Source organism: Limnohabitans sp. (assembly GCF_034680285.1).
Lineage (GTDB): Bacteria > Pseudomonadota > Gammaproteobacteria > Burkholderiales > Burkholderiaceae_C > Limnohabitans_A.
In genome coordinates, this window is the sequence record NZ_JAXITC010000007.1 from 56,134 (window position 1) to 154,787 (window position 98,654).

At 59.7% G+C, this 98,654-nt stretch carries 97 protein-coding genes and 1 tRNA gene (1 of these 98 running past the window's edge); 38 read left to right on the forward strand and 60 right to left on the reverse strand.

The window, feature by feature from the left end:
- On the reverse strand, nucleotides 1-1,644 hold the 5' portion of the coding sequence (locus SWE17_RS07555; protein ID WP_322992492.1) for an N-acyl-D-amino-acid deacylase family protein. 111 nt of this gene lie to the left of the window's left edge; 1,644 of the gene's 1,755 nt are visible here — the first part of the coding sequence; it begins with the start codon at nucleotides 1,642-1,644; the stop codon falls past the left edge of the window.
- Nucleotides 1,625-2,500, reverse strand: coding sequence for a bile acid:sodium symporter family protein (locus tag SWE17_RS07560; RefSeq protein ID WP_322992493.1), 876 nt, complete (start codon nucleotides 2,498-2,500; stop codon nucleotides 1,625-1,627). Before SWE17_RS07560 ends, SWE17_RS07555 begins: the two co-directional genes overlap by 20 nt.
- A gap of 311 nt (nucleotides 2,501-2,811) precedes the next feature.
- Between SWE17_RS07560 and asd the strand changes: the two genes are divergently transcribed.
- The 7 genes from asd (at nucleotide 2,812) to accD (ending at nucleotide 10,014) form a co-directional block, all read left to right on the forward strand.
- Nucleotides 2,812-3,942, forward strand: a complete 1,131-nt coding sequence (gene asd / locus SWE17_RS07565) for an aspartate-semialdehyde dehydrogenase (protein WP_322992494.1) — start codon at nucleotides 2,812-2,814, stop codon at nucleotides 3,940-3,942.
- Nucleotides 3,943-3,986: 44 nt separating this feature from the next.
- Nucleotides 3,987-5,426, forward strand: coding sequence for a FimV/HubP family polar landmark protein (locus tag SWE17_RS07570; RefSeq protein ID WP_322992495.1), 1,440 nt, complete (start codon nucleotides 3,987-3,989; stop codon nucleotides 5,424-5,426).
- Nucleotides 5,423-6,208, forward strand: a complete 786-nt coding sequence (gene truA, locus SWE17_RS07575) for a tRNA pseudouridine(38-40) synthase TruA (RefSeq protein ID WP_322992496.1) — start codon at nucleotides 5,423-5,425, stop codon at nucleotides 6,206-6,208. Before SWE17_RS07570 ends, truA begins: the two co-directional genes overlap by 4 nt.
- A complete protein-coding gene (locus tag SWE17_RS07580; RefSeq protein WP_322992497.1) occupies nucleotides 6,205-6,900 on the forward strand; it encodes a phosphoribosylanthranilate isomerase in 696 nt (231 codons plus the stop codon). Before truA ends, SWE17_RS07580 begins: the two co-directional genes overlap by 4 nt.
- Before the next feature lie 87 nt (nucleotides 6,901-6,987).
- Nucleotides 6,988-8,271 carry a tryptophan synthase subunit beta gene (gene trpB, locus SWE17_RS07585; protein WP_322992498.1) on the forward strand — a complete coding sequence of 428 codons (1,284 nt, stop codon included), beginning with the start codon at nucleotides 6,988-6,990 and terminating at the stop codon, nucleotides 8,269-8,271.
- 9 nt (nucleotides 8,272-8,280) lie between these two features.
- The gene (gene trpA / locus SWE17_RS07590) at nucleotides 8,281-9,090 is read left to right on the forward strand and encodes a tryptophan synthase subunit alpha (RefSeq protein ID WP_322992499.1); all 810 of its coding nucleotides are present in this window, start codon (nucleotides 8,281-8,283) and stop codon (nucleotides 9,088-9,090) included.
- A gap of 51 nt (nucleotides 9,091-9,141) precedes the next feature.
- Nucleotides 9,142-10,014, forward strand: coding sequence for an acetyl-CoA carboxylase, carboxyltransferase subunit beta (gene accD, locus SWE17_RS07595; protein WP_322992500.1), 873 nt, complete (start codon nucleotides 9,142-9,144; stop codon nucleotides 10,012-10,014).
- 78 nt (nucleotides 10,015-10,092) lie between these two features.
- Here the strand turns inward: accD and SWE17_RS07600 are convergent, their stop codons facing one another.
- Entirely contained in the window at nucleotides 10,093-10,641 is a 549-nt protein-coding gene (locus SWE17_RS07600) for a YggT family protein (RefSeq protein WP_322992501.1), read from the reverse strand.
- Nucleotides 10,642-10,673: 32 nt separating this feature from the next.
- Here SWE17_RS07600 and SWE17_RS07605 point away from each other — a divergent pair, with 32 nt between their 5' ends.
- Both SWE17_RS07605 and lysS read left to right on the forward strand, forming a co-directional pair.
- Nucleotides 10,674-11,312: an LON peptidase substrate-binding domain-containing protein gene (locus tag SWE17_RS07605; RefSeq protein WP_322992502.1), complete on the forward strand. Its 639-nt coding sequence runs from the start codon at nucleotides 10,674-10,676 to the stop codon at nucleotides 11,310-11,312.
- 145 nt (nucleotides 11,313-11,457) lie between these two features.
- Nucleotides 11,458-13,023, forward strand: a complete 1,566-nt coding sequence (gene lysS / locus SWE17_RS07610) for a lysine--tRNA ligase (protein WP_322992503.1) — start codon at nucleotides 11,458-11,460, stop codon at nucleotides 13,021-13,023.
- Nucleotides 13,024-13,085: 62 nt separating this feature from the next.
- On the opposite strand, the gene SWE17_RS07615 is transcribed toward lysS, so the two are convergent.
- The 19 genes from SWE17_RS07615 to SWE17_RS07705 all read right to left on the reverse strand — a co-directional run bounded on the left by SWE17_RS07615 (nucleotide 13,086) and on the right by SWE17_RS07705 (nucleotide 29,895).
- Nucleotides 13,086-13,412, reverse strand: a complete 327-nt coding sequence (locus SWE17_RS07615) for a hypothetical protein (RefSeq protein ID WP_322992504.1) — start codon at nucleotides 13,410-13,412, stop codon at nucleotides 13,086-13,088.
- An 18-nt stretch (nucleotides 13,413-13,430) separates the two neighbouring features.
- Nucleotides 13,431-14,516: a beta-N-acetylhexosaminidase gene (gene nagZ / locus SWE17_RS07620; protein WP_322992505.1), complete on the reverse strand. Its 1,086-nt coding sequence runs from the start codon at nucleotides 14,514-14,516 to the stop codon at nucleotides 13,431-13,433.
- A gap of 37 nt (nucleotides 14,517-14,553) precedes the next feature.
- Nucleotides 14,554-14,961 (reverse strand): holo-ACP synthase, encoded by a 408-nt coding sequence (acpS, locus tag SWE17_RS07625; RefSeq protein WP_322992506.1) that lies wholly within the window; start codon nucleotides 14,959-14,961, stop codon nucleotides 14,554-14,556.
- Nucleotides 14,958-15,704: a pyridoxine 5'-phosphate synthase gene (locus SWE17_RS07630; protein ID WP_322992507.1), complete on the reverse strand. Its 747-nt coding sequence runs from the start codon at nucleotides 15,702-15,704 to the stop codon at nucleotides 14,958-14,960. Before SWE17_RS07630 ends, acpS begins: the two co-directional genes overlap by 4 nt.
- Entirely contained in the window at nucleotides 15,701-16,450 is a 750-nt protein-coding gene (gene recO / locus SWE17_RS07635) for a DNA repair protein RecO (protein WP_322992508.1), read from the reverse strand. Before recO ends, SWE17_RS07630 begins: the two co-directional genes overlap by 4 nt.
- An 11-nt stretch (nucleotides 16,451-16,461) precedes the next feature.
- Nucleotides 16,462-17,517: a GTPase Era gene (era, locus tag SWE17_RS07640; protein WP_322992509.1), complete on the reverse strand. Its 1,056-nt coding sequence runs from the start codon at nucleotides 17,515-17,517 to the stop codon at nucleotides 16,462-16,464.
- A complete protein-coding gene (rnc, locus tag SWE17_RS07645) occupies nucleotides 17,514-18,218 on the reverse strand; it encodes a ribonuclease III (RefSeq protein ID WP_416234989.1) in 705 nt (234 codons plus the stop codon). The genes era and rnc overlap by 4 nt, the downstream gene beginning before the upstream one ends.
- A gap of 7 nt (nucleotides 18,219-18,225) precedes the next feature.
- Nucleotides 18,226-19,191, reverse strand: coding sequence for a signal peptidase I (gene lepB / locus SWE17_RS07650; protein ID WP_322992510.1), 966 nt, complete (start codon nucleotides 19,189-19,191; stop codon nucleotides 18,226-18,228).
- Nucleotides 19,191-20,999, reverse strand: coding sequence for a translation elongation factor 4 (gene lepA, locus SWE17_RS07655; RefSeq protein ID WP_322992511.1), 1,809 nt, complete (start codon nucleotides 20,997-20,999; stop codon nucleotides 19,191-19,193). The genes lepB and lepA overlap by 1 nt, the downstream gene beginning before the upstream one ends.
- Before the next feature lie 495 nt (nucleotides 21,000-21,494).
- The gene (locus SWE17_RS07660; protein WP_416234993.1) at nucleotides 21,495-22,943 is read right to left on the reverse strand and encodes a DegQ family serine endoprotease; all 1,449 of its coding nucleotides are present in this window, start codon (nucleotides 22,941-22,943) and stop codon (nucleotides 21,495-21,497) included.
- A 106-nt stretch (nucleotides 22,944-23,049) separates the two neighbouring features.
- Nucleotides 23,050-23,544 (reverse strand): hypothetical protein, encoded by a 495-nt coding sequence (locus SWE17_RS07665; protein ID WP_322992512.1) that lies wholly within the window; start codon nucleotides 23,542-23,544, stop codon nucleotides 23,050-23,052.
- 24 nt (nucleotides 23,545-23,568) lie between these two features.
- Nucleotides 23,569-24,813, reverse strand: a complete 1,245-nt coding sequence (fabF, locus tag SWE17_RS07670) for a beta-ketoacyl-ACP synthase II (protein WP_322992513.1) — start codon at nucleotides 24,811-24,813, stop codon at nucleotides 23,569-23,571.
- A gap of 6 nt (nucleotides 24,814-24,819) precedes the next feature.
- Entirely contained in the window at nucleotides 24,820-25,056 is a 237-nt protein-coding gene (gene acpP, locus SWE17_RS07675; RefSeq protein WP_019427049.1) for an acyl carrier protein, read from the reverse strand.
- 62 nt (nucleotides 25,057-25,118) lie between these two features.
- Nucleotides 25,119-25,862, reverse strand: a complete 744-nt coding sequence (fabG, locus tag SWE17_RS07680) for a 3-oxoacyl-ACP reductase FabG (protein ID WP_322992514.1) — start codon at nucleotides 25,860-25,862, stop codon at nucleotides 25,119-25,121.
- Nucleotides 25,859-26,809: an ACP S-malonyltransferase gene (gene fabD, locus SWE17_RS07685; protein ID WP_322992515.1), complete on the reverse strand. Its 951-nt coding sequence runs from the start codon at nucleotides 26,807-26,809 to the stop codon at nucleotides 25,859-25,861. Before fabD ends, fabG begins: the two co-directional genes overlap by 4 nt.
- A 69-nt stretch (nucleotides 26,810-26,878) precedes the next feature.
- Nucleotides 26,879-27,856 carry a beta-ketoacyl-ACP synthase III gene (locus SWE17_RS07690; protein WP_322992516.1) on the reverse strand — a complete coding sequence of 326 codons (978 nt, stop codon included), beginning with the start codon at nucleotides 27,854-27,856 and terminating at the stop codon, nucleotides 26,879-26,881.
- Complete coding sequence (gene plsX, locus SWE17_RS07695; protein WP_322992517.1) at nucleotides 27,853-28,917, reverse strand: phosphate acyltransferase PlsX; 1,065 nt, start codon at nucleotides 28,915-28,917, stop codon at nucleotides 27,853-27,855. The genes SWE17_RS07690 and plsX overlap by 4 nt, the downstream gene beginning before the upstream one ends.
- Nucleotides 28,918-29,026: 109 nt before the next feature.
- On the reverse strand, nucleotides 29,027-29,209 hold the full coding sequence (gene rpmF, locus SWE17_RS07700; RefSeq protein WP_019575026.1) for a 50S ribosomal protein L32: 183 nt from the start codon (nucleotides 29,207-29,209) through the stop codon (nucleotides 29,027-29,029).
- 137 nt (nucleotides 29,210-29,346) lie between these two features.
- Nucleotides 29,347-29,895 (reverse strand): YceD family protein, encoded by a 549-nt coding sequence (locus tag SWE17_RS07705; RefSeq protein ID WP_322992518.1) that lies wholly within the window; start codon nucleotides 29,893-29,895, stop codon nucleotides 29,347-29,349.
- Nucleotides 29,896-30,025: 130 nt separating this feature from the next.
- Between SWE17_RS07705 and SWE17_RS07710 the strand changes: the two genes are divergently transcribed.
- Together SWE17_RS07710 and SWE17_RS07715 are read left to right on the forward strand one after the other, a co-directional pair.
- Nucleotides 30,026-30,556, forward strand: a complete 531-nt coding sequence (locus SWE17_RS07710) for a Maf family nucleotide pyrophosphatase (protein WP_416234994.1) — start codon at nucleotides 30,026-30,028, stop codon at nucleotides 30,554-30,556.
- Entirely contained in the window at nucleotides 30,553-31,326 is a 774-nt protein-coding gene (locus SWE17_RS07715) for an SAM-dependent methyltransferase (RefSeq protein ID WP_322992520.1), read from the forward strand. The genes SWE17_RS07710 and SWE17_RS07715 overlap by 4 nt, the downstream gene beginning before the upstream one ends.
- A 21-nt stretch (nucleotides 31,327-31,347) precedes the next feature.
- Here SWE17_RS07715 and SWE17_RS07720 read toward each other — a convergent pair whose 3' ends face one another.
- The 4 genes from SWE17_RS07720 to SWE17_RS07735 are packed head-to-tail and all read right to left on the reverse strand — an operon-like array spanning nucleotide 31,348 to nucleotide 34,382.
- Nucleotides 31,348-32,343, reverse strand: coding sequence for a S49 family peptidase (locus SWE17_RS07720; protein ID WP_322992521.1), 996 nt, complete (start codon nucleotides 32,341-32,343; stop codon nucleotides 31,348-31,350).
- A gap of 2 nt (nucleotides 32,344-32,345) precedes the next feature.
- Nucleotides 32,346-32,711 (reverse strand): Rieske (2Fe-2S) protein, encoded by a 366-nt coding sequence (locus SWE17_RS07725; RefSeq protein WP_322992522.1) that lies wholly within the window; start codon nucleotides 32,709-32,711, stop codon nucleotides 32,346-32,348.
- Nucleotides 32,712-32,725: 14 nt separating this feature from the next.
- Nucleotides 32,726-33,394, reverse strand: coding sequence for an HAD-IA family hydrolase (locus tag SWE17_RS07730; RefSeq protein ID WP_322992523.1), 669 nt, complete (start codon nucleotides 33,392-33,394; stop codon nucleotides 32,726-32,728).
- On the reverse strand, nucleotides 33,366-34,382 hold the full coding sequence (locus SWE17_RS07735; RefSeq protein ID WP_322992524.1) for an RluA family pseudouridine synthase: 1,017 nt from the start codon (nucleotides 34,380-34,382) through the stop codon (nucleotides 33,366-33,368). Before SWE17_RS07735 ends, SWE17_RS07730 begins: the two co-directional genes overlap by 29 nt.
- A gap of 590 nt (nucleotides 34,383-34,972) precedes the next feature.
- On the opposite strand from SWE17_RS07735, the gene SWE17_RS07740 reads away from it, so the two are divergent.
- Nucleotides 34,973-38,011 carry an Rne/Rng family ribonuclease gene (locus SWE17_RS07740; RefSeq protein ID WP_322992525.1) on the forward strand — a complete coding sequence of 1,013 codons (3,039 nt, stop codon included), beginning with the start codon at nucleotides 34,973-34,975 and terminating at the stop codon, nucleotides 38,009-38,011.
- Nucleotides 38,012-38,163: 152 nt separating this feature from the next.
- Here SWE17_RS07740 and SWE17_RS07745 read toward each other — a convergent pair whose 3' ends face one another.
- The 4 genes from SWE17_RS07745 to hemC are packed head-to-tail and all read right to left on the reverse strand — an operon-like array spanning nucleotide 38,164 to nucleotide 42,271.
- The gene (locus tag SWE17_RS07745; protein WP_322992526.1) at nucleotides 38,164-39,462 is read right to left on the reverse strand and encodes a heme biosynthesis protein HemY; all 1,299 of its coding nucleotides are present in this window, start codon (nucleotides 39,460-39,462) and stop codon (nucleotides 38,164-38,166) included.
- A gap of 6 nt (nucleotides 39,463-39,468) precedes the next feature.
- Complete coding sequence (locus tag SWE17_RS07750; RefSeq protein ID WP_322992527.1) at nucleotides 39,469-40,506, reverse strand: uroporphyrinogen-III C-methyltransferase; 1,038 nt, start codon at nucleotides 40,504-40,506, stop codon at nucleotides 39,469-39,471.
- A complete protein-coding gene (locus tag SWE17_RS07755) occupies nucleotides 40,503-41,339 on the reverse strand; it encodes a uroporphyrinogen-III synthase (protein ID WP_322992528.1) in 837 nt (278 codons plus the stop codon). Before SWE17_RS07755 ends, SWE17_RS07750 begins: the two co-directional genes overlap by 4 nt.
- Nucleotides 41,340-41,353: 14 nt before the next feature.
- Entirely contained in the window at nucleotides 41,354-42,271 is a 918-nt protein-coding gene (gene hemC, locus SWE17_RS07760) for a hydroxymethylbilane synthase (protein ID WP_322992529.1), read from the reverse strand.
- Between the two features lie 163 nt (nucleotides 42,272-42,434).
- Between hemC and ppc the strand changes: the two genes are divergently transcribed.
- The 3 genes from ppc to argH all read left to right on the forward strand — a co-directional run bounded on the left by ppc (nucleotide 42,435) and on the right by argH (nucleotide 48,174).
- Nucleotides 42,435-45,290 carry a phosphoenolpyruvate carboxylase gene (gene ppc / locus SWE17_RS07765; protein WP_322992530.1) on the forward strand — a complete coding sequence of 952 codons (2,856 nt, stop codon included), beginning with the start codon at nucleotides 42,435-42,437 and terminating at the stop codon, nucleotides 45,288-45,290.
- Nucleotides 45,291-45,424: 134 nt separating this feature from the next.
- Complete coding sequence (locus tag SWE17_RS07770) at nucleotides 45,425-46,678, forward strand: serine hydrolase (protein WP_322992531.1); 1,254 nt, start codon at nucleotides 45,425-45,427, stop codon at nucleotides 46,676-46,678.
- 47 nt (nucleotides 46,679-46,725) lie between these two features.
- Nucleotides 46,726-48,174 (forward strand): argininosuccinate lyase, encoded by a 1,449-nt coding sequence (argH, locus tag SWE17_RS07775; RefSeq protein ID WP_322992532.1) that lies wholly within the window; start codon nucleotides 46,726-46,728, stop codon nucleotides 48,172-48,174.
- Here the strand turns inward: argH and SWE17_RS07780 are convergent.
- A complete protein-coding gene (locus SWE17_RS07780; RefSeq protein WP_322992533.1) occupies nucleotides 48,166-49,194 on the reverse strand; it encodes a metal-dependent hydrolase in 1,029 nt (342 codons plus the stop codon). The two genes, argH and SWE17_RS07780, sit on opposite strands and share 9 nt — an antisense overlap.
- 164 nt (nucleotides 49,195-49,358) lie before the next feature.
- Between SWE17_RS07780 and SWE17_RS07785 the strand changes: the two genes are divergently transcribed.
- On the forward strand, nucleotides 49,359-49,862 hold the full coding sequence (locus tag SWE17_RS07785) for a hemerythrin domain-containing protein (protein WP_322992534.1): 504 nt from the start codon (nucleotides 49,359-49,361) through the stop codon (nucleotides 49,860-49,862).
- Between the two features lie 21 nt (nucleotides 49,863-49,883).
- Here SWE17_RS07785 and SWE17_RS07790 read toward each other — a convergent pair whose 3' ends face one another.
- From SWE17_RS07790 to SWE17_RS07825, 8 genes are all read right to left on the reverse strand, one after another.
- Complete coding sequence (locus tag SWE17_RS07790; protein ID WP_322992535.1) at nucleotides 49,884-50,867, reverse strand: tripartite tricarboxylate transporter substrate binding protein; 984 nt, start codon at nucleotides 50,865-50,867, stop codon at nucleotides 49,884-49,886.
- Nucleotides 50,868-50,892: 25 nt separating this feature from the next.
- The gene (gene garD, locus SWE17_RS07795) at nucleotides 50,893-52,467 is read right to left on the reverse strand and encodes a galactarate dehydratase (RefSeq protein WP_322992536.1); all 1,575 of its coding nucleotides are present in this window, start codon (nucleotides 52,465-52,467) and stop codon (nucleotides 50,893-50,895) included.
- Nucleotides 52,464-53,456, reverse strand: coding sequence for a lactonase family protein (locus SWE17_RS07800; protein ID WP_322992537.1), 993 nt, complete (start codon nucleotides 53,454-53,456; stop codon nucleotides 52,464-52,466). Before SWE17_RS07800 ends, garD begins: the two co-directional genes overlap by 4 nt.
- 45 nt (nucleotides 53,457-53,501) lie before the next feature.
- Complete coding sequence (locus tag SWE17_RS07805; RefSeq protein ID WP_322992538.1) at nucleotides 53,502-54,356, reverse strand: amidohydrolase family protein; 855 nt, start codon at nucleotides 54,354-54,356, stop codon at nucleotides 53,502-53,504.
- Nucleotides 54,353-55,348, reverse strand: coding sequence for a hydroxyacid dehydrogenase (locus SWE17_RS07810; protein WP_322992579.1), 996 nt, complete (start codon nucleotides 55,346-55,348; stop codon nucleotides 54,353-54,355). The genes SWE17_RS07805 and SWE17_RS07810 overlap by 4 nt, the downstream gene beginning before the upstream one ends.
- A gap of 14 nt (nucleotides 55,349-55,362) precedes the next feature.
- A complete protein-coding gene (locus SWE17_RS07815) occupies nucleotides 55,363-56,646 on the reverse strand; it encodes a TRAP transporter large permease (RefSeq protein WP_322992539.1) in 1,284 nt (427 codons plus the stop codon).
- A gap of 2 nt (nucleotides 56,647-56,648) precedes the next feature.
- Complete coding sequence (locus tag SWE17_RS07820) at nucleotides 56,649-57,167, reverse strand: TRAP transporter small permease (RefSeq protein ID WP_322992540.1); 519 nt, start codon at nucleotides 57,165-57,167, stop codon at nucleotides 56,649-56,651.
- A gap of 98 nt (nucleotides 57,168-57,265) precedes the next feature.
- The gene (locus SWE17_RS07825; protein WP_322992541.1) at nucleotides 57,266-58,249 is read right to left on the reverse strand and encodes a TRAP transporter substrate-binding protein; all 984 of its coding nucleotides are present in this window, start codon (nucleotides 58,247-58,249) and stop codon (nucleotides 57,266-57,268) included.
- 139 nt (nucleotides 58,250-58,388) lie between these two features.
- On the opposite strand from SWE17_RS07825, the gene SWE17_RS07830 reads away from it, so the two are divergent.
- The 8 genes from SWE17_RS07830 to SWE17_RS07865 all read left to right on the forward strand — a co-directional run bounded on the left by SWE17_RS07830 (nucleotide 58,389) and on the right by SWE17_RS07865 (nucleotide 66,533).
- Complete coding sequence (locus SWE17_RS07830) at nucleotides 58,389-59,117, forward strand: FadR/GntR family transcriptional regulator (RefSeq protein WP_322992542.1); 729 nt, start codon at nucleotides 58,389-58,391, stop codon at nucleotides 59,115-59,117.
- 85 nt (nucleotides 59,118-59,202) lie between these two features.
- Nucleotides 59,203-60,540, forward strand: coding sequence for a glucarate dehydratase (gene gudD / locus SWE17_RS07835; RefSeq protein WP_322992543.1), 1,338 nt, complete (start codon nucleotides 59,203-59,205; stop codon nucleotides 60,538-60,540).
- Nucleotides 60,541-60,572: 32 nt separating this feature from the next.
- The gene (locus SWE17_RS07840) at nucleotides 60,573-61,457 is read left to right on the forward strand and encodes a 2-hydroxy-3-oxopropionate reductase (protein ID WP_322992544.1); all 885 of its coding nucleotides are present in this window, start codon (nucleotides 60,573-60,575) and stop codon (nucleotides 61,455-61,457) included.
- A gap of 32 nt (nucleotides 61,458-61,489) precedes the next feature.
- Nucleotides 61,490-62,254 carry an HpcH/HpaI aldolase family protein gene (locus tag SWE17_RS07845; RefSeq protein ID WP_322992545.1) on the forward strand — a complete coding sequence of 255 codons (765 nt, stop codon included), beginning with the start codon at nucleotides 61,490-61,492 and terminating at the stop codon, nucleotides 62,252-62,254.
- A gap of 14 nt (nucleotides 62,255-62,268) precedes the next feature.
- Nucleotides 62,269-63,090: an NAD(P)-dependent oxidoreductase gene (locus tag SWE17_RS07850; protein WP_322992546.1), complete on the forward strand. Its 822-nt coding sequence runs from the start codon at nucleotides 62,269-62,271 to the stop codon at nucleotides 63,088-63,090.
- Between the two features lie 152 nt (nucleotides 63,091-63,242).
- Nucleotides 63,243-64,397, forward strand: a complete 1,155-nt coding sequence (locus SWE17_RS07855; protein ID WP_322992547.1) for an alpha-hydroxy acid oxidase — start codon at nucleotides 63,243-63,245, stop codon at nucleotides 64,395-64,397.
- Nucleotides 64,398-64,477: 80 nt separating this feature from the next.
- Entirely contained in the window at nucleotides 64,478-65,725 is a 1,248-nt protein-coding gene (gene dinB, locus SWE17_RS07860) for a DNA polymerase IV (RefSeq protein ID WP_322992580.1), read from the forward strand.
- Complete coding sequence (locus tag SWE17_RS07865) at nucleotides 65,691-66,533, forward strand: enoyl-CoA hydratase-related protein (RefSeq protein WP_108312991.1); 843 nt, start codon at nucleotides 65,691-65,693, stop codon at nucleotides 66,531-66,533. Before dinB ends, SWE17_RS07865 begins: the two co-directional genes overlap by 35 nt.
- 85 nt (nucleotides 66,534-66,618) lie before the next feature.
- On the opposite strand, the gene SWE17_RS07870 is transcribed toward SWE17_RS07865, so the two are convergent.
- Nucleotides 66,619-66,876: a type II toxin-antitoxin system Phd/YefM family antitoxin gene (locus SWE17_RS07870; RefSeq protein WP_322992548.1), complete on the reverse strand. Its 258-nt coding sequence runs from the start codon at nucleotides 66,874-66,876 to the stop codon at nucleotides 66,619-66,621.
- Nucleotides 66,877-66,997: 121 nt separating this feature from the next.
- Here SWE17_RS07870 and SWE17_RS07875 point away from each other — a divergent pair, with 121 nt between their 5' ends.
- Complete coding sequence (locus SWE17_RS07875; RefSeq protein ID WP_322992549.1) at nucleotides 66,998-68,050, forward strand: histone deacetylase family protein; 1,053 nt, start codon at nucleotides 66,998-67,000, stop codon at nucleotides 68,048-68,050.
- Between the two features lie 49 nt (nucleotides 68,051-68,099).
- Here the strand turns inward: SWE17_RS07875 and SWE17_RS07880 are convergent, their stop codons facing one another.
- Entirely contained in the window at nucleotides 68,100-70,079 is a 1,980-nt protein-coding gene (locus SWE17_RS07880) for an AAA domain-containing protein (RefSeq protein WP_322992550.1), read from the reverse strand.
- A 128-nt stretch (nucleotides 70,080-70,207) separates the two neighbouring features.
- On the reverse strand, nucleotides 70,208-70,696 hold the full coding sequence (locus SWE17_RS07885; protein WP_322992551.1) for a low molecular weight protein-tyrosine-phosphatase: 489 nt from the start codon (nucleotides 70,694-70,696) through the stop codon (nucleotides 70,208-70,210).
- Between the two features lie 197 nt (nucleotides 70,697-70,893).
- Between SWE17_RS07885 and SWE17_RS07890 the strand changes: the two genes are divergently transcribed.
- The 3 genes from SWE17_RS07890 to SWE17_RS07900 all read left to right on the forward strand — a co-directional run bounded on the left by SWE17_RS07890 (nucleotide 70,894) and on the right by SWE17_RS07900 (nucleotide 71,813).
- Nucleotides 70,894-71,181 carry a TIGR03643 family protein gene (locus SWE17_RS07890; RefSeq protein ID WP_322992552.1) on the forward strand — a complete coding sequence of 96 codons (288 nt, stop codon included), beginning with the start codon at nucleotides 70,894-70,896 and terminating at the stop codon, nucleotides 71,179-71,181.
- Between the two features lie 63 nt (nucleotides 71,182-71,244).
- Nucleotides 71,245-71,499, forward strand: a complete 255-nt coding sequence (locus SWE17_RS07895) for an AbrB/MazE/SpoVT family DNA-binding domain-containing protein (RefSeq protein ID WP_322992553.1) — start codon at nucleotides 71,245-71,247, stop codon at nucleotides 71,497-71,499.
- The gene (locus SWE17_RS07900) at nucleotides 71,493-71,813 is read left to right on the forward strand and encodes a type II toxin-antitoxin system PemK/MazF family toxin (RefSeq protein ID WP_322992581.1); all 321 of its coding nucleotides are present in this window, start codon (nucleotides 71,493-71,495) and stop codon (nucleotides 71,811-71,813) included. Before SWE17_RS07895 ends, SWE17_RS07900 begins: the two co-directional genes overlap by 7 nt.
- A 39-nt stretch (nucleotides 71,814-71,852) precedes the next feature.
- Here SWE17_RS07900 and SWE17_RS07905 read toward each other — a convergent pair whose 3' ends face one another.
- Genes SWE17_RS07905 through yaaA form a run of 3 tightly spaced genes read right to left on the reverse strand, consistent with a single transcriptional unit; the run spans nucleotide 71,853 to nucleotide 73,941 of the window.
- Nucleotides 71,853-72,293 (reverse strand): PACE efflux transporter, encoded by a 441-nt coding sequence (locus tag SWE17_RS07905; protein WP_322992554.1) that lies wholly within the window; start codon nucleotides 72,291-72,293, stop codon nucleotides 71,853-71,855.
- Nucleotides 72,294-72,316: 23 nt separating this feature from the next.
- Entirely contained in the window at nucleotides 72,317-73,162 is an 846-nt protein-coding gene (queF, locus tag SWE17_RS07910; RefSeq protein WP_322992555.1) for an NADPH-dependent 7-cyano-7-deazaguanine reductase QueF, read from the reverse strand.
- A gap of 2 nt (nucleotides 73,163-73,164) precedes the next feature.
- Nucleotides 73,165-73,941, reverse strand: coding sequence for a peroxide stress protein YaaA (yaaA, locus tag SWE17_RS07915; protein ID WP_322992556.1), 777 nt, complete (start codon nucleotides 73,939-73,941; stop codon nucleotides 73,165-73,167).
- Here yaaA and SWE17_RS07920 point away from each other — a divergent pair.
- From SWE17_RS07920 to SWE17_RS07930, 3 genes are all read left to right on the forward strand, one after another.
- On the forward strand, nucleotides 73,940-74,650 hold the full coding sequence (locus SWE17_RS07920; protein ID WP_322992557.1) for a pseudouridine synthase: 711 nt from the start codon (nucleotides 73,940-73,942) through the stop codon (nucleotides 74,648-74,650). The genes yaaA and SWE17_RS07920 overlap by 2 nt on opposite strands.
- 256 nt (nucleotides 74,651-74,906) lie before the next feature.
- Nucleotides 74,907-76,028, forward strand: coding sequence for an NADH:flavin oxidoreductase/NADH oxidase (locus SWE17_RS07925; protein WP_322992558.1), 1,122 nt, complete (start codon nucleotides 74,907-74,909; stop codon nucleotides 76,026-76,028).
- Nucleotides 76,029-76,056: 28 nt separating this feature from the next.
- Nucleotides 76,057-77,028: a Bug family tripartite tricarboxylate transporter substrate binding protein gene (locus tag SWE17_RS07930; RefSeq protein ID WP_416234990.1), complete on the forward strand. Its 972-nt coding sequence runs from the start codon at nucleotides 76,057-76,059 to the stop codon at nucleotides 77,026-77,028.
- Between the two features lie 72 nt (nucleotides 77,029-77,100).
- Here the strand turns inward: SWE17_RS07930 and SWE17_RS07935 are convergent, their stop codons facing one another.
- The 3 genes from SWE17_RS07935 to SWE17_RS07945 all read right to left on the reverse strand — a co-directional run bounded on the left by SWE17_RS07935 (nucleotide 77,101) and on the right by SWE17_RS07945 (nucleotide 79,586).
- Entirely contained in the window at nucleotides 77,101-77,691 is a 591-nt protein-coding gene (locus tag SWE17_RS07935; RefSeq protein WP_100171911.1) for a DUF3501 family protein, read from the reverse strand.
- 11 nt (nucleotides 77,692-77,702) lie between these two features.
- Nucleotides 77,703-79,052, reverse strand: coding sequence for a (Fe-S)-binding protein (locus SWE17_RS07940; RefSeq protein WP_322992559.1), 1,350 nt, complete (start codon nucleotides 79,050-79,052; stop codon nucleotides 77,703-77,705).
- A gap of 111 nt (nucleotides 79,053-79,163) precedes the next feature.
- Nucleotides 79,164-79,586: a rubrerythrin family protein gene (locus SWE17_RS07945; RefSeq protein ID WP_062408037.1), complete on the reverse strand. Its 423-nt coding sequence runs from the start codon at nucleotides 79,584-79,586 to the stop codon at nucleotides 79,164-79,166.
- A 252-nt stretch (nucleotides 79,587-79,838) separates the two neighbouring features.
- On the opposite strand from SWE17_RS07945, the gene SWE17_RS07950 reads away from it, so the two are divergent.
- Entirely contained in the window at nucleotides 79,839-82,736 is a 2,898-nt protein-coding gene (locus tag SWE17_RS07950) for a valine--tRNA ligase (RefSeq protein ID WP_322992560.1), read from the forward strand.
- Nucleotides 82,737-82,761: 25 nt separating this feature from the next.
- Nucleotides 82,762-83,640 carry a UTP--glucose-1-phosphate uridylyltransferase GalU gene (galU, locus tag SWE17_RS07955; RefSeq protein WP_322992561.1) on the forward strand — a complete coding sequence of 293 codons (879 nt, stop codon included), beginning with the start codon at nucleotides 82,762-82,764 and terminating at the stop codon, nucleotides 83,638-83,640.
- Between the two features lie 16 nt (nucleotides 83,641-83,656).
- Here galU and SWE17_RS07960 read toward each other — a convergent pair whose 3' ends face one another.
- Genes SWE17_RS07960 through cysM form a run of 3 tightly spaced genes read right to left on the reverse strand, consistent with a single transcriptional unit; the run spans nucleotide 83,657 to nucleotide 85,358 of the window.
- Entirely contained in the window at nucleotides 83,657-83,884 is a 228-nt protein-coding gene (locus SWE17_RS07960; protein WP_322992562.1) for a sulfurtransferase TusA family protein, read from the reverse strand.
- On the reverse strand, nucleotides 83,884-84,441 hold the full coding sequence (locus SWE17_RS07965; RefSeq protein ID WP_322992563.1) for an NUDIX hydrolase: 558 nt from the start codon (nucleotides 84,439-84,441) through the stop codon (nucleotides 83,884-83,886). The genes SWE17_RS07960 and SWE17_RS07965 overlap by 1 nt, the downstream gene beginning before the upstream one ends.
- A 14-nt stretch (nucleotides 84,442-84,455) precedes the next feature.
- Complete coding sequence (cysM, locus tag SWE17_RS07970; protein WP_322992564.1) at nucleotides 84,456-85,358, reverse strand: cysteine synthase CysM; 903 nt, start codon at nucleotides 85,356-85,358, stop codon at nucleotides 84,456-84,458.
- Between the two features lie 39 nt (nucleotides 85,359-85,397).
- On the opposite strand from cysM, the gene SWE17_RS07975 reads away from it, so the two are divergent.
- Nucleotides 85,398-85,482 (forward strand) — tRNA-Leu (locus SWE17_RS07975).
- Nucleotides 85,483-85,536: 54 nt separating this feature from the next.
- Here the strand turns inward: SWE17_RS07975 and SWE17_RS07980 are convergent.
- Complete coding sequence (locus tag SWE17_RS07980; RefSeq protein ID WP_108312751.1) at nucleotides 85,537-85,938, reverse strand: RNA-binding S4 domain-containing protein; 402 nt, start codon at nucleotides 85,936-85,938, stop codon at nucleotides 85,537-85,539.
- A complete protein-coding gene (locus SWE17_RS07985; protein ID WP_322992565.1) occupies nucleotides 85,935-86,897 on the reverse strand; it encodes an SDR family oxidoreductase in 963 nt (320 codons plus the stop codon). Before SWE17_RS07985 ends, SWE17_RS07980 begins: the two co-directional genes overlap by 4 nt.
- 47 nt (nucleotides 86,898-86,944) lie before the next feature.
- Between SWE17_RS07985 and SWE17_RS07990 the strand changes: the two genes are divergently transcribed.
- On the forward strand, nucleotides 86,945-87,985 hold the full coding sequence (locus SWE17_RS07990) for a CDP-6-deoxy-delta-3,4-glucoseen reductase (protein ID WP_322992566.1): 1,041 nt from the start codon (nucleotides 86,945-86,947) through the stop codon (nucleotides 87,983-87,985).
- 23 nt (nucleotides 87,986-88,008) lie between these two features.
- Complete coding sequence (locus SWE17_RS07995; protein WP_322992567.1) at nucleotides 88,009-88,974, forward strand: tripartite tricarboxylate transporter substrate binding protein; 966 nt, start codon at nucleotides 88,009-88,011, stop codon at nucleotides 88,972-88,974.
- Between the two features lie 64 nt (nucleotides 88,975-89,038).
- On the opposite strand, the gene SWE17_RS08000 is transcribed toward SWE17_RS07995, so the two are convergent.
- The 7 genes from SWE17_RS08000 to SWE17_RS08030 all read right to left on the reverse strand — a co-directional run bounded on the left by SWE17_RS08000 (nucleotide 89,039) and on the right by SWE17_RS08030 (nucleotide 97,165).
- The gene (locus SWE17_RS08000) at nucleotides 89,039-89,755 is read right to left on the reverse strand and encodes an ABC transporter ATP-binding protein (RefSeq protein ID WP_108312747.1); all 717 of its coding nucleotides are present in this window, start codon (nucleotides 89,753-89,755) and stop codon (nucleotides 89,039-89,041) included.
- Nucleotide 89,756: 1 nt separating this feature from the next.
- Complete coding sequence (locus SWE17_RS08005) at nucleotides 89,757-90,542, reverse strand: ABC transporter ATP-binding protein (RefSeq protein WP_240606677.1); 786 nt, start codon at nucleotides 90,540-90,542, stop codon at nucleotides 89,757-89,759.
- Between the two features lie 11 nt (nucleotides 90,543-90,553).
- Complete coding sequence (locus SWE17_RS08010; protein WP_322992568.1) at nucleotides 90,554-91,630, reverse strand: branched-chain amino acid ABC transporter permease; 1,077 nt, start codon at nucleotides 91,628-91,630, stop codon at nucleotides 90,554-90,556.
- A 10-nt stretch (nucleotides 91,631-91,640) separates the two neighbouring features.
- Nucleotides 91,641-92,570: a branched-chain amino acid ABC transporter permease gene (locus tag SWE17_RS08015; RefSeq protein ID WP_322992569.1), complete on the reverse strand. Its 930-nt coding sequence runs from the start codon at nucleotides 92,568-92,570 to the stop codon at nucleotides 91,641-91,643.
- Between the two features lie 185 nt (nucleotides 92,571-92,755).
- Nucleotides 92,756-94,054 carry a replication-associated recombination protein A gene (locus tag SWE17_RS08020; RefSeq protein WP_322992570.1) on the reverse strand — a complete coding sequence of 433 codons (1,299 nt, stop codon included), beginning with the start codon at nucleotides 94,052-94,054 and terminating at the stop codon, nucleotides 92,756-92,758.
- A gap of 16 nt (nucleotides 94,055-94,070) precedes the next feature.
- Complete coding sequence (lolA, locus tag SWE17_RS08025) at nucleotides 94,071-94,757, reverse strand: outer membrane lipoprotein chaperone LolA (RefSeq protein WP_322992571.1); 687 nt, start codon at nucleotides 94,755-94,757, stop codon at nucleotides 94,071-94,073.
- A gap of 5 nt (nucleotides 94,758-94,762) precedes the next feature.
- A complete protein-coding gene (locus tag SWE17_RS08030) occupies nucleotides 94,763-97,165 on the reverse strand; it encodes a DNA translocase FtsK (protein ID WP_322992572.1) in 2,403 nt (800 codons plus the stop codon).
- A gap of 163 nt (nucleotides 97,166-97,328) precedes the next feature.
- On the opposite strand from SWE17_RS08030, the gene trxB reads away from it, so the two are divergent.
- Complete coding sequence (gene trxB, locus SWE17_RS08035) at nucleotides 97,329-98,288, forward strand: thioredoxin-disulfide reductase (protein ID WP_322992573.1); 960 nt, start codon at nucleotides 97,329-97,331, stop codon at nucleotides 98,286-98,288.
- Between the two features lie 180 nt (nucleotides 98,289-98,468).
- Nucleotides 98,469-98,654 (forward strand): 50S ribosomal protein L28 (rpmB, locus tag SWE17_RS08040; RefSeq protein WP_322992574.1); only part of this gene is annotated, 186 nt, incomplete at its 3' end.

The following is a 98,654-nucleotide window of genomic DNA, read 5'->3' on the forward strand; positions in this document are numbered from 1 at the left end:
CACAAAGCGCTTGCCGCCTGCAGGCAAATCGCGCACCAAGCGGGGCAAGCCCACGCTCAAGCGTGTGGGGTCGATGGCATTCAGATCGGCACGCATGCCCTCGGCGATCACGCCCCGGTCTGACAAGCCCAAATAACGGGCATTGCGACTCGTGAGCATTTCCACCGCCGTCTCCAGCGCTATGGGCTCACGCCCGCGGTCACGCACCCAATGCGTGAGCATGAAGGTGGTGAAGCTGGCATCGCACACCGTGCCCACATGCGCGCCCGCGTCGCTCAGGCTGCTGAGCGCGCGCGGGTGATCCAGCATGCGGCGCACAGCATCGAGCGATCCCTCGTTGTAGTTGAAGATTGGGAAATAAATCAGCCCCGAGCCATCACCGGCACAAAGATGGTCGTAAATCACCTCCAGCGGTGAGACACCAGCCTGCTTGGCGCGCACCAAAAAGCTCTGCATCACCGAAGGCTCGTAATTGAGCGTGTCCTCCAGCGCAAACATGCGCCCACTGATGAGGTCAATCTTGGCCAGCAGGATGTCGACCAGAGGCGGGATCGCGCTGCCATCACCCGCCAAACGCTCGGACTTTTCAGACAGGATGCGGGCCTTTCGGGCGGGGTCGTGCAAAGCCTCGGCACGTTGCGCCAGTGGCAAATGCGCCACTTCTTTGTAAGACGGGAAACCCATGAAAGGGTGAAAGCTCGCGTCAAGCCCATTGAGCACGCCGATGCCGCGAACGGCGGTTTGCAGATACAAAGGCAGGCCTGCCTTCACCGCAACTTCGACCCGCTCTTGGATCTTCAAGTACTGCTCACCGCCGGGGTCACGCTGCAACCAGGTCATGGACACTGGCTTGCCGCTGGCCCGCGCCAGTGCCTCCACGCAATCGAACTCGGCGTCGAAGGGATCTGGGCCGTTCATCAGGTTGAAGTCGCTCACGATCTGCAACACGCCGTGGCTCAGGCCTTCAAAGGCCTGCGCCAACCCAGTCAGCTCGTCGTTGCCCGCATTGGCTGCGGGCGTGTCCTTGCCCTCGGACGTGCGGTGGTTGTCGCTGCGCCCGGTGCTGAAGCCGGCAGCGCCCGCCTGCAGGGCCTCGCGCAGCAGGGCCTGCATGGCTTGAATGTCTTGGACCGTGGCCTTCTCGTGGGCCAGGGCCCGCTCGCCCATCACGTACATGCGCAAGGGGTCGTGCGGCACCTGCACCAAATAGTCCAGGCTGCGCGGCGTGGCCGCCAACGCGTCCATGTACTGTGGAAAGCTTTCCCAGTTCCAGCGGATGCCCTCGTGCAGCGCAGCGCCGGGGATGTCTTCCACGCCCTCCATCAGCTTGATCAGGTCGCCCTCATGGCCGGGTCGCTTGGGCGCAAAGCCCACCCCGCAGTTGCCCATGACCAGAGTGGTCACACCGTGGTAGATGCTGGGCGTGAAGCACTCGTCCCAGGTGACTTGTCCGTCGTAGTGGGTGTGGATGTCCACAAAACCGGGGGTGACCCAAAGGCCTGTCGCATCCATTGTTTGCTGGGCGGGCTCGTCCACCTGGCCCACTGCCACAATGCGGCCGCCGCGCACACCCACATCGGCCACACGCGCAGGCGTGCCCGTGCCGTCAACCACGGTGCCGTTTTTAATCAACCAATCGAGCATCTTTTTTTCTCCAATACAGGGCCAAGCCCATGCCGCTCACGATGTGCCAAATGCCCCACAGGCTGGCCAGCGTGACCATCCCTAAGTCGCTCCCAAATTGCACCGCGATGATGCCCAGCGCCAGGCCCGAGTTCTGCATGCCGCCTTCGATCATGATGGCCCGGCGGTCGCGCTCGCTCACGCGCATGGACTTGGCTGTGGCCCAACCCAAAAACAGGCCGCTGGCGTTGTGCACCACCACCAGCAGCAAAGTGGGCAAGAGGCCCAGGGTCAGCAACTGGCGCTCCTTGATGAGCCCCGCCACGATGAACAAAATCAAAGCGCCCACCGCAAAGTTGCCCAGCGGCTTGCGGATGCGCTCGGTCAGTGCAGGCAGTCTGTGCGAGAAAACCAAACCCAGCGCCAGCGGAATGCCCAAGAGCGCCACCAGACTCAGCCAGATGCCGGACGGGTCGATCGACAACTGGCGCAACCAGGAAGCTGTTTCGGGGTTCGCCGCAATCATCCAGCTGAAGTTGAAGGGCGTGGCAAACAGCGCGATCACGCTGGCCACCGCCGAGATGCTGACCGACAGCGCGGTGTTGCCGCGCCCCATGTGGGTGACCACATTGCTCAGGCTCCCACCCGGGCAGGCTGCCACCAAAATCATGGCCGCCTCGACGTTGGCGGGCAAATCCAGCGCCAGCGTGGCCAACCAGGTGCCCACCGGCAGCAAGATGAACTGCGGAATCAGGCCACAGAGCACGGCACGCGGGGTTTGGGCCACCCGACGGAAGTCGTCAACGCGCAATTCCAGCGAGACCGAAAACACCATGGTCGCCAGCACCAGGCTCAAAATCAGTTGTTGTGTGGTCATGCGTTAGTCCTTTCAAAAAGTATAGACAACACCTGGTGCCCTCTGGCAAAGGGTTTACGCGCAATCGTCCACCCGAGACCGTCAGGCCCGTACAAGCTAATCCAGTACAATGTCACCCCATGTTCCACGCCCACCTGTTCTCCTCGAACGTCAACACTGCTGCTGCAGTGGCTCTTGGTGCGCGTGCAACCACCACCAAAACGACGACCATTAAGGGCTAACGGCTCTGGTTCGTCGTGCGCCCTCCCCGGCCAGACGAGCCGGGGCAAACAGTCAGGTCTCGAACTGTTTAACTTTGAAAGGGCAATGAAATGAGCAAGTTGGTAGGTTTAGTTGGCTGGCGCGGCATGGTCGGCTCGGTTCTCATGGACCGCATGATTCAGGAAAACGACTTTGACCTGATCGAGCCCTTGTTCTTCTCCACATCGAACGCAGGCGGCAAAGCCCCCTCGATGGCCAAGAACGAAACCACACTGCAAGACGCCTTCAACATCGAGCAGCTCAAGCGCTGCGAGATCATCATCACCGCCCAGGGCGGCGACTACACCTCTGAAGTCTTCCCCAAGCTGCGCGCTGCCGGCTGGAAAGGCCATTGGATCGATGCCGCATCGACCCTGCGCATGGAAAAAGACGCGGTCATCATCTTGGATCCGGTCAACATGCCCGTGATCAAGAACGCTTTGGCGCACGGTGGTAACAACTGGGTGGGCGGCAACTGCACTGTGTCTTGCATGTTGATGGGTGTGGGCGCTTTGTACAAAGCCGGCCTCGTCGAGTGGATGAGCACCCAGACTTACCAAGCGGCTTCGGGTGGCGGCGCTCAGCACATGCGCGAGTTGCTGACCCAATACGGCACCCTGAACGCCGAAGTCAAAGCTTTGCTGGACGACCCCAAGAGTGCGATTCTGGAAATCGACCGCATGGTGGTGGCCAAACAACGCGCCTTGACCGCAACTGAGACCGCCAACTTTGGCGTGCCACTGGGTGGCTCCTTGATCCCCTGGATCGACAAGGACCTGGGCAATGGGATGTCCAAAGAAGAGTGGAAAGGCATGGCCGAAACCAACAAAATTTTGGGCATGGGCGAAGGCTTCAACTCTGCGGCCATTCCGGTCGACGGTTTCTGTGTGCGCGTGGGCGCCATGCGTTGCCACAGCCAGGCACTGACCTTCAAGCTCAAAAAAGACGTGCCCGTGGCCGACATCGAAGCCATGATCGCCGCCGACAACGAGTGGGTCAAAGTGGTGCCCAACACCCGCGAAGCGACCATCAAGGACCTGACCCCTGTGGCCGTGACCGGCACCATGACCATCCCCGTGGGCCGCGTGCGCAAACTGGCCATGGGCCCTGAATATGTGGGCGCGTTCACCATCGGTGACCAACTGCTGTGGGGCGCGGCCGAGCCGCTGCGCCGCATGCTGCGCATCTTGTTGGACGCTTGATGCTTTTTCGGCCGATGCCTCACCGAGCACCTTACCCCCCTGTGATGGGCCTGCGCGATGGCTTGACTTTGGCCATGGCCATGGTCAGCCAGTGCGCGCTGGCTTTGTCGCTGGGTCAGGTTTCGGTGGAGTCGGGCATCGGACAGCCTCTTCGTGCGGCGATTGAGATCACGCAATACAAGGTGGAGGATCTGCGCAGGCTCAAGCTGCAGCAGGCGTCCATGGCCAGCTATGAGCAGGCCAAAATGGCCTTCCATCCTGCCTTGAACGGTTTGCAAACCAGCTTGGAGTTTCGCGGTGACGGCAAACCCTTCATTGCCTTGACAGGGTTGACACCCGTCAACGAGCACTTCCTCGATGTGATTGTGGAGGCCCAGTGGCCTTCGGGCCGCTTGGCCATGAACTACACCTTGCTGGTTTCGCCCGTTGGGGCTGTCGTCCAACGTCCAGCCAAAACGCCATCCGAGGGTGACCTCGTCGCCCCTGTGGTCTCTCCACTGGCCTTGGCAGCTGTAGCCAACCCTGCCACCATGGCAGAAAGTCAGCGCTCCCCAGAAACCGTCAAGGTGCGGGCGGGTGATACCGCAACGGGCCTGGTTGTGCGTCCTTTGCCAGCAGGCGTCACGCTGGACCAAATGCTCTTGGCCATGGTGCGCACCAACCCAGAGGCCTTCATAGAGGGCAATGTGAACCTGCTGCGCGAAGGCGCTCAAGTTCAACTGCCCAGCGCACAAGAGGCCGCTCAAGTTTCAGCCGAGGAAGCTCGGCAAACTGTGGTGGCGCAAACCGTGGATTTTGTGGCTTATGCCCGGCGATTGGCGCAATCGGCACTCAAAGCGCCCGACACGGCAAGTCGTGAAATGAGCGGCAAACTCAGCCCCTCCGCCCCCACACCAACTCCGCCGCTGGCGACCCAAGACACGTTGACGCTCAGCAAACGTGAAACCAGCAGCGATTCCGACGAAGCCAGATTGGCCGTTGAAAGAGAAATTCAGGACAAAACCGAACAACTGGCTGCGCTCAAAAAGAACTTGGACACACTCAAGTCCTTGTCGGCCTCCAGCCCGCCTGTGACCGATCCTGCACAGGCGACTGCACCTGTTGCGGCTCAACCTTCAGCCCCTCATTTGCCCCTTGCTGCAGCGACAACGCAGCCCTCCTCTTTGTTGGAAAAAATCAGCCACAACTCGGCCATCTGGGCTTGGGTTCTGGCACTTTTCAGCGGCATGTTGGGCGGGGTGTGGTGGGCCAGACGTCGCCCGACCAGCGGCCATCATTTGTTTGCCCAGCATTCTGCAAACGGGTCAGCACGTCAACCGAGCGTGTCTTTCATCAAAGACCCCAACCATGAGATTCAGGTTGAGCGCCCGCCTTTGCCTTCCGGTTTGCCTCCTCAGTTTGCCAACCTCGACCTGAACCTGACGCCCCCACCCGAGAAACAGACCGCTCCTGAGGCGGCCCAACCTGCAGGCCCCAAAACGTGAGAGTCGCCCTCGGTGTTGGCTATTTGGGCAGCGCCTACCAAGGCTGGCAAAGCCAAAGCACTGGCCAAACGGTGCAAGACAAGCTCGAAAATGCTTTGTCCAAGTTTGCCGACGTGCCCCGTGTCAGCACCTTGTGTGCCGGCCGCACCGATGCAGGTGTGCACGGGCTCATGCAGGTCGTGCATTTCGACACCGAACTGAACCGCGACCCACAGTCTTGGGTGCGTGGCACCAACCGCTACTTGCCCTCTGACATTGCGGTGCAATGGGCGCAAATCGTTCCAGACACTTTTCATTGCCGTGCCAGCGCCACGGGCAGGCGTTACATCTACGTGCTGCTCGATTCAGTCGTCAGGCCCAGCCTAGAGGCAGGACGAGTGGGCTGGGTTTACCGCCCACTGGCCGAGGCGCCGATGCACCAAGCCAGTCAGCACTTGCTGGGCGAGCACGATTTTTCATCGTTCCGGGCGAGCAGCTGCCAAGCCTTGTCGCCTGTCAAAACGCTGCGGCACATCCGCATTTCCAGGCACGGCGCTTATTGGCGCTTTGAGTTCGAAGGCAACGCCTTTTTGCACCACATGATCCGCAACATCATGGGTTGCTTGGTGACGATCGGCCAAGGCAACCAGTCCCCCGACTGGATGCGTGAGGTGCTGCTGGCCCAAAGCCGCGACGCCGCAGCGCCCACGTTTTCGCCCGATGGACTTTACTTTGCAGGCCCCATCTACAGCCCCGAATGGGGTCTGCCCGACACCACCCCTGCTTTTGATTGGTTGCCATGACGCTGATCAACCCCGCCCCACAGCAACGCACCCGCATCAAAATGTGCGGCTTCACCCGCGAGGCCGATGTGATGGCCGCCTGCGCCTCAGGTGCCGACGCCATCGGTTTTGTGCTCTACCCGCCCAGCCCACGCAGCGTGAGCATCGAACGCGCGGCCGAGCTGGCCCGGCTGCTGCCCGCTTTTGTGACACCTGTACTGCTCTTCGTCAATGAAGCGCCTGAGCGAATCGAAGCAGCTTGCGCGGCCGTGCACGGCGCATTGCTGCAGTTTCATGGCGACGAATCGGCCGATTTCTGCCAAGACATGTCGCGGCGCACAGGCCGCCCCCACCTCAAAGCCGCCAGAATCCCCCTGTCCGAGGTCCATGACTTCGACTTGCTAGAATTTGCACACCTTCATCACGCAGCCCAAGCCCTCTTGCTCGACGCCCATGTCGATGGATACGGCGGCGGCGGAAAAACATTCCATTGGTCACTCCTGCCACCAAACGTCAATGCTCACCTCGTTTTGTCTGGTGGACTCACACCTGCAAACGTGGGCGATGGCATTCGGGCGCTGCGCACGCACGGCCTGTCTCTGGCCGTTGACGTGAGCTCCGGCATCGAAGCAGGCAAGGGCCTCAAAGATGCCGACAAAATGCGGCAGTTTGTCCAGGCGGTGCGCGCCGCAGACAACGCAATCTCCCTTTAAAGCATTCCCAGGGCTGGCCTCGGCTCCCTTTGCAGCGTTCAGCACTGCAAGCACCGAGCACACCCGACCCCCACCAAGGCCATCACCATGTTCGATTACCAACAACCCGACGTCAAAGGCCATTTCGGCATCTATGGCGGCAGCTTTGTCAGCGAAACCCTGACGCACGCCATCAACGAGCTCAAAGACGCGTACGCCCAGTACCAGCACGACCCGGCCTTCATGGCCGAGTTCAAATCCGAGCTGGCGCACTTTGTGGGCCGTCCATCCCCCATCTACCACGCGGCCCGCATGAGCCGCGAGATGGGCGGCGCGCAGATCTTCTTGAAGCGTGAAGACCTGAACCACACCGGCGCGCACAAGATCAACAACACCATTGGCCAAGCCATGCTCGCCAAGCGCATGGGCAAGCCGCGCATCATTGCCGAGACGGGCGCAGGCCAGCACGGCGTGGCCACCGCCACCATTTGCGCCCGTTACGGCTTGGAGTGCGTGGTGTACATGGGCAGCGAAGACGTCAAGCGCCAAAGCCCCAACGTCTACCGCATGAAGCTCTTGGGCGCCACCGTGGTGCCCGTGGAGTCCGGCAGCAAAACACTCAAAGACGCCCTGAACGAAGCCATGCGCGACTGGGTGGCCAATGTGGACAACACCTTCTACATCATCGGCACCGTGGCGGGGCCACACCCCTACCCCATGATGGTGCGCGACTTCCAAAGCGTGATTGGCGAAGAGTGCCTCACGCAAATGCCCGAGATGTTCAAGACATTGAAGATGGCCGAACAGCAACCCGACGCCGTACTCGCGTGCGTGGGTGGCGGCAGCAATGCCATGGGCATCTTCTACCCCTACATCCAACACGAAAAAACCCGACTCATCGGCGTGGAAGCTGCTGGCGAAGGCATGGATTCGGGCAAGCACTCGTGCTCGCTGCAGCTGGGCAGCCCCGGCGTGCTGCACGGCAACCGCACCTACATCCTGCAAGATGAAAACGGCCAGATCACCGAGACGCACAGCGTGAGCGCGGGTCTGGACTACCCCGGCGTCGGCCCCGAGCATGCCTTCTTGAAGGACATTGGCCGCGCCGAATACGTGGGCATCACCGACAAGGAAGCGCTCGAAGCCTTCCACTACCTGTGCCGCACCGAAGGCATCATCCCCGCGCTCGAATCGAGCCACGCCGTGGCTTACGCCATGAAACTGGCAAAAACCATGCGCACGGACCAGTCCATCTTGATCAACCTGTCGGGCCGTGGCGACAAGGACATCGGCACCGTGGCCGACTTGTCAAACGCCGACTTCTTCTGCCGTCCCAGCTGCCAAGGCCAGTCGGTCAAAGGCGGCGAGCAGCCCGTGAACTTTGTGAAGTAAGAGCCCCACATGAGCCGCATCGACGCCACCCTCTCCGCCCTGAAATCCCAGGGCCGCAAAGCCCTGATCCCGTATGTCACGGCAGGTTTCCCCCAAAAAACCACCACCGTTCCCCTGATGCATGCCATGGCAGAGGCCGGGGCCGACATCATCGAGCTGGGGGTTCCATTCTCTGACCCGTCGGCTGACGGCCCAGTGATCCAAAAAGCGGGCGACAAAGCCCTGGCGCTGGGCATTGGCACCGTGCAGGTGCTGGCCATGGTGCGCGAATTCCGCGAAACCAACACCACCACCCCGGTGGTGCTGATGGGCTACGCCAACCCGGTGGAGCGCTACGACCAAAAACACGGCGCTGACAGCTTCATCCGCGACGCCTCGGCTGCCGGAGTGGACGGCGTGCTGATCGTGGACTACCCACCCGAAGAATGCGTGGAATTTGCCGCCAAACTGCGCGCCCACAGCATGGACTTGATCTTTTTGCTGGCCCCCACCAGCACCGATGAGCGCATGCAGCAAGTGGCCCAAGTGGCCAGCGGCTATGTGTATTACGTGTCGCTCAAGGGCGTCACAGGATCTGGCACGCTGGACACCGACGCGGTGGAAGCCATGCTGCCCCGCATCCGCCAGCACGTGAGCGTGCCGGTGGGCGTGGGCTTTGGCATTCGCGACGCAGAAACCGCCAAGGCGATCAGCCGCGTGGCCGATGCGGTGGTGATCGGCTCGCGCCTGATCCAGCTGATCGACGCGGCCCCCGAAACCGAAATCAACGCCGTGGCCTCCGACTTTTTGCGCGGCATCCGCCAAGCCCTGGACGCCTGAAAAAGCCAGCCGACGTTTCAACGATAATTCGTCGCACAAGGAGAACCCCTCATGAGTTGGCTCGAAAAACTGCTCCCCCCCAAGATCCAGCACACCGACCCGGCCGACCGCCGCTCGGTGCCTGAAGGCTTGTGGGTCAAGTGCCCCAGCTGCGAGACGGTGCTGTACAAAACCGACCTGGAAGAAAACCAGAACGTCTGCCCCGGCTGCTCGCACCACCTGCGCATCGGTGCACGCGCCCGCCTGAATGCCTTCTTGGACGGCGAAGGCCGCTACGAAATCGGCCAAGAAGTGGTTCCAGTAGACGCCTTGAAGTTCAAGGACAGCCGCAAATACCCCGAACGCCTGAAAGAGGCCATGAACAACACGGGCGAAACAGACGCCCTGGTGGTCATGGGTGGGGCGGTGCACAACATCGAATTGGTGGCGGCCTGTTTCGAGTTCGACTTCATGGGCGGATCCATGGGATCCGTCGTGGGTGAGCGCTTTGTGCGCGGCGTGGAAACCGCCATCGCACAAAAAGTACCTTTTGTTTGCTTCACCGCCACAGGCGGTGCCCGCATGCAAGAAGGTCTGCTCTCGCTCATGCAAATGGCCAAAACGAATGCTGCTTTGACCCGCCTGGCCAAAAAAGGCCTGCCCTACATCAGCGTGCTGACCGACCCGACCATGGGTGGTGTGTCCGCAGGATTTGCCTTTTTGGGTGATGTGGTCATTGCCGAGCCCAAAGCCCTGATCGGCTTTGCCGGTCCCCGCGTCATTGAAAGCACCGTGCGCGTGACCTTGCCCGAAGGTTTTCAGCGTGCCGAGTTCTTGCAGACCAAGGGCGCGGTAGACTTCATCTGCGATCGCCGCGAACTGCGTAAAACCATCGCCAGCACCCTGGCCATGCTGCAGCGCCAGCCAGCGGATGCGGTGAGCTGAAACCCTCAAAGGTCAGCACCCCCCATGACAAAAGCCCTCGTCAGAGGGCTTTTGTCATGGGGGGTCTCAAAAAAAGGCTCAGCGCATCCAGCTCATCTGCATGCCAGACAGCAGCATTCCCAAAATTTGCAACAGCAACAACAAAGCCAAGGGTGACAGGTCAATGCCACCAATCAGAGGCACCCAGCGCTGAAAAGGGCGCAGAAAAGGGTCACACAAACGAACGGTCAGGGCGTACATGGGAGAGCCGGGGTTGACCCAAGACATGATAGCCAAGACCAGCACCAAGGCACTCAATGCCGACACCACCATTTGAGCCAAACCGACCAAGCTGATCAAGGGCAACAACCCCAAAGACCCTTGACCTCCGGCAATGAGCCACAGCACCAAAAATTGCACCAATTTGACCAACCAAGCGCCCACCCAGCTGGATAGATCCCAGTTCGTCCAAGCAGGAATGACTTTGCGCAGAGGCATGATCAACCAATCGGTCATGGCAAACACGAAACGGCCCAAAGGTTGGTGAAACGAGATGCGCTGCCACTGCATCAGGAAACGCAGCAAACAAGTGCCCGCCACCAAACCAGCGACCACATCCAAAACCATGCTGACCATTTGAAACCACATTGCACATCTCCTGCTCGTGCGATGATACCCAGATGAGTTCAGTGCACACCCCATCCCCCGCGCCATGGGAGGAATTGCCCCTGTTCCCCCTAGGCACCGTGTTGTTTCCCGGCGCTTTATTGCCCCTGCAATTGTTTGAACTGCGCTACCTGCAAATGATCGGTGAATGTGAACGCCAAGGCAGCGGTTTTGGTGTGGTGACGCTCACCCAAGGGCGTGAAGTACACCGCCCCGGGACAGCCGAAGAGCAGTTTGAGAACATCGGAACGCGGGTAAAAATCGAGCGCATCGAACGGCCCCAACCCGGTTTGGTCATGGTTTGGTGCCGAGGCATTGAGAAATTCAAGCTCCAGACCCCGCAGCAGCGCAGCGACGGTCTTTGGACGAGCCAAGTGCAAGCCCTGCCGCCCGAGCCCGCCGTGCAAGTGCCTGACGATCTGCAACAACTGTCAACACAAATGCACGAAGCACTGACCCAGCTGAGCGAACAACCCAGCGTGGTGCCCCATTGGGCCGAGGCATGGCGTCTGCAGGACTGCAGCTGGTTGTCCAACCGTTGGGGGGAATTGCTGCCCTTGCCATTGCAAATGAAATACCGTCTGTTTGCCCTGCACGAGCCCCTGATGCGACTGGAGTTGATCGGGGACATGGTGACTGCCGCCAAGCCTTAGGCGACAAGCCAAACAAGCCAAGGCCGAACGCCTCCCGCAAACTCTTAAAATAACGGGTTACGCGCCTTGGCGCAGCAACGCTCTCTATTTTTCCGCAATCCAGGTTCACACCAGCCACGCGCCCTGAGCCCAACCACCGCCCGCCATGTCCGACACGAACGCCAACGCCCAAACGGCACCAGCAACCGCACCAGCCCCAGAAGATGAAAACCAGCTGATCGCCGAGCGCCGCGAGAAACTCAAGGCCATGCGCCAGGCGCAAGCCGACGGCAAGGGCGTGGCGTTTCCCAACGACTTCAAGCCCGAACACCACGCCGCCAACCTGCACGAAGCCCACGGCAGCAAAGAAGCCGAAGCCCTGAACGGCGAAGGCGTGGCCAAAACCATGGCCAAAGTCGCAGGCCGCATGATGCTCAAGCGCGTGATGGGCAAGGCCAGCTTTGCCACGCTGCAAGACGCCACGGGCCGCATCCAGGTCTACGTGACCCGGGACGACGTGGGCGAAGACCTGTATGCGCTGTTCAAGCACTGGGACCTGGGCGACATTGTGGGCGTCGAAGGCCATTTGTTCAAAACCCGCACGGGCGAGCTGTCGATCCACGCCACCAGCATCCGCATGCTCACCAAGAGCCTGCGCCCCATGCCCGACAAGTTCCATGGCGTGGCCGACCAAGAAGTCAAATACCGCCAGCGCTACGTGGACCTGATGACCGACGAAGCCGCCCGCAAACGTTTCATGGCCCGCAGCAAGGCTGTGAGCGGCATCCGCGAGTTCATGGTCCAACACGGCTTTTTGGAAGTCGAAACGCCCATGCTGCACCCCATTCCCGGTGGCGCCAACGCCAAGCCCTTTGTGACGCACCACAACGCGCTGGACCAAGAGATGTTCTTGCGCATCGCACCCGAGCTGTACCTCAAGCGCTTGTTGGTGGGTGGTTTTGAGCGCGTGTTCGAGATCAACCGCAACTTCCGTAACGAAGGCATCTCGGTGCGCCACAACCCCGAGTTCACCATGATGGAGTTCTACGCGGCGTATTGGAACTACCAAGACTTGATGGGCTTCACCGAAAGCCTGATCCGCGACGCGGCCATGACCGCTGCGGGCACCTTGGACCTGACCTACAACGGCAAGCCCGTCGACCTGAACAAGCCGTTTGCCCGCATGACGATCCGCGAAGCGATCGTGAAGCACACCGAGGCCGGCGACAACGTGGACAACGCCGAGTGGCTGATCAACGCCCTGAAAAAGCTGGGCATGAGCGAAGCCAAAGACAAGCTGTCCACCCGCAGCTTGGCCAGCTTGCAGGTGTTTTATTTTGAAGAAACCGTGGAAGACAAGCTCTGGGAGCCCACCTTCATCATGGAGCACCCCACAGAGATCAGCCCACTGGCCCGCGCCAACGACACCCGCCCCGAAGTGACCGAGCGCTTTGAGCTCTACATCACCGGCCGCGAGTTCGGCAACGGTTTCAGCGAATTGAACGACGCCGAAGACCAAGCCGCACGCTTCCAAGCCCAAGTGGCCGCCAAAGACGAAGGCGACGACGAAGCCATGTACTACGACCACGACTTTGTGCGTGCCCTCGAATACGGCATGCCCCCTGCAGGCGGCTGCGGCATCGGCATCGACCGCTTGATGATGCTGCTGACCGACAGCGCCAGCATCCGCGACGTGATCTTGTTCCCTGCGCTGCGGCACGTGCAGGAGTAAGTTCACCGAGTCCCAATGACAAACCCGGCCTAGGCCGGGTTTGTCATTTAAAAATCCAAAATTCAACCCTGCTGGCGGGGTGGCAGGCGCGGCGCATCTTCCACGACCTCACGCACCTCCACATCGACCACCTGGTCATCATGGGGAAATGGGGCACCTTGACCTCTGGGAGGCTCGAAGCCTTGTCCTGTTCCTGTGCGGAAACCACCCTGCTGGAAGCCCTGGCGCATGGCCTTGAACTGCTGCCAAACCATCACCACCTGAGGCTTGCGGCCTGTCAACAACCAACGCACCGTCGCAAAGACGATGTAGCAGAGCAAACCAAAGAGCAAAGCCGCCAGGAAACCGAGTCCGAGCAAGCCCATGATGATGCGTGCAATCCAGTTCATTCAGGTGTCCTGTTCAGGTCAAGGCAAGCGGTCGAGCGCCTGCATGTAGTCAGCAGAGCGCACCAGCTCATCCCAAGGGCGGGCAGGTGATCGGGGCAAGAGGTCTAAGCGCCGCTCTTCGCTGATTTCGCTGGGTGTCCAGTGGCCTTTGAGTTGGGCTTCCGCCAGCTGGTCGAGCACTTCGTCCAGTTCTGCGCCGTCGTTCACAGCCGAGCGGTTGCACAACAGCGCCAAGTCGCACCCAGCTTGCAGCGCAGTAATCACCGCTTCGGTGTAGCTGAGCGTGCGGCCATCCATCTGGCGGGCGGCCGCCATCGACAGGTCGTCGGTGCAGACCACACCCTGAAAACCCAGTTGGGCGCGGAGTATGTCTTGCAGCCAGCGCGGCGAAAAGCCTGCCGGGCGGCTGTCGACCTTGCTGTAGATGACATGGGCGGGCATGACGGCGGTCAGCACACTGGTGAGCCAGCGGTAAGGCTGCGCGTCGTCGGCCAAGATGGCTTTGAGGCCGCGTTTGTCCACCGGCAGCGCCACATGCGAGTCAGCCTTGACAGCACCGTGCCCCGGGAAATGCTTGCCGCAATTGCCCATGCCCGCTTGCAGCAGGCCCTGCATCAGGCTGCGGGCCAGCAGGCTCACCACACGCGGGTCGCGGGCGAAGGCGCGGTCGCCAATCACGCCGCTCTCGCCGTGGTCCAGATCGAGCACAGGTGTGAAGCTGAAGTCCACGCCGCAGGCGCGGAGTTCGCTCGCCAGCACAAAGCCGGCCGAGGTGGCCGCTTCGCAGGCCTTGAGCACGCCCGAGCCGGGTTGGCCTTTGTTGTCCTGGCCCCAAAGCTCACCCAGCGCCCGCATGCTTGGCAAGTGAGTAAACCCGTCGGTGCGAAAGCGCTGCACACGCCCGCCTTCGTGGTCCACCGCGATCAAGAGGTCAGGACGGAGGTTTTTGATCTCGGCACACAGCTCGGTGAGTTGCGCACGGCTTTGCCAGTTGCGGCCAAACAAAATCATGCCACCCACCAAGGGGTGGGCCAAGCGGCGGCGGTCCACCTCGGTCAAGGTGGTGCCAGCAATATCAATGATCAGGGGGGCGTGCAGTGTCATGAGGTGTGGATTCCATGTGGGGCGCCAGCGCGGCAAATCAAGGGCGCGAGGTGCTTTGGTTTTCGACCACGCAAAAACTGGCGGCGTATTCGGATTCGTCGGTCACGGTGATGTGCGCACTGAGGCCCTTGGCTTCAAACCATGCCTTGAGCTCACCGTGCAGCACGATGAACGGCTGACCGCTGGGCAGTTTGCCAATTTCGCACAAGCGCCAAGTCATGGGCATGCGCATGCCCAGGCCAATGGCCTTGCTGAAGGCTTCTTTGGCCGAAAAGCGGGTGGCGACATAGCGCACACCGCGCTCGGGCCAGCGGGCGCTGCGGGCTTTCCAGGTAGCCAGCTCGGCGTCGCTCAAAACCTTGGCGGCAAAACGCTCGCCATGCCGCTCCAAGCTGGTTTTGATGCGCCGGATGTCGCAGATGTCGGTGCCGATTCCGTAGATCATTTTTTAAGGCAAGCGAGGTAGGACTGCACCGTGGCGGCGTAACCCAGCTCCAACGCATCGGCCATGAAGGCGTGGCCAATCGAGACTTCCTGCAGTCCATTGACGGCGGCCACAAAGGCTGGCAAGTTGTCGCGGTTCAGGTCATGCCCGGCGTTCACACCCAGGCCGGCCTGCAAAGCCGCCGCTGCGGCATCGGCGTAACGCTGCAACTGGTTGGCGTTGTCTGGCATGCCCCAGCTCGCGGCGTAGGGCTCGGTGTACAGCTCCACACGGTCAGCGCCCACGGCGCGGGCCCCGGCCATTTGCTCTGGGATCGGGTCCATGAACAGGCTCACGCGCACGCCCAAGGTCTTGCACTCGTCAATCAGGGGTTTCAAGCGCTCGGCATCTTGCGGAAACGTCCAGCCATGGTCGCTGGTGAACTGGCCTTCGCTGTCGGGCACAAACGTCACTTGGTGCGGACGCACGGCCCGCACATGGTCCATCAGGTTGTGAAAGGGGTTGCCTTCGATGTTGAACTCCCGGTCCGGCCAGGCCTGCATGAGGGCGTGGAGCTCGGGCACATCGCTGGCGCGGATGTGGCGCTCATCGGGCCGGGGGTGGATGGTGATGCCGTTCGCGCCCGCTTGCAGACACTGCTCGGCAGCACGCGTGACGCTGGGGATGCCCAGGTGGCGAGAGTTGCGCAGGAGCGCGACTTTGTTGACATTGACCGACAAGGCCACGCTTTGGGTTGTGTTCATAGGGATTGCAGGTCCAGCATCATTTGGCGGGTGCGCAAGGCACCGACACCACAATGGTAATTGAGCATCAGGCGCAAGGGCCTTTGTAGTTGCACCAGCAGGTCAGCGCACTCCCGCAACAAGGCCGCCAAGGGGCTGGGTGAAGCCAGCGCTGCGTGCAGTGCCAACCATTGTTCGCCGCGCAAGGCGTGACGGGGGTCATCGCTCACCCACTGCAAGCCAGCTTCAGGCACCAGGGCATAACTGTCCGTGGATGACAAAGGCTTGAGGGTCAGGGTCTGCAGGTTCAGGGCGGGCAGCAAGCCCATTTCCCGCAACAGCAGCAATTCAAAGCCACGCAAGGCCCATTGAAGGGCATTGGGGTCGCCACTGGCGAGCAGGCGCACGGCGGCGGCATAAACCTCAAACAACTGCGGGTGAGGGTCGTCGCGAGCCGTCAGGCGCATCAGCAACTCGTTGATGTAATAACCCGACAGCAGCGCTTCGCCCGTGGGCATGACATGACCGCCCACCCACTCGGCCGATTTGAGGGTGCGGATATCACCATCACCCCCAAACGCCAGCGACAAAGGCTGCAGCGGCAAGAGCACCGGGCGGAAACTCGATGTGGGTCTTTTGGCCCCTTTGGCCACCAAAGCCACCCGGCCATGGTGGCGGGTGAAGACTTCGAGGATCAGGCTGGTTTCGCTCCAGTCGTAGCGGTGCAGCACATAGGCTGGCTCGTCTGCGATCCGCTTGGAGGCCATTGGCTGTGGAATTACTCGTAGCCGAAGCTGCGCACGCGGGCTTCGTCGTCGGCCCAGCCCGAACGCACCTTGACCCACAACTCGATGAAGACCTTGGCGTCCAGCAACTTTTCCAGCTCCACACGGGTTTCGGTGCCGATGCGCTTGAGCTTTTCGCCCTTGTCACCAATCACCATGGCCTTGTGCCCTTCGCGCTCGACCACGATGGTGGCGGCAATGCGCAACATGCGTTTGGCGGTGCGCCCGGCTTCTTCTTCGAACTTGTCGATCACCACCGTCGAGGTGTAAGGCAGCTCGTCACCGGTCAATCGGAAGAGCTTTTCGCGCACCATTTCGCTGGCCAAAAACTTTTCGCTGCGGTCGGTGAGTTCGTCTTCGGCGTGCCACCAGGGCTGCTCGGGCAGGTATTTTTCGCAAATGTCGAGCAAGCGCACGATGTCTTTGGGCTGCTTGGCCGACATGGGCACGAACTCGGTGAAGGCGTGGCGCTCTTGCATGCTTTGCAGCCAGGGCGCAATGTCGCCACGGCGGTGCACATTGTCGAGTTTGTTGGCCACCAGCAAAACCGGTATGCCGGGCTTGAGCAGCGCCAGCACTTTGGCGTCTGCCGTGGTGAAGCTGCCTGCCTCGACCACAAACAGAACCAGGTCCACATCACTCACTGCGCCAACCACGGTTTTGTTGAGAGATTTGTTGAGCGCAGTGCCGTGGATGGTCTGGAAACCAGGGGTATCGACAAACACATATTGGGCAGCGCCCTGGGTACGGATGCCGGTGATGCGGTGACGCGTGGTTTGTGCTTTGCGCGAGGTGATGCTGATTTTTTGGCCCACCAAAGCGTTGAGCAAGGTGGACTTGCCCACGTTGGGCTTGCCCACAATGGCCACCAAGCCGCAGCGCTGGCCTGCCACAGGCACAGGCGCGGGAGAAGCAGCAACCGGGGGCAAGGCGGCGTCTTCGGAAGCATCGCGTGGCTGGATCGTCACACCTGCGATTTGAACGGGGCGGCGCATGGTCTGCTCTTGAGCGGTGCGCTCCGAATCGTTGATCTTTTTGTCGGTGCTCATGCGGCGCTTTCGGATTTCAGGGTCTGCAGCATGGCGGCTGCCGCTGCTTGTTCGGCGGCGCGACGCGATGCGCCCGAGCCTTGTTGGGTTTGGCGCAATTCGGTCACTTCGCAAGAGACCTCGAACTGCTGGCGGTGTGCGGCACCGGAGGTGCCGACCACGGTGTATTTGGGCAGCGCGAGCTTGCGCCCTTGCAACCATTCTTGCAGCTCGGTCTTGGGGTCTTTGCCCACGGCCTGCATGTCGGGTTTGATGTCGACTTTGGCAAAAAGCCGTTCGACCAAAGCTTGGGCAGCGGGATAGCCACCATCCAGGTAGACCGCGCCAATGATGGCTTCGACCATGTCCGCCAGGATGGAAGGCCGTCCCTGACCACCGGAACGCATCTCACCCTCGCCCAAACGCATGACCACAGAAACGTCCAACGTTTTGGCCAATTGATGGAGTGTGTCTTGCTTGACCAGGTTGGCCCGTACGCGGGACAAGTCCCCTTCAGGCATGTCGGCCAACTGGGCGTAAAGCATGTGCGATACGGCCAGGTTGAGCACCGAGTCGCCCAAAAACTCCAAGCGCTCATAGTGGTCTGCACTGAAACTGCGGTGCGTCAGCGCTTGCTGCAGCAAAGTCTGCTGGCGAAAAGCATACCCCAGGCGAATTTGCAGCTCAGACAAACCGGAAGGAACAGCGCTGTTAGAGGCCACGCTCACCTCAATCAAAAGCGCCGATGCGCTGGAGGTTGCCAAAATTCATCCAGACAAAGAAAGCTTTGCCCACGATGTTGGCGTCCGGCACAAAACCGAAATAGCGCGAATCCAAGGAGTTGTCCCGGTTGTCGCCCATCATGAAGTAGTGGCCTGCAGGCACTTTACAAGTCACACCTTCAACGGTGTAGTTGCAGTTTTCACGGCCAGGAAACGGGTCTGCCCCTGGCACAAAGGCCGGACGGTCATCGTCTTGCAGCGTTTGGTGCGGCTTGAGCCCCAGCGTTTCACGGCGCTGCTTGTGGTAGCGCATGGTGGACTCGTCGAAAAAGTCGGGCATCACCTCGGTGGGCACAGGTTTGCCGTTGATGGTCAAACTTTTGTTCAAGTAAGACACCTCGTCACCCGGCAAACCGACCACACGCTTGATGTAGTCCACGCTGGGTTTGGGTGGGTAGCGGAACACCATCACATCGCCGCGTTGGACGGGCGTGCCTTCGGTGAGCTTGGTGTTGGCCACTGGCAAGCGCACGCCGTAGTGAAATTTATTCACCAAAATCAGGTCGCCAATGTGAAGCGTCGGGATCATGGAGCCCGAGGGAATCTTGAAAGGCTCAAACAAGAACGAACGCAAGATGAAGACCACCACGATCACCGGGAACAAACCCGCTGTCCAGTCCAGCCACCACGGCTGCATGAGCAGCTTTTCGCGGCTTTCGCGAATGTCGGTGTCCACCTTGGCAATGCCCATTTTGGACAACTCGGCTTGCCGCTGAGCCGTCTCGGCTTCCAACTGCGCCACCGCTTTTTGTCGCTGGGGCAAAAAGAAAAACCGCTCGGCCAACCAATAAATGCCGGTGACCACGGTGGCCAAAAGCAAGAGCAAGGCGAAGTTGCCCTCTAAATAGCCCAAATACCAAGAACCGGCATAGCCGACAAAAGCGGCCAAAACCAAGGACGTGAGGAACTGCATCAATCTTCCACCTGCAAAATGGCCAAGAACGCCTCTTGGGGCACCTCGACCGAGCCAATTTGTTTCATGCGCTTTTTACCCGCCTTTTGCTTTTCCAGCAGCTTGCGTTTGCGCGAAATATCACCACCGTAACACTTGGCCAGCACGTTTTTGCGCAAGGCCTTGATACTTTCACGGGCAATGATGTTGGCACCAATGGCCGCCTGAATCGCCACGTCAAACATCTGGCGGCTGATGATCTCGCGCATCTTGGCCACCACAGCCCGGCCCCGGTACTGGGACTGTGAACGGTGCACGATGATGGACAGCGCATCGACCTTCTCGCCGTTGAGCAAAATATCGACCTTCACCACATCGGATGCGCGGAATTCCTTGAACTCGTAGTCCATCGAGGCATAGCCACGGCTGACCGATTTGAGCTTGTCAAAAAAGTCCAGCACGATCTCGCCCAAAGGCATTTCGTAGGTCAGCATGACCTGACGACCGTGGTAGGCCATGTTCATCTGAACACCGCGTTTTTGGTTGGCCAGCGTCATGACGGGGCCGACATAGTCTTGCGGCATGTACAGATGGACCGTGACGATGGGCTCGCGGATTTCCTGCAGCTTGCCTTGATCGGGCATCTTGGAAGGGTTTTCGACCATGACGACTTCGCCGCCGGGCTGAACCACTTGGTAAACCACGCTGGGCGCGGTGGTGATCAGGTCTTGGTCAAATTCGCGCTCCAAGCGCTCTTGCACGATTTCCATGTGCAACAAGCCCAAAAAGCCGCATCGAAAACCAAAGCCCAGCGCTTGCGAGACTTCGGGTTCGTAGTGCAGTGATGCATCGTTGAGCTTGAGCTTTTCAAGCGCATCACGCAGGCCATCGTATTGGTTCGCTTCAGTGGGGTACAAACCGGCAAACACTTGCGGCTGGATTTCCTTGAAGCCAGGCAAAGCTTCGGTTGCGGGGCCGGCATTGTTGGGGAGCTTTTTCTCCAAGGTCACGGTGTCACCCACCTTGGCCGCTTGCAACTCCTTGATGCCGGCAATGATGTAACCCACCTCGCCGGCTCTGAGCATCTGGCGCGGCTCGTTGGCCGGAGTGAAGACACCCAAGCTGCCCGCTTCGTAAACCGCATTGCTGGCCATCATGCGGATGCGCTCGTTCTTGAGCAACTGGCCATCGACCACGCGCACCAGCATGACCACACCCACATAACTGTCGAACCAGCTGTCGATGATCATGGCGCGCAGCGGTGCATCGGGGTTGCCTTTGGGAGGCGGAATGCGCGCAACCACGGCTTCCAAAATTTCCTCGATGCCCATGCCTGTTTTCGCCGAGCAAGGAATCGCATCGGTCGCGTCGATGCCAATCACATCCTCGACTTCGGCTCTGGCGTTGTCTGGGTCCGCATTCGGCAAATCCATCTTGTTGAGGACGGGCACCACTTCCACACCCAGGTCGAGTGCGGTGTAGCAATTGGCCACGGTCTGCGCTTCCACGCCTTGGCTGGCGTCCACCACCAGCAAGGCACCTTCACAGGCAGACAAGGAACGCGAGACTTCATAGGAGAAGTCCACATGGCCGGGTGTATCGATCAAGTTCAGGTTGTAGACCTGTCCGTCTTTGGCCTTGTAGTGCAGCGCGGCAGTTTGCGCTTTGATGGTGATGCCACGCTCTTTCTCGATGTCCATCGAGTCGAGCACTTGGGCTTCCATTTCACGCGCCTCGAGTCCACCACAACGTTGAATCAAACGATCGGCCAACGTCGATTTGCCATGGTCAATGTGCGCAATGATCGAAAAATTTCTGATGTGATTCATCAAGGACGGTCTGCAAGTATTTGTGGATCAAGGATCCGGAAAAGAAAAAAGGGCGCGTCTGGTGGTGACGCGCCCTGAACCAACAATCTTTGGCAACTGCGATGGTTGGGCTTTCATTGTAGGCAAATTGGCCCACATGCAAAGCCTTCCAGACAGCTTGGGCAAGTCGTTGCTGCAGTGCAACACTCATTTTATCCACACGTTATACACAGGATTTTCGACATCATGTTGAACAACTTGTGGGCCATCTGTGGATCAACGGTGGATGCATGGACTGCATCTCGCATCGTGAACTCAAACTTGCGCTTTATGCCATGAATCTGGGTTCAGGAGGTCTGATTTTATCCAAATTCAGTATGAGAACTTCCGAAAGTTAGTTGACACAAACTTATAAAAACATTTCCACCTGTCGTCTTTTTTTTGAAAATCTCTGTTTTTGACTGAATTGTCCCCAATGGCCGGCAGGTTAATTGGGACATTTCAAAGTCCAGCACCTCATGGAGCAGGTCGTATCAAGACGTACTGGGCGCCATCCCCGCGCCGAACAAGCACGCTGGCGGGTCGGTTCTTGTCCAAACGAGACATGATGGTTTCGAACGACTTCACAGAAGTCACTTCGGTATTGGCAATGGCCACAATCAAGTCACCTTCACGGATACCCGCTCTGGCTGCAGCATCCACGGCAGCGTCGACACGCACGCCACCCCGAACACGAAACTCTTTCTTTTGAGCATCGCTCAGATCGCTGACGGTCAAACCCCAAGGTTGCACATTGGCGGCGGGCACATTTTTTTCCGGCGTGCTGGCGGCCACTTTCTCCGCCTCGATCTCGGCGACCGTGATGCTCATCTCTTTGACACTGCCTCGACGGAAAACGCTGATGTTGACCTTGCTACCCGGATTGGTGTTGCCCACGGCGCGGGGCAAATCTGCAGGTTTATCGATCGCCTTGCCGTCGAAACGCGTGATGATGTCACCCGCTTCGATGCCCGCTTTTTCTGCGGGTGAGCCCTCTTCCACGCCTCTCACGAGAACACCTTGGGCTTTACCCAAACCAATCGATTCGGCCACCTCTTTGGTCACAGGCGCAATTTGGACACCAATACGGCCGCGGCTCACCCGTCCGCTCGTGCGCAATTGCTCGCTCACGCGCATGGCTTCGTCCATGGGAATGGCAAACGAGATGCCCATGAACCCCCCTGAGCGCGAGTAAATTTGGCTGTTGATGCCCACCACCTCACCGCGCATATTGATCAGCGGACCGCCGGAATTGCCGGGGTTGATGGCCACATCGGTCTGAATGAAAGACAAATAGTCACCCGTATCTCGCTGCTTGGCACTCACGATCCCGGCCGTGACGGTATTTTCCAAGCCAAAGGGCGAACCAATCGCCATGACCCATTCGCCGACGCGCAGACGGTTGACATCCCCCACCTTCACGGCGGGCAAACCCGTGGCCTGAATTTTGACCACGGCCACATCGGTGCGTTTGTCCGCACCCACAATGCGCGCCTTGAATTCGCGCTTGTCTGTGAGGGTCACCATGACCTCGTCAGCGCCGTCCACCACATGGGCGTTGGTCATGATCAGACCATCGGCACTCAATATAAAACCCGATCCGACACCGCGCGGCTGTGCTTCTTCTTGGGGGCGATTTGGGCGAGGGGCTTGCCTGGGTGCATTGGGCATGGGCACGCCAAAGAAACGTCGAAACAACTCCTGCATTTCTTCGTCGGGCGCAGAACCTGCCTGGGCACTGGGACGGACTTTTTCGAGGGTGCGAATATTGACCACTGAAGGGCCTACCTGCTCGACCAAGTCTGTGAAGTCAGGCAAACCGCGCACCGCCGTAGCAGGGGCTTGTGCCACCGCTGTGGCTGGTGCTGCAAAGAACCCACCCACGACCATGGCACTGCTCAGTGCGACCGAGGCCGCCCTATTCATCCAATTGAGCTTCAGCACAAATACCTCCATGTGTTGTCCATAACGATGTCCTCAGCTTGAAACAGATGTGGCCGGACTGACTGGATTCAAGCCTTGCCTCTTTCGGTCAAAGCCCTGCAACGCCAGACGGCTTGTTGGGCATTGGGCGCGAATATACAGCGCATCTAAATCCATGCCATTGAGAGGGCATGGTCTGCTCGCTCACCCACGCACAAAACCACTGGCCTCGGCCTTGCTGCGCCTTGGGGCCAACCTGCAGCAAGAGCAGCATACGGGTACCCCCATCCACGCCCACGGATAAATTGAACCCTTGCTCTTCAGTGCTCCATGCGTCTGTACCCAGTCCGCTTCGCCACAACCAAGTTTCGCCACTCCACAACAATTCCCCCTGGGACAGGATCTGTTGAGGTCCAGCGTGGGCTGTGGCTGCAGCGCACAATACCCAAAAAATCCAAGCACCCCAGACCATGGCGGTTGGAGCTTGGCTTTGCAATTGCCAAGCCATCAACCCCGCTGCAGACAAAAACAGGACACCTGCCAACAACACACGCCCCAAAACAAAACGCCCCACCGGGTAAGCCACAGGTGGGGCGTTGTGCATCAAGGCAACCTGACTTTCAAATCATCAAATGCGTTTGAAAACCAAGGAACCGTTGGTACCCCCAAAACCGAAGTTATTTTTCAGGGCCACATCGATTTTCATGTCGCGCGCCGTATTGGCACAGTAGTCCAAATCACATTCCGGGTCAGGGTTATGCAGGTTGATGGTGGGTGGCACCTTTTGGTGGTGCAAGGCCAACACGGTGAACACGCTTTCAATGCCGCCCGCCCCACCCAAAAGGTGACCGGTCATGGACTTGGTGGAACTGACCACGGTTTTGTAAGCGTGGTCACCCAAAGCCGCCTTGATGGCATTGGTTTCGTTGATGTCTCCCAACGGCGTGGAGGTGCCGTGGGCGTTCAGGTAGTCGATCTGGTCGGCATTGACGCCGGCGTTGCGCATGGCATTGATCATGGCGCGGCGTGGGCCGTCCATGCTCGGCGCGGTCATGTGACCCGCGTCTGCACTCATGCCATAACCACCCAATTCGGCGTAAATCTTGGCACCGCGGGCTTTGGCGTGCTCGTACTCTTCGAGCACCATCACGCCCGCACCTTCACCCAGCACAAAACCATCACGGTCTTTGTCCCAAGGACGGGAAGCGGCAGTCGGGTCATCGTTGCGTGTTGACAATGCGCGCATGGCCGCAAAGCCACCGACACCCAGTGGTGACACGCAAGCTTCAGAACCGCCTGCGATCATGACATCGGCGTCGCCGTATTCGATCAAACGACCAGCTTCGCCAATGCTGTGCAAACCAGTGGTGCAAGCGGTCACAACGGCCAAGTTAGGGCCTTTGAAACCACTGCGCATCGACACATGCCCTGAGATCATGTTGATGATCGAGGCAGGCACAAAAAATGGGGAAATGCGCCGCGCGCCGCGCGCCGTGTACTCGCTGTGGGTTTCTTCGATCAGAGGCAAGCCACCAATGCCTGAACCAATCACCACACCGATACGGCAAGCTTCATCTTCGCTCAGCGCGTCCCCGGTTGGCAAACCAGCGTCTTGAATGGCTTGCGCTGCAGCAGCAATGCCAAAGTGAATGAACCGGTCCATGGTCCTGGCTTCTTTCGAAGACATGTAGGACTCGAGATCAAAGTTTTTGACTTCACCCGCAAACCGGCAAGCTACGGCAGCAGCGTCAAAACGAGTGATCAGACCAATGCCGGATTGACCGGCGATCAGGTTGGACCATGCATCCGCCACCGTGTTGCCCACGGGGCTGATGCATCCCAAACCCGTGACAACAACGCGGCGCCGGGTCATCGTCGATCAGGCCTTCTTGCTTTGGGCGTAGTCGATCGCAGCTTGCACCGTGGTGATTTTTTCTGCGTCTTCGTCAGGAATCTCGATGCCAAACTCGTCTTCGAGTGCCATCACCAATTCCACCGTGTCCAGGGAGTCGGCACCCAGATCAGCCACGAAGGCTTTTTCGTTGGTGACTTGTGACTCTTCAACGCCGAGTTGTTCAGCAATGATTTTTTTGACACGTGCTTCGATATCGCTCATGGGGTCCCTCTGAGGGTTGTGAAAAATGAAGATTTTACCTGTCCGGAAGGGGTTTCCGAAAATCAGGCCATGAACATGCCGCCATTGACATGCAATTCTTGTCCGGTGACATAGCCCGCGTGCGTTCCAGCCAGGTAGGCTACTGCGTGGGCGATGTCATCGGGTTTGCCCAAATGGCCCAGAGGAATCTGGCCCAACAAGGCTTTTTGTTGCTCTTCGGGCAGGCTGGCGGTCATGTCGGTTTCGATGAAACCGGGAGCCACACAGTTGACCGTGATGCCACGGCTGCCCAGTTCGCGGGCCAGCGCACGGGTCATGCCCGCCACACCCGCCTTGGCGGCGGCGTAGTTGGCCTGCCCGGGGTTGCCGGAAGCGCCCACCACGCTGGTGATGCTGATGATGCGGCCATAGCGCTGCTTCATCATGGGGCGCATGACGGCTCGGCTCATGCGGAACACGGCCTTGAGGTTGGTGTCGAGCACCGCGTCCCAATCGTCGTCTTTCATGCGCATGGCCAAGGTGTCGCGGGTGATGCCCGCGTTGTTGACCAGCACCTGCAGGCCACCGTGCTCTTTGACGATGGCGTCGATCAAAGCCGTGCCAGCGTCAGCATCGTTCACGTTCAGGTTGGCACCACGGCTGCCCGGGTAGGCTGAGAGGGCCTGGCTGATCTTGGCCGCACCATCGTCGCTGGTGGCGGTGCCAATGACCACAAAACCTTGTTGAGCCAAATGCAGGGCAATCGATGCGCCAATGCCACGGGACGCCCCTGTGACCAGGGCAACTTGTTTTTGTGCTTCGCTCACGAGAGGAGTCCTTTCACTTCAGCCAGGGTGGCGGGGTCGTACAGCGCCACGCCGTTCAATTCAGCGTCGATGCGCTTGGTCATGCCCGCCAGCACCTTGCCGGGGCCGCATTCGACCAGTGTGGTCACGCCACGGGCCTTGATGGCCTGCACGCACTCTACCCAGCGAACCGGGCCAAAAGCCTGACGGTAGAGCGCGTCACGGATGCGATCCGCATCGTTTTCGATGGCGACATCGATGTTGTTGAGGACAGGAATCTGGGGCACACCCAAAGGCAATGTGGCCAGCTTCTCGCGCAGCTTTTCTGCGGCGGGCTTCATCAAGCTTGAATGGAACGGGGCCGACACAGGCAATAGCAGCGCGCGCTTGGCACCCAGGCCCTTGAGCACTTCACAAGCTTTGTCCACCGCCGCTTTGCTGCCTGCGATCACGGTCTGCGCCGCATCGTTGAAATTGACGGCTTCCACCACTTCTGGGCTGCCCGCAGGAAATGTGGCCTGCGCTTCTTGGCAACCTGCAATGACTTTGTCCGAAGCTAAACCGAGAATGGCCGCCATGGCGCCAACGCCTACGGGCACGGCCTCTTGCATGGCTGCAGCACGCAGGCGCACCAGCGGTGCGGCTTGCGTGAGCGTCAGCACGCCCGAAGCCACCAAGGCGCTGTATTCACCCAGCGAATGACCGGCCACCACGGACGGCTTGTCGCCGCCTTCGGCCAACCAAGCGCGGTAAGCCGCCACAGCAGACACCAGCATCACGGGCTGGGTGTTGGTGGTCATGGCCAGCGCCTCTTTGGGGCCCTCGTGGATCAGTTGGGCCACGTCTTCACCCAGAGCATCTGAGGCTTCTTTCAGGGTTTCGAGCACCACAGGGTGGTCGCCCCAAGCATCCAGCATGCCCACCGATTGGGAGCCTTGGCCGGGAAAAACAAAAGCAAATGAGGTCATGTGCAAATTCTGTATCTGGGAAGAATCCGAGGGAGCGATGCCGCGCATCGCTGACCCGGGCCTGTCAAATCAATAGCGAAGGAGTACGGAACCCCAGGTGAAGCCGCCCCCTACACCCTCGAGCATAAGGGTTTGGCCCCGCTGGATGCGCCCGTCGCGCACGGCCGTGTCCAGCGCCAGCGGGATCGAGGCGGCCGAGGTGTTGCCATGCTGGTCCACCGTCACCACCACTTTGTCAGAAGACATCTTCAACTTCCGGGCCGTGCTTTGCATGATGCGGATGTTGGCTTGATGCGGGATCAACCAGTCGATGTCGGCATCGGTCAAGTTGGCCTTGGCCAAGCTGGCCCGCGCGGTTTCTTCGAGCACCCCCACAGCCAGTTTGAAAACAGCCTGACCATCCATCTTGAGCACCGGGTCACCCAAAATAGCGCCCCGGTTGACGTGACCGGGCACACACAGGATGTCCTTGTATTTGCCGTCGGCGTGCAAGTCGGTGGCCAAAATGCCAGGTTGATCCGAAGCCTCCAAAATGACCGCGCCTGCGCCGTCCCCAAACAGCACACAGGTCGTGCGGTCCTTGAAGTCGAGGATGCGGCTGAACACTTCCGAGCCGATCACCAAAGCACGCTTGGCCGATCCGGACTGGATCATCGAATCGGCGATCGTCATCGCATAAATGAAACCACTGCACACGGCCTGTACATCAAAGGCCGGGCAACCGGCTGCGCCCAGTTTGTGCTGAACCATGGTCGCCACCGAAGGGAACACCATGTCGGGGGTGGATGTGGCCACAATGATCAGATCGAGATCGTCGGCCGAGATGCCAGCAGCTGAAAGTGCTTGGCGAGCGGCTTCGGTCGCCAAATCGCTGCTGCCCTGTTCGTCGGCTGCAAAGTGGCGAGCGCGAATGCCGGTGCGCTCAACGATCCAGTCGTCCGAAGTTTCAACGCCCTGTAGCGCCAGTTCGGCCGCCAGGTCGGCATTGGTCAGGCGTTTCTCAGGCAGGTAACTGCCTGTGCCCAAAATGCGGGAATAAATTCTCATAAAGATGGACTGGTAGGTTCCGCCCGATCAGCCTGTACACCCATCAACAATGGCGCAGCACGGGCGAGGCGTTCGCGAACACGTTCCAGCAATTGGTTTTTAGACGCATCATAAGCCCGGTTCAAGGCGGTCTCAAAAGCCACCTCATCGGCCGAACCATGGCTCTTGAACACCAAGCCACGCAAACCCAGCAAAGCCGCACCGTTGTAACGGCGATGGTCTACGCGATTTTTAAAAGCAGTTAACACCGGATAGGCCAAAATCGCGACAATTTTCGTGAAGATATTGCGTGAAAACTCATTTTTCAGGAAGCCGCTGATCATGGTGGCCAAGCCTTCACTGGCCTTGAGCGCCACATTGCCCACAAAACCATCACAGACCACGATGTCGACCGTACCCTTGAAAATATCGTTGCCTTCTACATTGCCGTGAAAGTTCAAATCACCAGAATTAGCCGCAGATCGCAATAATTCACCCGCTTTTTTGATGATTTCGTTGCCCTTGATCGCTTCTTCACCGATGTTCAGCAAACCTACCGTGGGCTGCTCCTTGTTTTGCAAGACAGACACCAACGCTGAACCCATCACCGCAAATTGAAGCAAATGCTCGGGCGAGCAGTCGACATTGGCACCCAAATCCAGCATCGTGGTGCCGCCACCCTTGAAATTGGGCATTTGGCCAGCAATGGCAGGACGGTCAATGCCTTCCATGGTCTTGAGAACATAACGGGCAATCGCCATCAAGGCACCCGTGTTACCAGCCGACACCGCCGCAGACGCTTTGCCATCTCGCACTTGCTCAATGGCCAAGCGCATGGAAGAGTCTTTCTTTTTCCGCAAAGCCACTTCCAGCGGATCGTCCATTTCAACCACTTCGCTGGCAGCCACCACCTCTACACGAGGGTCGGCGAAGGACGACAAAGCCTCAGCACGCCCCACCAAAAGCAGACGGGCATCTGGGTGTTTGGCCAAAAAGTGTCGGCAAGCTGCCAGCGTGACGCGGGGACCGTGGTCGCCGCCCATGCAATCGACTGCCAGGGTGATCGGGTTGGGCGAGGTCATGCAATCCTAAAGCTCTAAACCGTGAATGAATTCAAAGCCAAAAAAACAAAAGCCCGATGCTACTTGCAAAAGTAGCGCCGGGCCTCTTGAGGCTTGGGGCTGACGCCGATCAGGCTTCGGATTTGTTTTTCAACACTTGGCGGCCACGGTAAAAGCCGTTGGGGCTGATGTGGTGACGCAGATGGATTTCGCCTGTTGTAGGCTCCACAGCGATGCCCGGCACGTTCAGGGCATTGTGCGAACGGTGCATACCGCGCTTGGAAGGCGACTTTTTGTTTTGCTGAACAGCCATGGTGGCTCCTTGGAAGCTTGGAGGCCGCGCCAATGAAACGCAGCGTCTGGTTGATGATGATGTCACTCAGTTTGTCTGAGCGAAGCCGCTGATTATAGCCTAAGACCAAGCCCATGGAAAGTGGCTGGGGTTTGAACTCACTTGTTTGCGCCAGTTTTGAGGCTCGCCAAGACCCCAAATGGGTTGGGACGCTCAGCTGCCACTTCAAACTCAGGGTCCACAGCGGACATGGGGACGTTTTCAGGGCAAACCTCGTGCAAAGGCACCAGTGGCAAAGACATGATCAATTCATCCTCGACCAGTGCCAAGGCATCAAAGTCGCGGCTGATGACCAAGATATCTTCTTCGGCCTCATCGTCCAGTGCAGCGGCAGTGGCCTCGTCGGCCACAAATCGAAATGAGCGCTCTGCCTCGACCGTCTCCAGTACAGGGGTCAGGCAACGCTGGCACTGCATGGGAAGTTGCACCGAGGCACGCAAATCCAACCAAATTTGGTCAGCACCGCCCGATTGAGAAACCGTTCGACCGTCCAATTGCCAATTCACGGAGCCAGGAGCCAGGGTGTCGCCATGCTGCTCAGAGGCCAAACGGGGCCAATCGGCCATGACGCCCTCGCCTTGCAGATGGCAGGCATCACGGGCGAAAGCCAGCACATCCAAATGTTGGGGGTCTATTTTTTTTTCCATGCCCGCAGTGTAAGAGAATCACCCATCTGAATTGACTGGGAATTGCACTTTGACACCGACAGCAGATGCCTCGACCGCTCCGCCACGCTCCGTGGTGCTGGGCTCAACCTCGCGCTACCGCCGGGAATTGATGGAACGCCTTCGTGTGCCCTTCACAGTTGCGGCACCGCATGTGGACGAAACCCCCTTGCCCGGAGAAGCCCCGAAAACGCTGGCACTGCGGCTGGCTTTGGCCAAGGCCCAAGCAGTAGCTGCCCTCCACCCCGAAGCGGTGGTCATTGGCTCGGACCAAGTGGCCGATTTGGCAGGCCAAGCGCTGGGCAAACCCGGCGAGCACGAACGCGCCGTCGCCCAACTGCGCCAAATGCGCGGCCAGACGGTGATTTTCCAGACCGCACTGGCCGTGGTCTGTTTGGCCACGGGCTTTGAACAAGTGGACTTGGCCGAGGTGCGTGTGGTCTTCCGCGATTTGAGCGACGACGAGATCGAGGCGTATTTGCAGGCCGAAAAGCCCTACGACTGCGCAGGCAGTGCCAAAAGCGAAGGCCTAGGCATCGCTCTCCTCGAATCCATCGACAACGACGATCCAACCGCCCTGATTGGGCTGCCGCTGATCCGCACCGCCCGCATGCTGCGACTAGCTGGAGTGAAATTGCTGTGAACACCTCCAAGCCACTCAAAGGCCGTCTGTTTTTGGTGCCCACGCCACTGGACTTTGGCTGCACCGAACAAGCACCCATCAGCGACGTGCTGCCCACCCACACCTTGGCCACAGCGGCAAATATCCAACACTGGGTCTGCGAAAACGCCAAAAGCACCCGTGCATTCTTAAAGCGGGTGGGAGAAACCCATCCTTTGATCGCGCCTTTGGCCGAACAAACCATCACCGAACTGCCTCGCCATGTGCACAAAAAAGGCGACCACCAATCGGGTTTTGATGGCAAGCCTTTGTTGGCTGCGGCGCTGCAAGGACAGGATGTAGGCTTGGTCAGTGAAGCCGGCATGCCCGCTGTTGCCGACCCCGGCAGCTCGGTGGTGCGTGCCGCGCACGATCTGGGCATCACCGTGGTCCCGCTGGTCGGCCCGGTTTCGTTGTTGTTGGCTTTGGCTGCCAGCGGCCTGAACGGCCAAAATTTTGCCTTTGTGGGTTACCTGCCGCAAGATGCCGCTGAGCGAGCGGCCCGGCTAAAACAACTGGAATCTCTGGCACTCAAAACCGGCCAGACCCAGTTGTGGATCGAAACCCCCTACCGCAATGCGGCCATGCTCAGCGGCTTGCTGCAAAGCCTGAACGCCAACACGCGCCTGGCCATCGCCAGCGGCTTGACCTTGCCGTCAGTCAGCATCCAAAGCCACAGCGTGGCGCAATGGAAAAAGGGCCTCAAAGGCCCTGATGGTCACACGCCCGCGGTTTACGCCATCGGGCCTTAAAGTCCCGAAGGGCCTAGCGTCTCAGCGCAAGCCCGTACTGCTGCGCAAGGCGCGGACCGAGCCCTCACCGACCGCAGCGCCAAAGCGTTTGACCAAGCGCTCGGCCACGTTTTCACGCTGCGTGTAATCGATCACATCGGGCGCTTTGACCACTTCACGGGCCACGCCGTCCAGGCTGCCCAAGCTGTCGGCCAGCCCCAAGTCAACCGCCTGCTGCCCACTCCAAAACAGGCCACTGAACATCTCAGGGGTTTCTTTCAGGCGATCGCCGCGGCCTTTTTTCACCACTTCAATGAACTGCGTGTGAATTTGGTCCAGCATCGCCTGGGCGTGCTTGCGCTGCGGTTCGGTTTGTGGGCTGAACGGGTCCAGAAAACCCTTGTTGGCACCCGCCGTCATCAAGCGACGCTCCACACCCAACTTGTTCATCAACTCGGTGAAGCCAAAACCATCCATCAAAACGCCGATGCTGCCCACAATGCTGGCTTTGTCCACATAAATTTGGTCTGCCGCAGCGGCGATGTAGTAAGCAGCCGAAGCGCATGACTCTTCGACCACCGCGTAAATCGGTTTGTTGTGCAAAGCCCGTAGACGGACAATCTCATCGTTGATGAGGCCCGCCTGCACAGGGCTACCGCCCGGGGAGTTGATCAGCAAAACCAAGGCTTGCGATCCCGAATCCTCTAAGGCCAAACGCATCGACGACATGACGTTTTCCGCGCTGGCCTCGGTCTCTGACCCAATCTCACCCACGATGGAGACCATGGCCGTGTGAGGCAAGCTGGGGTTGCTGCTCGGCGAGCCATAACTGAACAAATGCCAAAACACCACCACCAAAAGAACCAACCACGCCATGCGAAGGCCCACCTTCCAACGGCGGGCGGTTTTTTGTTCGTTCAAATTGGCAAAAGCCAATCGCTCCAGTGTCTGACGCGACCAAGCACTGTCGACAGGCGCGGTGTCTTTCAGGGGGTCACTGGAGGCCGAGGCGGACGCGTGGTCCTGGGGGTCTTGCATGGTCAAAATTCAAGCGGTTTTAAGTTGTAGGCAGTATGCCAGTGAACCACACCGTCCTGCTCTGAAAGGTCTATTTTGACCAGCCCTCCACGGCAAGGCCCACCCGAGCAAGCACCGGTATCGGGCTGGTAAGTAGCGCCGTGCGTGGCACACATCAACCATCGGCCCGTGTCATCAAAAAAACGGTCGGGCTGGTAATCCATCTCCATGGCCACATGGGTGCAGCGGTTCAGATAGGCATGCACCTGACCTTGGAAGCGAATGGCAAAAGCCCGGCAGGTCTGACCGGCATACACGATGTCAAAAGGGACTGCGCGACCACCGTTGACCAAGTCAGCGCTGTTGCACAGAGGGACCGTGGCTTCCATGAACACTCCTGGGGTCAAGCGTTTTGCAACAACCAGTCGTGCAAATCCTGCACGCTGTGCGCCACATGGCGAGGTTTCAACACATGGAAGGCTTCAGGCTCATGCGCACCATAGCTCACCCCCACGCTGGCGCAACCCGCGTTCAGGGCCATTTGCAGGTCGTGCGTGGTGTCGCCAATCATCAACGTGCGCTCGGGCTCGGCACCAAACTCGCGCATCAATTCATGAAGCATCAGGGGGTTGGGCTTGCCTGCAGTTTCATCGGCTGTGCGCGAGCCATCGAACACGCCGCGCAGCTCCACCGCATGCAAAGCCTCGTTCAGGCCTTGGCGGCTTTTGCCAGTGGCCACCGTGAGCCAGTGGTGCCGGGCTTTGAGGGCGTCGAGCAATGGCAACACCCCCTCAAACAGGCTGATGTCGTTTTGGTGCTGGATGTAATGGTGACGGTAGCGTTCACCCAAAGCGGGGTACTTGTCTTTCGGAACATCCGGCGCAGCATGGGCCAGCGCTGGCATCAGCGCCATGCCGATCACATAAGAGGCGGCTTCACGTGTAGGCTCCTGACCACCCACATCCACCACCGCACGTTGGATGCAGCGGGTGATGATGGCCGTGGAATCGAACAAGGTGCCATCCCAGTCGAAAGCGATCAGGTCAAACTGGCGGGGTCTTGAGTTGGGCATGGTCGACATACGCTTTCAATTCAGGGGGTAAATCGGCTTGAAGGGCCACGCGCTCGGCGGACACCGGGTGGTTGAATTGCAAGCGCCAGGCGTGCAAAAACATGCGTTTGAGGCCAGGGCCCGCGCTGGGTTTGAGCAACTGGCGGTTCCAGTCAAAGTCCCCATATTTGTCATCTCCCGCGATCGGGTGCCCTTGGGCAGACAAATGCACCCGAATTTGATGGGTGCGCCCAGTTTTGATAGTGACCTCTAATAAAGAAGCACCCGGCAGCCGCTGCGCCACTTTCACCAAGGTGATGGAACGCATGCCATCCGGGTCATCTGCCGTGGTCACGCGCACGCGGCGCTCACCCTCTTGCCCGTCTTTTCCGGGCAAAAGGTATTTGTGCAATGGCTGGTCAATCACCTTGAGCTTGGCTGGCCAATCGCCTTTGACCAGGGCCAGATAGGTTTTGCCAGTCTCGCGCTCTCGAAACTGGTCTTGCAGGTGCTTGAGTGCGCTGCGTTTTTTGGCCACCAACAAAATCCCACTGGTGTCGCGGTCCAGTCGGTGCACCAATTCCAGCAATTTGGCTTGCGGGCGAGCCTGTCGCAACTGCTCGATCACGCCAAAGCTCACCCCGGAGCCGCCATGCACCGCCACCCCGGAAGGTTTGTCGATCGCCATCAGGCTGTCGTCTTCCATCAGAAGGGGAAATTCTCGGCTAGGCGCGGGGTTAGCGGCCTTTTCTGCCACTTTGTCAGACATGCGCACGGGGGGAACACGCACTTGGTCACCGGTTTGAACCCGTGTTTCGGCGGCGGCGCGTCCTTTGTTGATGCGCACTTCACCGCTGCGGATGATGCGATAGACATGCGTTTTGGGTACGCCCTTCAAATGACGCATCAAAAAGTTGTCCAAACGCTGTCCAGCCGACTCTTCGTCCACTTCCAAGCTTTTGACGGCAGGTGCAGCGCTGCCTGACTTGGCCCCTATAATGTGATTCACTGGCTATTGGCTGTAAGTGGTTGATTCAAATGGAAATGAATTCCTGAGAGCAGGAGTTTAGTCCACCACCACCTCGCCAATCCAGATGGTCGATGCCACCCTCGGCAGGATTTGCAGACTGAAGGCCCTTGCCGACAGTGGCCGATCGCCCCGGAGGTTGGGCCGACGCCCAGAAACCCAGATACGGAATACCCCAAGTTCAGCAGCCCGGAGGGCTGTTGAACGGATCAAAGCGAGATGGTTGTGTTGTTCGGAACTTTGCTGATGTGCTTGGAGTGGCTTACAAAGCCGCTCAACACCGTCACGCCTGGTGCCAAACAGTTTGTCTTGGACACCGGGGGAAGCCCCCGGCAGTGGACAAATCTTTGCATGCCTTTTGACTCGCCCCATCCACGCGCCACGATCCCCATTCCTGTGCTCACGCGCAGCTGAATGGCGGTCAACTTCGGCAGTTCCCTTCGTTTCAGGCGTCAGCTCCGGCAACGGAGGCTTTGAGATTTCCAAGAATCCAAAGCCAGTTGTGTAAACAGGTTCCAGACCGCAGACATCTTTCTGCACTGGGGCCAAGCTGATATGAAAAGGAACGCATCATGAAACGGATGCTGATCAACGCCACGCAAGCTGAAGAGCGCCGCCTGGCCATCGTCGACGGACAAAAACTCCTCGACTACGAAATCGAAATCGAAGGCCGCGAACAGCGCAAAGGCAATATCTACCAAGCGGTGGTGACCCGCGTCGAGCCCTCGCTCGAAGCCTGCTTTGTGGATTACGGCGAAGACCGCCACGGCTTTTTGCCCTTCAAAGAAATCTCTCGCCAATACTTTGCGGAAGGCGTGTCCGTCAGCCAAGCCCGCATTCAAGACGTCATCAAAGAAGGCCAGTCCCTCTTGGTGCAGGTCGAAAAAGAAGAGCGCGGCAACAAGGGCGCAGCCCTGACCACTTTTGTCAGCCTGGCTGGCCGCTATGTCGTGCTCATGCCCAACAACCCCCGTGGCGGTGGCGTCAGCCGCCGCATTGAGGGCGACGACCGCGCCGAGCTCAAAGAAGCCATGGATCAGCTCGAATACCCCAAGGGCATGTCGATCATCGCCCGCACCGCAGGCATTGGTCGCTCCGCGCCCGAGCTGCAGTGGGACCTGAACTACCTGCTCAAGCTCTGGACCGCCATTGATGGTGCCTCCAAAGGCGGCAAGGGTGCTTTCTTGATCTACCAAGAATCGTCGCTGGTCATCCGCGCGATTCGTGACTACTTCAACAACGACATCGGCGACATCCTGATCGACACCGACGACATCTACGACCAGGCTCAGCAGTTCATGAGCCACGTGATGCCCGAGTTCGCCCCACGCGTGAAGCGCTACCGCGATGACGCGCCGCTTTTCAGCCGCTTCCAGATCGAGCACCAAATCGAGTCGGCCTATGCCCGCACGGTGCAACTGCCTTCGGGCGGTGCCATCGTGATCGACCACACCGAAGCTTTGGTGTCGGTGGACGTGAACTCGGCCCGCGCCATCAAAGGCGGCGACATCGAAGAAACCGCGACCCGCACCAACCTCGAAGCCGCTGACGAAGTGGCCCGCCAGATGCGCCTGCGCGATCTGGGTGGTCTGATCGTGATCGACTTCATTGACATGGAAGAGTCGAAGAACCGCCGCGAAGTGGAAAACCGCCTGCGCGACGCGCTGCGCCAAGACCGCGCCCGTGTGCAGTTCGGCACCATCAGCAAGTTCGGCCTCATGGAAATGAGCCGTCAACGCCTGAAGCCCGCCTTGTCCGAAGGCGCGTCCATCCCCTGCCCACGTTGCGGCGGCGCTGGCCACATCCGTGACACCGAAAGCTCGGCACTGCAAATCCTGCGCATCATCCAAGAAGAGTCCATGAAGGACAACAGCGCCGCCGTGCACGCCCAAGTGCCCGTCGAAGTTGCGTCTTTCCTGCTCAACGAAAAGCGCTCCGAGATCGCCAAGATCGAGCTGCAGCAACGCATCAACGTGCTGCTGGTGCCCAACAAATCGCTGGAAACCCCGCATTACAAACTCGAGCGCTTAAAGCACGACGACCCGCGCCTGGACCGCATCGAAGCCAGCTACAAGATGGCCGAAGAGATCGAAGACGCGACCACCGTGACGCGCCGTTCGCAAGAGCCCACCAACAAGCAAACGCCGGTCATCAAGGGTGTCTTGCCCGATGCACCTGCGCCGATTGCACCCGTCAAGGCCGAAGCCCCGGCGACCAGCGCCAAGCCTGCGCGCAAGAGCGCAGCTTCAGCACCCAAAGCCGCCGAGGTCGCTCCAGCAGCGACCGGTGGTTTCTTCGGTTGGCTGAAGAACCTGTTTGGTGGCAGCACCCCTGAAGCAGCACCAGCTGCTGTGGGCAAACAAGACGAAAAAACCCGCGAAGGTCGCAGCGGCGAGCGCCGTGAGGGCCGTGACGGCGAGCGCCGTGAAGGCGGTCGCGATGGCCGCCGCGGTGGCCGCAGAGGCGAACGCAGCGAAAGTGCCAACGGCGAAATCCGTGCACCTCGCGAAGGTGGTCGCCGTGGTGAAGGCCGCAGCGAAGGACGCGCAGAAGGCCGCAGCGAATTGCGCGAAGGCGAAGTCCGCCCTGCACGTGGTGAGCGTGCTGAGCGCGGCGAACGCACAGAGCGCCCTGCTGGCGAACGTGCGCCCCGCGAAGGTCGCCGCGATGGCCGCGGTGAGGGTCGCAACGACAGCAGAAACGAAGGCCGCAGCGATGCTGTGCCAGAGTTGAACGCCGAAGGCACCGAAGTCCGAAATGAACGTGCGCCACGCGGTGAAGGCCGCCGTGAACGCGGCGAGCGCAGCAGCGAAGGCCGCCGTGAGCGTGGTGATCGCAACGAGCGCGGTGGTGACCGTGGTGGCGACAGCCGCCAAGGTGATGCCGCACCCAGCGATGTCAACACCTCGGCAACCGAAGTGATCGCAGCTGAAGGCCAAGAAAACCCATCGACAGCGGAAACTTCGGGCACGGAAAACACGGGCGAGCGCCGTGAGCGCCGCTCGCGTGACCGTTACGGCCGTGACCGCCGTGAACGTGGCAGCGACAACCGTGCAGAAAGCTCTGGCGAGGAAAGCCAAAGCGATGTGAACGCTAATACAACGGCTTCTGCTGCAGCGCCCCAGAGTGAAGACCGCCCTGCACCACGTTCGTACTTTGAACGTGCCCAGCAAGCGGCTGCACAAACGGCCGACGTTCGCGCTGAATCACCTGCGGCCGAAACAGCCCATGAGTCTGCGTCAGTCCAAGTGACAGCAGCGCCTGTGGCAGCTGAAACTGCGGCACCTGTCGCAGCCCAAGCCCCTGTGGTGATTGCCGAAAAACCAGTGGCAACTCCCGCTGCGTCGGTGGCGGCATCGCCTGCCGCCATGCCGGCTGCCGCGCAATACATCTTGCAAATCGATCAACTCCAGCAAGTGGCACAAGGCTCTGGCTTGGTTTGGGTCAATTCAGATGCCGCCAAAGTGGCTGCGGTTCAGGCTGCCATTGCCGCCGAACCACAGCCCGTGCGCGTGCCCCGCGAGCGTCCTCCAGCCGTGGTGGTGAACGAGGGTCCCTTGGTTTTGGTGGAAACACGCAAAGACCTGAAAGACATGAACTTGCCGTTCTGACCTGAAGTGCCAGCAGGCACAAAAAAACCGGGCCAATGGCCCGGTTTTTTTTCGCCTGCTGGATTCAAGGAATCGACAAGGGCGAATCCCCAAGGCATGCCTTTCGCACCGACCGAAGCTTCACCTGTTCGTGCAGCTCAGGGCAGTAAAAATCAAGACTGGGTGAGTTGTGCGGCCTGCTTCCAGGCGGCTGTGGCTGCGGGCAGATCTTGTCGCTGTTCGGCCAATTCGGCCAAAGCGCACCAGGCTTGACGCTTCAAAACCGGGGCTTGCAAGCCTTTGACAGATTGGGACAACAGACCTTGGGCTTTGCCCCACAACTGGTGGCGCAGACACAACATGCCTGCCAAGTATTGCCACAAGGGGTCTTGCGGCCGCGCCAATTGAGCAGCCTCTACGCGGGCCAGCCAAGCCCTGGCATCGCTGGCTTGGGCATCGGTCAAGGTGGCCTCCAAGGCTTGGACCATTCGGGCCAATTGGTCAGGCGTCCACGGGTTGGATTTTTGAGATTGCAAAGGCTCCCAAACAGCTTGAAGCCATGGTCTGGCTACCGCGCCGGCACCACCCAAAGTCATAAAACGCAAAGCGGCTTCTGCAGCCAAATCGGGCATGCTGCGCTGCGCTGGGCTCAACTTGAGCCATAGCCGCTGAACCGCATCGGCATCGTGTGTATGAGACAACCAGGTCAAGATCAGGCTGCGTACCAAACTGTCAGCGGCAGCAGGAGTGAAGGCGCGGTGTTTGGCCAACAAGACTGCCGTGTCCAAAGCCTTCGCTGGCTGGCCAGCCAAGCGTGCGGCCTTGAGTTGTAGGCGCATGGCCACCATGCGTCGGGCCGTGGCCGAAGGCAATGCCTGCAACAGGGCGAGACTCGCAGGTGCATCGCGGTCGTCCAGCAACCAACGGGCACCACGCAGCTGAATGCCCTCACTCAAGGTCCGCGATTCGGACGAAGGCGCGGCCTTGGCCGCTTCCAAAGCAGCGTCCCAATGGATTTGTCGCACATCTCTGTCTTGCAAAGCATGGGCCGATTCGGCTGCCATGACGTGGGCCAAAGTGCGCAAAACCACCGCATGGTCCAAGTCCAGCCCTGCCTCTGTCAACAAAGCCTCTTTTTCAAGGGCCGATTGAGCCGACTTACGGGCACGCAAAAAGCGTCCTGCCATGAACTGGCTGATCGACTCGAGCAGGGCCGCGTGGGCAGCACGTTCTTTTTGCTGCAAACGCCACCGCTGGGCTTGTTGGGGCAAGGACAACAAAGCCGACAAGGCTTGCTGTGCCAAAACGACCACCAACACCACCAAGCCCAGCACCAGCAAGACCAAGTTCAGCGACAGATCGATCCGGTAAGGGGAGAGAAACAGCGTCACGGTGCCTTGGTTGTTGCCTGCCAACCAAGCCGCAGCCGCCGCCAAAGCAAACAAACTGATGAGCCAAAGCGCTGCTCGCATAGGGGTTTACCTTCCAGCCGCGGCCGTGGCCAGCGCAGCCAAGGAGCCTTCCAGGCGGGGACTGTCGCTGGCTTTGAGCTGTTCAGCCGATTGCTCAAGCAATTGCAGCATCTGCACCGTCTTGCGCGAAGACGCATCGGCATAGCGGCGCACCGTGATCGAAGCGGAAGCCAAATCGGCACGCGCAGCGTCTTTTTGTCGCGCCAACAAGCCCAATCGTGCGTTGAGCAATTTCAATTTAAGGTTTTCACGCAAGAAAAAACCCTGCTCGGGTGACAACAGGGCCGCCTCAGGCGACTCAATGCGGCTCACCCTCACCAGCCCCTTGAGCTGATCGGCAAATTGCTTCAGGCCTGCCATCCACCATGAAGGCGCTGCTTCTGGCTTCGCCGCAGACAAGGAACCATTCATGGCCGCTGTGGGCAAAGCCTGATTGGCCAAAACCAAACCATCCACCAAAGCCACGCCTTCGTCCAACTTGATCAACAAACCGGGCAGATCAAAAACTTGGGCCGTGCTCAGTCGGTCCAGATCTTTTTCCAAAGCCCGCAGCACCGGGGCCAGTCGGGGCTGGGCGGCCCGCTGCAAACGTGTTTGAGCTGATTTGAGTGCCGCCAACAAAGGCTCAAAACTGCCTGTCAGCTGGGTCTGCTGCTGCGCCATGCGAAGGGCCGACTCGATGTCCACCACCAAATTTTCATCGCGAGAACGCGACAAGCTCTGGATCAACTCCTCCAACTGGCTGCGCTGCAGCGCGACTTCGCCCAATCTGGTTTCGACCAAAGCCAAACGCGCGGCACTGTCCTTCACCGTTTCCTGCGCCTGCTTAGCCCAAGCCTTGGCCTCCAGCGATTGCTGGCCCGCATCGGCGCTTTGGCGTGCCAGTTGTTCTTGAATACGCGACAGCTTTTGCCACAACAACACCGACAAGAACAAAGCCAAGCCAGCGACCACGATGGCCAACCATCGCCAAACTGGGCGATGCGATGCCGCAGGCCCTTCGGGGATGGCAGGAGCTTCGGCGGTTTCAGGTGATGCACTCATGCCAGTGATTTTATAGACTCGGCTTGGGCTTCCAGACCTGCAGGCACGATTTCCACACGCCCCCAACCCGCATTGCGCAAGCGCTGGGCAATGCGCGGGTGGGTGGCCAAGGCGCGCGCTTGGCCAATGGGCAAATCGGGGCAAACCTGCAGCAAATGCTGGGCCGCTTCAGAACTGCTGAACAACCACCACGAGCCGTCTTGCGTGGCCTGCTGGCTCAAGGCCCGTTGCTGGGCCGTCAAAGCGGGTGCGCGCCGAACATAGGCCACGGTTTGCAGCACCTGCACGCCCACACCCTCCAACTGCAAAGCCAACCAATCGCGTCCAGCCAGCTGGCCTTGCGTGTCAGCACCGCGAACAATCAACACCGTGGGCTGTGGGCTTGCATGGGCAGCAGCCCAATCCGCAGCTTCTTGGGTCTGCTTGGCCACCAAGGCCCAGAGCGCCTCAGAATCAAACTGAGTGGCCATCTCGGGTGGGGAGTCAATCGATTCAGCTGGCCAACCCGCTGCCAGCAAAGCGGCATGCGTGCCAGGACCTGTGGACCACGCTCGGCAATTGGCCAAGGCCACCCCCGCAGGTCGGGCCGCCATGAAAAAACGCACGGCATTGGCGCTGACAAACATCACGGCCAAGTGTGTGGACACCGTCTTCCAATGGACCACCAAGGGCGAAGCGTCGGGCAAAGCCGCTATCTCGATGAGGGGTAAGCTGTCGCAGAGCACGCCACGGGACTGCAGCGCCTCAGCCCAAGCACGGGCCTCGCGCTCAGGCCGGGTCACGACCACACGCAGGGACTCGGTGACAAAGGAGGGAGAAGCTGCCAGCGCCATGTCAGCGCCAGAAATCAATGCGCCCCGCCGTCGCGCAAAGCCTGCGCCACACTCAGGCCCAGTGCCTCGGCAGCTTGCAGGCCATCGGTGCTGGCGTGCGCATCGGCTGTGACCAAGGTGGTCGCGCCTTCCGGGTCGCCCCAGGCCGCCTGCAACTTGAGCACACCACCCTCAATGGTTGCGTGCGCGGCCAAAGGCATGGAGCAGCTGCCGCCCATGGCGCGGCTCACGGCCCGCTCGGCTGCCACGCGACGCCACGAGGGCGCATCGGCCAGTTGAGCCAACAAGGCGCGCAAATCGGCCCGGTCGCTGCGGATCTCGATGCCCAAAGCACCCTGCCCTGCGGCCGGCAGCATTTGTTCGGTTTCAAAAATGTGGCGAATCCGATCGGACAAGCCCAGGCGCTTGAGGCCCGCCGCCGCCAGCACAATGCCCGCGTACTGGCCTTCGTCGAGTTTGCGCAATCGCGTGTCCAGGTTGCCGCGCAGGGGCTCGATCTTCAAATCGGGGCGCAGCGCTCGCAACAGCACCGTGCGGCGCAGGCTGGATGTGCCCACCACAGCGCCTTGAGGCAAGTCTTCCAGGCGAGCGTATTGCGACGACACCCAAGCGTCGCGGGGGTCTTCTCGCTCCATGACACAGGCCAACTCGAAGCCCTCGGGCATGTCCATGGGCACATCTTTGAGCGAATGCACCGCGATGTCGGCGTGGCCCTCTTGCAGTGCCACTTCCAGCTCCTTGACGAACAGGCCCTTGCCACCCACCTTGGAGAGGCTGCGGTCCAGGATTTGGTCACCTTGCGTCGTCATGCCCAGCAACTTTACCGTGCAACCCAAGCCCTCCAGCAAGGACTTGACATGCTCGGCTTGCCACAAAGCCAAACGGCTCTCGCGGGTGGCAATGACGATAGAGGGCTGCTTGGACTCGGTCACGGCGGATTTCCTGAAAAAATTTTTGACATCATCAAAATGAAATCAATTGGTAATTTTGTCTCTCCGAGCGATGCTAGCATGATGTCAAGGCAAATTGACACCCCCATTTGACAGATGTCGACCGCCTTCCGACCCACGGCATCCACCCCACAGCGCAGCACCCATGAAACAGGCCCTTCTCAAAACCACCCCGCCCGTCAACAGCAGCGCCAGCACGCCCAATAAAAGCCAAAAACGGGACAGCGAGCGCCCCCTGGTCGAAGACATCCGCCTGCTGGGGCGAATTTTGGGCGATGTGATCCGCACGCAAGAGGGCCCAGAGGCTTATGAACTGGTCGAGCAAATTCGCAAGCTCTCGGTGGCTTTCCGGCGCGATGCCGATCAAGAGGCCGACAAAGCGCTGAAGAAACTGCTCAAAAGCCTGCCTGGTGACCGCGCCGTCAGCGTGATCCGTGCCTTCACTTATTTCTCACACCTCGCCAACCTGGCCGAAGACCGCCACCACATCCGCCGCCGCGCCATCCACGAGCGCGCCGGTCACACGCAAGAGGGCAGCATCGATGTGGCGCTGCAACGGCTGCGCTGGGCAGGCATCACGCCCAAAAGCATCTCGGACATGTTGGCCACCAGCTACGTGGCCCCAGTGCTCACCGCACACCCCACCGAGGTGCAGCGCAAAAGCATTCTGGACGCTGAGCGCGACATCGCCCACCTGCTGACCGAGCGCGATGCCATCAAGGCCCGCGCCGCTGCCGTCAATGCCGCCAAGGACGCGCTGACGCCCAAAGAGCTGGCAGCCAATGAGCAGCAAATGCGTGCACGAGTGATGCAGTTGTGGCAAACCCGCCTGCTGCGCTTCACCAAGCTCACCGTGGCCGACGAGATTGAAAACGCGCTGAGTTACTACGAAGCGACTTTTTTGCGCGAAATCCCCAAGCTCTATGCCGAGCTGGAAGAAGCCCTGCCCGGTCAGCCCATTGCCAGTTTTTTGCGCATGGGCCAGTGGATCGGCGGTGACCGAGACGGTAACCCCAATGTGACCGCGCAAACCTTGGAACACGCCCTGACCCGCCAAAGCGATGTGGCCCTGCGGCATTACCTGACCGAAGTGCACTTTTTGGGCAGCGAGCTGTCGCTATCGGCCATGCTGGTGCCCTTTGACGCCGAGATGCTGGCCTTGGCCGAACGCTCGCCCGATACCAGCGAACACCGTCAAGACGAGCCCTACCGCCGCGCCCTCACAGGCATTTATGCACGACTGGCCGCGACCCTGAAGGAACTCACGGGAGGGGATGCCGCACGTCACGCAGTGGCCCCGCAAAACCCCTACACCTGCGCTGAAGACTTTCTGACCGATCTGCGCGTGATCGAGGCCTCGCTGTGTAGCCACCACGCCGAAGCTGTGGCTGCGCAGCGCCTGCACCCGTTGATCCGGGCGGTGGAAGTGTTTGGCTTCCATCTGGCAACGGTGGACTTGCGCCAAAGCTCGGACAAACACGAAGAAGTCGTGGCGGAGCTGCTGACCACCGCACGCGTTGAAAAACATTACAGCCAGCTCGACGAACACGCCAAACAAGCCCTGCTGCTGGGTCTGCTCAACGATGCACGCCCCTTGCGCGTACAGGGTGCCGACTACAGCGCCCATGCCTTGTCCGAATTGGCCATCTTTGAAATGGCACGCCTCATGCTGAACAGCTTTGGCAAACAGGCCATTCGCCACTACATCATCAGCCACACCGAAACTGTGAGCGACTTGCTCGAGGTCTTGCTGCTGCAAAAAGAAGTGGGGCTGATGCGAGGCACGCTGGACACGCAGGCGCACAACGATCTGATCGTGGTGCCCTTGTTCGAGACCATCGAAGACTTGCGCAACGCTGCGCCCATCATGCGTGACTTTTATGCCTTACCCGGCGTGACGGCACTGGTCAAAGGCTCGGGCGGTGAGCAGGACATCATGTTGGGCTACTCGGACAGCAACAAGGACGGTGGCATCTTCACCAGCAACTGGGAGCTGTACCGGGCCGAAATTGCCTTGGTGGCATTGTTTGACCAACTGCAAAGCAGCCACGGCATCACCTTGCGCATGTTCCACGGCCGGGGTGGTACCGTGGGCCGAGGCGGCGGCCCCAGCTACCAAGCCATCTTGGCGCAACCACCGGGCACTGTGCGCGGGCAAATCCGCCTGACCGAGCAAGGCGAAGTCATCGGCTCCAAATACGCCAACCCCGAAATTGGTCGCCGCAACCTTGAAACCTTGGTCGCCGCCACCTTGGAGGCCACTTTGCTGCAACCCACCAAACCAGCGACTCGGGCTTTCCTGGACGCAGCCGCCGAATTGTCCGAAGCCAGCATGGAAGCCTACCGAGGCTTGGTGTACGACACCCCTGGTTTTACCGACTATTTTTTCGGCGCGACACCGCTCAAAGAATTGGCGCAACTCAACATTGGCTCTCGCCCCGCATCGCGCAAGGCCTTGCAAAAAATTGAAGACCTGCGCGCTATCCCCTGGGGTTTCAGCTGGGGCCAGTGCCGCCTGACGCTGCCAGGCTGGCTGGGTTTTGGCTCGGCGGTTCAAGCCTACCTGGACAAACCCGATGCGGCCGAACGCAAAGCCGCTTTGGCCTTGTTGCAAAAGATGTACCGCCAGTGGCCTTTCTTCCGCACCCTCTTGTCCAACATGGACATGGTGCTGGCCAAAAGCGACCTGGCCCTGGCCTCGCGCTATGCCGAACTGGTCAGCGACACCCGCTTGCGCAAGAAGATTTTTGCCGCCATTGAGGCCGAATGGCACCGCACCGCTGACGCACTGGCCCAAATCACGGGTGAAAAGAACCGACTGGCCAGCAACCCGGCGCTCGACCGGTCCATCCGTCACCGCTTCCCCTACATCGATCCGCTGCACCATCTGCAGGTCGAGTTGATCCGCCGCTACCGGGCGGGTCTGGCCGACGAACGCGTGCAGCGCGGCATCCACATCAGCATCAACGGGATCGCAGCAGGCCTGCGCAACACGGGCTAAAACCGGGCCTGCACGCCTCTGCTGCTGCGAGATTTTCTGCGGGTTTTTTCGCATGACAGTGCAGGTTCTCGACACCCATAATGGGCACGAGGCCTGCCGCCGGGGCATGTCCGACGCTTTGATGAAAGCCATGCATGTCCCAACCCTCTGATTTGCCGCTCTTTCCCGCTGCCAGCGACTGCGATCCATTGCAACTGGGGTGGATGCAAGGCTCCCCTCCGTCAGCAGACAAAATCATCCAGGCCCATGACGGCAGCGGCTACCGCTTCCCGCAACTGCGCTGGAGTTTTGCGCACTACCGCCAACTGGTGCCCACCGCCACGGTGTCCAAGGGCTTGGCACCGTCCACGCCCCTGCCCCAAGCCAGCCGCTCACTGCCCCAAATACGTTACAGCCCCATGGGCAGCAACGCCGAGTGCGGCTGGGCCGACATGATGGAGGCCACCTACACCGATGCCTTGCTGGTCTTGCACAAGGGGCAGGTGGTGTTTGAGCACTTCGGCGGGGTGATGACCCCTTTGCACGCGCACATCGCCATGTCGGTCAGCAAATCATTCATGGGTTTGCTGGCTGCAAGTTTGGTGGCCGAGGGTGTTCTGGACGAGACCCAGAGCGTCGACCATTACGTCCCCGAACTCGCAGGCAGCGGCTTTGCCGATGCGACTGTACGCCAAGTCATGGACATGACCACCGGCATTGACTACTCCGAAAACTATGCCGACCCGCAGGCCGAAATCTGGAACCACATGCGTGCGGGTGGCGTCATGCCCCGCCCTCCTGGCTACAGCGGCCCCACCCACTTTTACGACTACCTCCAGACGGTGCGAAAGCTCGGTGAGCATGGCGAAAAGTTCACCTACCGCACGGCCAACACCGATGTGCTGGGCTGGATCGTGCGCCGCGTGAGTGGTCAAAACACAGAGCAAATGCTGTCCGAGCGCATCTGGCAGCCCATGGGCGCCGAGCTGGACGCCTGCTACACGGTGGACCCGATTGGCACCGCCTTTGCGGGCGGCGGCCTCAACACAGGCCTGCGCGACCTGGCCCGGTTTGGAGAATTGGTGCGCCAACATGGCCGCGTGGGTCAGACCCAGGTCTTGCCCGCCGCGGCGGTGGCCGACACCTTTGCGGGTGCCGACCCGGCCCGTTTCGCGGCCAATGGCCCGGCCACGCTGGCGGGCTGGAGCTACCGCAACATGTGGTGGGTGTCGCACAACGCCCATGGCGCCATCATGGCGCGGGGCGTGCACGGGCAAAACATCTACATCGACCCCAAAGCCGAGATGGTGATCGCCCGCTACGCCTCCCACCCTGTGGCGGCCAACATCGCCAACGACCCGCACACCCTGCCCGCTTACCACGCCTTGGCACTGGCTTTGCTGGGCTGAGGGCCGTAAAGTCAAACCGAGTCGAAGCCCGATAAAATTGCGGGCTTATGACAAACCAACTCGACAAAAAATCCCAAGCCTGGTCCGCGCTCTTTTCTGAACCCATGAGCGAGTTGGTCAAGCGCTACACCGCCAGCGTGTTCTTTGACAAGCGCTTGTGGCAAGCCGACATCACCGGCAGCCTGGCCCACGCCGACATGCTGGCCGCCCAGAACATCATTGGCGCCAGCGACCTGGCCGACATCCAGCGCGGCATGGCGCAAATCACCCAAGAGATCGAGTCCGGCGCTTTTGAGTGGAAGCTGGACCTGGAAGATGTGCACCTGAACATCGAAGCGCGCCTGACCCAGCTGGTGGGCGACGCGGGCAAGCGCCTGCACACCGGCCGCAGCCGCAACGACCAGGTGGCCACCGACGTGCGCCTGTGGCTGCGCAGCGAGATGGACCTGATCATCGATTTGCTGGTGGACCTGCAAAAATCGCTGGTCGATGTGGCCGAGCAAAACGTCGAAGTCATCCTGCCGGGCTTCACCCACCTGCAAGTGGCCCAACCGGTGAGCTTTGCGCACCACCTGCTGGCCTATGTGGAGATGTTCAGCCGCGATGCCGAACGCATGGTCGACGTGCGCCGCCGCACCAACCGCTTGCCACTGGGCAGCGCCGCTTTGGCGGGCACCACCTACCCGCTGGACCGCGAACGCGTGGCCCGCACCCTGGGCATGGTAGATGAAGCCGGCCACCCACAAGTCTGCCAAAACAGCCTGGACGGCGTGAGCGACCGCGACTTTGCGATCGAATTCACCGCCGCCGCATCTCTTTGCATGGTGCACATCAGCCGCTTCTCTGAAGAGTTGATTTTGTGGATGAGCCAGAACTTCGGTTTTGTGAAGATTGCTGACCGCTTCACCACCGGCAGTTCCATCATGCCGCAGAAGAAAAACCCCGATGTGCCCGAGCTGGCACGCGGCAAGACCGGCCGCGTGGTCGGCCACCTGATGGGCCTGATCACCCTGATGAAGGGTCAGCCCCTGGCCTACAACAAAGACAACCAGGAAGACAAAGAGCCGCTGTTCGACACGGTGGACACACTCAAAGACACCCTGCGCATCTTCAGCGAAATGGTGGGCGGCCAGGTCAGCCCGGCTACGGGCCAGAAAGAAGGCGGCATCACCGTCAACGCCGCTGCGATGGAAGCTGCCGTGAAAAAGGGCTACGCCACCGCCACCGACTTGGCCGACTACTTGGTCAAAAAAGGCCTGCCCTTCCGCGACGCCCACGAGGTGGTGGCCCATGCGGTGAAGACCGCGCAAGGCTTGGGCGTGGACTTGTCAGAGCTGCCGCTGGAAACCCTGCAAAAGTTCGACAGCCGCATCGAAGCCGATGTGTTCGGCCCGCTCAGCCTGCAAGGCTCGCTGAATGCCCGCAACACCTTGGGCGGCACCGCACCTGCGCAAGTGCGGCTGCAGATTGCGCGCCACCGCGCCCGCTTAGTCTGAACGACCTGCCGAGCCGGGGGGCGGTACATCTTGCCCCATGAGCCGCTGCCCCAGCCACTTCAAGCCCGCCCGGACATCCATTCGGCGGGCTTGCTGCTTTGCAGGCTCATGGCTCTGGCCTGGCGCCAATGGCGGGCCAATGTCAAAAGCAAACACGTAAGCGGGCTCTTGCCCCATGCGCAGGTCGGTCACGACCAACCGGCCGTTGTCGTGTTGAATTTTAAAAAACCCATCGGTGAATCGACTCAAACGCTGCAGCTGAAGGTGTTGGGCATTTTCTTCCGCCAAAGCACGCCCACTCACATGGGCCACAAATCGAACGGCCCTGTCGCCGTCCATGAAGGAATAAAAACCCTCATGAAACCGCTCGCCATCCATGGCCACCACACGCCACAATACGGTGTTGAAAGGCGCGGGTGTGACCAACAACTGTTGGCTGGGCAGCCCTAGCACTTGCAAGGACTCGCGGGCGTGCTGCGTGACCCAAGCTTGCGCCAGCGCACTCCAAGCCAAATAGGCCGTGCTGAAGGCCAGCGCCCATGCATTGATGCGTAAGGCCCGGCCTGTCCTTTTGACCCGCAGTGCCGCGATGACCCCAGCCAACAAAGGCAATGAGTACACCGGATCGACGATGAAGATGCTGCCCAAACCATAGGCTTCGTCGGTGAAAGGCTGGAAAACCTGGGTGCCATAAATGGTCATCAGGTCCAACAAAGGGTGCGTGACCAGAGCCAACAGAATGGCCCACCACCAGCGCGCATAAAGTTGGGGTTGGCGATGGACGCGGCTCACCAGCCAAGCCATCGGGAAAGCAAAGAGCGTGAGCAACAACAAGGCGTGGGTCTCGGCCCGGTGCCGAATCATGTTGAGGACCGGATCACCGTGGTCGATCAGCACATCAAGGTCAGGCAAAAGGCCTGCAATACCCCCCCAGAGGGCAGACTTCCAAAGCGCAGTGCGTCGCCCCATGACGGCCACCCCAACCGAAGCGCCTAGCAGGACTTGTGTGACGGAATCCATGGTGGTGACTCAGCAATCCAATATCGAAGATACAGAGGTTAAAGGCTTGCGCATGACCTGTCTGTTCACAGGCCTACCCCTTGACCGGCCCGTTCGACCCCTGAAGCCTTAAGGCCGCGCCCGAAGGGGGATAATTGTTCTCAGTGCCAATTTCATTTTCAACCATGTCACACACAGCCCAAGCCACTGCCGCCCCTGCCCTGATGCCCTGGACCGACTCTCTCCACACGGGCGACGCCCGCATGGACGAAACGCACCAAGAGTTTGTGGACATGATCAATCAGATTCTGGCCACGCCTGAAGACCAGCAGCTGCCGGTCTACAAGGCATTCTTGAACCACACGGTGGAGCATTTCGCCCAAGAAGAGCGCTGGATGCTGGCCACCGGGTTTTCGGCCGACAACTGCCACGCCGAGCACCACGCCACGATTTTGGAGACCATGCGCGTGGTCGAAGCCCATTACCTGGACAGCGACACCACCATCATCACCCGTATGGCCGAAGCACTGGCCGAGTGGTTTCCGGGTCATGCCAACAGCATGGACGCAGGGCTGGCGGCACACCTCAAATCAGTGGGTTTTGACAGCGTGACCGAAACCCTGGCCGACCCATCGGCCATCAAGAACGTGACCATGTCGGGTTGCGGCAGCGTCAGCTGCAGCAGCTGAAAAAGGGGCGTATCTGGCCGCTTATTGCGGCTGAATACCTGCCGTCTTGATCACACGGCTCCAAGTGTCGATTTCGGCTTTGACAAATTGGGTGTAGGGCTTGCTGCCGAGCGCGGGCACCACAAAACCCACCGATGTCAACCGTTGGCGCACGGCCTCTGACTGCAAAGCTTGCACCATGGCCGCTTCGAGTTTCTCGACGATGGCAGGCGGCGTGCCCTTGGTCACCGACAGACCAGACCACGACAGGGCTTGAAAGTCTTTGTAGCCCGACTCGGCCACTGTGGGCACATCGGGGTAGAGCGGGTTACGCTGCAAACTGCTCACGGCAATCGGGCGGATTTTGCCTGCCTTGATGTGAGGCAAAGCCGCGTCTTGGTTGATGAAAATCATGGGCACCGTGCCCGCCAAAAGGTCATTGAGCAAGGGACCACCGCCCCGATAAGGAATACCGGTCAAAAAGATGCCTGTGGTTTGCTTGAACAATTCCATGGCCATATGGCCCGAAGCTGCGTGCGTGAAACCGTAGTCAAGTTTGCCGGGGTTTTTCTTGGCGTAATCCACCAATTCTTTGACCGTCTTGAAAGGCATGGACGGGTGAACCACCAAGACATTGGGGCCTGAATGCACCTGCGTCAGGTGAATCATGTCTGTCATCGAGTTGTATTTAAGCTTGGGGTCGAGGCCATGCGCGACTGCGTTTTGCCCCACGCCGCTCTGGATCAAGGTGTAGCCGTCGGCAGGCAAACGGATGGCGCGTTCCGTGCCAACAATGCCGCCAGCCCCACCAATGTTGTCCACCACCACAGGCTGCTTCAAGATTTTGCTCAGCTCATCGGCCATCAAGCGACCCATCACGTCACTGGTACCACCTGGTGGAAAGGGCACCACCAGTTTGATGGGGCGATTGGGGTAATCGCTTTGTGCAAAGACCAAAGCTGGGGCCATCGCCAGTCCAACAGCGGCCACACACAGCGTTTGGATGAGTTGTCTCTTGAGCTTCATGAGCGTCTCCTTTTGAATGGGTACTTCAGGTGATTGGTGCGGGGTTGAACAGCACGAGGGCATTGTGCAATTTCCACTGTTCAGCCCAGGTCTTGCGGCCACTGGCCACATCCAGCATCATGCGAAACAGTTCCCAACCGGCTTCTTCGATGGAGATCTCGCCATCGGCAATGCGGCCAGCGTTCATGTCCATCAGGTCGTGCCAGCGGCGGGCCAGATCGGTGCGCGTGGCCACCTTGACCACGGGGCAAGCCTGAAGGCCATAGGGGGTGCCCCGCCCGGTGGTGAACACATGCACGTTCATGCCTGCGGCCAGTTGCAGCGTGCCGCAAATGAAGTCGCTTGCGGGTGTGGCGGCAAAGACCAAGCCCTTTTGATCGGCCTTGAGCTTGTCGCCTGGCGCCAATACGCTGGCAATGGCCGAGCTGCCGCTTTTGATGATGGAGCCCATGGCTTTTTCAGCGATGTTGGACAAGCCTCCTGCCTTGTTGCCCGGCGTGGTGTTGGCCGTGCGGTCCACACGGCCACGGTCCAGGTACTGGTCGTACCAGCCCAGCTCGCGCACGATATCTTCTGCCACTTGAGGGGTGGCAGCGCGGCTGGTGAGTTGCTCCACCGCATCGCGCACTTCGGTGTTTTCCGAAAACATCACGGTCCCGCCAGAGCGCACGATCAGATCGGCCATGAAGCCCACCGCCGGGTTGGCGGTCACCCCGGAAAACGCATCGCTGCCCCCACACTGCACGCCCACCACCAATGCACTGGCGGGCACGGTTTGGCGGCGGCGCGCATTCAAGCGCTCCAGGTGCGGACGGGCGCTTTGCACGATATGGTCGATCATGGACATGAAGCCCACATGCGCATCGTCTTGAAGGCAGACCAGATCGGGCCCTTGGTCTTTTTCTCGCGCATCTTGGATCGGGAAGCTGCCCGGCGGCAGCAATCGATCGGGCTGCAACTTTTCGCAGCCCAAGCTCACCACCATCACCTCGCCGCCAAAGTTGGGGTTCAAGCTGATGTGACGCAGTGTGCGGATCGGAATCTCGGCCCCCGGCGCGTCAATCGCCACGCCACAACCGTAGCTGTGTTCCAGCCCCACCACGCCATCGACATTCGGGAACAGCGGCAACAATTCTCTTTCAATGCGCTCCACCGCAATCTTGACCACACCCGCCACACATTGCACCGTGGTGGTGATGGCCAGCAAGTTGCGTGTGCCCACCGAACCATCGGCGTTCACATAGCCTTCAAAAGTGAATCCTTGCAGCGGGGCTTGTGGGGCGGGCTGCACGGTGGCCATGGGCAGGCCCTGCAGTTCTCGCGCAGGCGGAATATCCAACAAGCGCTCGTGTACCCAACTGCCAGCCGGGATGGCTTGCCGCGCATAGCCCACCGGCACGTTGTAGCGCATGACAGCCTGCCCCTGGGCCAAATCCACCAAGGCTACTTTGTGGCCCTGCGGCACTTTGTCCAGCAACGCCACACCCATATCCAAGACAGTGCCGGGAGGCAAACCACCATCGTTGACCACGATCGCCACATTGTCCGCCGGGTGCATTCGCACCACTCGTGGCGTCACGGATTGCGCTGTATCGCTCATGCCAGTATCTCCACCCAGTTAGGGCCTTGACCCACAGAGATGCGTTGTTGACAGTCCAATTGACCCGACTCCGGGTCAATCGCCCAACGGCTCAGATGGTGCGACAACTGCCCCACCACCAGCAAATGACGCCCAGTTGGATCGATCGCAAAACCCCTAGGCTGAGTTTCAACCGAGACATGGCCCTGCAAAGCAAGACGACCTGTCGCGGCATCGACCAAGAAGTGCGCCAAAGTGCTAGACGTCCGCTCGCTGGCGTACAAGTGACGACCGTCGGGTGTCAGATGCAAATCGGCCGCCCAAGGTTGGCCTGTGAATCCCGTCGGCAAAATGCCTACGGTTTGCACCAAAATCAAACGGGCCTGATCAGCATCCCAATCCAGAACGTCCACTGTGCCATCGAGTTCATGGAGCAAATAAACCCGCTGGCCTTGCGGGTCAAACCGAAAATGCCGAGGACCAGCGCCTGCACGAGCGGCCCAGGATGAGGCGGGCGTCAATTGACCCGTCTCGGCATTGAAACGCAAGACCATGAGTTCGCCACCGCCCAGCGCTGTGGCCATCACATAGCGCTTGCAGGGGGAGGGCAAGATGGCATGGGCATAGGGGCCAGTAGGCAAAACCTGCTGCACAGAGCCCACCGTGCCATCTGGCCCAATGGGGCTGACCGTGAGCTGGTGCCCGGGGTAAGAGGCCGCCAACAAGAACCGACCAGCCACGTCGGTGCTCACGTATGCCATGCTGGCAGGTAAAGCGGCCTCACCCAGCAAATGCAGATCTCGGCTGACGGGGTCAATGGCCAGACTGACCAACGCCATCGGTTCGCTGCGCCGCGCCACATAAAGAACTTTCTGAGTCGGGCTGATGGCCATGGGCATCAGGTTGCCTCCCACAGGCACCGTACTTTGCAAACGCAAGCTGCCATCGACTGCCATGTGCAGAACAGAGATGTCACCGCTGTCGGCGTTGGAAACATAAACGTGGGGCATGGTCAAAATAGGGAAAACAAAATCACAACAAATGACATCATTTGCTCAGGCGTCAAGACCATACAGCTGCGCCGGGTTGTCCACCAGGATGCGCTGAATGTCTGCCGTGTGGGACACCCAGTGGGACAAAAGGTTCAGCAGCGCCGCAGAGGATGGCACTGGGTTTTGATTGGGATGTGGCCAATTGCTCGCCCACAAGCAGCGCTCGGGGTAATTTTTGGCCAGATAACGGGCCATCAGACTCACGTCCTCATAGTGCGGCGCCCCAGTTTTAGATGTTTCGTAAGGGGCCGACAGCTTGACCCAGACTCGCCCTGTGTCCATCAAGCGGCAAAGGGCCTGGAATGCCGCATCGTCAGTGCTGGCAGGTGGCACCAAAAATTTACCTGTGTGGTCCAGCACGATCTGTGTATTGAGGCTTTCCAGCAAAGGCATCCGTTGCTCAAATTCGCAGCCATCGAACTGCACATTCAGGTGCCACCCCAAGGGCCCGACCTGGTGTGCCAAGGGTGCCAATGCGTCCCAACCCAGCGGGCCACCGGGCAACATCATCATGCGAATACCGCGAACACCTGCCGAATGCAAATCTTGCAGCGTGCTCTGTGTCACCGAAGTGGGCACGATGGCCACAGCACGGGCTCTGCCGGGCATGCTGGCTACAGCTGCCAATGTGCAGCGGTTATCAAAACCATAGCCAGTTGGCTGCACAACAACAACGCGCGTCAAACCTAAAGCCGCCTGCACTTTGGCGTAATCGGCGATCGGCGCGTGCGGCGGCTTGAACGTGGCGGTGGGTGCCAATGGATAAGTATCGTCATAGGCATGCATATGGCAATCACATGCCCCGAACGGTACTGAAAAAGAAACGGCATCGGTCTCAGGCACTGCAGCGTCGATCATGTGGACATCCTCGACATCCACCGGGTGGCCTGCGCCGGATTGACGGCCCCGTTTGGCAAACGCCCTTGCAAGATAGCTCGCGTCTGCTCCACTGTTTCCAAAGCCTGGTGCTCAATGGCTTGTGGTGTGAGCCCACCCACATGCGGCGTGGCGATCACAAGGGGGTGTCGCGCAAGGTCTGGCGTCGGCATCTGGTCTGGTGCACAGCCTACATCCAGAGCGGCGCCCGCCAGCAACCCACGATCCAGCGCCCTCAATAGGGCCTGTTCGTCTACCAGTTGACCCCGCGATGCATTGATGAAAAAAGCGGAGGGCTTCATGCACGACAAGGCCTGCGCATTGATCAACTTGTCCGTTTCTGGCGTTGCTGGGGCGAGGCACACCACATGGTCAGCACAAGTCAAAAGTTCATGCCAACCGATGGACTCGACAGCTGCATCTGAAGGCTTCACATAAGGGTCGTACACACATACGCGCATGCCAAACGCCTGTGCCAGTCGCGCGACATGGCGACCGATTTCGCCGTAACCAATGATGCCCAAACAGGCCCCCCGCAGCTCACGGCCCATGCGCGGCTCGACCGACTGACCTTGCCAGTAGGCCGCGGCGGCTGGGCTGATGCTGCGGCTCAAATCGATCATGACGCCGATCACCCATTCGGCCACAGCAGAACCAAAGCCCGGGCTGGCCTGAGTCACCAAAATCCCCTCATGACTTGCCGCTGCGACGTCGATGGTGCGGATGTCCACCGCACACCGGACGGCCGCCAGCAAACCCGGCACTGCGGAAAAAAATTCGGCGTCGAGTGCCGTCTGGCGGTACGCGATCAAAACATCACAGCCCTGCGCAGCCTCGATCAACTCCCGGGTTGACCAGTCGTGCGCATCGTGATTGAGCTTGACCTGGGCCACACCCTGCAAATTGGTCAGCGCCTGCTCTCCAAAGTAAGTGGCAAGACGCTCACGAGGATGGGTGACCAGGACAAAAGGCAATGGCATCGTTGGCTTTAGAGGCCCATGGTGCGTGGGAGCCACAAAGAAATTTGCGGCACATACGTCACCAACATCAGCACAATCAGCAAGATCACAAAGAAGGGCTTCATGGCCGAGACCACTTGCTCAATCTTGAGTTTCGCCACCGCACTGCCGACAAACAGCACCGCTCCGACAGGAGGTGTGATCAGGCCGATACCCAGGTTGACCATCATGATCATGCCGAAGTGAACCGGGTCAATGCCGATGCTTTTGATGACAGGCATCAGGATGGGTGTCAAGATCAGGATCAGTGGTGCCATGTCCATCAGGGTGCCCAGAACCAACAGCATGATGTTGATGCACGCCAAAATAACCCATGCTTCGGTACTCGATGAAGTGAAGAGCATGGTGATTTTGAGCGGAATCTGCATCATCGTCATGATGTAGCCGAAACTCGCCGCAAAACCGATCAAGATCATCACAATCGTCACCGTCTTGACGGTGCGGTGCATCAGCTTGGGCAAGTCTTTCCACTTGTAGTCACGGTAAATGAACATGGTCACAAAGAATGCCCACACCACTGCGATGGAAGCCGATTCTGTAGCTGTGAAAACACCACTCAGAATACCCCCCAAAATGATGCCCATGGTCATCAAACCCCACATTGCATCGGCACAAATCTTCAGTGCTTCCTTCAGAGGGATGACGCGGCCTTTGGGGTAATTTTCCTTGCGTGCCACATACAGGCAATAAATCGCTAGGCTCAGCCCCAACAGCAAACCCGGGAAGACGCCAGCCATAAACAAGGCCGCCACCGACACCGAACCGCCTGCTGCCATCGAATAGATGACTGCATTGTGGCTGGGCGGAATCAAGATCGCCTGGACTGAACCGCTCACCGTCACCGCCGTTGCAAATGGCCGCGGATAACCGTTTTTCTCCATTTCGGGAATCAGAACAGAGCCAATGGAGGCCGTGTCAGCCACGGAAGAACCGGAAATAGCCCCGAAGAAAGTAGAGGCCAGAATGTTGACCAACGAGAGGCCGCCACGCACAAAACCGATGAGCACTCCGGCAAACGCCACAAGGCGCCTCGACATGCCACCTTCGGCCATGATCGCGCCCGCCAGCACAAAACAGGGAATGGCCAACAAGGAAAATTTGTTGACGCCACTGGCCATCTGGATCATCACCGCATCCAGCGGCAGGTCAATCCACATCGCCCCCATCAAGGCGGCCAGACCCAACGCATACGCGACGGGCATGCCCAACAACATCAGCAAGACAAAACTACCAATCAAAACCAGTGCATCCATGATCAGATCGCCTCCGCCGATGTGGGGCCTTCGTGGTCAAAGACCACCACAGCACGCTCGTGTGCCGGACCCCAAAACAAAACTTCCAGCACAAAAACTAACGTCATGAATGCGCCTAAGGGCAAAGGCATGTAGGTCCAGCCAACCGCCATCCAAGGCAAGTCACCCAAGGTTTGACCCATGGTTTCCATGGCCAGCTTACTACCCCAAATCATCACAAAAATACAAATGCCCACCATGCACAAATGCACCAAACCAGCACAAATTTTTTGCAGTGAAACAGGCAAACGATCGGTCAACATGCGCACAGCAATGTGAGAACCAGCCCGGTAACTGGCTGCGGCACCCAAGAAGGTGAAGGTCACCATCAGCAGCACCGCCACGGGCTCAGGCCAGCTAGAGCCTGTGCCCAACACATAGCGGGTAAACACGCCCCAGGGGATGATGAGGCTCATGAAAAAAATCGAGATGCCGGATATCCAAATGCACAGCAGATACAGGCGATCAAACAAACGCAACATGGTCAAAAACCCCTGGAGTTGGTGTCGACACAAAAGGCTGGGACAAGGCAAGCCTTATCCCAGCTGGCAGCAGCGCCATGAAGCGCCAAGGCTGCGACTCACTTAACGGCTTCGATGCGCTTCATCAACTCAGCGTACTGACTGCCGTATTTGGCACGCACTGGCGCTGTGGCTTCATAGAAAGCTTTTTTATCCACCGTCTTGAACTGAATGCCAGCGGCTTGGAGTTTGGAGCTGTATTCGGCCACGCTCTTGTCCCACAGGGCACGCTGCTCCATTTGAGCTTCACGGGCAAATTTCATCAAGTTGGCCTGATCGTCTTTGCTCATCTTGTCCCAAGTGACCTTGGACATGACAAAAATTTCAGGAATGATCAGGTGAGTGGTTTGGGTGTAAAACTTCACTCCGGTGGAATAGTGGTTGGCAGTGAACAAGGTCGGTGGGTTGTTTTCCGCCCCATCCACCACGCCGGTTTGCAAGGCGCTGTAGGTGTCGTTGTGGCCCATGGTGATGCCGTTACCACCCATGGCATTCATGGTGTCAACAAACAAGGGGTTGCCCATCACACGGATTTTGAGACCTTTGAGGTCAGCGGGCGACTTGATTTCCTTCTTGGTGTAAAGGCTACGCGAACCGCTGTCCATCCAACCCAGCGCCACCAGGCGTGCGGGGCTGCTGGTGATCTTGTCCAAAATTTCCTTACCCACAGGGCCGTCGATCACAGCACGCATGTGCGCTTCGTCACGGAATACAAATGGCATGTTGAACACGTTCACATCGGGCACCACTGGACCCAAAATGCCCAAGGAAATGCGCGCAATTTGGATCGCACCGATTTGAGTTTGTTCAACCACCTCTTTTTCAGAACCCAGCACACCGCCTGGGAACATTTGCAGCTTGTAGCGGCCACCCGTGGCCGATTCCAGCTTTTTTCCCATGTTTTCAACGGCAACCACGTTCGGATAACCCGCCGGGTGCACGTCGGAAGCCTTGAGCACAGTTTGCGCCGAGGCCATGGGAATCAAAGCCAAAGAGAGCACGGCGGCTGCCGTGGAGGAAATCAGGTTTCTGCGGAAATTCATCGATGTCTCCTTTTGAAATAGGTGGAAGCCATTGCAGTCACCCGATGCACATGAAAAAACCACATCAAGTCATCAGTTGTCGTACAATAGAGCACTCATTATGCTTCCGCTTTGCGATTCAGTCAGCTAGGGATTACCCATGGATGCGACGACCACTTTACTGAAAAAACCCGGCGGCCTGGCCATTCAACTGGTTCACGCCATGACCGAACAAATTCGCAGCGGCCGCCTCAAAGCGGGCGACAAACTGCCGACCGAAGCGGCCATCATGAAAGACTTCGGCGTGAGTCGTACCGTGGTCCGGGAAGCCATTTCCAGACTTCAAGCCTCAGGCTGGGTGGATACGCGGCACGGAATCGGCACTTTCGTCCTTCACCAAAGCGATCACCCCTCTTTTCGAATCAGCGCAGAGCACATGGGGACTCTGCGCGAGGTCATCGCTCTGCTCGAATTCCGCATCAGCATAGAAACCGAAGCAGCAGCTCTTGCCGCCGTCCGCCGCACCCCTGAAAACTTGACAGAACTGCAGTCTGCACTGCTTGAATTCAACAACGCCATCGAGGAAGGCCGAGATGCAGTAACTGCGGACCACCGATTCCATCAGGAGATTGCTCGCGCCACACAAAATCACCACTTCACCGACCTGATGAACTCACTGGGCGCAGGCGTCATTCCACGTGCACGCATCAGCAGCATCCTGAGTACCGACCCCGAACGGCAGAGTTATCTCAAGCGAGTCAATCAAGAGCATGAAAGTATTTACAACGCCATTGCCGACCAAGACGTAGAAGCTGCGCGTGCCGCGATGCGAACACATTTGGCCAACAGCCGAGAGCGACTGCGCAAGAGCGATCCTGACAGCCCCTGACACCACATAACAAGAGCTCATCCACGTTTTCCCCAATGCACAATCGCACCCCAAGTTGTACGATGTCTATTGACTTTAGGCCCAAATGATGACCATACCACCCACCCCCACCGTGACCCGCATGCAGGTCATCCCTGTGGCTGGCCAAGACGGCATGCTGCTCAACTTGAGTGGCGCACATGGCCCGTTTTTCACCCGCAACATCGTCATCCTGACCGACTCGTCAGGCCATACAGGTCTCGGCGAAGTGCCCGGTGGCGAAAAAATCCGCCAGACGCTGGAAGACGCCCGCCCCCTGGTCGAAGGGCAAGCCATTGGCAACTACAACCAAGTGCTGAATGCCATGCGCCAGCAGTTTGCCGACCGCGACAGCGGTGGCCGGGGCAACCAAACCTTTGACCTGCGCACCACCATCCACGCCGTCACCGCCGTGGAATCGGCTTTGCTGGATTTGCTGGGCCAGCACCTGAACGTGCCTGTATGTGCCCTGCTGGGCGATGGCCAGCAACGCAGCCGAGTGCAAATGCTGGGCTATCTGTTTTATGTGGGCGACCGCCAGCAAACCGACTTGGCTTACAGAAGCGAGCCCGACCAAGCCGACGACTGGTTGCGCCTTCGCCACGAAAAAGCCATGACGGCCGAGGCCGTTGTCCGCCTGGCCGAAGCCGCGCAAGAGCGCTACGGCTTTCAAGACTTCAAACTCAAGGGCGGCGTGCTGCGCGGCGAAGAAGAAGTCGAGGCCGTGGTGGCGCTTCACGAGCGCTTTCCCAAGGCCCGCATCACGCTCGACCCCAACGGCGGCTGGCTGCTCAAAGACGCGGTCCGCCTCTTGCGCGACCACCGCAGCAACATGGCTTATGCCGAAGACCCCTGCGGCGCAGAAGGCGTGTTCTCGGGCCGCGAGGTCATGGCCGAATTCCGCCGCGCCACCGGCTTGCTGACCGCCACCAACATGGTGGCCACCGACTGGCGCGAGATGGCCCACAGCATCCAACTGCAGTCGGTCGACATCCCGCTGGCCGACCCGCATTTCTGGACGCTGCAAGGCTCGGTGCGCGTGGCGCAGTTGTGCCAGATGTATGACTTGACCTGGGGCTCACACTCCAACAACCATTTCGACATTTCGCTCGCCATGTTCACCCAGTGCGCTGCGGCAGCACCGGGCAAAGTCACCGCCATTGATACGCACTGGATTTGGCAAGACGGCCAGTTCCTGACCAAAGACCCGCTGCAAATCAAAGAAGGCTATGTCGATGTACCCGCCAAGCCTGGCTTGGGCATTGAAGTGGACATGGACGCGGTGATGCAAGCGAACCAGCTCTACCAACAACACGGACTGGGTGCTCGCGATGACGCCATCGCCATGCAATACCTGATCCCTGGCTGGAAATTCAACAACAAAATGCCTTGCATGGTGCGCTGAGCACCCGGGCCATTTAACTCAAAGGAAACACCATGAAACTCGGATTCATTGGCTTGGGCATCATGGGCGTGCCCATGGCCGGGCACTTGCTCGCGGGCGGCCACGAAGTTTTTGCTTTTTCACGCAGCGGCGTGCCTGCTGCCGTGCTCGAACAAGGCGCCAAAGCCTGCGCCAGCCCAGCCGAAGTTGCACAAAAAGCCGACATCATTTTCACCATGGTGCCCGACACCCCGCATGTGGAAGACGTGCTGTTTGGCGAGCAGGGTGTGGCCAAAGGCTTGAGTGCAGGCAAAACGGTGGTGGACATGAGCTCCATCTCGCCCATTGCCACCAAGGCCTTCGCAGCCAAGATCAACGCACTGGGCTGCGACTATCTGGATGCGCCAGTGTCTGGCGGCGAAGTGGGCGCCAAAGCGGCCAGCCTGACCATCATGGTCGGCGGCTCTGAAGCCACCTTCAACAAGGTGCAACCCCTGTTTGCCCTGATGGGCAAGAACATTACCCTGATCGGTGACAACGGCAGCGGCCAGACCTGCAAAGTGGCCAACCAAATCATCGTGGCGCTCAACATTGAGGCCGTGGGCGAAGCACTCTTGTTTGCCGCCAAAGCCGGTGCCGACCCGGCCAAGGTGCGCCAAGCCCTGATGGGCGGCTTGGCCACCAGCCGCATTCTGGAGTTGCATGGCGAGCGCATGATCAAGCGCACCTTCAACCCGGGCTTCCGCATCGAGTTGCACCAGAAAGACCTGAACCTGGCGCTGGAAGGCGCTAAGGCCATGGGCCTGAGCCTGCCCAACACGGCCAACGCTCAGCAACTGATGAACACCTGCGTGGCGCACGGCGGCGCAGCATGGGACCACTCCGGCATCGTGCGTGCACTGGAGATCGCGGCCAATTTCCAAGTTGCAGTCAACTGAACATCCCCCATTCCTCTCAAGAGAAAAACACCATGGACATGCCCATCAACCATTTCAAACACGCCATCCAGTCAGGCCAAAAGCAAATTGGCCTGTGGTCGCACCTGTGCAGCAACATCAGCACCGAAATTTTGGCGCATTGCAACTTTGACTGGCTGCTGCTGGACATGGAGCACTCCCCTAACGACCTGACAGAAATCGTGGCGCAGTTGCAAGCCATGAAGGGCAGCCCCACCACGCCCATCGTGCGCCCACCGTGGAACGACATGGTGACCTTCAAGCGCTTGCTCGATGTCGGCGTGCAAACCCTGTTGGTGCCCTACATCCAGAACGAAGAAGAAGCCCAACAAGCGGTGTCTTACACCCGTTACCCGCCACACGGTGTGCGCGGTTACGCGGGTGCACCCCGCGCCAGCCACTATGGCCGGGTGAAGGGTTATGCCCAACACAGCAGCGAAGAAATTTGCGTGTTGCTTCAGGTGGAAACCGTGGAGGGCCTCAAAAACATCGAAGCCATCGCCAACGTGGACGGCGTGGACGGCGTGTTCATCGGCCCCGGCGACTTATCTGCAGCGCTCGGCCACCTGGGCAATCCGAAACACCCGGACGTACTGAAAGTCATCGACGAGTCGATTGCCCGCATCAAGGCCTGCGGCAAAGCGGCGGGCATCTTGACGGGCGATGAAGCCCTGGCCAAACACTATGTGGACCAAGGCTGCCTGTTTGTGGCAGTGGGCGCCGACCAAAACGTGCTGCGCGACAGCGCCACGGCCTTGGCTGGTCGATTCAAATCCTGAACAGGACACAAAACATGCTGAACACCCCCGCTTCGACCATCCGATTTCCCCGCTTGTTGCTCACGGGCGCGGGCGGCAACTTGGGGCAAGTATTGCGCCCTCGTCTGAAAGCCTATTGCGACGTGCTGCGCGTCAGCCACCGCCGCGAACTGGAACCGGCGACGGCTGGAGAGGAAGTCCAACTCGCCGCCTTGGAAGACAAGGACCAAATGATGGCCTTGCTCGACGGTGTGAACGCCGTGGTGCACATGGGCGGCGTGTCGACCGAACAGCCTTGGGACCCGATTTTGGCGGGCAACATCGTGGGCATGGTCAACCTGTACGAAGCCGCACGACTGAAAGGCGTCAAGCGCATCGTGTTTGCCAGCTCCAACCATGTGACGGGTTTTTACAGGCAGGATGAAGTCGTCAACACCCGCATGCCGCCCAAGCCCGATGGCTTTTATGGCCTGTCCAAAGCCTTTGGCGAAGACCTGGCCCAGCTGTATTGGGACCGCTGGGGCATCGAGACCGTGAGCCTGCGCATTGGCTCCTCTTTCACTGAGCCCAAGGACCGCCGCATGCTGGCCACTTACCTCAGCTACGACGACTTGGAGCGCTTGGTGGTGGCCGCGCTCACCGCCCCCATCGTGGGCCACAGCATCATCTACGGCATGTCGGACAACCAGACCACCTGGTGGGACAACACCCACGCCAAACACATCGGCTACCGCCCGCTGGATTCGTCCGATGTATTCCGCCCTGCCGTCGAAGCCCGCCAGCAAACCATCGACCAGCATGATCCAGCCGCCATTTACCAAGGCGGCGCCTTCGTCAAGGCCACGCCACACGGTTAAGCACACGCCCCCAGCCTGCTCTGGGGGGCGAATACACAGCAGCCTCACAATAAATTTCAAAGGGGCTGTCCCAAGTTTCACAGCGACCGGCAAGGCCTGCGGCTACGATGGGCGACTTTCAAAAATCGCTCTACCCCCAGCAGGAGACCCCCATGCCCGTGATCACCAACATCGAAGACCTGCGCGTTTTGGCCGAAAAGCGCGTGCCGCGCATGTTCTACGACTACGCCGACAGTGGCTCTTGGACCGAGGGCACCTACCGCGCCAACGAGACGGACTTCCACAAGATCAAGCTGCGCCAGCGCGTGGCCGTGAACATGGAAAACCGCACCACGGCCACCAAGATGGTCGGCATCGACACCAAAATGCCCGTGTGCATCGCGCCCGTGGGCCTCACAGGCATGCAACACGCTGACGGCGAAATGCACGCCGCCATGGCCGCCAAGAAGTTCGGCATCCCCTTCACGCTGTCGACCATGAGCATCTGCTCGATTGAAGACATTGCGGCCCACACGCAAGCGTCGTTTTGGTTTCAGCTCTACATGATGCGCGACCGCGAAGCCATGGCCCGCATGATCGACCGCTGCAAAGCCGCCAATGTGAGTGCCATGGTGCTCACGCTCGACCTGCAGGTGATTGGCCAGCGCCACAAAGACCTGAAAAACGGCCTGACCGCGCCCCCCCGCCCCACCATCGCCAACATCATCAACCTGATGACCAAGCCCCGCTGGTGCTTAGGGATGGCTGGTACCAAACGCCACACCTTCGGCAACCTGGTGGGTCACGTCAAAGCCGTGACCAACATGAAGTCGCTGGCCTCTTGGACCAACGAACAGTTTGACCCGACGCTCAACTGGGAAGACATCGCTTGGGTCAAAAAGCAATGGGGCGGCAAGCTGATCTTGAAGGGCATCATGGACGTGGAAGACGCCAAACTGGCTGTGGCCAGCGGGGCTGACGCGATTGTGGTCAGCAACCACGGCGGCCGCCAGCTCGACGGCGCACCCAGCAGCATCGAAGCCTTGCCCGCCATCGTGGCCGCTGTTGGCGACCAAATCGAAGTTTGGATGGACGGCGGCATTCGCAGCGGCCAAGACGTTTTGAAAGCCTGGGCGCTGGGCGCCAAAGGCGTCATGATCGGCCGCGCCATGGTCTATGGCCTGGGCGCCATGGGCGAAGAAGGCGTGACCAAAGCCCTGCAAATCATCCACAAAGAACTGGACGTGACGATGGCCTTTTGCGGCCACACCAACATCCAGAACGTCAACACCAACATCTTGCTGCCGGGCACATTTCCGAAGGCTTAAGAGGTCTCGGGCCGCGCTATGCTTTGGGGGTGACTTCCGCCCCGACTGCTCAACCTGTGCGCCGCATTGCCCACCTCGACATGGACGCGTTTTACGCGTCTTGCGAGTTGCTGCGCTACCCGCAGCTCAAGGGTTTGCCCGTGGTCATTGGCGGCGGTCGCCGCAAAGAAGACGACCTGCTGGGCAAGCTGCAAACGACCTATCCCGATGGCGAGTGGACCGAAGAGACGTTTGCCGAGCGGCTGGACCGCATCCCGGTCGACTTTTTCCCGCGCATTGAGGGCTACACCGGGCGAGGCGTGATCACCACCGCCACCTATGCGGCGCGGCAGTTCGGCATCGGCTCAGCCATGGGGCTGATGAAAGCCGCCAAGCTCTGCCCCCAGGCGACTCTTTTGCCTGTGGACTTTGACCGCTACCGCTACTTCTCGCGCACCTTCAAAAGCATCATCACCGACATCGCCCCCCTCATGCAGGACCGGGGCGTGGACGAGGTCTACATCGACTTCACCGACGTGCCCGGCGGCCAGCGTGAAGGCGGGCGCGTGCTGGCGCGGCTGATCCAGAAAAGCATTTTTGACGCCACGGGCCTGACCTGCTCGGTGGGCGTGGCGCCCAACAAGCTGATCGCCAAGATGGCCAGCGAGTTCAACAAACCCAACGGCATCTCGATCGTGCACGAGGCCGACCTGCAAACCCACATCTGGCCACTGGCCTGCCGCAAGATCAACGGCGTGGGCCCCAAAGCCGATGAAAAACTCAAGAGCTTTGGCATCCACACCATCGGCGACTTGGCTGCACGCGAACAGCAGTGGCTGATTGAAAACTTTGGCAAAAGCTATGGCGCTTGGCTGCACGAAGCGGCATGGGGCCGTGACGACCGCCCGGTCGAGACCGAGAGCGAACCTGTGAGCATGAGCCGCGAAACGACGTTTGAGCGCGACCTGCACGCCGTGCGCGACCGAGAAGAACTCGGGGCCGTTTTCACAAGGCTGTGCGAACAGGTGGCCGCCGATTTGCAGCGCAAAGGCTACGAAGGCAAAACCATCGGCATCAAGCTGCGGTATGACAACTTCCAGGCCGTGACACGCGACCAGACCCTGAGCGAATACACCGCCGATGCCAAGCAAATTCGACTGATCGCAGGCCAGTGCCTCAAACGCGTGGACCTGTCACGCCGCATACGGCTGCTGGGTGTGCGGGTGGGCTCGCTGGTCAAGGCGGGGACAGCCCCTGCCCCGGGGGCGACTTACAGTGAAGCCATTGCCAACCCACCACCCCAAGCGAATGACCATGGACAAACTCAACTGCTTTTCTTTGACGACTGAAGGCCACGTTGCCCATTTGGTGATGAACCGCCCCGAGGCGATGAACACCATGCACCCGACGTTTTGGCGCGAGCTGCACGAGGTGCTGACCGACATCCACAAGGCGGGTACCGCCCGGGCGTTGGTGATCTCGAGCACGGGCAAACACTTCAGCGCGGGCATGGACCTGCAAACCTTTGGCAGCGCTATTCAAATGGACGACACCAGCGCCGAAGGCCGCTCGGCGGTGTACGACCTGCTGACCGACATGCAGCACACCTTCACCCTGCTCGAAGAACTGCGCATCCCGGTCATCGCCGCAATCCACGGCGGCTGCATTGGCGGCGCGGTGGACATGGTCACCGCCTGCTGCATGCGCTACGCCTCAGCCGATGCGTTTTTCTGCATCCAAGAAATCAACATCGGCATGGTGGCCGACGTGGGCACCTTGCAGCGCCTGCCCAAACTGCTGCCCATGGCGCTGGTCAAAGAGCTGGCCTACACGGGTCGACGGCTGAGCGCCGACAAAGCGCTGGCCCACGGCCTGGTGAACGAGGTGCTGCCCACCCACGAAGCGACCGTGGCCGCCGCCCTGCAAGCGGCCAAAGAGATCGCCAGCAAACCGCCCGTGGCCATCTGGGGCACCAAGCAAGTGCTGCACTACGCCCGCGACCACAGCACCGAAGACAGCCTACGCCACATGGGCTGGCTGCAAGGCGCGATCTGGAGCAACGCCAATGTGCGCGAAGCCATCAGCGCCATGCAACAAAAACGCGAGGCCAACTTTGCGCCGTTGCCAGCACTCAAGGGGTTTCGGGAATTTGGGTGAAGTACTAACTAAGCCACAACGTCCCCATGCGGGCGCGGCTTGCGCAACTCAGACACCACGTTCGTGTCCAGCAGAAACCGCAGTGTCACAACATCGGCTCTACAGGTCGTCGCTTGGCTCGTCCAAGTGGCGGGACGACCATATCGGCACGCGCTTGGTCTGAGAGCAGTAGTTCTTTCAACGAAGGGCGTGCTGCCGATTGCAACCGTCGCCACTGCTGCAGTGGAACCAAAACAGCGACCTCCGTGCCATGCCGCGTAACCATTTGGGGCCCTTCGAGCAGGCAAGCATCCAAAAACTCACTGAACCGCGCTTTCGCGTCTTGTACTGGCCATGTCCGCATCTCTTACCCCCTTCAACTGGACATCTATCTAATCTGACCGCAATTCCCAGGACTGTCAAACAGAATCCCTGATGCCCCATAGAACGCTGGCACACTCGAAAGTCAACGAACTGCATCTCTCATGAAAATCTTCCACAACACCCACCACGCCCAACACTCTGGCCGCCAGGAAATGTTCCGGGGCCGCTTGGTCGATTGCCACGAAGTGCCACAGCGCTTGCAGCATGTGCTGGACGAACTGGCGCGGCGGCCTTTGGGCACGTTGGTGCAACCAGCAGCCGACCTGCCGCTTGACGCGGCTTTGCGGCAAGTGCACAGCGCCGACTATCTGGACTTTTTGGCCAATGCTTGGCGCGACTGGGTGGCGCTGGACCCGGCCAATGCGGCGGTAGACGCCCTGCCCTCGGTCTGGCCGCTGGCATCCAAGCACGGCTTTCGCACCGATGTACCGCCGCTCAACTTTGCGGCGCGGCTGGGGCAATACGCATTTGACTCGGGCACACCCTTGATGGAGGGCAGCTGGGCCGCCGCCCGCGAAGGTGCGGCCTGTGCGCTGGCAGCTGCACAAGCGGTGCTGGGTGGCGAACGCTTTGCCATGGCCTTGACCCGCCCGCCGGGCCACCATGCAGGCCCCAACTACATGGGCGGTTATTGCTTCATCAACAACGCCGCCGTGGCCGCGCAGGCCCTGCGTGAAGGCGGGCTGCAGCGCGTGGCCGTGCTCGATGTGGACTACCACCACGGCAACGGCACACAAACCATCTTTTGCGAGCGCAACGATGTGTTCACCGCGTCCATCCACGGCGATCCGCGCACCGAATACCCCTTCTTTTTGGGCCATGAGGACGAACGTGGCTATGGGGCTGGCGAGGGCTTCAACCTTAACTTGTCACTGCCGCGTGGCACCGGGTTTGAAGTCTGGTGGGCTGCGCTGCAAACCGCCATGCAAGCGGTGAGCGACTTTGCGCCGCAAGCGCTGGTGGTGCCGCTGGGGCTGGACACGTTTGAGGGCGACCCGATCTCGGGCTTCAAGTTGCGCAGTGCGGACTACCTGCAGGTCGGCCGAGCGATTGCGCAATTGGACTTGCCGACGGTGCTCACGCTCGAAGGTGGCTACGCAGCGGCAGATTTGGGCGTGAACACAGTGAATGTATTGGAAGGGTTAGGCCGCTGATTTGCCCTGGTTGGGTCATAGCATGATGAACACCCATCACAGATTTAAGTCAATTTTTGGCAATCACAACCGCCGTACGATAGCCCCCCACGCCCTTCACATAAGCCAACAACTCTCCAAAAAACGGATGCCTGCACAGCGTGGATGAGTCCCCCACCAGCAGCAGCTTGCGCCTTGCGCGGGTCATGCCCACGTTCATGCGGCGGATGTCGGACAGGAAGCCGATCTCGCCTTGGGGGTTGCTGCGCGTCAAGGTGATGGCAATGATGTCGCGCTCTTGGCCTTGAAACGAATCGACGGTGCCCACGCTGAGCCTGCGCTGCAGCAGCAAGTCGTTCAGCACCGCGCTGTCTTCGATGGCGTCTTTCAAATAGTTGATTTGGGCGCGGTACGGCGCAATCACGCCAATGGTCAGTGGGCGCTGATCTGGGTCGGTGGGTTCGCCTGGTTCCGACAGTTGGGCCAGCAGCTGCGCCAGGCGCTCCAGCAGCAAGTGGGCTTCTTCGGGGTTGGCGGTTGATCGGCTTTCGGGAATGGCCAGTTCCGAGAACCCACAGCCCGCCGTGTCGATGAATTCCACAGGCAGGTCGGGCGCAAAGCGCAGGTCATCAAAGCGCGGGTCATACGCGGCCAAGTCGGCATGGCGCACACTGGGGTGCGCCACCAGTTGGCCGCCATAAAACTTCTCGGAGCTGAAGCCCATGATGTGCGCGTGCATGCGGTATTGCACCTTCAGCATGCGGGCCGTGCCCGGTTGGCGCTGGATGCACTTTTCAAACAGGGTTTCGCGCAGGCCTTCGCGGGCGGCTTTTTCGCTTTTCACGGTGGGCGGCAGCTGGTGGTGGTCGCCCGCCAACACCAAGCGCTGGCCCTTGGCAATGGGAATCCAGCAACCCGGCTCCAAGGCCTGGGCGGCTTCGTCGATGAAGACGGTCTCAAAGCCCAGGTGGCGAATGGTGCGGTGGCTGGCACCCACCAGCGTGCAGGTGATGACTTGCACCGATTCGAGCACGTCCTCGGTCATGAAGCGCTCTAAATCGTCGGCGGCTTGGCGCAGCGTGCGGGCTTCTTCGCGCAGCCATTGGCGGCGCTCTCGCTCTTCAAAACCAAAGTTGCGCACACGTTCGCTGGCAGCCTCTCGGTGCTGTTCGGCGGTTTGGCGCATCGCGTGCATCTTGGCGTAGCTGGCGTGGGCCATCACCCCGGCGTCGAGCGTGTGCTTGAGCAGTAGGTCCGACACGCGGCTGGGGTTGCCCAGGCGGATCACATTCACACCGCGCTCGGCCAGCTTTTCGGTCAGCAGGTCCACGGCAGTATTGGAGGGGGCGCACACCAGCACGCGCCGCTCGCGCCGAATGGTCTCCAAAATGGCTTGCACCAGCGTGGTGGTTTTGCCCGTGCCGGGCGGGCCGTGGATGATGGCCACGTCTTGCGCCGTGACCACATGGCGTACAGCGGCCAGTTGCGAGTCGTTGAGCGCACTGGGGTAAAACAGGTCGTCGGCTTGGGGCTCGCGAAAGCGGGCTGCCTTGGCACCCAGCAGCACGTCGCGCAGTTCGGCCAAGCGGTTGCCGTTTGCGGCCATGACCGCGCTCAGGGCCTGGTTCATCTCGCGGTAGCTGACCTCGTCAAAGGTCAGGTCAATGCCGAGCATGCTGCCGTTGAGGGTGCTTCCGTTTTGGGTGCTGCCGTCCAGCACCCAGTCGGGCAGTGCTTCTTTGGTGGTGGCCAGCAGCACCTTATTGCGCCGCACGCGCGTCACCACGCCGCTCACCACGGGCCGGTCAGGCCCCGAGTAGCCGGGCGCACTGCTGAACAGCGCCGCAGCCGCCCCCACCTGAAACAAATGCAGGTCTTGCCGATGCGCAGGGCGCTCCAGCTCCAGCACCACCTTGCCCCCAAAACCGATGTCTTCTTGGGTGATGGTGACGGGGTACCAAGTCAAGCCACGCCGACGGCGCTCTTTGATGCTGGCACTGGCGTTTTTGAGCTTGAACTGCGCTTGGTCTTCCTGTTGCTCAAGGTGCATGAGCGCGCGCACATGGCGAAGCTCACGTTCAACAGAAAGATGTGCAGTGGGGGTGGGGTCTTGGTCGGCCAAAAGGGAACGCAAAGGGAAAAAGGAGTGGAGGCGACTCTAACCCAATGGGATGGGCTTTAACTCTGGACCTTGTGCGTTACGAATTTCACGAGGCCTTCGCTGGCTTCTTCGATCAAATCCAGCACATGCTCAAAGCCCTGGTCTCCACCGTAGTAAGGGTCGGGGATGACCGGGGCCTGTGTGGTTAGCAAAAACTCCGCCAAGCCCCGGATCTTGTGTTGGTGCTGCGCGGGGCATCTTTCTTCCAAAAGTGCGCGGTTGTCCCAATCCATGGTCAAGAGCAAATCAAAGGTTTCAAAGTCACTGTCCACCACCGGCCTGGCCCTCAGGTGCGCAAGGTCGTAGCCCCTTTTGAGCGCATGCTTTTGGCTGCGTTCATCGGGCGGCGCATCGGGGTGAAAGTTGTGTGTGCCTGCCGAGTCCACTTGGACTTTGTGCAAGAGGTTTTGCTCAGTCAGCCGTTTGAAGAAAACCGCTTCGGCTGTGGGGCTTCGGCAGATGTTGCCCATGCAGACAAACAGGATTTTGTAAGCGTTTTCATTCATGTCGTGCGGGGTCAGGAGGTGGGTATGTAGGGTAAAAAAACCTGCTCAAAGCTTATGGCAAGCAGCCAGTTGGATGGCACAGGCTTGGGGCTATCCCCCCAATGGGTTCTGGGGAATAGGCGTGTCGGGGCACACTCTCATCATCAGGCGCAAAAAAGGGGTTTGTTGCGCCCCCATTGACACCAAAGGGAAGTGCCGTGGAGGCCAAATTTACTGAGCGTCTTGCCAGCCTTTCAGAAGGGGACATTTCCGCCATCATTCAAATGGCTTGGGAAGACCGGACCGCGTTTGAAACGATTCAAGAGCGCATGGGTTGGTCAGAGCCGGACGTCATTCGCCTCATGCGGCACCAGCTGCAGCCCAGTTCTTTTCGGATGTGGCGCAAGCGCATGAAAGGCCGCACAACCAAACACCGGGCACTGCGCAGCCCCGACATGAAGTTTGACGACCAATCGATTGCCGACCACCGACGCGCCAACTGCTGATGCAAAATTGCTATTGAGAACTCACTCGACATGGATTAACATTGTTGCAACAGGAGGCCTCTGATGGAAATTGCAATTCGGAACATCGGAAACAGCAAAGGCGTGGTGTTGCCTAAGCCGTTTCTGGCCCAAGTCGGGCTGGACGGACAGGCGACCGCCATCATCGAGGTGGAAAACGGCACCATCGTCTTGCGTAAACCCGCCAAGACCGTTCGTGCTGGCTGGGCAGAGGCTGCTGCTGCAGTGTCCGCCAAGGGCGAAGATGCGCTTTTGATGGGTGAGTTCGGCAACTTGGAAGATGAGGAGTTGGGCTGGTGAAGCGCGGCGACATTTGGCTGGTGAACCTCGACCCAACCGTGGGCAGCGAAATCAAAAAGTCGCGGCCCTGCGTTGTACTGTCGCCGGCAGAGTTGAATGAGAACCTGCGCACCGTCATGGTGGCGCCCATGACATCCAAAGGTTTTGCTGCGCCGTTTCGCGTGCCTGTGACCCATGCGGGCACCAAGGGCTTGATCGTGCTGGATCAGCTTCGGACGGTTGACAAGCTGCGCTTGGTCAAGCGGCTGGGCGCTGTATCCGCCAAGACGTTGACGGCAGCCCTGACTACTCTTCAGGAAGTGTTCGCGGAATAAAAAAGGAAAGCCCTGGCGGCCTGCTTAACTGCAGAGCCCTCAGCCCCGATCGCCATCGCCCGCCTGAGCAGAAGCGGGCAAACCAAAAACCCGGTCAAAGCACCAGGTGAATGCGATGGCATAGAAGAAAAAGAAGGCCAGCAGGCCCAAGTTGGCGAGCAAGGCAGCGGCGAGCGAAATGTCGAGCCACAGCGACATGATCGGTAAAAGAATGATCACCAAGCCGCCCTCAAAACCCGCCCCATGGGCCAGCCGCCTGACAAAAGAGCGTCCACGCACCGATTGGCGCGACTCCCAGCGCTCAAAGAGCCAGTTGAAGACGTAGTTCCACGTCAGCGCAATGCTCGACAACACGACCGCCAGGCCCAATGTGGAGGTGGGTGACTTGTCAAAAGCCACACTCAACACAGGCCCGACCACAGCGATGGCAATGGCTTCGTACAAAAGGGCTTGCGCAACGCGGCGGGTGGTGGGGGTCATGTTGGGGAATGCGGTGAATGCACTCACTGCCGCGCCGTGCGCACGTTGGGTGGCAACTTGCCCGGGGCGCTGGTGCGCCAGGGGTTGATGTCCAGCCCGCCGCGGCGAGTGTAGCGGGCGTACACCGTCAGCTGGGTGGGTTTGCAGCGGGTCCAGATGTCCATGAAGATGCGCTCGACACATTGTTCGTGGAACTCGTTGTGGTTGCGAAAACTCACGATGTATTGGAGCAAGCCCGCTTGGTCGATTTGCGGGCCGCTGTAAGTAATTTGCACACTGCCCCAGTCGGGCTGGCCGGTGACCAGGCAATTGCTTTTGAGCAAATGGCTGACCAGCGTTTCGGTGACCGGCTGCTCGTCTTGGATGGCGCTCAGCAAGTCGGGCGCAGGCTGGTAGCGGCTGCACTCGATGTCCATGCGGTCGAGGTTCAGGCCGTCCAATTCGTGCACGGGCTCGGCGTCGAACTGTTCTTGCAGCAGCAGCTTCACGCCCACGCTGGCCTGCATGGTGCCTCCGTGCCAGATGGCCGCGCTGATGTCGCGGCGGATCATGTCGCGCACCGCGTCGGCGCTTTCCAATCGGGTGTTGTTGAAGCTGTTCAGGTACAGCTTGAAGGATTTGCTCTCCACGATGTGCGTGCTCTCGGCTGGCACGGTGATGTGCGCCAGCGCCACCTGCGGCTTGCCCTTGGGGTTGAGCCAGGACAGCTCGAACGCAGTCCACAAGTCGGCCCCAAAAAACACGGGCTGACCAGTGACGCCGATTTCGGCGCGTTTGGTGGCGCGGGGGATGGGGAACAGCAGGCTGGCGTCGTACTGGTCGACATAGGCGCTGGACTTGCCCAGCTGGGATTGTTCAGGGGAGTTCATGCTCATGCTTGCACTTTGCGACGGAAAACGAGACGGTCGGGCTCGGACACCTGAGGATCGTAGGCATAGCCTTCGAGGTCAAAGCCCAGCAGACCTTCGGGGTGGCTGATCTTGTTTTGAATGGCGAAGCGGGCCATCAGGCCCCGCGCCCGCTTGGCGTTGAAGCTGATGATTTTGTATTTGCCGCCTTTGAAGTCTTCGAACACGCATTCGATCACGCGGGCCTTGAGGGTTTTGCGGTCCACCGACTTGAAATACTCTTGCGAAGCCAGGTTCACGATGACCGGAGTTTTGTCTTTGGCCAGCTGGGCGTTCAGGTAGTCGGCAATTTGCGGCCCCCAAAACTTGTACAGGTTGCTGCCCTTTTCGGTTTGGAGCGTGGTGCCCATCTCCAGGCGGTAGGGCTGCATCCAGTCCAGCGGGCGCAACACGCCATACAAGCCACTCAAAATGCCCACATGGGTTTGCGCCCAGTCCAGGTCTTGCGCTGACAAGGTCTTGGCGTCCAGACCTTCGTACACGTCGCCATTGAAGGCCAGCACGGCCTGCTTGGCATTCTTGGCGGTGAACTTGGGCGTCCAGGCTTCGTAGCGGGCCACGTTCAGGGCCGACAGCGCGTCCGACAGGTCCATCAGCTCGGCGATTTGCTGGGGCGACTTTTGGCGCAGCACCTCAATGAGGGCCTGCGATTGCGGCACGAACTGTGGCAGCGTGTGGGGCACGCCCGCTGCGGGGGTTTCGTAATCCAGAGATTTGGCGGGTGACAATAAGAACAACATGCTCGACATCCTTTACCTGGACGATTATCTCGCCATCGTGAACAAGCCCACGGGCTGGCTGGTGCATCGCACCCCGCTGGACAAGGGCGAAACCCGCTTTGTGCTGCAAACCCTGCGCGACCAAATTGGGCAACATGTTTGGCCAGTGCACCGCCTGGACAAGGGCACCAGCGGCGTGCTGGTGTTTGCGCTGAGGACCGAGGTGGCCCGCATGCTGGGCCAGGCCTTTGAAAGCGGCGATGGTCTGCAAAAGACCTACCGCGCCGTGGTGCGCGGCTGGCCCGCCGATGAGGGCTTGATCGACCACCCCTTAAAGCGCATGCCCGACGACATGCGCACCGAGCGGCTGGAGGTGCAGCCCGCCCAAAGCCGATTTGCCACCCTGCGCCACTTTGAGCTACCGCTGCCCCAGCAGGGCTTTGCCAGCACCCGCTGCGCCGAAGTGGCGCTGGAGCCGCTGACTGGCCGCCGCCACCAGCTGCGCCGCCACATGAAGCACATCGCCCACCCGATCATTGGCGACGCCACGCACGGCAAGGGGCCGCTCAACCGGGCCGTGGCAGATTTGATCGGGCTGCAGCGGCTGTGGTTACATGCACAAAGCCTGGAACTGCCCCACCCGGTCAGCGGGCAGCAGTTGCGTTTGGCGGCGCCGCTGCCTAGCGAGTGGAGGGTTTGGGATGCTTTTGCCATGCGGGCATCCGGCTGAATTCAGAAAACCTTCGCGACGAGGGCGTCGCTCCTACATGGGTACTGCGCCCCATTTTTGTGGGAGCCCCGCCCTCGGGGCGATGGGTGGCGGTGCACAAGGGTTTTCGCGACGGGGGCGTCGCTCCCACAAGGGTAAATCCCCACAGCGGGGGCGGTTGTCACCCAACGGATAACGTTCGGCCCAGTTTTCCATAAGATGCCGAGCATAGTCGCCATCGTGCGCCAAGCCTCTACAAACTGCGACGACCCATTTCATGAGCCTGCTTTTTTCGCCTTTCACCTTTGAAGCCCCAGCTTGCCCACTCACTTTGCCCAACCGCATCGTGGTCGCACCCATGTGCCAGTACTCGGCCGACCACGGCCAGGCCACCGACTGGCACCTGACGCACTGGACCAACATGCTCAACAGCGGTGCGGGCTTGTTCACCATCGAGGCCACCGCCGTGTCGGCCGTGGGCCGCATCAGCCCCGGTTGTTTGGGCCTGTGGGACGACGCGACGCAGGCAGCGCTGGCCGACAAACTGCACCGCGCCCGACGCCAAGCCCCCGCCATGCCCGTGTGCATCCAGATCAGCCACGCAGGCCGCAAGGCTTCGAGCGCCGCCCCCTGGGACGGAGGCATGTTGATCGCACCCGAAAACGGCGGCTGGCAGACCGTGGCGCCCAGCGCCCTGCCGCACTTGCCCCAAGAAGCCGCGCCCACCGAACTGAGTCTGGCCGACATCGCGCAAATCAAGGCTGACTTCGTCAACACCGCCAAGCGCAGCCACGAGCTGGGCATCGAGGCGGTGGAGCTGCATGCCGCGCACGGCTATTTGTTGCACCAGTTTTTGTCGCCCATTTCTAACCAGCGCACCGACGCGTATGGCGGCAGTTTTGAAAACCGCATCCGCTTTCCGCTGGAAGTCTTCAAGGCCGTGCGCGAAGCCTTTGGCGGCACGCTGGGCATGCGCATCTCGGGCACCGACTGGGTGGACGGCGGCTGGACGGTCGAAGAAACCGCTGCATTGTCGGTGCAGCTCAAACAAGCCGGGGCGCAGTTTGTGCACATCTCCTCAGGCGGTGTCTCGCCCCTGCAAAAAATTGTCTTAGGCCCAGAGTACCAAGTGCACTTGGCCAAAGCCGTCAAAGCCGCCTCTAACCTCACAACGATCGCGGTGGGCTTGATCACAGAGCCTGCGCAGGCCGAAGCCGTGCTGCAGCGTGGCGACGCCGACTTGGTGGCGCTGGCCCGCAGCTTTTTGTACAAGCCGCGCTGGGGCTGGGAAGCTGCAGTGGCCTTGGGCGGCACGGTCGACTCACAACACCAGTACTGGCGCAGCCTGCCCCGCGAAGCCAAAAACATTTTCAACGACGCCAAGATTGGCATGCGCTAATTTACACATCCTTTAAAGAGAGACAAACATGAACACACGTCGCAAAGTTTCCAAACTGCTCGCATTGGCCACCCTGTGCGTCCCCCTGGCCTTGATGGCGCAAGCCTTCCCCAGCAAGCCCATCACCCTGGTCGTGCCCGTGCCACCCGGTGGCTTGGTCGACACCTCGGCCCGCTTGATTTCCGAGCCGCTGGGCCGTTTGATCGGCCAGTCCATAGTAGTGGAAAACAAGGGCGGCGCCAGTGGCAACCTGGCCTACCAGCAAGTGGCACGCGCCCCCAAAGACGGCCACACGCTGTTGGTGTCGTACTCGGGTTACCACGTCGCCAACCCGATCCTGATGACCAAGCTGCCTTGGGAACTAAAAGACCTGACGCCCGTGGGCCTGATCACCGTGGCCACCAACGTGGTGGCTGTGCACCCCTCGGTGCCGGTGAACAACATGAAAGAGTTCATTGCCTACGCCAAACAAAACCCGGGCAAGCTGAACTACGCCTCGCAAGGCAATGGCTCGGTCTCGCACATCGGCACCGAAATCTTCAAACAGCAAACCGGGGTGAACCTGGTGCATGTGCCCTACAAGGGTTCGGGCCAGGCCATTGCCGACGTGCTGGGCGGGCAGGTGCAGGTGTTCATGACCACACCGCCTTCGGTGATGCAGCACATCCAGGCGGGCAAGCTCAAGGCGCTGGCCGTCACCGGCAAAAAGCGCCATGCGGGCATGCCTCAAGTGCCAACCATGGCCGAAGCCGGTTACCCCAACTTTGACCTCGAGTCGTGGGTAGCTTTGTACGCCCCAGCGGGCACACCACCTGCCGTGGTGACCCAACTGGCCGATGCCGTGAAGCGCAGCCTGGACCTGCCCGAGAGCAAGCAACGCGCCGACCAAGCGGGCATTGAAGTGCGCTTTGTCGCCCCCACCGAGATGACCAAAATTTTGGACCGCGACATCGCCGACTGGACGCAAGCCATTAAGGCCGCCAACATCAAGCTGGACTGAGCGCCAGAAGTACAAAAGCCGGAGTGGGCCTTGCGGCCTGCTCCGGCTTTTTTGTGGGCTGAACGCAGTCGTTTACTTGAGATCGCCCGCCAAACTGGCCAGGGTGTCAGCAGCGATATCGAGGTGAGAGGGGTAGTGGGTATGGTCGCAACCCATCTTGACGCCAGCGCCCGCCTTCACGGCCGCGCACATGACGGGGGTGAGTTCAAAGCGCACAAAGTGCACCGCTGAGGTTTTTTCTTCGGTCTCGCGGTCCAGGTCTTCGTCGGCAATCGCGTAAACGCGGGCATGGCCCTCGACTTCGACAAACATGCGGTCTTCCACGCCGATCAGCTTGGCCAGCTCGCGCTTGCGCTCGTTGATGTCGACGTACTCGATCATCATGGTGGCCTTCCAGTTGCTGCCGTCTGGCACCAGCGGGGCATAGGCCTCGATCTCTTGCAGGATGCCCTCTTCTTCGAAGACTTTTTCGATGCGCAGCATCTCCTGAATTTGGTAGCGGATGGTGGTTTCGCTCTCAAACTGCACGTTGATGTGTTCACCCAACTGCACGCTGCGCAGCTTGCGGTGGGCGATCACCTCGGGCTTGTGAACCTTGCGCCACTTGGTGTACGCCTCCAAAGACATCAGGGTCTCGGGCGTGATTTTTCCGGTCAGTTGCATGGCGGTTTTCCTTATTTGAGACCGTAGGCTTTGCGCACCAAGGTCAAGGGGTGGTTCAGTTCGGGGGCGCCCAAACCGTTGACCTCAAAGCCTTGGGCAATGTGGTGGCCGCCCAGCGGGCAGTCAGAGCTGATGAAGTCGGGCTTGGAGCCGTCCTTCATGGTGGCCATGGCCTTGAACACGGGTTTGCCGATCTTCATCGCCATGTCGTGCGAGCCTTTTTTGACGCCGTAAGTACCGGCATGACCCGAGCAGCGCTCGATGGTGTTGATCTCGGTGTCCGGGATCATCTTGAGCATTTCTTCGGTCTTCTTGCCGATGTTCTGCACCCGGCCGTGGCAAGGAATTTGGTAGCTCACATTGCCCAAGGCTTGAGGAAATTCGGTCTTGAGCAAGCCATCGCGCTTGCGGGCCATGAAGTATTCAAACGGGTCCCACATCGCTTCTTTGACCAACTGGGTGTCGGTGCAATCGGGGAACATCAGCGGAATCTCTTGCTTGAACATCAAGGCGCAGCTGGGCACCGCCGCCATGATGGCGTAGCCGTCTTTGGCGTATTTGGCCAGCACCGGGATGTTGGCCTCTTTGGAGTCCTTGACCGAGTCCAAATCGCCGAGCTCGAGCTTGGGCATGCCGCAGCATTTTTCTTTCTCGACCAGCACGTACGGGATGTCGTTGTGGTCGAGGATTTTGAGAAGGTCGTGGCCGATGCCGGGCTCGTTGTAGTTGATGTAGCAAGTGGAAAAGATCGCCACTTTGCCGGGTGTTTTATCGCCGTCCACCACTTCTGAGGCCTTGGCATCCGGGGCGCTGGAGCGGAACTTTTTGGTGGCCAAAGAAGGCAACCAGGCATTCTTGTCCACGCCCGCCACGCTTTCCATGACGCTGCGTGCCGCTTCGGTTTTGTTGATGGCGTTGATGGCTTGCACCACGATCGGGATGCCTGCAAACGAGCCGTGTGTGTCGGTCGAGGCCAAAAACTTTTCGGCCGCGCCCACTTCGCCTTTTTTGAACTTGATGGCCTTGGCCCGCAGCATGGTGTGCGGGAAGTCCAGGTTCCACTCGTGGGGCGGGGTGTAGGGGCACTTGGTCATGTAGCACAGGTCGCACATGAAGCACTGGTCCACCACTTTCCAGTAGTCCTTCTTGTCGACGCCATCGACTTCCATGGTGCTGGACTCATCCACCAAGTCAAACAAGGTGGGGAAAGAGTTGCACAGACTCACACAGCGGCGGCAACCATGGCAAATGTCAAAAATGCGTTCGAGTTCGTCGAAGCACTTTTCTTCGTTATAAAAGTCGGGGCCCTCCCAGCCGAGGGCGTGTCGTGTGGGGGCTTCGAGGTTGCCTTCTTTGGCCATGTTGTGCTCCTGTATTTTTTTGTTTTGGGTTTGCCTGAGAACTTTGCTTTTTTGAAAGTTCTGAGAAAAACCCGCTGCACGGGGCCGTGCAGCAGGCCGAATCACAGGGGATCAATCCACCAGTTCGTTCAGGGCTTTCTGGTAACGGTTGGCGTGTGAACGCTCAGCCTTGGCCAGGGTCTCGAACCAGTCGGCGATTTCGTCAAAACCTTCTTCGCGAGCGGTTTTGGCCATGCCGGGGTACATGTCGGTGTACTCATGGGTTTCGCCAGCCACAGCCGAAGCCAGGTTGTCGCGTGTCGAGCCGATGGGCATGCCGGTTGCTGGGTCGCCGGATTGCTCCAGGAATTCCAGGTGGCCGTGGGCGTGACCGGTTTCACCTTCGGCGGTGGAACGGAACAGCGCTGCCACGTCGTTCTGACCTTCAACGTCAGCTTTGTTCGCGAAGTACAGATAGCGACGGTTGGCCTGGGATTCGCCTGCGAAGGCGTCTTTCAGGCATTGTTCCGTGCGCGAGCCTTTGAGTGCTGCCATGGGTATCTCCTAGTGAGTTTTACGTTGATTGCCCTGACGAAATCGCCAGAGAACCATCAGGTTAGTCTTTTACCGACGGGTCGCCCAATTAATTGATGCAATACCCTCAATTTATTGAACCTATCAGCTCAGCCCGCGCGCTTTGGTCCAGGAGAACCAAGGTGGGCTAGGTAAAATCACCTATTTCGGACACTGATCGTCCTGCACGGCGTGCGCAGAGCTGCCGTTATTTATTTTTGAGAAGCCCCCGCCATGAGCAACGCCCCCGCCACTGTGGCCCTCCAGCCCGGCCTTGAGAGCCTGTCCAAATCGTTCGAGCCTGCTGCGCTTGAAGCCCATTGGGGCCCCGAGTGGGAAAAACGCGGTTACGGCGTGGCTGGTTTTCGAGGCACGCAAGCGCCCAAAGACGGTGCGCCAGCGTTCGCCATCCAGTTGCCACCGCCCAACGTGACGGGCACGCTGCACATGGGCCACGCGTTCAACCAGACCATCATGGACTCGCTGACCCGCTACCACCGCATGCTGGGTCACAACACCGCCTGGATTCCGGGCACCGACCACGCGGGCATCGCCACCCAAATCGTGGTGGAGCGCCAGCTGCAAGCCAAAGGCATCAGCCGCCACGACATGGGCCCCACACCTGCCGAAGCCCGCAAGAACTTTGTGAGCAAGGTTTGGGAGTGGAAAGAAGAGTCCGGCAGCACCATCACCAGCCAGATGCGCCGCATGGGCGACAGCGTGGACTGGAGCCGCGAATACTTCACGATGGACCCCAAACTGTCCAAGACCGTGACCGAAACCTTTGTGCAGCTGTATGAGCAAGGCCTGATCTACCGTGGCAAACGCCTGGTGAACTGGGACCCGGTGCTGCAAAGCGCAGTGTCCGACCTGGAAGTGGAAAGCGCCGAAGAAGACGGCTCGATGTGGCACATCCGCTATGACTTGGCCGATGGCAGCGGTTCATTGACCGTCGCCACCACCCGCCCCGAAACCCTGCTGGGCGACGTGGCCGTGATGGTGCACCCCGAAGACGAGCGCTACAAACACCTGATTGGCCAACAGGTCAACTTGCCACTCTGCGGCCGCACCATCCCCGTGATTGCAGACGACTACGTGGACAAGGACTTTGGCACCGGCGTGGTGAAGGTCACGCCCGCGCACGACACCAACGACTACCAAGTGGGCCAGCGCCACAAGCTGGAGATGATCTGCGTGCTGAACTTGGACGCGACGATCAACACCAACGCCCCCGAAAAATACCGTGGTCTGGACCGCTTCGTGGCCCGCAAGGCCGTGGTGGCCGACCTGGAAGCTGCAGGCTCATTGGTCGAGGTGAAAAAACACAAACTCATGGTGCCCCGCTGCGCCCGCACGGGCCAGGTGATCGAGCCCATGTTGACCGACCAGTGGTTCGTGGCCATGAACCAAGTCGGCCAAGGCGACGCCACCGGCAAGAGCATTGCCCAAAAAGCCATTGACGCGGTGCAATCTGGCGAAGTGAGCTTTGTGCCCGAGAACTGGGTGAACACTTACAACCAGTGGATGAACAACATCACCGACTGGTGCATCTCACGCCAGCTGTGGTGGGGCCATCAGATTCCCGCTTGGTACGACGAAGACGGCAAGGTGTATGTGGCCCGCAACGAAGCGGAAGCGCAAGCCAAAGCCCCTGGCAAAACACTCAAGCGCGACGAAGACGTGCTGGACACTTGGTACTCGTCGGCCCTCGTGCCGTTCAGCACCATGGGATGGCCCGAGAAGACGCCCGACTACGACCTGTACTTGCCCAGCAGCGTGTTGGTGACCGGCTACGACATCATCTTCTTCTGGGTCGCCCGGATGATCATGATGACCACGCACTTCACCGGCAAAGTGCCTTTCAAGCACGTCTACATCCACGGCCTGGTGCTCGATGCGCAAGGCAAGAAGATGAGCAAGTCCGAAGGCAACGTGCTCGACCCCGTTGACCTGATCGACGGCATCACGCTGGAACCCCTGCTCGAGAAACGCACCCAAGGCCTGCGCAAGCCCGAGACCGCACCCAAGGTGCGCAAGCAAACCGAAAAAGAATTCCCCGAAGGCATCCCGGCCTACGGCGCAGACGCCCTGCGTTTCACCTTTGCGGCACTCGCATCATTGGGCCGCAGCATCAACTTTGACTCCAAGCGCTGCGAAGGCTATCGCAACTTCTGCAACAAACTGTGGAATGCCACCCGCTTTGTGCTGATGAACTGCGAAGGCCAAGACTGCGGCCTGAAAGAGCACACCAAGGCTGAATGCGAAGTGGGCGGACCTGCTCATGGCTACATGTCTTTCAGCCAGGCCGACCGCTGGATCAGCTCACACCTGCAACGCGTCGAGGCCGATGTGGCCAAAGGCTTTGCCGAGTACCGCCTAGACAACGTGGCCAACACGATCTATGACTTTTTCTGGAACGAGTTCTGCGACTGGTACCTCGAAATCGCCAAGGTGCAGATCAACATCGGCAACGATGCGCAAAAACGCGCCACCCGCCGCACCCTGATCCGCACGCTGGAAACCATCATGCGTTTGGCGCACCCCATCATCCCCTTCATCACCGAAGAGCTTTGGCAAAAAGTGTCGGTGGTGGCGGGCCGTCCGGGCGAGTCGGTCAGCATCGCGGCCTACCCGGTGAGCCAGCCCGAACGCATCGACTTGGCTGCCGAAGCCCATGTGGCCAAACTCAAAACCCTGGTGGACGCTTGCCGCAACCTGCGCGGCGAGATGAACGTCTCACCCGCCACGCGCATGCCCATGTATGTGCTGGGTGACACGGCCTTCATGCAAAGCGTGGCACCGGTGTTGCAGTCGCTGGCCAAGCTGAGCGAAGTCAAGGTGTTTGACAACGAAGCCGAATGGATCGCAGCCGCACAAGCGGCCCCCGTGGCCGTGGTGGGCGAAGCGCGTTTGTGCCTGTTCATCGAAGTGGATGCAGCCGCAGAAAAAATTCGCTTGACCAAAGAAGCAGCACGCTTGGAAGGTGAAATCACCAAGGCCAACGCCAAACTCGGCAATGAGGCGTTTGTCTCCAAAGCCCCACAAGCCGTGCTCGACGAAACCAAAAAGCGTGTGGCCGACTTCGGCGCCACACTCGACAAAATTCGCCAACAACTGCAACGCTTGGGCTGATGCAGTCCTACCCCTCGGAGACACCATGAGCCACAACGTCATTCGCAAAGCCGTTTTCCCTGTGGCTGGTTTGGGCACACGCTTTTTGCCAGCGACCAAAGCTGCGCCCAAAGAGATGCTGCCGGTGGTCGACAAGCCGCTGATCCAGTACGCGGTGGAGGAAGCCTACGCGGCGGGAGTGCGGCACATGATCTTTGTGACGGGCCGCAGCAAACGTGCCATCGAAGACCACTTTGACACCGCCTACGAACTCGAAAGCGAACTCGAAGCGGCCCACAAAGACGAATTGCTGGCCTTGGTGCGCTCAGTGCAGCCCGACGACATGGTGTGCGCTTATGTGCGGCAAAACCGCATGCTGGGCTTGGGTCACGCCGTGCTCTGCGCCGAGCCCCTGGTGGGCAATGAACCGTTTGCTGTGCTGTTGGCCGATGACCTGATGGTCAACTCGGGCCCTTCCATCCTGTCCCAGATGGTCGAGGCCTACACCAAGCAAGGCCGCTCAGTGCTGGCGGTGCAAGAAGTGCCACTTGACCAAGTCAAGCGCTACGGCATCGTGGCTGGTGAGCCCGCTGGCCGCCAATTGATACGCGTCGAACAAATCGTCGAGAAACCCAGCCCAGACAAAGCCCCTTCGCGCATGGGCGTGGCCGGTCGCTACATCCTGACGCCAGGTATTTTTGACGAGATCCGCAACCAGCCCACAGGCGTGGGCGGCGAAATCCAACTCACCGACGCGATTGCTCGACTGATGCAGCGTGAAGCGGTCTACGCCTTCCAGTACCAAGGCAAGCGCTACGATTGCGGCAGCAAGGAAGGCTTCTTGGAAGCCACGGTCGAGCTGGCTTTGCAGCACCCTCAGGTGGGTGCATCGTTCCGCGACTACCTCAAGAGCTTGAGCCTCTGAGATTCATCGGGAAATCTCAGCGGCGTTTGAGTGCAAACACAAATGCCGTTTCGGTCTTTTCCTGCATCAGCAAATCGTTGCCTGTTTGACGGGCAAAGGCCTCGAAATCACGCCAAGCCCCAGGGTCGGTTGCCGTCACTTTGAGCACCTGCCCGCTGATCATCTCGTTCAGGGCCTTTTTGGCCTTCAAAATGGGCAAGGGGCAGTTCAGGCCGCTGGTGTCTATTTCCTTGTCGATGTGCATCATGTGTCCTGATTCGATTCTTGGCTTTGCGCGGCACGCTCTTCCCACGACATGAACTTCGGCTCAATGCCGATGGTGCGTAACCAGTCGCCCAATGCGTAGCCAGTGCCCGCAGGCCAGCAAATCAAGTCTTTGAAATCGAACATCTTGTACTCGGCCAATTCGGGTGACAAACGCACCTCGCCTTCGGCTACCGCATGGTAGGCAATGATCACTTGGTTCATGCGCTGGAAGTCGTAGACGCCAATCAACTTGAGGGCTGACACCTTCAGATTGGTTTCTTCGGCAATCTCGCGCGTGATGCCTTCTTCAGGTGTTTCGCCCGCCTCCATGAAGCCGGTGATCAGCGCAAAACGCCGGCCCGGCCATGCGGCATTGCGGGCCAACAAAATTTGGTCGCCCACTTGCACGATGCCCGCCAGCACGGGCGTGGGGTTGTTCCAATGGGTGAAGTCGCAAGCGGTGCAGCGCAGACGCATGACCTCGCCACCGTCTTCCAATTGAGTCTGCCAAGCCAAAGGCGTGGCGCATTGCGGGCAAAAACGAAATTCAGCCATGGGGCATCCTGGGTTCAGGCGGGGAACACGCCTGTGGACAAGTAGCGATCACCGCGATCGCACACAATGAACACGATGGTGGCGTTTTGCACCGTTTTCGCAATCTCCTGCGCGACCCAACAAGCGCCTGCGGCCGAAATTCCCGCAAAAATGCCCTCGCTGCGGGCCATTTGGCGACAGGTTTCCTCGGCATCGCTTTGGCTCACATAAACCAGCTCGTCGACCAAGCTCGCGTCATAAATTTTGGGCAGGTACTCTTGCGGCCACTTGCGAATGCCCGGAATCCGCGAGCCTTCGCTGGGCTGTGCGCCAATGATGCGGATGGCCGGGTTCTTTTCTTTCAGGTAGCGCGAGACGCCCGTGATGGTACCCGTGGTGCCCATGGCGCTGACAAAGTGGGTGACCTTGCCGCCAGTCTGCTCCCAGATCTCGGGGCCGGTGGTTTCGTAATGGATGCGCGGGTTATCGGCATTGGCAAACTGGTCCAGGATGCGGCCCTTGCCTTGCGCAGCCATGTTGTCGGCGAGATCCCTGGCGTATTCCATGCCGCCACTCTTGGGCGTGAGGATCAGCTCAGCACCAAAAGCCTTCATGGTCTGGGCGCGTTCAATCGACAGGTCCTCGGGCATGATCAAGACCATGCGGTAGCCCTTGATGGCGGCCGCCATGGCCAGCGCAATGCCGGTGTTGCCAGATGTCGCCTCGATCAGGGTGTCACCGGGCTTGATCTCACCCCGCTCCTCGGCCCGGCGAATCATCGACAAAGCCGGCCGGTCCTTGACGGAACCCGCAGGATTGTTGCCCTCCAGCTTGCCCAAAATGACATTGCCACGAGCCGCCGAATCGGCGGCCCCCAAACGTTGCAAAGCCACCAAAGGTGTTTTGCCGATCGCATCTTCAATGGTTGGATAAATCATCCCAATAATGTGCCATAATTCAGGTCTTCACGAATACCTGCCCGGGTGGTGAAATTGGTAGACTCAGGGGACTCAAAATCCCCCGCCGCAAGGCGTGCCGGTTCGAGTCCGGCCCCGGGCACCAAACAAAAAGCCGCAAGTTCCAGTAACTTGCGGCTTTTTCTTTTGGTTTTTCAGATCAATCGATCCCCGCACTCCACCGGTTATCCCAAGTCTTTTCGATTTGCCGGCGGTCGCGCTTGGTGGGGCGGCCTTGCTCAATGCTGAGCGCAGGCTCGCGGGCCAGACGGTGCTGCTCCGCCGCTTTTTGGCGGGCAGCGATGCTTTCCGGGGTTTCTGTGTACAGCAGCTGGGCGACAGGAGCCGGGCCGCGAACGCCACTCAAGCCCTGCACCACCACTGTTCGCTCCACAGCGCCTTGGCGCAGGCACACGGTGTCGCCGGGTTTGACTTCTTTGGACGGCTTGGCGTCTTGCCCGTTGACCTGCACACGGTTTTTGCCGATTTCATCGCTGGCCAGGCTGCGGGTTTTGTAGAAACGGGCCGCCCACAGCCATTTGTCAATGCGCAAGGATGTCATCGCGCCACCGAAAACAAGGCGCCTTGAGGGCTCAGGCCGTCGCGCACATGCGGGTAGTGCAAGCGGACTTTCAATTCTTTTTTCATGCGGGTGTTGTCCAGCCGACGGGATTCGCTCATGAAGCTCAGCAGCATCAAGGGCAAGGCGGTGTTGGCATCGCTGCGCGAAATGCGTGGCGGTTTAGACAAACCATACAAGCCAGCAGCCAAGTCGAAATAGTCGCCCATTTTCAGATCGGTGTCGTCGGTCACGTTGACCACACGCTGGGGCTTGCCGCGCCACAGGGCCGCAGCGCAGGCTCGCGCCAAATCGTTGGCATGAATGTGGTTGGTGTACACGTCCTCCTTGGCCACCAGCACAGGCGTGCCCTTGAGCAAGCGCTCTCGGGGCGTGCCGCCTTCGCGGTCGGGGGCGTATATGCCGGGGATGCGCAACACACTCACCCGCACGCCGCTGCGCCCCAGAAAACGCATCAGGCTTTCGGCATCGACACGCCGCTGTGCACGGGGGGTATGCGGCTTGGTAGGTCGGGTTTCATTCACCCACTGTCCCCCGCAGTCGCCATAAACACCCGTGGTGGAGCCGTACACCAACACTTGGGGCAGAGAGCGCAATCGCAAAGCACGCACCAAAGCCAGGCTGCGCGGATCGCGCTCAGACGCTCCGCGGCGGTCGGTCGGCGGTGGCGCCAGATGGATCACGCGGTGCGCGATGCCTGCCAAGCGCTTGAGGCTGGCTGCATCGTCCAGGTCACCTTGCAAGGGGGTGATGCCGCAAGCTCGCAGCAAACGCACGCGCTCTGGCGATGACGTCAAGGCCATCAAGCGCACGCGTTGGCTCTGTGGAGCGCCCAACTGACCTGCCGTGCGCAAGCCCACATCGCCGCAACCCACGATCAAAACACGCTGGCGGCGAAAACGGGCGGGCAGTGCACCCAAGGGGGTTTGGTTTGAAGGCAAAATCAGGGGTTCCGAGTCATATTCACGCCCTCTAGGATACCCAAAAGATGAGCTTTCAAATTTCTGTGCAGCCCAGTGGCCGCAGCTTCACCGCCGACGATAAAGAAACCCTACTGGCCGCTGGCATTCGCCAAGGCATTGGTCTGCCCTATGGCTGCAAAGACGGCGCTTGCGGTTCGTGCAAATGCAAAAAGATCTCGGGCACAGTGGTGCATGGCCCGCACCAGGACAAAGCCCTGTCTGCAGACGAAGAAGTCCAGGGATTGGTGCTGACTTGCTGCGCCACCGCCCAAAGCGATGTGGTGCTTGAATCCAAACAGGTGACCGCAGAAGGTGGCTTGCCCGTCAAGAAAATGCCGGTGCGTGTGGTCAGCCTGGAGAAAAAGTCTCACGACGTGATCGTGCTGAAACTGCAACTGCCTGCCAACGACGTGATGAAGTTCCACGCGGGCCAGTACATCGAGTTTTTGCTGCGTGACGGCTCGCGCCGCAGCTACAGCATGGCCAATGCGCCGCACACCCTCGAAGTGGCCCCCCCCACGGTGGAGCTGCACATCCGCCACATGCCCGGCGGCAAGTTCACCGACCCGGTGTTCACCACCATGAAGGAAAAAGACATCCTGCGTGCCGAAGGCCCGTACGGCAGCTTCTACTTGCGTGAAGACAGTGACAAGCCCATCGTGCTGCTGGCCTCAGGCACGGGCTTTGCCCCCATCAAGGCGCTGATCGAGCACATGCAACACCGCGGCATCACCCGCCCGGCCACCCTGTACTGGGGCGGTCGCCGCCCAGCCGATTTGTACATGGCCGATTGGGTGGAAGCCCGCTTGGCCGAGATGCCCAACCTGAAATATGTGCCCGTGATCTCGAACGCCGAAGCCGAAGACCACTGGACAGGCCGCGCCGGCTTTGTGCACCAGGCCGTGTTGCAGGACTTCCCTGATTTGTCGGGCCACCAGGTCTATGCCTGCGGTGCGCCCATCGTGGTGGACTCGGCCAAGCGTGACTATGTGGCACAAGGCGGTTTGCCCGAAGAAGAGTTCTACGCAGACTCCTTCACGTCTGAGGCAGACAAAGCCAAGGCCTGAAACGCCTATTTCCGGAGCACACCATGACTTTGATCAACCGCCGCCAGTTTGCCACCGCTTCACTTGCCCTTAGCGCACCTGCATGGGCGCAAGGCAAGCCCATACGCATCATCGTGCCCTATGCCCCTGGCGGCCCGATCGACGTCACGGCGCGGGCTCTGGCCGAACGTGTGAAAGACAGCTTGGGCACCGTCATCATCGAGAACCGCCCCGGCGCAGGCGGCAACCTAGGCGCTGACTTGGTGGCCAAGGCCGCACCCGATGGCCTGACGATCGGCATAGCGGCCACGGCCACGCATGCCATCAACCCTTGGCTGTTTGCCAAGATGCCGTATGACGCGAGCCGTGACTTTGCGCCCATCACCCAAATGCTGCGCGTGCCCAATGTGCTGGTGATGAACGCCGAGACCGCGCAGCGCCTGAAGATCAACACCCTGGCCGATTTGGTGGCCTACGCCAAAGCCAACCCCGCCAAGTTGAACTTTGGCTCCGGTGGCAACGGCAGTGCGGGCCATCTGGCAGGTGAAATGTTCAAGCGGGCTGCCGGCATTTTTGCGGTGCACATTCCCTACAACGGTGGCAACCCAGCGCAGCTGGCTTTGTTGTCGGGCCAAGTGGATTTCAACTTCGACAACCTGGCCACGGCAGCGGCCAACATCAAGGCGGGCAGGCTCAAAGCGCTGGCTGTGACCACTGCCCAGCGCAGCAACTCACTGCCCGACATTCCGAGCATGAGCGAAACCTTGAAAGATTTTTCGATCGACACTTGGTGGGGTCTGGTGGCACCTGCGGCCACACCACGCGATGTGGTGGAGCGGTTGAACAAAGCGTTTGTCGCCGCACTGCAAGCGCCCGAAACCAAAACACGTTTTGGTCAACTGCTGGCCGAACCTGTTGGCAATACACCTGAACAGTTTGCTGCCTTCATGAAGCAGGAGCTGACTCGCTACGAAAGCGTGGTCAAGGCCAGTGGGGCACGGGTGGATTGAGCTCGGTCTGGCCCTGAATGCAAAAAGCCCGGCATGCCGGGCTTTTTGCTGAACGGGTAGAGGCTCACTCGCCCAAGTAGGCTGCTCGCACTTTGGGGTCTTCGAGCATGTCTTTGCCCACCCCGGTCATGGTGATGAGGCCCGAGTCCATCACATAACCCCGGTCGGCAATGGCCAGCGCACGGCTGGCGTTTTGCTCCACCAGCAGCACCGTCACGCCTTGGGCGTAAACGTCGCGCACCACCTCGAAGATCTTGTCGACCATGATGGGCGACAAGCCCATGGACGGCTCGTCCAGCAACAAGACCTTGGGGCGGCTCATCAGGGCGCGGCCCATGGCCAGCATTTGCTGCTCGCCACCGGACATGGTGCCCGCCAGTTGGTCCTTGCGTTCGCGCAGACGCGGGAAGATCGTGAACATTTTCTCGATGTCATCCGCAATGCCCGCAGCATCGGAGCGGATGTAAGCGCCCATTTGCAGGTTCTCGGTGATGGTCATGCGGGTGAACACGCCACGGCCTTCTGGCACCATGGCCAGGCCTTGCTTGACCAAATCCCAAGGGCCTTGGCCCTTGATGCTCTTGCCCAGGTACTCGATGTCGCCTGCTTGCAAAGGCAATGTGCCTGTGATGGCTTTCATGGTGGTGGTTTTGCCCGCACCGTTGGAGCCGATCAATGAGACCAACTCGCCTTCGCGCACTTCGAGGCTCACGCCTTTGACTGCCTGAATGCCGCCGTAGCCCACTTGCAGGTCTTTGACTTTCAAAAGGATGTCGGCCATCTCAGTGTCCTCCCGTGCCCAAATAGGCTTCAATCACTTTTTCATTCTTCTGCACATCAGCGGGCGTGCCTTCGGCAATTTGTTTGCCGTAGTCGAGCACCGTGACGCGGTCGCACAAGCCCATGACCAGCTTCACATCGTGTTCGATCAACAAGATGGTGCGGTTGTCCTTGCGGATCTGGTCGATCAACTCGCGCAGTTGCACTTTTTCAGTGGCGTTCATGCCAGCGGCAGGTTCATCCAGTGCAATCAGCTGCGGGTCGGTTGCCAAAGCGCGGGCAATTTCCAGGCGACGTTGATCGCCATAGGACAAGGTGCGGGCTTTGTAGTCTGCAAACTTGCCAATGCCCACGTAGTCGAGCAGTTCTTGTGCGCGTTGTGCAATCGCGGCCTCTTCGGCTTTGAAACTGGGCGTGCGGAAAATCGCCCCCAGCAAACCAGAGTGGGTGCGCACATGGCGGCCCACCATCACGTTTTCCAGGGCCGTCATTTCGGCAAACAAGCGGATGTTCTGGAATGTGCGGGCAATGCCGGCCTTGGCCACTTCGTGCACGGCCGTGGGCTGGTAGGGCTTGCCTGCCAGTTCAAAAGTGCCGCTGTCGGGTGTGTACAGGCCCGTAATCACGTTGAAAAACGTGGTCTTGCCTGCGCCGTTGGGACCGATCAGGCCATAGACCTGACCGCGCTGAATGGTGATGCCCACGTCCGAGAGGGCCTGCAGACCGCCAAATCGTTTGGAAATGCCGGATACGTTGAGAACGGTGTCTTTGTTGGCTGTTGGATTCATGTTCTGCTCCTTCATTTCGTCTTGAGCGATTTGCCATGCTCAGGCGAGGGCCACAGCCCGCGAGGACGCATCAACATGATCACGATCATGGCCAAAGCCACGAGCAATTGGCGCAGGATGGAGGCGTCCAAACGACCGCCTGTCATCTCTTGCAGTGGGCCGGCGACATAGCGCAGCACCTCGGGCAATGCGGACAACAAAATGGCGCCCAAAATCACACCGGGCAAATAGCCCAAACCACCGAGCACCACCATCGCCACGATCATCACCGACTCCATCAGACTGAAGGACTCTGGCGAGATGAAACCTTGGAAGCCTGCGAACATAGCGCCGGACACACCACCGAAGGTAGCGCCCATGCCAAACGCCAACAGCTTGAGGTTGCGGGTGTTCAGGCCCATGGCCTTGGCGGCGATTTCGTCTTCGCGGATCGCCATCCAGGCGCGTCCAATGCGAGAAACTTCCAAGCGGTAAGAGATCAAGATGGTCACCAGCACCAAGCTCAGGAACAGGTAGTAATAGAGCGAGACCGAAGCTATTTCGAAATCACCAATCATCAGCTTCTTGCCGAGGTTCAGACCAAAAATCGAAATGGGATCGATCTGGTCCAAACCCTTGGGGCCGTTGGTGATGTTGATGGGATGGTCCAGGTTGTTCATGAACACACGGATGATTTCACCAAAGCCCAAGGTCACGATGGCCAGGTAGTCGCCACGCAACTTGAGCGTGGGCGCACCCAGCAACATGCCAAACAGGCCCGCCAGCGCAGCGCCTACAGGCACGATGAGCCAAATCGGCATGTGCATGCCCGTGGGATAAGCCGCGGCGATCCATGCAAAGGTGTTGGTCAGGTGTGGCGACGACAGCAAGCCGTACATGTAGGCCCCCACCGCAAAGAAAGCCACGTAACCCAAGTCGAGCAAACCGGCATAACCCACCACGATGTTCAGGCCAATGGCCAGCAAGATGTACAGCAAGGCCATGTCGGCGATACGCACCCAGGCGTTGCCGAAAACTTGCAGGATCAAGGGCAATGCAATCAGCCCTGCAGCGATCAGGATGTATTGAAGTGTTTTGTTGTTTTTCATATTTGCTCCATCAAGCGCGATCGGCCACACGCTCACCCATGAGGCCCGAGGGACGCAGAGTCAGCACGATGATCAGAACAATGAACGCAAAAATATCGGTGTAATGGCTGCCCAAGACACCGCCCGTGAGGTGACCGATGTAGCCCGAGCCAATGGCTTCGATCAGACCCAGCAAAATGCCGCCAATCACGGCACCAGACAGATTACCAATGCCGCCAAACACCGCTGCGGTGAAGGCTTTGAGCCCCGGCAAGAAGCCCATGGCGTGCTGAGCCGTTCCGTAGTTGGACGCGTACATCACACCTGCGATGGCGGCCAAGATGGCACCAATCACAAACGTGGCAGAAATCACCATGTCGGGCTTGACACCCATCAAAGCCGCTACGCGCGGGTTCTCGGAGGTCGCACGCATGGCACGGCCCAAACGGGTGTAATTCACCAACCACATCAATACCGCCAAGGAAACTGCGGTGACGCCCAAAATCATGATTTGCGTGGGCGTGATGACCACGCCACCCATGTTGATGGGTGTGCTCGACAGCAAAGTGGGGTAGGCCTTGTAGTTCGGCTTCCAAATGATCATGGCCAGCGTCTGCAGCAAGATGCTCATGCCAATGGCGGTGATCAGGGGGGCCAACTTGGGGCTGTTGCGCAGCGGCCGGTAGGCAATCTTCTCAATCGAAAAATTCAAAACGACGGCCACCACGCAGGCGATCAAGGTGGCCAAAATCAAAATGACCCACCCTGGTGCGCCAGGCATGGCGCCCTGCATCATGCCGATGGCCGACCAGCTGGTCAGTGCACCCACCATCAGCACTTCTCCGTGCGCAAAGTTGATCAGGTTGATGATGCCGTAAACCATGGTGTAGCCCAAGGCCACCAAGGCGTACATGCTGCCCATGACGAGGCCGTTGATGACCTGTTGGAGGAAGACGTCCATAAATTTCTCCGTGTGTGACCCGCGCTTAACAGGTCTTCGCTTCGGTTGTTGTTCTCAAGTCAAGCCCACCTTTTGAGCAGGCGCTGACCACTAGCAAAAAACCCGCCAGATCGCTTCAACACCGGGCGGGGTGGCGGGATTGTAGTGAAAGAAAGTATCCCGACCGTATTCAATGTCGTGAGGAATTACCCTGTGGCTGCATTTTTCTTTCGCAGTTCTTCCAATTTGTCAGCAATTTTGATTTCCAGACCCCGGCGAACCGGTTTGTAAAAGCCGGGCTCAGGCATGCCCTCTGGTAAATAGCGCTCGCCTGCAGCAAAGCCGTCTTCCTCGTCGTGGGCATAGCGGTAGCCTTTGCCGTAGTCGAGCTGCTTCATGAGTTGGGTGGGGGCATTGCGCAAATGCATGGGCACTGGGCGCGTGCCATCTTGTTTGACCCACGTTTTGGCGTCTTTGAATGCCTTGTAGGCAGCATTCGATTTGGGGGCGATGGCCAGATAAATCACGCACTGCGCCAGCGTCAACTCGCCTTCAGGGCTGCCCAGGCGCTCGTACACATCGGCGGCATCAAGCGCCATGCGCAGGGCGCGGGGATCCGCCAACCCAATGTCTTCGCTCGCCATGCGGATCAAGCGCCGCGCCATGTAACGTGGGTCTGCCCCACCGTCGAGCATGCGCACAAACCAATACAGGGCGGCATCGGGGTCGGAGCCACGCACCGACTTGTGCAGGGCGCTGATGGTGTCGTAAAACTGCTCTCCGCCTTTGTCGTAGCGGCGCATGCGTTCACCCAACACCCTCATCAGCCACGCGTCCGTCACCGGATCGATGCTTTCCTGCTTGGCAGCCATGGCCAAGGTTTCGAGTGTGTTGAGCAAGCGACGGGCATCGCCGTCGGCATAGGCCAGAAGACGGGTCAACGCCTCGGGCTCGATCGAAGGAATGGCTTGAATGGCCTGCGCCCTCTCCACGATGTGACCCAGATCGTCTTCTGCCAAAGGTTGCAGCACATACACAGCGGCCCGTGAGAGCAAAGCCGAGTTGACCTCGAAGGAAGGGTTTTCCGTGGTCGCACCGATGAAGGTGAACAAGCCACTTTCCACATGCGGCAAAAACGCGTCTTGCTGGCTCTTGTTGAAGCGGTGCACCTCGTCCACAAACATGATGGTGCGCTGTGGGTGCAATCCCGTGCGGGCAGCTTCGGCTTTTTCCACCGCTTCGCGGATGTCTTTGATGCCGCCCAAAACGGCGCTGATGCTCAAAAACTGGGCGTCAAATGCGTCGGCCATCAAACGGGCGATGGTGGTTTTACCCACCCCGGGAGGTCCCCACAGAATGCAGCTGTGCGGCTGTCCCGACTCGAAAGCCAAGCGCAGCGCCATGCCCTCACCGAGCAGATGCTGCTGCCCAATCACCTCACCCAAGTGGCGTGGGCGCAACCGTTCGGCCAAAGGTGCATGAGTGGACAAGTGAGCGGCGGTCATGGCCAAGCTGCCTGTATCAAGGGCGAATGACGTCGGCACCCGCTGGGGCCTTGTACACGAAGGTGTTGGCGGGCAACACAGGGTTGGTTTCGAAAGCCGAGAAGGTCAACAAAGAGCGTTGCCCCAAACTGTCTTGCACGTCGAGCACAGCCAGCTCTGGCCCACTGGCTGCGGCACGCAAACCCACCATCACCGAGCGGATAGGCCCATCGGGCGCTTGGGGCGTGGCCCGCACCCACTGCAAACCGTCACGATCGGGTTCGGGCGTGAACTGAAAGTCTTTTTTCAAAGCTTGCAAATCAGACGCAGAAGTCAGCAAAGCGGCTGGGGTGGCACCCAGCACCTGCGACTGAGGTCGGGCTGTGACCTGGTTTAGGTCTTGATCGTGCAACCAAAGTGTCTGGCCATCGGCCACCAAGGTTTGTACAAAAGGCTTGCGGTAATCGAAGCGAAACTTGCCGGGTCGCTGAAACTCGAAGCTGCCACTGGAGGTTTTGGCACGCGCCAGCTGTCCAGGCCTACTGGGTGATGTGACCACTTGGGTGAACTGGGCTTGGCCACTGCGGGCTTGCTTCATGAACTGGGCCAACAGATCCAGGCCATCGGCGCGGGCCCATGCGCCACCACCCAAGGCCAGCACAAGCAAAGAGGCCTTGACCCAAAGAGCCAAGGCTGCGCGGCAAGGCCAAGAATGGTTTTTCATGGGTGTCACTCTGCCCGTGCGGGCACCAAAATTTCACGTTGCCCGCTGCCGCTCATGCTGCTGACCAAGCCAGCTTTTTCCATGTCCTCGACCAAGCGAGCAGCGCGGTTGTAGCCAATTTTCAGGTGGCGTTGCACCAAAGAGATGCTGGCTTTGCGGTTTTTCAAAACCACCTCGACGGCTTGGTCGTACATCGGATCTTTCTCATCGTTGTCACCTTCGCCCAGCATGCCACCGTCGTCGTCGGTCGTGCCGCCTTCCAGTACGCCTTCGATGTAGTCAGGCTCGCCCTGACTTTTCAGATAGCTCACCACCCGGTGCACCTCTTCGTCGCTCACAAAAGCGCCATGCACCCGGATGGGGAAGCCCGTGCCCGAGGGCATGTAAAGCATGTCGCCCATGCCCAGCAAGGCTTCGGCACCCATCTGGTCAAGGATGGTGCGGCTGTCGATCTTGCTCGACACCTGAAAGGCGATGCGCGTCGGAATGTTGGCCTTGATCAGGCCCGTGATCACGTCCACGCTGGGGCGCTGGGTGGCCAAAATCAAATGGATGCCTGCGGCTCGGGCCTTTTGAGCCAAACGGGCGATCAGCTCTTCGATCTTCTTGCCCACCACCATCATCAGGTCGGCCAACTCGTCGATCACCACCACGATGTGCGGCAGACGCTTGAGCGGCTCAGGGTCGTCCGGGGTGAGGCTGAACGGGTTGTAAATGAACTCTTCGCGGGCGGTGGCTTCGTCGATCTTGACGTTGTAACCGGCCAAGTTGCGCACACCCATTTTGCTCATGAGTTTGTAGCGCTTTTCCATCTCGGCCACGCACCAGTTGAGGCCGTGCGCAGCCTGACGCATGTCGGTCACCACAGGGGCCAGCAAATGTGGAATGCCTTCGTAGACCGACATCTCCAGCATCTTGGGGTCGATCATCAAGAGACGCACATCGCGCGCTTCGGCCTTGTAAAGCAACGACAAAATCATGGCGTTGATACCGACCGACTTACCAGAGCCCGTGGTACCGGCCACCAAAACGTGGGGCATCTTGGCCAAATCGGCCACCACCGGGTTGCCAATGATGTCTTTGCCCAAGCCCATGGTCAGCATGGACTTGGCTTCGTGGTACACCTGCGAGCCCAATATTTCGCTGAGTTTGATCGATTGGCGCTTGGCGTTGGGCAACTCCAAGGCCATGAAGTTTTTGCCGGGAATCGTCTCGATGACCCGGATCGATACAAGGCTGAGCGAGCGCGCCAAATCCTTGGCCAGGTTCACCACTTGAGAGCCCTTGACGCCGGTAGCCGGTTCGATTTCGTAACGCGTGATCACCGGGCCAGGCGCTGCAGCCACCACGCGAACTTCCACGCCAAAATCCTTGAGCTTTTTCTCGATCAGGCGACTGGTCATTTCCAGCGTTTCGGGCGACACGGTTTCCTGGCGAACCGACAGGCTGTCGAGCAGGTCCACTTGCGGCAGTTTGCTGTCGGGGAGTTCGGTGAATAGGGGCTTTTGGCGTTCCTTGACCACCCTGTCGCTGCGCGGCACGTCCACAACGGCGGGTTCAATGACCCGAGGCGCAGGCGGCGGCACAGGCAATGGCACAGGCTCCAGGTCCAATTGGCCCTCAGGTGCGGGGGTCAAATGGTCCATGTCCCATTGCGGCTCAATCGGTTGCGAGGGCAAGGCCTGTTCCCGCTCGCGCAAGGCTTGCTGGCCCATGGCCAAATCTTCTTCCATCTCACGCTTGACGTGGCGTGAGCGGATCAGACCATCAATGCGCGAACCCACAGCCTCGGCCAATTGGCCCCAAGAAAAGCGGAACACCATCGCCACGCCCGCCACCAGCGCGGCCAAACCGGCCAATGCCGCCCCCGTAAAACCCAGCCAATGAACCGCCAACGATCCGATCAAATAACCCAAAACACCACCACTGTGCCCAGGCAAATTGGCCTCTAAACGGTACAAACGCGCCCACTCAATGCTGGTGCTGGCAGACAGCAGCAAGACCAGGCCCAACCAGAATGTCCATGGACCACTGCGGCCCGTCGTTGAGGCATCGATCGTGTCATCGTTTCTGGCGCCACGCATCCAACGCGCCAAGCCCACCAACCAAGCCCGGCCCCCTGCGGCCAAGCACCACCAAGCGGAATAACCCAAGCCGAAATAAGCCAAATCGGCCAACAGGGCGCCTGCGCGACCAATCCAGTTGCGCACCGCTTGCCCCCCCCCCGATGTGGACCACGCCGGATCGCTCGGCTGGTAACTGAGCAATGCCAAAAGGCAAAGCAAAAGGGCTGCGCCGCCGATCAACAGGACGATTTCTTGGGCAAAACGGGCCCAAAACGTCTGAGGTGGCGCCACTTCCTCGGCCCGAGCCGTGGGATGGGTCAATGTGTGCAGTGAATAGGTCATAAATTAAGGGTCAAGCTTACCCGATCAAACCCCTCGTGCGGGCTGCATGGCCCCATCGGTATCCCTCTGGGTTCGACGTCATTGCGTGTTTCTTACAATCACCCCATTCGGTGCTTTGTACCGACTTCGTCTTTTCAACCTTTGCCCTCCCCGATTGCTCACCATGTCCGCCACTTCCAAACATGCCCAAGTTCTGATTCTCGGCTCCGGCCCTGCCGGATACACCGCAGCGGTTTACGCCGCCCGCGCTAACCTGAAACCGCTTTTGATCACCGGCATGGCTCAAGGCGGTCAGCTCATGACAACCACCGAAGTGGACAACTGGCCCGCTGACGTGCACGGCGTCCAAGGTCCGGACCTGATGCAACGTTTCCAGGAACATGCCGAGCGCTTCAACACCGAGATCGTGTTTGACCACATCCACACGGTGAAGCTTGAGCAGCGCCCCTTCACCCTGATCGGCGACAGCGGCACCTACACCTGCGACAGCCTGATCATCGCCACGGGTGCTTCGGCCAAATACCTGGGCTTGCCGTCCGAGACCGCCTTCATGGGCCGCGGCGTGAGCGGCTGCGCCACCTGTGACGGCTTCTTTTACCGCGAACAACTTTGCTGCGTGGTCGGCGGTGGCAACACCGCTGTTGAAGAAGCCCTGTATTTGTCCAACATCGCCAGCAAGGTCTATTTGATCCACCGCCGCGACAAATTCAAGGCCGAACCCATCTTGGTCGACAAGTTGATGGACAAGGTCGCGGCGGGCAAGATCGTGCTGAAAACCTTCCAGACTCTGGAAGAAGTGCTGGGTGACGCCTCGGGCGTGACTGGAGTTCGCCTGAAAAGCACCGTGGACGGCAGCTTGGAGGACGTGGAACTCAAAGGCTGTTTTATTGCCATTGGCCACTCACCCAACACCGACATCTTCCAAGGGCAACTTGAGTTGGAAAACGGTTACATCGTGACCCAAAGCGGCCTCAAGGGCTTTGCGACCCAAACTTCGGTACCCGGCGTGTTCGCAGCAGGCGACGTGCAAGACCACGTTTACCGACAAGCCATCACCAGCGCAGGCACAGGCTGCATGGCGGCGCTCGATGCACAGCGCTTCTTGGAGCAAAACGAGGCCTGATTTCTGGTTATAATCCAAGGCTTTGCTGCTTCTGCCCAGGTCAATCGCCTGGGGCTACAGGCACAGTGATCTGGGATACCGCCACCCATCTTGGCGAGGTGAGGCTGGAGCGCCAGGCCCCATGCAAGTCTGCATGTGACCCATCGGCACCAGCTGTTTTATAAGTATCGGAGTGTCCACATGGCACGCGTTTGCGACGTAACGGGCAAAGGCCCAATGACGGGAAACAACGTTTCCCACGCCAACAACAAAACCAAGCGCCGGTTCCTGCCGAACCTGCAATACCGTCGTTTCTGGGTTGAAACAGAAAACCGTTGGGTGCGTCTGCGCGTTTCCAGCGCTGCTCTGCGCCTGATCGACAAAAAC

Coding starts and splice junctions, on each gene's coding strand:
- acpS (WP_322992506.1), bottom strand. CDS start 14,961: ATGATCTACGGAATCGGCACCGACATCTGCGACATCCGGCGCATCAAA.
- SWE17_RS07870 (WP_322992548.1), bottom strand. CDS start 66,876: ATGCGGACATGGCCAGTACAAGACGCGAAAGCGCGGTTCAGTGAGTTT.
- SWE17_RS07830 (WP_322992542.1), top strand. CDS start 58,389: ATGGATGCGACGACCACTTTACTGAAAAAACCCGGCGGCCTGGCCATT.
- SWE17_RS08005 (WP_240606677.1), bottom strand. CDS start 90,542: ATGAATCCAACAGCCAACAAAGACACCGTTCTCAACGTATCCGGCATT.
- SWE17_RS07600 (WP_322992501.1), bottom strand. CDS start 10,641: ATGTGGTTTCAAATGGTCAGCATGGTTTTGGATGTGGTCGCTGGTTTG.
- SWE17_RS07800 (WP_322992537.1), bottom strand. CDS start 53,456: ATGCCCCACGTTTATGTTTCCAACGCCGACAGCGGTGACATCTCTGTT.
- SWE17_RS07920 (WP_322992557.1), top strand. CDS start 73,940: ATGCTCGACATCCTTTACCTGGACGATTATCTCGCCATCGTGAACAAG.
- queF (WP_322992555.1), bottom strand. CDS start 73,162: ATGAACTCCCCTGAACAATCCCAGCTGGGCAAGTCCAGCGCCTATGTC.
- SWE17_RS07950 (WP_322992560.1), top strand. CDS start 79,839: ATGAGCAACGCCCCCGCCACTGTGGCCCTCCAGCCCGGCCTTGAGAGC.
- SWE17_RS07980 (WP_108312751.1), bottom strand. CDS start 85,938: ATGACATCCTTGCGCATTGACAAATGGCTGTGGGCGGCCCGTTTCTAC.
- lepB (WP_322992510.1), bottom strand. CDS start 19,191: ATGCAGTTCCTCACGTCCTTGGTTTTGGCCGCTTTTGTCGGCTATGCC.
- SWE17_RS07560 (WP_322992493.1), bottom strand. CDS start 2,500: ATGACCACACAACAACTGATTTTGAGCCTGGTGCTGGCGACCATGGTG.
- lysS (WP_322992503.1), top strand. CDS start 11,458: ATGTCCGACACGAACGCCAACGCCCAAACGGCACCAGCAACCGCACCA.
- SWE17_RS08020 (WP_322992570.1), bottom strand. CDS start 94,054: ATGACCGCCGCTCACTTGTCCACTCATGCACCTTTGGCCGAACGGTTG.
- ppc (WP_322992530.1), top strand. CDS start 42,435: ATGAAACAGGCCCTTCTCAAAACCACCCCGCCCGTCAACAGCAGCGCC.
- SWE17_RS07615 (WP_322992504.1), bottom strand. CDS start 13,412: ATGAACTGGATTGCACGCATCATCATGGGCTTGCTCGGACTCGGTTTC.
- SWE17_RS07730 (WP_322992523.1), bottom strand. CDS start 33,394: ATGCCCAACTCAAGACCCCGCCAGTTTGACCTGATCGCTTTCGACTGG.
- plsX (WP_322992517.1), bottom strand. CDS start 28,917: ATGACCTCGCCCAACCCGATCACCCTGGCAGTCGATTGCATGGGCGGC.
- SWE17_RS08010 (WP_322992568.1), bottom strand. CDS start 91,630: ATGAAAAACAACAAAACACTTCAATACATCCTGATCGCTGCAGGGCTG.
- fabF (WP_322992513.1), bottom strand. CDS start 24,813: ATGACCCGGCGCCGCGTTGTTGTCACGGGTTTGGGATGCATCAGCCCC.
- SWE17_RS07930 (WP_416234990.1), top strand. CDS start 76,057: ATGAACACACGTCGCAAAGTTTCCAAACTGCTCGCATTGGCCACCCTG.
- SWE17_RS07905 (WP_322992554.1), bottom strand. CDS start 72,293: ATGACCCCCACCACCCGCCGCGTTGCGCAAGCCCTTTTGTACGAAGCC.
- SWE17_RS07895 (WP_322992553.1), top strand. CDS start 71,245: ATGGAAATTGCAATTCGGAACATCGGAAACAGCAAAGGCGTGGTGTTG.
- recO (WP_322992508.1), bottom strand. CDS start 16,450: ATGGCCTCCAAGCGGATCGCAGACGAGCCAGCCTATGTGCTGCACCGC.
- dinB (WP_322992580.1), top strand. CDS start 64,478: ATGGACGCGTTTTACGCGTCTTGCGAGTTGCTGCGCTACCCGCAGCTC.
- SWE17_RS07885 (WP_322992551.1), bottom strand. CDS start 70,696: ATGAATGAAAACGCTTACAAAATCCTGTTTGTCTGCATGGGCAACATC.
- SWE17_RS07750 (WP_322992527.1), bottom strand. CDS start 40,506: ATGAGTGCATCACCTGAAACCGCCGAAGCTCCTGCCATCCCCGAAGGG.
- SWE17_RS07665 (WP_322992512.1), bottom strand. CDS start 23,544: ATGCACAACGCCCCACCTGTGGCTTACCCGGTGGGGCGTTTTGTTTTG.
- SWE17_RS07740 (WP_322992525.1), top strand. CDS start 34,973: ATGAAACGGATGCTGATCAACGCCACGCAAGCTGAAGAGCGCCGCCTG.
- SWE17_RS07570 (WP_322992495.1), top strand. CDS start 3,987: ATGGGCCTGCGCGATGGCTTGACTTTGGCCATGGCCATGGTCAGCCAG.
- SWE17_RS07815 (WP_322992539.1), bottom strand. CDS start 56,646: ATGGATGCACTGGTTTTGATTGGTAGTTTTGTCTTGCTGATGTTGTTG.
- SWE17_RS07690 (WP_322992516.1), bottom strand. CDS start 27,856: ATGAGAATTTATTCCCGCATTTTGGGCACAGGCAGTTACCTGCCTGAG.
- galU (WP_322992561.1), top strand. CDS start 82,762: ATGAGCCACAACGTCATTCGCAAAGCCGTTTTCCCTGTGGCTGGTTTG.
- SWE17_RS07990 (WP_322992566.1), top strand. CDS start 86,945: ATGAGCTTTCAAATTTCTGTGCAGCCCAGTGGCCGCAGCTTCACCGCC.
- SWE17_RS07995 (WP_322992567.1), top strand. CDS start 88,009: ATGACTTTGATCAACCGCCGCCAGTTTGCCACCGCTTCACTTGCCCTT.
- SWE17_RS07805 (WP_322992538.1), bottom strand. CDS start 54,356: ATGATCGACGCTGCAGTGCCTGAGACCGATGCCGTTTCTTTTTCAGTA.
- SWE17_RS07580 (WP_322992497.1), top strand. CDS start 6,205: ATGACGCTGATCAACCCCGCCCCACAGCAACGCACCCGCATCAAAATG.
- argH (WP_322992532.1), top strand. CDS start 46,726: ATGACAAACCAACTCGACAAAAAATCCCAAGCCTGGTCCGCGCTCTTT.
- SWE17_RS07935 (WP_100171911.1), bottom strand. CDS start 77,691: ATGCAACTGACCGGAAAAATCACGCCCGAGACCCTGATGTCTTTGGAG.
- nagZ (WP_322992505.1), bottom strand. CDS start 14,516: ATGACACTGCACGCCCCCCTGATCATTGATATTGCTGGCACCACCTTG.
- trpB (WP_322992498.1), top strand. CDS start 6,988: ATGTTCGATTACCAACAACCCGACGTCAAAGGCCATTTCGGCATCTAT.
- SWE17_RS07925 (WP_322992558.1), top strand. CDS start 74,907: ATGAGCCTGCTTTTTTCGCCTTTCACCTTTGAAGCCCCAGCTTGCCCA.
- SWE17_RS07965 (WP_322992563.1), bottom strand. CDS start 84,441: ATGGCTGAATTTCGTTTTTGCCCGCAATGCGCCACGCCTTTGGCTTGG.
- SWE17_RS07630 (WP_322992507.1), bottom strand. CDS start 15,704: ATGAACACAACCCAAAGCGTGGCCTTGTCGGTCAATGTCAACAAAGTC.
- SWE17_RS07725 (WP_322992522.1), bottom strand. CDS start 32,711: ATGGAAGCCACGGTCCCTCTGTGCAACAGCGCTGACTTGGTCAACGGT.
- SWE17_RS07770 (WP_322992531.1), top strand. CDS start 45,425: ATGTCCCAACCCTCTGATTTGCCGCTCTTTCCCGCTGCCAGCGACTGC.
- SWE17_RS07945 (WP_062408037.1), bottom strand. CDS start 79,586: ATGGCAGCACTCAAAGGCTCGCGCACGGAACAATGCCTGAAAGACGCC.
- yaaA (WP_322992556.1), bottom strand. CDS start 73,941: ATGTTGTTCTTATTGTCACCCGCCAAATCTCTGGATTACGAAACCCCC.
- rpmF (WP_019575026.1), bottom strand. CDS start 29,209: ATGGCTGTTCAGCAAAACAAAAAGTCGCCTTCCAAGCGCGGTATGCAC.
- cysM (WP_322992564.1), bottom strand. CDS start 85,358: ATGATTTATCCAACCATTGAAGATGCGATCGGCAAAACACCTTTGGTG.
- SWE17_RS07780 (WP_322992533.1), bottom strand. CDS start 49,194: ATGGATTCCGTCACACAAGTCCTGCTAGGCGCTTCGGTTGGGGTGGCC.
- SWE17_RS07840 (WP_322992544.1), top strand. CDS start 60,573: ATGAAACTCGGATTCATTGGCTTGGGCATCATGGGCGTGCCCATGGCC.
- SWE17_RS07850 (WP_322992546.1), top strand. CDS start 62,269: ATGCTGAACACCCCCGCTTCGACCATCCGATTTCCCCGCTTGTTGCTC.
- lepA (WP_322992511.1), bottom strand. CDS start 20,999: ATGAATCACATCAGAAATTTTTCGATCATTGCGCACATTGACCATGGC.
- asd (WP_322992494.1), top strand. CDS start 2,812: ATGAGCAAGTTGGTAGGTTTAGTTGGCTGGCGCGGCATGGTCGGCTCG.
- acpP (WP_019427049.1), bottom strand. CDS start 25,056: ATGAGCGATATCGAAGCACGTGTCAAAAAAATCATTGCTGAACAACTC.
- SWE17_RS07845 (WP_322992545.1), top strand. CDS start 61,490: ATGGACATGCCCATCAACCATTTCAAACACGCCATCCAGTCAGGCCAA.
- trpA (WP_322992499.1), top strand. CDS start 8,281: ATGAGCCGCATCGACGCCACCCTCTCCGCCCTGAAATCCCAGGGCCGC.
- era (WP_322992509.1), bottom strand. CDS start 17,517: ATGAGCACCGACAAAAAGATCAACGATTCGGAGCGCACCGCTCAAGAG.
- SWE17_RS07960 (WP_322992562.1), bottom strand. CDS start 83,884: ATGCACATCGACAAGGAAATAGACACCAGCGGCCTGAACTGCCCCTTG.
- trxB (WP_322992573.1), top strand. CDS start 97,329: ATGTCCGCCACTTCCAAACATGCCCAAGTTCTGATTCTCGGCTCCGGC.
- SWE17_RS07790 (WP_322992535.1), bottom strand. CDS start 50,867: ATGAAGCTCAAGAGACAACTCATCCAAACGCTGTGTGTGGCCGCTGTT.
- SWE17_RS07660 (WP_416234993.1), bottom strand. CDS start 22,943: ATGAATAGGGCGGCCTCGGTCGCACTGAGCAGTGCCATGGTCGTGGGT.
- SWE17_RS07605 (WP_322992502.1), top strand. CDS start 10,674: ATGAGTTCAGTGCACACCCCATCCCCCGCGCCATGGGAGGAATTGCCC.
- lolA (WP_322992571.1), bottom strand. CDS start 94,757: ATGAAAAACCATTCTTGGCCTTGCCGCGCAGCCTTGGCTCTTTGGGTC.
- SWE17_RS08000 (WP_108312747.1), bottom strand. CDS start 89,755: ATGGCCGACATCCTTTTGAAAGTCAAAGACCTGCAAGTGGGCTACGGC.
- SWE17_RS08015 (WP_322992569.1), bottom strand. CDS start 92,570: ATGGACGTCTTCCTCCAACAGGTCATCAACGGCCTCGTCATGGGCAGC.
- SWE17_RS07820 (WP_322992540.1), bottom strand. CDS start 57,167: ATGTTGCGTTTGTTTGATCGCCTGTATCTGCTGTGCATTTGGATATCC.
- SWE17_RS07745 (WP_322992526.1), bottom strand. CDS start 39,462: ATGCGAGCAGCGCTTTGGCTCATCAGTTTGTTTGCTTTGGCGGCGGCT.
- garD (WP_322992536.1), bottom strand. CDS start 52,467: ATGAGCGATACAGCGCAATCCGTGACGCCACGAGTGGTGCGAATGCAC.
- SWE17_RS07875 (WP_322992549.1), top strand. CDS start 66,998: ATGAAAATCTTCCACAACACCCACCACGCCCAACACTCTGGCCGCCAG.
- SWE17_RS07755 (WP_322992528.1), bottom strand. CDS start 41,339: ATGGCGCTGGCAGCTTCTCCCTCCTTTGTCACCGAGTCCCTGCGTGTG.
- fabD (WP_322992515.1), bottom strand. CDS start 26,809: ATGACCTCATTTGCTTTTGTTTTTCCCGGCCAAGGCTCCCAATCGGTG.
- SWE17_RS07825 (WP_322992541.1), bottom strand. CDS start 58,249: ATGAATTTCCGCAGAAACCTGATTTCCTCCACGGCAGCCGCCGTGCTC.
- SWE17_RS07705 (WP_322992518.1), bottom strand. CDS start 29,895: ATGGAAAAAAAAATAGACCCCCAACATTTGGATGTGCTGGCTTTCGCC.
- accD (WP_322992500.1), top strand. CDS start 9,142: ATGAGTTGGCTCGAAAAACTGCTCCCCCCCAAGATCCAGCACACCGAC.
- SWE17_RS07710 (WP_416234994.1), top strand. CDS start 30,026: ATGGAACGCCTTCGTGTGCCCTTCACAGTTGCGGCACCGCATGTGGAC.
- SWE17_RS07880 (WP_322992550.1), bottom strand. CDS start 70,079: ATGCACCTTGAGCAACAGGAAGACCAAGCGCAGTTCAAGCTCAAAAAC.
- gudD (WP_322992543.1), top strand. CDS start 59,203: ATGATGACCATACCACCCACCCCCACCGTGACCCGCATGCAGGTCATC.
- SWE17_RS07940 (WP_322992559.1), bottom strand. CDS start 79,052: ATGGCCAAAGAAGGCAACCTCGAAGCCCCCACACGACACGCCCTCGGC.
- SWE17_RS07785 (WP_322992534.1), top strand. CDS start 49,359: ATGTCACACACAGCCCAAGCCACTGCCGCCCCTGCCCTGATGCCCTGG.
- SWE17_RS07855 (WP_322992547.1), top strand. CDS start 63,243: ATGCCCGTGATCACCAACATCGAAGACCTGCGCGTTTTGGCCGAAAAG.
- SWE17_RS07865 (WP_108312991.1), top strand. CDS start 65,691: ATGGACAAACTCAACTGCTTTTCTTTGACGACTGAAGGCCACGTTGCC.
- SWE17_RS07720 (WP_322992521.1), bottom strand. CDS start 32,343: ATGCAAGACCCCCAGGACCACGCGTCCGCCTCGGCCTCCAGTGACCCC.
- SWE17_RS08030 (WP_322992572.1), bottom strand. CDS start 97,165: ATGACCTATTCACTGCACACATTGACCCATCCCACGGCTCGGGCCGAG.